The sequence below is a fragment of the Photobacterium sp. GB-210 genome (assembly GCF_003026075.1).
Taxonomy (GTDB): Bacteria; Pseudomonadota; Gammaproteobacteria; order Enterobacterales; family Vibrionaceae; genus Photobacterium.
The window spans coordinates 346,029-461,371 of record NZ_PYNU01000002.1 but is presented as its reverse complement, the minus strand read 5'-3'; the positions used below and the strand labels follow the sequence as shown (position 1 = coordinate 461,371).

Sequence of the window (115,343 nt, the reverse complement as noted above, 5' to 3'; positions counted from 1 at the left end):
AGCCAATCGAATAGCCAGTGAGGCAGAGGTCGCCCTGTCATATTGCTCAAGTGAGCGTGGCCCTACTTCATTCTCTATACTAATCAACGCAGACATCGGCACTAATTGCCCTTTCTTATTAGCAATCATCAGCTGTTTTAATGAATCAGGCGTCAGAGTAAACAAGGATTCCAACTGTACATGCAGCGGATAATTGGTTCCTTGATAGCTCATATCATTACTGAAACTCTTACCACTCATTGCCAACTTGAGGATTTGCTGAATATTGCGGAGCGGCACATCATATTGTGAAGCTAATACGCGATTAATATTAATCTTAAATTGGTTCTGATCGAATTTAAGATTACTACGCGCATTAGAAAATAACGGTGACTGTTGGATTTTATAAGTCACTTCGGTCAGCTCTTTTGCCAGCACTTGCTCATCAACACTACTACTGACATTGATATCGATACCGCCACTGTTACCACGACGACCACCACCTGTTTCAATTGCAGGAATAACGCCGGTATAAACACGGTTGCCACCCGCTTTTAATCGCGCATTGATCATTTCACTGATTTTCTGTGCTGATAAATCACGTTCTTGCCACGGTTTTAAGGTCACAAAACCACGAATAAAATCAGTACTAGCAAGAATCGCAACATGCGCAATATCAGGAATATGCTTAAGCTGCGTATTCATGTTATCGATCATTTTTTGCTGACTGGTGTCGTCGCTACTTCCCACCAAGGGCTGAAATAAAAATATTTGCCCTGAATCCTCATCTGGTAGCATTTCTGATGGCGTTTGGGTAAATGGCCAATAGCTACTAGCCAAAACAACGACCATCACTAATAAGGTCGTTTTTCGCCAATCAATGGTGACTGATAACATTCGATGATAAGCATTAGATAAGCGATCTAATTGTTTATTCACTCCATTTTCAAAACGCCCTGCAGGTTTATGATTCATCATTTTGCTGCACATCATGGGTGATAATGTCAGCGCTACAATACCAGAAATAATCACCGTTCCCGCTAAAGTAAAAGCGAACTGCTGGAACAATTGTCCAGTAATCCCATCGACTAAACCTACCGGTATATAAACCGCAGCCAGAGTTAAGGTTGTAGCAATAATAGCGAAACCGATTTGGCGACACGCAATGGCTGTTGCCTTAAATACGGAATCATGGAAACGCAATTGACGGTGGACATTTTCGACCACTACGATAGCGTCGTCCACCACCAGCCCTACCGCCAATAGCATCGCAAGGAGTGTCAAAGAGTTAATGCTAAAACCTGCCAATTTAAGAATGATGAACGAACAGGATAAACAGACAGGAATAGTCACAATTGGAATCAAGGCAATACGCAAATTACCAAGGAATAACCAGATAACACCCGCAACCAGTATTACCGCTAGACCGATCGCAATATACACATCTTCTAGTGCGGTAATAATAAAGGTCGATTTATCCAGCAAGACTTTCGCTTGCATGCCGCTTGGTAAGGTCATTGAATCTAACAAGCCGTGAACTTGTTCAGAGAGTACCAGTGGGTTTGCCGTTGCGGTGTACTGAGGATTTAACACAAACAACATGGCATTTTTCTTCGAGAAATCCACCAGCGGTTTCACTTCACGTTGGCTACTTGGCGTACCAATCGTGATATCTGCCACTTGATCTAATCGAATAGGTTGCTGCTGATAAGTCGCAATAATGGTCTTTTTAATATCATCAAGACTTGAAATCGCCCCAGTTGAGACCAACTGATACTGGCTTTCTGTACCGGATGTTTTTCCGCTGATCGCTGTAATGCTGTTTACGTCAGTGATTTTGTTAATCACATTATTCAGCGTCAAACCATAGTAATACACTTTATCGGGATTTAGGGTGATCAACACTGATTGACTAGAGCTTGGCGCTACACTTACCGCGCCTGCGGCAGGTAATTGTTCTAACTGTGGTAATAGCGTATCAATACCATACTGGTGAAATTCATATTCCGCTTGATGGGGGCCAGGTGTTAAACCAATCAACATCGCAGGCATTCCCTGATCGTCTGATTTGGTCACTTTCGGCGAAATATCATCAGGTAACTTGTTTTCAATATTACCAATATCATTATGAATTTCACTGACTAAGGTATCGATTTCACTGTCATCAACACTCGATGCGACATCGATAATGATATTGCCTCGCCCTTGACGTGCAGTCGCTGATAAATGGCTGATTCCCTCTGTACCAGCAATAGCATTTTGAATCGGGATCAACACTTCAGTCATCATATTTTGTGCCGCTAACGCACTATCATGGACGGTCACTTGAATTTTGGATTGGCTAATTTGTGGGGTATAGCGCCAAGGCAACTTTTGACAAAAAATCAGACCAATGAATACAGGGATCAACCACAATACAGTACATAACACCGGACGGCGTAAACACAGCTCCGTTAATTTCATTTTTTACCTGCCGTTACTGACTGTAATGATGATTGTGTCGTTGGCTGTTGCGCGGACGTGACTTCCACTTTTTGGTCAGTTCGTAGGTAGTTTTGTCCATTAATCACTAATTGATCTCCTACCGCTAACCCAGACAGAATCTGTACATAACCGTCGTAGTACTGACCGACTTTAACATCGCGTAATCTGGCTTTATTGTTCACAACAATAAATACCTGTGCGCCTTGAATATTGGTGATAAGTGATGAGGTGGGAATCGTAACTTGCTGAAGTAATTGTCGTGTTTGCTGAACAACTTTCACGTTTTGCCCTGGTGAAAACTGTTTCGCGTCAGGTAACTGCGCTTTTAAAGTCACAAGGCCCATTGCAATATTTGGAGACACGTAACTTACCGTGCCGTGAGCATATTTAGAAGGTGTAAGCTCTGAATAAACCGTCACTGTTTGATCAAGACGGTAATCTTGTTTTTGTGCTGCTGGCAGTTGATATTCAATCGACAATTGATCTGGGGTGTATAAGGTTGCAAGGGGATTACCCACAGTTACCACGTCGCCAACATGAAAATCAGTTTGACTGATCACACCATCAAATGGCGCTTTGATTGCCAACTCTGTAAGTTGAGATTCATCTTGCTCTAGTTGCGCTAAGGCCTGTTTATAATCACTTTCGCTGTCATCATAAGTACTTCGCGCAACGACACCTTTGTTCACTAACTCTTTTTGTCGTAGCCATGTTTGTTTAGTGGCGTTAAGTTGTGCCTGATCTCGTGCAACTTTTGCTTTAGCCGACGAAGGATCAAACTGCACTAATAGCTGGCCTTTCTTAACTGCTTCCCCAGCCTTGAAGTAGATAGCGGTTATTTGACTCGTCTCTAAACTTTTTAGCGCAACCGAATTATGGCTTTTCACTACCCCATAGCCCATGACCTGCTCCGTCAACGTGCGAGCTGTTACGGGCTGGGTCTCTACTTGAACGACCTTCGATGAATGCTGTTTATGAGGAGAAGAGTCGGACAGGATCTCTTGGTTACAACCAATAAGCATAATACTTACAGCAGCGAAGACTATGACTGGAATGTATTTATGTTTCATTATCATCTACTTATCTGGAAATTAAACAATATAAGCAAGGCGCTTATCTTAATTGCCAGCACCTCTAAACATACCTATAAAGAATTATATATTAACAAGGATATTTGTGAGGGTAAGTCAGAGCTATGTTGCTTTACAGTTATTTACATTCAGCACTCCATCAATAAATGAAAAATAACAATTATTTACAGTATGTTTTTTTGTACGTGTCGAATTTATAAATAATGAAAATTAAAAGTTATGACATAGTTAACAATGTGTAAATAGCGCATATTTACTTGTACTCTTTAACATTTATCTTATCAAGACCATTAAGTTAATAAGGGTACGCCATGTTCAGTAAGCGTGATAAATACGCTCTCATCTTATCAACTTTGTTGCTCGTAGGTTGTAACGGTTCAAGTTCTGAATCCACAACCACTATACCAACCGAGACACCAACCGAGACACCAGTTGAAGTCCCAGTTGAAAAAGATAAGACATTCTCTTCAGTTGAAGGCTTTGACAAATACATAGCTGAAAATGGAGAGATAAAAGAAGATCAAACCATAACACTAGATCTTGCCGATGGTGAGACATACGTTTTAAACAAGGATTTAACGATTAAAGGCAATTTAATCATCAAATAAGGACATTGATAATGACTAAACTTTTTCCTCTTTCTGCAATTGCTCTGCTGACAGGATTATCAACTGCCGCTTCTGCTGCTTCACTCGATGTTCATGGCGAGATTAAAATTAACGGTAAAACGGTTATTGATGATAAAGGTAACCTAATCCAAGATCAGAGCGATCTTATTAACATTGATGATTATGCTAATGCAGTACCTAATCGTGTTGTAACTTTAGCCGCTCCTGTGGATGAAAATGGCATTGCCAGCACGTATAAAATATCTTATGACGAAACTGGAAGAGAATATAAGGAAGAAGAGTTCTCGAATGAAAAACTTGTTTGGTCAACAACATGGGAAGATCGCACAACCTCACCATTAGCACATAAACGTACTGTTTTAAGTGACTGGGGTGAAGCGCCGATTATTACCACTTACAAAAATGAATTTACTACATCGTCTTCATACCCATTAGCACAAATTGGCGTAAGTATGTCTCGTGCTGATATCTACACAAGTACAGTTCTTAGCACTAACGATCCAAAAATCGAAGTTGGCAAAATTACAAATAAGTCAGATTATCAAAAGCTAACGGTTATTGATAAAACATCATTTAAAATGGGCGATACTACCGTTGAAGACTGTATTATCGTTACTTATAACGCTTCATGGCGAAACCACGCAATTCAGCTAGAATGGGGAGCAATAAAAACACTACAACTAGTGGATGAGTTTCGTACTTTCTGTAAAGGCTACGGCTTAGTACAATTTGGAAACTTTACAGCGCAATCTGCTGAATAATACTTTTAATGCAAAAAACGACCTTAAATTAAGGTCGTTTTTATTTTCTTAAACAAAACATTATAACGTTAGTTATTGTTTAACCTCTGCTCCATTGCCTGATGAGGAATATTGGCTTCCATAAATTCATCACCGTATGGAGTGAAACCCAGTTTACGGTAAAAATCGACAGCATGGGTTTGCGCGCCTAAGTCTACTCGGGGATAACCTTGCTGTTTAGCATAGTTCACTAAAGCTTGGACGACTTTGACACCTAAGCCTTGCCCACGTGCAGCCTTCATGATAGCAATACGACCGATATGACCATCAGCAAGAATGCGCCCCGTGCCTAATGGCTGTTCACCATCGACCACAAGTACATGCACCGCTTGTGTATCTAAGCCATCAAACTCAATTTCAGGATCAATTTGTTGCTCTTTAATAAACACCTGCTCACGTACTAAGCGAATACTCTCTTTATTCGCATCATCAAAAGCAACAATTTTTACATCTACCATGAAATATCCTATTTATCTGAATCACAGACCTTTTTTATATTGCTGAGAAATAGTGCCAATAATGGTTTGCTCTAATGTTGCTCTCGCATTGATATCACCATGAATATACGCATTAAACAAAGAGACTAACATTGCTTTATCAGCATTTACTTCCGTTTCCGTTTTAATATCACGGAGATCGATCATAAAGCGAGTAAACTTATCAGGAAAATCTGTAACCGCCTGTAAATTCATATAGTTTTGCTGGCTATATAGCGCATTATGCGCGCCTCTTTGTTTATCCAATACAAACGAGGCGTCTTTTAAACTCAAGATAGACGCTGACTTATCACACTTACGTAGACACTTATTATCAAAATGCTTTTTCTTACAACCTACGGTTTGATGGAATAAACACTGGCGGCTCATTAACATCATTAATGGATGATAAATACTGTAATGTAATTCAAAGTTTTCAGGGCATACCATTGGGTTAATTTGCTTACGATTGATCTCGTTAGAAACGAATGCCCCCTTCGCATTAAATTCATCAGCAATGCACTGTAGGCTAAATGAGTTAGTTAAGTTCAAGTAAGGCCCTGCAATCCAATCAATACCCTGCTGATAAGCCACATGCGCAATACCACTGTTATTCGTCACAATACAATTAGGTTTCACACGCTCAATAAACGCCACTGCCGCTTGGTAATTTTCACCAATTAAGATCGCAGGGAACCATGGCACAAGATGAGGATGTGCTTCAAATAATGCTACCGTTTTTTCCAATTCCATCGCTAAACCTTCAGGAATGGTATAATACAGCACGGCATTATTATCTTGATTTAATACCACATCACTTGGATCAGAAATCAATATCGCCAGCTCTGGCGTGATCCCTGTTGGTTTACGGTGATTGATACTATTACGTGGTTTTGGCGTATCAATCGGCGCTACTAACGCTTTTTCACCATTTAACTGATAACCAATTTGTTCTTTTAATTGTGCTAATTCCGTAAAAGGAACTGACGTATTTTCGGCTAATCCTGAAATATCAACATGGGTGATCTGATACTCACCTTCATTAGCCAAACTTTGAAAACGTTTTTCTAATAACTCATGAGTTAATACGTGTTTTTGTGCACGAATAAGTGCTGACTCTGATTGTAACTCTATCGTTTGATCAGGCGTTGTCACTATTACCGTTAAACATTGACCCTCTTTACCGCTAAAAATCATGGTCATGGGTAGCGAGCTAACATCCATGGCTTTCGTGACATCTTCAACGGTATTAATAATCGCTGTTTTGTCATCGTACAATTTCTGTTTTACGCCATTTACTGCATCAATTGTGGTTGCTTGATAGACCTGAGTAAAATGACTCACAGAGTTATCACGAGGGTTATCAATAAACATGCTCTTATTGATATCACCTTGGAGATACGAGTTAGAAAAATCGCGGTTAAAGACCGTAAACAGTGACGTTGTATCAGTTAGTAACGGCTTTTGCTCACAGTAACGATCGATCTGCTGACGCCATTGATCGACCACGGTATACACGTAGTGTGATTTCTTAATTCGCCCTTCCACTTTCAGTGAATATACCCCAGCATCAGCCAGCTCAACCATATTCGAAAAAGCTGAGTTATCTTTCATATTCAATGGGAAATCTTTACCCGCGGCAGTGGTTTGGTATTGATCACGGCATGGTTGACTACAACGCCCACGGTTACCCGAGTTACCATTTTTCACTGAGCTGATGTAACACAAACCAGAGAAACCGATACAGTAAGAACCATGAACAAACACCTCCATAAGGACATCATGTTGATGTCCAAATTGAGCCAGATGCTTAATTTCACGAATGTTCAATTCACGAGATAAGTTAACACGGCTTGCTTGAAGCTGTTTTAAAAACAGAATTTGACCATCGTTATGGGTATTGATTTGAGTTGAAGCATGGACATCTAAAGTTGGAAAATATTCTTTAATGATGTGGAACAAGCCTAAATCTTGCAAAATCACACCATCAACCTTGGTGTTCACCAACTTATTCAATAAGCGAATAACCGCAGGAATTTCACTATCTAATACGACGATATTTAAGGTAAGAAAAATCTTACAATTGTTCTGATGTGCTAAACGAATAATGCCACTTAATACATCAAAGGTAAGGTTAGTGGCTCGATTTCGAGCGTTGAAGCTATCTAAACCACAATAAATTGCATCAGCGCCAGCAGCAATGGCAGCTTTAATAGATTCGATATCGCCACCGGGTGCCAATAACTCAAAATTCTTAGTTTTCGCAACATTGCTCATCAACAATTGTACCTTGTATAACCGCATTAAATGTGAGGACGGCTATTTTACGCGCAAGCTTTCAATAAAGTCCAATAGTGAGAGTTAAATCACATAATAGATTGAGAGGATATTGAAATCACAACTAATCGAAATGTACAGATAAGCAATTTCTGATTACAGTTATTCCAACCCCAGACCAATATCGCTATTATGAATAAAATTTGGCAACTTAGCCCTTCTGCTATTGCTCTATCGAGCTATAACTAGGATAAAAATAATGACAAATGCAAACCCAGTAGAACTAACAGATGCGCAAAAAGAAGCGATTGAAGCAATGGTAACTGATCGTATTAATGCCATGAATAACGATAAAGTCTTGTGTGATGCGATTGATGCAAAAGTACATGAAATGGAAGAACACCTAAAAGAATATTTTCATAAGCGTTTTCATTTTCACAGCAATAAAGCATAAGACGTCTATTTGTTATTGAATTTAAAAAAGATCACTCTCTAAGTGGTCTTTTTCTTTTTTAAAATAGGAAAACGGGATTATCTTTTAGCTTGTGGTAAACCCTGATTGGTTAAACAATTCCGTCACCAATTGAGTACTTGATGCTGAGCTCGCTAAACCAAGATCGGCAGCTTGAATATTATCTAAGGTGATGGTTTGCGTATTGCTGTTAGATGCGGTGATCATCAATTCTAGTTTGCCACTTGAAGCGTCAGCACTAATACCTGCTAATAAATCGTCGAGTTTTAACCCATCACCTGCACTATCATCCAGTACATCCGTTAAGTCTATTTTATCTTCACCTAATGCAAAGTCGGTGATGACATCGATACTGCCATCAATATTATCCAGCTCCCAGATGAACAAATCATCCCCTGCATTACCAGTTAAAATATCATTACCGCCACCAGCATAAAATATATCATCATCATCACTGCCGATAAGCGTTCGGTCTTGATCATCATCAACAATCAATTCACCGCTACCACTAGGTGAAATGCTGGCATCAATCTCAGTTGTTGTATCTTCACCAACATTGATATTAAGTGTAATAGAGGTTGCTGATAAAACACTATTACTGTCGATGGTCGATTCTGCTTCAACAATTAAACTGGTGCTGCCCGTTGATAACCCAGTGAGATACAAATCATCTAATTGGCTAACTGGCACACGATAGGTGCCAGCTGCCATTAGATCGCCAACGATTGTGCCATTACTATCAACAAGATCGCCATCATTTAAGCCACTCACCACAATTGAAAGTTCATTAGGTGCGGGGTTAACCACCGACGCCATAATGCCAATTAATGGCAGCATGGTTCCAAGTACGGTATGAATAGAGGAAGTTTGCGGCCTATCAAGCTCAATAATCGGTACATCCGGTTTGGGCGCAACAGTAATACTGGTTTGGGTACTGTCTGTTTTAGCCCCTCCCGAGCCTGAATTACCGTTATCGTTGGTTAACATACTTAACGTATCATCGCCGTAAAAGTTAGGATCGCTTTGATAATGGATTCCAGCCGCTAATGCTGCATTAAGGTCATCTAATTTACCCGTTAACATAACATCCGATGTATTGTTGTTATCAACCGTGACCCCTGTGGTACTCAATACATTCAATGCACCATGATTAACCGATAAGTTAACTGTCATATTGCCATTATCTTCCGTTGCATCGACATCTTTTACACTGATCCCCGAAATAATAACGCCTATATCCTCTTCGGCACTAATACCAGCAGGCAACGTATTTACTGGCGCATCATTAACGGCAGCTACATCAAATGACAGGGTTTGAATCACAGCAAGACTATTGGTCGCAAGCACACCATTATCAGATGAGCGCATGTCAAAGTTCATGGTGAAATTACCGTTCGCATCACCGGGGTGAAACACCAAAGTATCTAACGTTGTACCACCTGAAATAATAATCCATGAGCCATCAGGTTGCTTTTCTGCACTGCCGCCGACTGGTGCATCAAAAAGGCTGGAATCAGGCACATCAGTGACGACTACATGCAATTTTTCTGGGGCATTTTCTGTTGCATTTGAATGTGACGGTACAATACTATCCGTATTATCTCGTACTGCTAAATCGAGTGTCAGTGTAATAGGCTGATCTTCTTGTCCTGTATAAGAGGTTGTTACATCAGAATCAATTTTGTCGCCTACAGGTAAAATATCAACATTTATGGTTGCGGTATTTTGTGCAATATCATCCAATAAATCCTCTTTGGTAAAGACCAACACTCCCAATGCTAATGTACCACTGTAATTTTCAGCAGGTACAATATTAACCCCAGTAAGACCGCCTGTTTGCATACCGACAGGTAACGTAACACTCCACTCGCCATTCCCTAAATTACCTACAGGCCCTGTTAAGACAAAGCCATCAGGTACGTTGGTGATCTTGGCTGAAATAATTTGCTCTGAGCCATCAGTATCTCCGACATCAAAACTGATGCTACCAAGGCTGATACCACCCGCCTGATCTTCATTACCTTTAATGGTGGTATCAACCCCTGTAAATTTGACCGGGTCATCGACTGGGATCACATCAAAATCGACTGTTGCAGTAAACGTACCTGTCGCTTGCGCGGTTGCTGGTGTCGTTAAGGTATAGGTCACATCATCTTCAACGGTAGCAACCGCTGATATTGATACATTACCGCTAAAATCTTTTACCGGTTGAAATGGAATATTATCCAATTCCGTTTTATTAACGGTGATCGTTTGTACTGCCGTTCCATCTGTTTGAATGAAGGAACCTTGGCTAGCATCGACGGTTAACTCGACTTGTTTTAGGCTTTCAAGCCCTGATGTCAATGAGGTACTGATATCTTTTAACGACGCTGATATTCCTAAAATAACCGAGCCATCTTCATAGGCATGATTATTTTTAATGACTTCAGGCTTACCTGTATTGGTAATCGGTTGATCGTCATCACCGAGTTTCTCTGTGCGCAGTACTTCCAGTGATAACGTCGGATCGCCATGAGGTGGGACATCAACTACAGGCTCTATACGAACTGTAACGGGCTTAATCAGATTTTTAGTATTACCACTGGTGGTATCGGTGTTGACAATGTGAAGATCAAATTGAAAATCACCCGCGAAGTCGGTTGCAGGATTTAATGAGATACCACTTACATCAACTTTTCCTGCCCCATCAACAGGTACTATCATGACGTATTCACCATCGATGAAGTCAAAATTAGTCCCTAAGATGGTGACCCCGCTAGGCAGATCCGCCGCTTTAATTACAATCGTCACTGAGTCATGATTTTGTTCGCCATTAACAGAGCCAATAACGATATCATCTTCAATTTGGTCACCAAGATTAATAACATTATCTTCAGTGCCAGTTACCACGTCAGGATTGAAAACAATATCCCCTGCAAGCTCAGTGATCATGCTGGTATTCGGGGTAAAATCTAATGTGATGGGTGTGGTAAATGGCACAAGTGCACTAACATCACCTTCCCCGTTATCACCTAAATCTTGTACTTCAGCGCTAATGGTAATATCGATAGTGGAGTTAAAGCCCGTTGGTGCGGTGATTTTCAAGTTATCGAGTTGCGATTCAGGTATTGTCCATGCCCCAGCTCCATCACTGATACCACCTATCACAACAAAATCACCAGGCTCTGCTACTGATTGAGGAAACTTCACCACAATACGCCGTATCACTTCATCACTATGATCAATAGCAACTGGGGTATTCTCTCCTGTAAAGGAGACACGTCCAAGCGATGCTGCATCTGTTGATAGATCAATCACGCCACCAGTGGTACTGGTTAACATGGTTAAGACCGCGTCACTTGAATCTCGAACAGCAAGAATACCATCAGGTTCAACCACGGCTTGAATATCAACAACGAGCTGTCCTGTGATTTCTTTAATCGCAGTATTTTCACCATCACTATCCGTCTGCGCTACCGTTAAATAAGATTGAAAGGTTAAATCACGATCAGAATTTTGAGGCGCGCGAAGTTGTAATGGTTTACCAGCAAGTAACTCATCACGTTGACTATCCGTTAATGTGATCTCTCCAGCGACCAATGTTAAAGGAGTGCCATCAATCAATAAGGTGTAATCGGAAGGAATACCACCAAAACGTATCTGAGTAATCGTTTCGCTACTATCAGTAAATCCTTGTGCTGCAGTTGGTCGCCATTGCACCGTATTATTTTGATCTTCTAATATATTGTTATCACTGACTAAGGTGTAATTATCTGCATCAATAACTGGCTGAATATTGATCAGAATTTTTCGATCAAAACTATGTACATCGCCATCATTTTCAGTGACTAATATTTTAGCTTCTAGTTCAATATCTTGAGTGCTGTTTAATGGTGGTATTATTTCAATATTTTTTAATGACGAAAGTTCAATCTCATAAACAGGCTTACCTTCAGTATCATAACCAGTAAACACTAAACTTTGATCATTACCTTCAGCGTCTTTTAATGTGACCCCTGCGGGAATACCCGATAACACTACACTTAACGTTTCAGAGTTATCATCTAATTGCTTTAAAGGCGTTTCACCACTAATAATACTGATTCCAGAAATGACTGAACTGTCTTCATCTATTAAGGTTTCAATACCTTGTGTCGGATCGTTGTTGATATAAGCCCACTCACCGACATCTAACACACCATTACCATTACTATCAATATCGATATCAAATATCGGTACGTCAGCCACGCCTTTTAAGCTTACTTCAAGCTGTTGCGTTGCCGTGACATATTCATCATTAGCGTTAACCACGACATTACTGCTATTGGTAAAACTCGCGCTATCTTTCACAACACCTTGCACTGTAATTTCAAAATCAACATTGCTTTCAGGTGTTGGTTTTAGCTGAACATTAGCAATATCTGCATAGTTAACCTCATACACACCGGAGCCTGACGGGCTTTCAACTACAACAGCGCCATTGAGTAGTATTTGTGCCCCCACGGGTAAATTAGAAAAACGAACACATTCTATTTCTGAGCCGTCCTTATCTACAGTTTCTGTTAACGTCACGTGATCGCTTAGATTAATTAACACATCTTCATCAGAACTAATTCGGGTAACTTTTAATGTGGTTTCATCAGCAACAGGTTCAACATTAATAATGATTTCACGCTCAACAGAATCAGCGGTTTGCTTGCCCGTCACAAAAACCACGTCTTCTTTACTTTGCGCCACGGCCGTGAGTTTTATGTCACCACTGTAATTCGCTGTCGGTGTGACAGATAAACTCCCCACATCTGCCGCTGATACTTGATATTGATCACCACCAAGATCAACAAGATTATTTCCTTTCAACTCACCATTGATCTTGCCACCAGCATCTGGCTCTAGCGTAATAATATAAGATAATGTTTCAGAGCCATCGATATCATTAAGATCGGCTTTAAGCTGCAAATCAACACCTGTTGAATCTTCATCAATGGTGTAATGTACTTGCGTTTGAGTATCATCCCATGTTGGGATATCAGCAATCCCTTCCACAATAATTTCAAACGACGTGATCGCTTCAGGCAATGGAGCACCACTAGTCACACCAACTTGCGCTTTAACTTCAAACACTAAATTGCCATTTGCCGTAGAGAAATCAGCATCGGGAATAAAAGTGAGTCCCACTAACTCGTGTACTATATTATCGGTCGTAGTGAAATCGCCGACAGGCACAACGTAAGATAACCCATCTCCACTGGTCGCAAGTGCGGTACCGTTTAAATAAAATGAACCGTGTACCTCTGTCGGAATCGTGATCAATACTTGTTGTAAAAACTCACCGCGATCATCATCACCAATATCAATTTTAAGTGATACAGGCGCCCCACTTGGTGGAGCAATGATCGTTTCATCAGGATCTTCGACTCGTCCTACATCTTCATAAGTGACAATCGGATCGGGCTCGATAATGATCTTGGCTTCTTGATCATCAATTTGTAATGTAATCGTCCGTAATTCTGTATCATCATCACCATCTGTGACCCGATAGTTAAACGTATATTCCAGTACCTCATCTGTCTGTGTTATTTCAGTGGCTGCCGAGAAAGAAACCTCACCATTAGGCTTAATCGATAACTCGCCTAATAGCTGGCCAGGAGAAATGGTATCTCCTCCTTGATGAATTGGAATAACCGTAAAACCGTTACCCACTAATGGTTGCTCTACTGCAAGATCAACAACACTCACTACAGTCGCACCATCTGCACCTTCTAATGCTTGTGTCAGTAACGACTCTCCAACGACATTTGCTTGTCCTTCATCAGCTTGAATAATGATATTTCGACCATCGGCAATATCATCAACAATGGTTAGCTTAATGGTTGAAAATGTACTTTCATCACCATCATCATCAATCGCAATCACAGGTAAAAAAACATCTTTACTGTCTTTACCGGGATCGGGGTGATCAATTGCACCAAAGAGGTTTACGGTATATTCACCCGCCGCCGTAAATGCCACAGTAAAAATCGTACGAGAATCAGCAAATGCTGAGTACGTTCCGACAGAATGCTCAAATAAGGTAACCGCCTGTCCTTGGCTTGTTAAGGTTGAATTTAAAGTGGTAAATTGCGTGGTATCTAAACGGTACTGATGAACTAAATCACTGCCTTCATCAATCGTTAATGTTCCCGTCGCGCGGTCCCCATCTTCATCAGGTGTTGAGCCTTGATGATGAGGGCCATCGGCACGAATATCACTTTCTTCAACAGTGATATCTTGTGTATTAATAATTACCGGATCAAACCCATCACTGATATTAAGCATAACGGCCACTGGGGTTTCTAAATAATCACCATCGGTATCTTGGATTTGGACTTCGAGATCAATACTAATGAGAGCACCTGAAACATTGATATAGCCACTACTATTTCCTCCACTATTGTGATCAAGTGGTAAGAATTGCTCATACGTTACCGTCACATCAGCATCTTTAGAATTCAAGACATTAACGGCTGATAAGGTTAGTGTGAAATAAGTCTGGCTGTTATACGAAGCCGTTAAAACATGGGTACTAGGATCAAAATTATAATCGAGTGTCTGCCCCCCCAATGCTGTGATTTCTGCACGTAACTCTGCGAGTAAATCAGTAAGATAATTAGCACTAAAACCAACTTTATCGGGATCTAGACGATCAACACCTGCGGTTAATGTAAAGGTTGTCGAATCAGAAACTGGATAGCCAGTAAGCGAACCTGTCGGTGCACTAATATCACCTTCAATCACATCTAAATCAGTTATGCCGGTAAAATTCCCCGTAGGATCGAGTCCATCAATAATAGTGATATTAATTTCACCATCGGTTGGACTTATATCTAAATCTTGATCGGTTGCAGTGACAGCTAAGGTAATCGCTAATTTATTGGTGGTGTCAGACTGATCCAACGGCTGTGATTGCACGACGTTGTAATCACCACTTTGTAGTAATTCAATAGTTAATACTTCAAGCGTAGGATCATCTTGCCTTACCACAGTAACCGTATTGCCGACTACGCTATATTCCGTTGCGTAACCATTACTGGTTAAGTGGGTTAAATTTGGCTGAAGCGCTGTTAAATCAATGTGGATGATCTCATCACTACCAATGTTGGTTGCTATTTTTCCGCTATCGCTATCAATTTCAGTAAATTCAGTTCCAGCATCAATACCAAAACTGGGTAAATCACCGTCTGCAATATTCACGGTAAATATTGCAGGATTTAATAATGGATCATCATCAGCATCATGCATCTGGAGCGGAATTCCCATCGCTAAATTAGCTTGGGTCATCGTAACTATCCCTGCTGTCAGTACTCCGTTAAGGTGATCAATGGGTAATGATTCAACTAATTGCGATTGTAATTCAACATTTCGGCCATTTTGACTCGGTGTAATAGTCAGCTCAAAAACGGTGTCTTTGGCAAGATTATCTTTACTAAGCGTAATTGAAATGATCTTGCTGGTGGGATCTTGGATAATAGTAGCAAGTGTATTATCACCTTGTGATGTGACTTGCTCTAACGCCGTTTTGATTGCCGTGATATTGTCACTACTCAGTAATACACTATCGGCCAGTAATATATCGTTAGTTGCAGGAATGATTGTGGTATTGCTTGTAGTAACAGGGTTTCCCGATGTTGATGGCCCAATAGTCGGTGGGACTAAGTCACCTTCAACCACGTTAAATTCAGCATTAATTCCATTAGGATCGAGCCCATCTTTGATGATTAATTGCAGATTCGCAACATTACTTTTATCACCATCAAAATCCATCAATTGAACATCAAGATTCACCACATTTTGATTCGGCAATAGCGGCTGATCAATCGGCAAATATTGCTGAATCGTATATTGCCCATCAGGATCTATAGCGATACTTAACACTTGGGTTGATGTTCCTGCTAACTGAACATCAAATTGATTCGGTATGGACGGATCAAATACCACTTCTAATGCTGTGCCATTACTGGTTATCCCTGTAAACGCCTGACTTGGTTCGATAAACTGAACCTGTTTTATTTCATCACTATGACTGCCATAGACTAAACTTCCCGTTACCTCTTGAGGCGCTGTAATAGCACCATCAAACCCTTCAGTCCATGTTATGGATTGCTCATTAATAATAGGGATAACACCATCTTCAAAAACCAGCTTTACCTCAACAGGATCCACTAATTGATCAAAGTCAGTATCATGCATAATGATCGGAATGGTAATGTCAATTTTTCCGTCATCTAATGAAATATATTCTCCACTGACAAAATGAGAAGGATCATGATCTAAAGGTTGAAATTGAGTTAAGGTCATTTCTACTTTGACATCATCATCTTGTTGAATCGGTGTGAGCACTAACTCAAATACCTCAGCGCTATTTGATGCTTCTTTTACTTCTAAAGTCATTAAACCACTCAGTGCATTAGTGATATCAAATCTAACGCCTTTTCCACCTGTCGTAAGCTTGAGCAGCTCTGCCCCTAATTTAAAAAACACGGCATCAGTTAAATTTAAACTACTAGCAACCAAAGCATCATTAACAGCAGTAACAACAAAATTACTTGATGATGAAACAGGATAACCTTGCCCACCCACAGGTGGGTTTAAATCTCCCTCGATAATATCGAGTTCTGCAATGACACCTTGACCAGTAGGGTTCTCACCATCATTAATATCGACAATCAGCTGGCCAATATTACTGTCGTCACCATCTTTATCGACGACAAAAACGTCAAGAGCGAGATTATTAACGTTGGTTGTAAAGTTCTGATCTAAAGGTCTATTTTGCTCGACGGTATAACTTCCATTTATATCCAAGGTTATGGTTAATACATTTTGCTCAGGTGTACTGCCAATAGCCGGAACATAAAGCTGTAAAACATTTCCGTTAAAGCGATAGTCTGTTGCTTCGGCATTACTGGTTAAGCCAGCCAAGCTAGGTTGTTCAATAGCAAAATAAGCATTAGCAATATCATCACTGCCGACATCAACAGGAATGTGCCCCTGCTCTATTTGGGTTGTCATGATCTCGGTATAATCAGTGCCGGTATCTGTGCCTAACACAGGATCAACACCGTCTTTAACGATAATAAGCAACTCACCTTGCGCTTTATCACCATCATAATCTTGCGCGGTAACGGCTAACGTTAAGCGATCTTCGTTTGATACGATGGGTTGATTTAAAGGTAAATGCTGAGTGACGGTATATTTACCATCAAGCTCAATAACAACATTCAGTACCACTGAATCATCGCTAGATAAACGTATATTTAGCTCATTACCGAGCACTTCCACGTAGGTAGGTGCGCTATTACTTAACCAACCGATTAATCCTGTTTGCGTACTATCAAAAGTGAGTGTTTTAATCTCATCACTACCGAGTTCTAAGCCTATTTCACCTTCTGCCACTGTTGCTACCGCGCCTTTTTTAGGATCGGTTATCGTTGTTCCAGTATCGATTTCAAATAGCGGATCGGCACCATCTTCAACGCTGATAGTGACGATGGCGGGTTGAGAAAACGGATCGTCATCCCCGTCATTCATCATCAATGGGATGTCGATAGCAAGCTTATCATTATTGAGTAAGACGTATGTTCCACCACTATCAATTTGATGATCAAGCGGCAGTAATTGCTGCCATGCTATTTTCACATCAACATCACGCCCCATTTGTGCTGGCGTCAGGGTGATGATAAAAACATCTTGCTTAGTAACTGAATCTATTGCGGTGATGGTTTGCGCCGCAGTGATAGGATCTGCGATGTGGCTGATTTCTAGTGCTTGGTCAGATGACGTTAAACTCGATAACTCCGTGATTAATGCCGTTAATACATCGGGTAATATCACCAATGACGTCGCAACTAAACTGTCATTTGCCGCAATGATTGATAAGGTTTTTTCACTTTCAACCGGGTATAACGAAGTTGACGGTTCACGGATAGGTAAAGCGAGATCTCCTTCAACCGTTTCAAGAGTAATATTCGTACCAGTCGGATTTTGACCATCGGTAATCACTAAAGTTAACGTTGCATCATTGCTGCTGTCGTTATCAAAATCCACCACATGAAATGGCAGACTAATCGTATTGGTATTAGGTGTGACAGGTTGATCAATCGGTAAATATTGCGTGATGTTATAGTACCCGTCAGTGGCTATAGACAGCGATAAAACTGGGGTTGTCGTGCCAGTTAAAAACACCATTATTTGATTGGATTTGCCATCATCAAATTTCGCATCAAGCGCGATACTATCACTGGTTAAGCCAGCAAAAGCTGTTGTAATATCACCAATGACAACCTGTTTGATCACATCACTATTTACATCAAACTCTAATTGCCCCGAAATAGATTGTGGCTCTGCCACGGTACCTGAGAAAGCTTCCGTCCATGTTTTGATTTGGCTTTCGATAACGGGGGCTTTACCGTCTTCTAATATCACTAACGCATTCACAGGTTCGACTAAAGGATCAAAATCGCTATCATGCATTTCTAGTGGTAAGCGAATATTTATCCCGTTACTTGTAAGAGAGACATACTCTCCCCCTGAATACACCGTTGGATCATGATCTAACGGCTTTAACTGCTCGACATCCATAGTGACAGTAACGTTATGGCTGTCTTGAGTTGGTGAAAAAGTAACAATTAACACATCCGCATTAGTACTGTCTTTCCCTATAAGGGTAACAAGGCCAACGCTACTGGTTGTAAGAGTAAAACGTAGGGCTAATCCAGTCGCCGTGAGCTGCTCTAACTCACTGATTAATTCTGTTTGTACACTTGATGATATATTCAAACTTGACGCAACCAAATCATCATTCACCGCAGGGATAGTAAACGAGCTTGAAGCATCAACAGGGTAGGCATCAGCGATATTTTTAGGAGACAGATCCCCTTCAGTTAAACTTACTTGTGCTGTAATGCCCGCGCCTGTTGGGTTTTCACCATCAGTGATATTAATAATGAGTTGTCCTACGTTACTGTTATCACCATCAGCATCCGTGACCATAACAGCAAGAGCGAGATTATTTACATTAGTCGTAAAATTCTGATCTAGTGGTTGGCTTTGTTCTATTGTGTAACGACCATCATTTTCTAATACCACTGTTAATACGGGTTGTTTTGGTGATGATCCTTGCGCAGGAACAAACAACTCCAACTTGTTACCAACAGTACTATAATTCGTTGCTTGTCCATTGCTGGTTAGACCGTTCAGTGTGGCTTGTTCGACGTTGAAAGTTGCACTAGCAATATCATCACTACCCACATCGACCGTAATTTGTCCGGTAAAGGTTTGTAGTGACATGGTTTCAATAAAACTAGTAGCAATATCCTTACCTAAAATGGGATCTGGGCCATCAACAATGGTAATATTTAATTCACCGACATTACTTTTATCGCCATCGGTATCAATCGCAATAACGCCTAAAGTCAGTTTATCTATATTCGTTTTAACAGGTTGGTTTAGTGCCTGATACTGGGTAACGCTATACTCGCCAGACGTATTAATCTCAATCGTTAATACTTCAGTCTGTGGTGCATCTGCCAACTGCAAGATGATTTTATTACCTTCAATGCGATAGACAGTCGGTTTACTATTACTCAATAACCCATCAAGGGTAGGCTGTTGAGGTTCAAAAAACATTGCCTTGATTTGATCACTTCCCACGTTGATAGGAATGCTGCCTAAAACGGTTTGGGGCGTAGCAATATCTTTGTCTTGTTCAATGATCGTAGTACCGCTATCAATGCCTAAAACAGGATCAACACCATCATTAATCTTAATGACTAATTCACCCTCATTACTGATATCACCATCTCGATCCGTCGTCGTTAATAATAAGGATAATTGTGTTTGATCTAGCGAGTTATCTTGATTGAGTGCTTGATATTGAGTCACACGATATTGACCATTAGTACTGACTTCTATTGCTAAAACCGGTGACTGATCATCAACTCTGATTACTGTGATTTTATTCCCTAGTACTGCAAAGCTTGTTGCTACGTCATTACTTAATAGTCCAATCAATGACGGTTGCTGCTCGGCGAATGTCATTACACCAATTTCATCACTTCCGATAAAAACAGGAATATCACCAGTAACACTTTGTGGCGTATTAATATCACTATCTTGTTCTGTAAATTCAGTGCCGTTATCAATGCCTAAACCAGGAATTTTTCCATCTTCTATCACAGCTAAAAAATTAATTGGGGTTTGGGTTAGATTACCGTTGGTATCTGCAATTTGAACAGGAAGCGATAGGCGGATTTGTTCTCCGTTAATCACAATCGGTGCACGGTTAGATTCCCCTGCAAAATGATCTAAAGGAAGAAACTGTGTCACTGTCATTATCACATTAGCATCTCGACCATTGAATAATTCAGCACTTAAGCCAATGGTTAAAACAATGCTTTCATCGCTACGGCTAATGCCTTTATCACTTCGACCAATGATTTGATTCGTTTCAATATCGTAACTAAAAATAATGGGGCGATCGTTAGATGATAATTCACGATTCATCGTGGCGAGTAAACTATCAATTTGTAAACTATCGAAGGCTACCGTGTTGCTATCAAGTGGCAGTGTGGCAGCTTCAACTGAAACGCTACCACTAGCAGAAACGGGATAAGTAATAGGAACCAGATCGCCTTCAACAAAGTAAACATCATTATAAAATTCACCACCGTCTGGCGATAAAATAGGAAGCGAGATATCGTCTTGTCGTCTAATTTCTGGATTATATGCAGTGTTAAAACCCGCGGTTGCAAGTAATTGGTCATTGTCATAAAGAATAACTAAGCCATCAGTAATTGATGAACTAATATCCTTAATACCAGCCGTTGTAATACCAGCCGCTGTTGCTTTTTGAATTTTAGTCGGATCTTCACCTGATAATATTGCTGCTTGTAAAGCTGCAATACTGGGCTCTAAATCCAATTCAGGTAAGGGCAAATGAACCAATTTATTATTAGAAAGGCATGCCTTACAATGTTGATTAAGCCATATATTCGTACCATCGACATGCACTAACACTTCACTACGATCAGTAAAAAGTAACGTTGTTCCTATCGCAAGATCATCACCTACCTTAACAGGAAAATATTCCCCTACCGGCATAAGAACAAACACCTGCCCTTTTACTTGTTCAACGACAATGGCTTGATCCACATAAATCTTAAACACAGCTCCTTCCCCTCAGTAAAAAGGATGCCTTAAGTATTAATCAACGGTATAAATTTCGGCACGTCTGGGCGTCTTAAATATAAGAATGTTGTATATTTTTCACCTTGCCCCAAGAAACAAAGCATTAAAACAAACTACAAAGTACAGAACATAACAATCACAAAGTAATAACATTACAGAGATATAAACCAATAAAGATACAAAATGAATGATTTAATATTACTCAGTAGGTAAAATACACATCCTCTCTTGCTCTATTTAGTTAAAGAACCATGATTGATTTAAATGTATTACCTCTCTACCTCACTGCTGTTATCGCTTTATTATTAATTCCAGGGCCAGATATGTTACTGATTGCCAGTTCAAGCCTCAGTTACGGTCGCAAGGTGGGTATTTTTGCAAGTTTAGGTAATGCTACATCGGGTATTTTATTAACTATTTTGGCAGCTTTAGGTGTCTCAGCCTTAATTGCCGTTAACCCTATAGCATTGCAAATTCTTCGCTTACTTGGTGGCGCTTATCTATTAAAGATGGGATGGGACTGCATGCGAACACAACCTGCCGATGCGCCGGAAGAGCTCACTAAAAGTAATAAAATGGCAGCAACGCTATACCGTCGTGCCGTGTTCACTAATTTACTTAACCCAAAAGCACTTATTTTCTTTGTTCTATTCTTGCCTCAATTTGTTTCGACTCACGTTGCTGCAACATCTGGCCAACAAATGTTAGTGCTTGGTTTGTTACTAAATGTATTAGGTTTACTGTTTAATTTATTCTTGGTCACCACTGTTGGCACGTTTGGTAAATCACTGTTGAAAAGTGAAAAATTCCGTGCAAATCAGCATAAATTTATGGGTTTGATCTTCTTTGTTTTAGCCATTTGGCTATTAGCATCCCAACTTCCAACACCTGTAACACACTAATTCCCCCCCCTGTTTAGTAGCGTTACCTATTTTGGTGACGCTATCATCATTTTAAAAGTATTTGTCTGTTAACTATCAATAATGAAAATACACCTCTCATTTATGTCTATCTAATAGTGAAATATAAAATCCCTCACCATTTTCACCTTGAATTTCACCCTAAATATCCTCATATATCTTAATAATAAGTGTTGCGTACACTCTTTGATTCACTTCTTATTAATTAATGCGCAGACATAATATGCCCCATAACAAATTTGGCGCATTAAGGATTATTATGATTATTCATGTTGGTATTATCGATCAGGACCCTGTCCGTTTGATCACCCCTTTGCTAGATGAAGCCGTTCCGGCTACAAAAATGATATTTATTGGTACTGAGCTTCAGCGAGAACAGTATGACCGCCTAGCGTCTATTTTGACGCCACGTAACATAGATGTTGATTTTTTTGTGATCCCTGACAGCATTAATATCACGCTGATTAGAAGCGAGATTCATCAACTCGCTGAAGATATTAAAGCAACAGGCTGCGAAGTTTGGTTTAACGCAAGTTGTGGTTTACGTCACCGTCTTCTTTCTGCTTACGAAGTTTTCCGCTCTTATCACTGGCCAATTTATGTTATCGAACCTTACAGTGATGAAATGTGCTGGTTGTTCCCAGCTGACCGTGAGCAACAACAGGTTCAAGACCGGATCCAAATTACCGACTATTTAACTATTTTCGGTGCCCGTTGCGAGCTTTCTGATAATCCTATGCCTGAATCACTTAACGATCAGCTTTGGGAGTTAGGTCAACGCTGGGCAAGTTCTGCACTTGAATTAGGTCCAGGCCTCGCAACCTTGAATTACCTCGCGACCACGTGCCGTAAAGAACAAGTTCTTCATGTTGAGCTGAGTGATAAACAGCAAGGCTACAAAGAGCTAGGCACATTGCTATCAGACTTAGAAGAAACAGGTTTAGCAACGTACCATGACGGTGTTTTAACCTTTAAACACGAAGAAGCTCGCCGTTTTGCAAATGGGGAATGGTTAGAAAACCTTGTTCATAGCACCGTTCGCGCTATTCAAAATGAACTGCCTACAATTCAAGATCACTCATTAGGTGTGCAGGTTTACCGTAAAATTGGTGAGCGTGAGGTACGTAATGAATTGGATGTTGCAACTATCGTTAATAATAAGCTACATATCATTGAATGTAAGACGAAAGGTATGCGTGATGATGGTGACGATACACTCTACAAACTAGAATCACTACGTGACTTATTAGGTGGCTTACAAGCACGTGCGATGCTTGTCAGTTTCCGTCCCCTACGTCATCACGATTTAGTTCGAGCACAAGATTTAGGCCTCGCGATTATTGGCCCTGATCAGTTAGGTGACTTACGCATCCATCTGTACGAGTGGCTAAAAGGTGCGGGTGGTGAAGATCACTCTCATAACCCAGCCTAAAGCATAACGTTACTATTTAAAAAGACCTCAATTGAGGTCTTTTTTATTCTCTGTTTATAACACGGTTACGCCACACCATGCCCTTTAGACGCTTCTAACAAGCGATACCATTGTTCATGAGTTAATTGTAACTGCTCGGCAGCAACTGCCGTTTTCACTCGCTCAATTTTACCCGTGCCCAATAGCAAAGCAGGACGTGTAGGCAGACGCATTAACCAAGCATAAATCACCTGATCAATAGAATCAGCATTGAGCTCTTGCTTTAATACATTTAATGTTTCACGTACTCGATGAGCCTGTTCTGAAGTCCTGTTATAAATATCACCCCCAGCTAAGCAAGACCACGCCATTGGTCGTACTCTATGCTGCTGTAGCTGCGCTAATGTACCGTCTTCAATCGCATCAGTATGTAATGGATTAATTTCAATTTGATTAGTGATCAGTGGAAACTCTACCCGAGATTGCAACAATGAAAATTCATCTTTTGAGAAATTCGACACCCCAAAATGTTTTACTTTTCCCGTCTGATGCAGTTGCTCAAAAGCGCTATTGATCTCATCAGCATCCATTAATAGATCAGGACGGTGAATCAGCAATATATCCAGTTGCTCGATACCTAAACGCTGTAAAGACCCCTCGACTGAAGCAAGAATATGGCTTGCTCGGCTATCGTAATACGCCACTTGCGACGTACCGTTGACCTCTTTACCGCCAACGATGCCGCATTTAGAAATAATCGTTAATTCATCACGAATACTTGGCTGTAATTGTAATGCTTCACCAAATAAAGATTCACACGCTGAGGCACCATAAACAGGCGCATGATCAACAGACGTTACACCAAGTGCTACATGTTGCTTGATAAATGATAATCGCTGCTGCGCCGTCATTCCCCACTCAGCCATTCGCCAGTAACCTTGAATAAAGTTAGAGAACAAAGCGTCATTAAGTGGTTGTTGGTTCTTCTCAGTCATCTTTACATCCATCTTGTATTTATCGTCAGCACAATTTGCGCTCACCGAACGTAACACAGGGATACAATGACTAAAGTGACAGGTTTCAAAGAATGAGAATAGTTCGACATGCTGTTAATAGAGAAAAAGCACTGATAACAGTGCTTTTTCATAACTATCTAACTCGCAAATTAATCCGTTAATTTACTTTTCACTTCAGGATCACTGAAGATTTCAACTAATTGCTCTCGGTAGGCTCGAAGTACATTATTCTGTGGTGACTCATCACTTTTTTCTTCAATTACATCACGCCCTGCAATTTGTTTTTCTAAGATCTGCCCATCATTTACTTCATAAATTTTAACTAACGTATCAGTATCAAAATTAAAAGCAGACACCCAGTTTAAATTAATACTGAAAAACCATTCATTAATGTTTAATTGCATTAGTTTATCTGCTTGATTATCAGCTAATAACACCATGATATCACTATCACTTGCACCCGAAGGAACCTTAACAGCTTCAACATTCCAACCCTGTTTTTGTAAGCCATGTAAAATTCGATGCTCAAGAAAATCTGCTAATGTTTTTTCTTTATCGCCTTCTTCAGTCGCTAAAACTTGAGATACATGCCAATCCACGGGAATCCCAAAAGTCGCATGAGCTACACCAACAAAATCTTCTGGCTTGCCTTCTTTTACTCGCTCACGTTGGTCATTGACAGAAATTAATACTTTCTTCGTAACGTTATAGTTAGTATCTGGCGCTTGTTCATGTAAGGGAATAGGACTTACACAGCCAGTAATAAAGAACGTTACCAATAATAACAAAAAGTGCTTCATTTTAATCATGTCAACTTCCATCCTTAGATTTACAAGCAAAATAGAGCAAGCAAGTTAACATAGAGAAAAAAATATTTAAGTGATAATTATCATAACAGTAACAACTTTACTACGTCGTATTTTCAACTCAATTGATGATACCAACGGTAAGTACGTCGCAGTGTAAACATGGTTAACGCTAAATAATATGCCGCTAACACAATGGCAGGTAATGCATCACGATCGGACACACTGATGATGGAATACCCACAGTACACCACAATAATGGCAGGAATAATCAAGGCAGGTTTTACTGAAGAATAAAGATTAGTAGCCAGTAACACCACATGCGCTACCACCAAAATCAGTGGTAACGTAATCATTAAAAACCACAACATAATCAATCCCTTTCTTTAATCCGTAAGCATTACATCATAGCTCTGAACAAGATTTGCGCCAATACATTGTGGTTGGGGAATGTGTAAGTAAAAGCAATGAAGCTACACCACTGCCCCCCATAAATTATCTAATTTCGCTAATGGTTGATGACTCTGTGCCGATAATTCCACATAACTGTGTACCAGCTTAATTTTGTGCTCATTAAAGTCATGTCCCCAAATATTTGGATCTGATAAGTCAAAATGTTGGGGTATTACCTTTTTTAGTCCTGACTCGGGTTTGCGATCATTAAGCTCTAACTGAATAAGCGATTGTTGTGCCGCTTGTTGCGCTAATTTTTTATGGCCCAGTTTATCGAGTAAAGATATTGCATGGGCATGAGTAATACCATGAAGTTTATCGCCAGCGAAAAAATGCTCATCATTATTATGGTAAATATCTTGTGTACTTCGCTCAACGGCAATAACACAATGTTGCTGAATATCTATCTCACCTTTATTTAATAAACTGGATGGCTGATATTGACGATAATCAGCTAAACCGTAATAACGTCCCCAATTATCATCCATACAATTAACAATTAGCTTAGCGATATTCGAAACCATACGCTGAGTAACAACAACGTTATTATTAGCGACAGCATTTAAAAATAATGCACCATATATGATCCCATGACCTGAATGACATAATTGCTGCGCGTTAAGTGCTATAGCATTTACAACTTCACTATAATCGGTTGTTTCAGGGCTATTGGATAATGGATTCATTAAATGCTGATTATCATCGGTAAACTGCACTAACATTGCTTGTAAACTCTTTTTAGATACATTGTTGAGTGCTCCGCCATTAAGTAATGCATCACCTGCCAATAATGCCGCCCCCGTATGCCCTTGAAACCATGCGGTACTGTCAACTTCCACCACATTGGCTAACGCTAACATCCCTTTATCAATAAACTGTTCCATTGTTTTCTCCTTGCTTTAATTTCTGTAATTTCGTCACCAACGAGATTGATATAATGCAAGGATAAAACCTCAAGTTATATTGAGGTCAAACGAATATTTAATACTACCGAATCAATCCAGATAACACGATAAAAGCGAACGATTACAAGGTTACCTGAAATAACAAGTAGTTAAACAATCTAAATACTGTTCTGAAATTCATCGCATTAACATTATCTTACAGAAACCTACAACATCCCTTTAGAGAATAATGTATTGTCCACGAAACAATTTGGAGGATAAATGAAATTAAAATTTGCACCTGTATTATTTGGCTTATTTGCCAGTCTGTCTGCCCAGGCCTCAGAGCCACAAGCCTTTATTGGTGTCGGTATCAATGACGGTGTCAGTAGTATCAATAATCGTTGGGAATTTAATCCAAGTGTAAGGATCGGTGCTAACTTTAACGATTATCATAGACTATACAGCTACCTGGAATTTCAAAAGGATGCATACAATTTTGTCGCTTCTTATGATTACTTTATACCGCTAACTAATAGTAAGAATTGGCGTTTCTTTATTGGAGCCAGCTCAGGAATACAAATTGCAGAATCGAGCAAAGATGATCTTATTTTAGGCGCGCAAACAGGGATTAATTATCGAATCAATAAGAACTTTAATACTGAATTGGGGTACAGAGTTCATGATACAAGAAGTGTTTGGAAAGAGCGTAATATGTCGCAACTTGATACTGTTTATATTTCTCTAGACTTTGCCGTTTAATCTAAAAATAATTTACTGGTCATGTCATAACCCTTTTTATTTAAACCTTTTTATTCATGACCTTTTAGACAAATAAAAAGCCGCTCCTAAGAGCGGCTTTCTAATATAAACATTTAAGACTTAAATCTTATTCAGCCAGCATTTTACGTGCCGCTTCTACCACGATCTTAATTGATTTCGCTTCAGTTTCTTTTAGCGTTGCGTGATCAGGGATCTCTTTTTGTGTACGGTTAATAATAACACCTGCGACACAACCTGCACGTAAACCAGAGCTTGCACACATGGTTAATAGTGTTGCTGACTCCATTTCAAAGTTAAGCACGCCCATTTCTTGCCACTCTTTCATTGAGCCTTGGAAACGACGAACTACGCGACCTGAGAATGTGTCGTAACGCTCTTGACCTGGGTAGAATGTATCACTTGATGCTGTTACACCCGTGTGTACTACAGCATGCTCATCATCACATGCTTGCTTCATTGCCGTTGCAACACCAAAATCAGCAACAGCTGGGAATTCCATAGGGGCGAAGTGCAGACTTGCACCATCTAAACGCACTGAGCCTGTCGTTACAATCATATCGCCTGGGTTAATGTTAGGCTGAATTGCGCCTGTTGTACCTACACGTAGGAAAGTGGTTACACCTAACTGTGCTAATTCTTCAACAGCAATAGAGGTTGATGGACCACCGATACCCGTTGAACACACAACCACTGATTTACCGTCTAATTTAGCGCGAAATACAGTGTACTCACGAGAGCTTGCTAAAAACTCAGGGTTATCCATTAAGTTTGCAATTTTCTCAACACGTGCTGGATCACCGGGAATAATCGCTAATTCTGCACCATTAAGATCAGCTTTATTAACACCTAAGTGGAAGACTTTATTATCAGACATAATGTTACCCTTTAATTTAAACAGCTCTGTTGTAGGTTCAGAGTGATTCTTATGAGTTATTACTATTTTAATCAATTTTTTGATAGAAAGAGTCAAACATACTGCAACATGCTCTATCAAAAACATGTGGTAACAATAACCAATGATTCAATTACTTTTAGTGAGCATGGTCACACCAATAAAAAGCAATTGAAAAATATGTTACATAAAAGTCTGATATTAATCACGCGAAAACGATATCTTATTGCCGGAATCACAAAAATTCGTTTTCTCGCGCATGTACTCTTTACTCTGTTTACCTGCCTTATAGCGAAAAAAAACGGCATGATAAACAATACATCATTGTTCGTATCATGCCGTTTAGACTAATCACTAATCACTAATGCTCAGAGCGATTAGTTTTTACTTTTCGCTTTGCGGTTTAAAGCGTAATAAACGTAATGCATTCAGTGTTACTAACGCTGTTGCGCCACTGTCTGCAAGTACTGCAACCCAAAGCCCTGTAAAACCAAATAAGGTTGTAACAAGGAACACCGCTTTTAAACCTAATGCTAAGCTGATGTTTTGACGAATATTACTCAATGTCGCACGAGACAATTCAATCATCACTGGCAATTCTGAAACTCGGTTATGGGTAATTGCTGCATCGGCAGTTTCTAATGCTACATCTGTACCACCGCCCATCGCCACACCAATTGTTGCTGTTTTCATTGCTGGTGCATCGTTAATACCATCACCCACCATGGCAACAGAATGTAGCTCACTTAACTTGCGTACTTCTGTCACTTTATCTTCAGGTAATAGCCCTGCACGAAAATCAATATTAATTTCTTTAGCAATCGCAGCTGCTGCTCGTGGGTTATCACCCGTCAGCATCACTGAGTTCACGCCAATGCTTTTCAGCTTAGTGATCGCTTCTAAAGCATCACTGCGTAAATTATCACGCCATGCAACTAAACCCACCGCTTGCTGATTACGAACGGCAACCACCAGCGTTTTCCCTTCGCTTTCTAGATCTAACGCTTGCTGTTGCTGGTTATCCGTTAGCACAATGTGCTCTGGTAGGCGATCGGCAGCACATAACATAAAGTTATCGCCTTCGGTAACACCTTGAATACCGCGGCCAGCTAGTGCTTCACGATTTTCTGCTTCAACAACAGATAATGATTTTTCTCGAGCAAGGTTAACCACAGCCGTTGCTAGTGGGTGTAACGAACCGGATTCAACAGCGGCTGCTTGACGTAATAATTGATCGGGATTGTTATCCCAGCTAATTAAATCCGTCACGACAGGTTTACCTTCCGTTAGCGTACCTGTTTTATCAAACGCGACAGTTTCAACATGACCAAGCTGTTCTAATGCTGCACCACCTTTGATTAATGCACCGCGACGCGCTGCTGCCGCTAAACCTGAAGTGATCGCTGCTGGCGTTGAAATAACAAGTGCACAAGGACAGGCAATAAGTAATAGTGCTAGACCTTTATAAATCCACTCATCCCATGATTGACCAAATACAAGCGGCGGAATAATGATAACAAGTGTTGCTAATAGCATCATTGCTGGAGTGTACCAGCGGCTGAATTTATCAATAAAACGTTCGAGCGGTGCTTTACGTGATTCTGCATCTTCAATGAGATGAAGAATACGGTCGATCGCATTTTCACCTTGCGCAGAGACAATCGTTAATCGAACAACTTTGTCTGATGCCATGCTACCAGCCATGACTTTCTGGCCCGGTGTTCTTTCAACAGGCACAGATTCCCCTGTTAGTGCGCTTTCATCAAAACTCGCAACCACATCTAAAACTTGGCCGTCAGCAGGTAAACGCTCGCCGGGTACAACTTCAATCACATCACCAGGTTTTAATTCGCTTGCTGGAACTTTTTTCTTCTCACCGTTTGGCAGCACAACATTGGCATCTTCAGGCACCAAGTCCATTAACGCTTTTACACCACTTCGTGCACGTGATGCGGCATACCCTTCTAATTGCTCACCAATTAAAAACAGTAAAATCACCATTGCCGCTTCTGCGGTTTCCCCTAAGTACAATGCACCAATAGCCGCAATACTCATTAGGGTTTCAATCGAGAATGGTGAACCTGATTTACCTAAGCTAATGGCTTTTTTCACAATCGGTACTAAGCCAACAATTGTGGTTAAAGTAAATGCCGCTAAACCCCATGAATGTGACACTTTATCAATTAAGAAAGAGGCAATCATCATTGCCGCAATCACAAGGACTTCTAAGTGTTCTTGAATAAATGATTTTTTTGGTAACGCTTCAGCCGCAGCAGCATTAGAAACTAAGGTAAAACCCGTTGCCTGTGCTTTATCTTCAATCTGTTTTTTTAATTTATTGTTATCAGCTTGCTGATTGGCTTGCATGTTGACGATGAGCTTTTCCGTCGCAAACATCACTTTTGCCGTTTCAACTTCAGCAAGACTTGAAATTGATTTTTCCAATTTAGCCGCGCAGCTTGGACAATCCATGCCAATCACTTTCCAGCTAAATGTTTGACCATGAGCCGATTGTGCTAAAGACGCTTCAATCGCTTGATCTTGTTCTTTTGATGAGGTTGACGTTGAACAACAACTTTTTACTGAAGATGAATGACTTGAGTCGTCATGTCCTGAATGCTGGTGCTCTGACTCTACGTGCGCGTGTTGAGAAGCGATTTCAGTGTCTGATGGACCAATAGAAGATACTGTAAAGGTTGATGGTTTTTTATTTGGATGGATGGCATCTATTGCTGATAGTTTTGCAGCGTTAAGTGCTGTGTCACTTTTAGATGAGCAGCAGGAAGCAGGGCCGTCGGTATCAGATTCACCACACCCTTCGGTGTGTTTTTGCACACTCTCAGAAGGGGTTGATGAACAGCATGTCGCTGACTCACAAGATTCAACTGTCACTGTGGCTTTGGTTACTGCCGATGGTTTTGCAGCATGAACATGCATTTTTTTATTATTACATTGAGCACACATAATCATTCTCCTTGAGTGCTTTGATTATCTGTAACTAATATAAACCTTGGAGTAATGTCTAAGGTCAATAAAAAAAGCCAAACTTTTATCGTTTGGCTTTGGCAATCAATTTCTACTACGCATACCTAACGTAATCGACGTAGTACCGTTGTGTTGTCTAACACCTCACCCCAGGCTTGGTAATCGAACCCCATATCGAAAATGTATTCCGTAAGCAATGTTCTAACGCAATTAACCAACGAGTCTGCATCCCACGGCTTGTCAAAGTAACTTTCAATACGTGCTTGGTTAATCGCGGCAATAGTATCTTGATGAGTTGCTTGCCCTGTCAGTAATACTTTTTTAGTTTTGATGAAACGGCTATCGTGGGTCACATCAGTCAGTAGCTCTACGCCATTTTTACCCGGCATGATATGATCTGAAATAACGACACCAATATAATGCCCTTCTGCATCTAACTCATCCATCAAAACTAAGGCTTCATCACCAGAATCACACTCTTCTATCATAAAAGCCGATTGTAATGGTGACAGATCTTTTAATACCGCATTTAACACTTCTGGTTGATCATCAACACAGATAACGACTATTTTTTCCATAACTCATCCCTTAGAGTGTCGGTAACTTGATCCTAAACGTGGTGCGTTCTTCATCACTTTTAACCACGACCGTACCGTCATAACTTTGTATGATCCGTTGTACAATTGATAAGCCCAAACCTAAGCCAAACGATAATCCCCCTTTTTTGGTCGTAAAATTAGGTTGAAATATTTTTCGTCGTGTCGGCTCATCAATCATCGGCCCATTATTAGTAATAGTGACTAAGATTTTTTGCTTTACATGTCGAGTCACAATTTCAATTTTCGGTGATGCTGTATTCTCCATAGCATCACAGGCATTTTTAATCAGATTAATCCATACCTGCACTAACTCTGTTGAACTCGCATTAATCGGTGGCAAGACTGCGGGGCGCAATACCACTTCAACAGGGCGTAGATTGCTTTGTAGTAAAGCTAGCGATTTGTGTAAGGTTTCATTGATATCAACATCGTTTTGCCGCACATGATCGCTGCCCCCTAATTGCTTTACCGACTTGACGATACTGGCAGAATGTTTAGCCGCTAAGCGCATATCGCGTAAATCACGTCCATAATCCCAATAGCGTAATGCTTCATCTAGCTGAGTGAACCATTGCTTAGGAACATCACCTTGCGGAATAGCTTTCGCTAATGTTTTTGCTTGCTCACGAGTCAAATTATGTTGCTTGATTAACGCCTTTGCTCGTTCTCGTACCTGTTGCGATCCTGTGGTCTGCCCAACGTTAATTCCTTGGAGCATAAATTCAAGCATCTCGGGTTTGCTTGTTGAAATAGAATCAATAATATTGGTTTGAAGATTTTCTGTTTTGCTACTGAGAACGCCTATCGCATTATTCAGTTCATGGGCAATACCCGCCGCAAGTTGTCCAAGAGTTGTCATCTGTTCAGTCGCATAAAGCTTTTGCAGTGCTTTTTCTTTTTCAAGCGCTTCCATACCAGTAAGCATTTGTCGACGAGCAAGTTCATGAACCATGACAGGCATAAACTGCTCAGTCATAGAGCCATATGTTTCTGGATCTTCCACTGGGGTTAGCAAATCAATCCAAGCAATTTCACTGTCTTTTTCTGCGACCACCGTCGTTGATGCCATTAATGTTTGCGCAAAAAAACTATGCACGCCAAAGAACATGCCTTCTTTGACGACAAACACTTTTGCACTTAAGCCATTCTCTTTATTTTTAAGATACCCAGACAATTCACCACTTTTTACCCAGTAAAGTTTGTCGTTATAGTCATTCTGGCGCAGCACATGCGTACCTGATGTAACAGACATCGTACGCGCAGAATCGCGAAAATACGTATCAATAATCCGCTTTAAGGCTTTTGGTTGAACCATGAACGTGTCCTTGTCTATAGGCAATAGCATTAATGCTTAAATATGGCCAATCACATGCAATAACCCAATCATAGCAAAGCTAAGTGCGACACCGACGACACCAATAATCACCCCTACTTTTGCCATTTGATTACTTTCAACATGCCCCGTTGCATGAGCTAATGCGTTGGGCGGCGTACTAATTGGTAGCGACATACCCAAAGAGGCCGCGAACGTCACCACAAGAATTAATGTTACTTCACCACCAAGTGGTACCAACGACGACATGGACATACCCAGTGCAGCCATAATAGGCATCAGTAAATTCGCAGTTGCGGTATGAGACATAAAATTCGCCATCACTAAACATAACATCGCCGCGCCCACCAGCACCAAGTACGGCGAGAAGCTATCAAACGGAATGCTATTGACCACCAGTTGAGCCAGCCCCGTTTTATCAAGTGCTAAACCCAGCGCAATACCGCCAGAGACTAACCACAGCACATCCCAAGAAATCTTTTTCAAATCTTCTTTATTGATAATGCCGGTTAACGAGAAAATAGCGACAGGAATAAGTGCCACAGTATACGAGTTCATACCATGTACTGATCCCATTAACCAAAGTACTATCGTTAATGCAAAAGTGATGTAAACCGTTATTGCTTTTGGTGTTTTAAGAAACTTACCTTGGATCGTTAATTCAATTTTGTCCTGTTTTGCTGGATAAATTGCATTAATTAAAAACCATGAAAAAACCAATAAAACCGCAACAAATGGCACGCCAAAAAACATCCACTCGCCAAAAGTGATCATGTTATCTTCTGATAGGTATTTAAGTGCAATCGCATTTGGCGGTGTACCAATTGGGGTACCAATGCCACCAATATTGGCAGCAACAGGTACACATAATGCAAACGCAATTTTACCCGGATCTTTCGATCCAAAAAGTGCAATGACTGGCGCTAATATAGAAAGCATCATCGCTGTCGTGGCGGTATTTGACATGAACATTGAGAAAGTGGCAGTGATTAGCATTAAACCAAACATCACATATTTAGGTTGATGTCCAAACGGCTTAAGTAATACTCGCGCTAAGTTTACATCTAAACGGTATTTAGTTGCCGCCATTGCAAGGAAGAAGCCCCCCAAAAACAACATGATGATTGGGCTAGCAAAGGTAGCCATAATGGCGTTGTAATCCAGTAACTCACCAAAGTGTGGCTGACCATGATCAATACGAAACTGATATAGTCCTTTATTTGAAAGTAATAACAGCTCTAAAACAATGATCACAACAGAGGTAGCATAAATGGGGATAGGTTCGAGCACCCAACACAGTGCTGCTAATAGAAAGATAGCAATAACCCGTTGCTGAATCACAGTTAACCCTTCAATGGGAAACGCAGAAGCCGGTAATAATAAAATAATTAAAGGCAGTAAAATCGGTATGATGTAACGAAGACTTTGACGCATATAGCATTATTCCCTTAACAATAACTACGCCATCACCTTTTTTATTCCGAATATAAAAGATGAAGTTGAGTGTCTTAATCAAGATGCTATTCTTTGTAACTTTGCGAGATAAAGATTGAACATCTCGATATAACACCCTGATTAGATGCAAGGTTATTTTGTAATGCTAATCGGTTAATTTCACAGCGTTAGATCAATAAAGCGATGAAATTAAAGTTTTCTTACAGAAAATTCAACGGCTAGATGCGACGTTTTATAGCCCTAATCAAACAAGAAGATACATAAACTATGCCCTGAATCACAGATACTATTAATATGGTAATTCAGAGCATATTTATTATTTGTTTTTTTCAGCTTTTACATCATCGTCGAGGTGCTCACTATTCAGTGCTTCTTCCAGTACCCCTTCGGTTCCCATATATGTACGAGATGAGCAGAACGGTGTCACTGGCACAGATGGCGTTAATATTTCATTATCGGCCACGTCTTGATGTTCATGCGCTAAACCCATTTTCTTCACTTGTTTTAATACCAAGTAAAAACCCAGTAAACCAAAGACAACAGAGCCAACCGCTTGACCGATTAACACCCCGCTCGCACCTGCAAGGTGTCCGCCAATAAGTACAAACGGGATCGTACCTATTGTTGCTTTCCCCATGTTCAATGCCGTTGACCATGTAGGGCGATTAAGGTTATTAAATGCCGCATTGGCAACAAAGAGTGCGCCATTAAAAATAAAGGTCACCGCGATGAAGGTACAGAACACACCAACAATTTCTGCGGCATCTCCCGTTAAACTAAAGATAGCAATGAGCTGGTTTTGCCCTAGCCATAAAACGATAGACACGAAAACGCAATATATCGCCGTAAAGAGCATTGCATCACGTAGAATTTGTTGAATACGATCCCAGCGTTCCGCACCAAAGTTTTGCCCAATGATAGGGCCAACGGCACCTGATAACGAAAAGATTAAAGCAAAGCAAACTGGCATAATACGCCCAATAACGGCATAACCTGCCACAAAGCTCTCGCCAAATTGCGCGATATTACTGGTAACGACCGCATTACCGATAGGCGTCGCAGTATTAGTTAAGATGGCAGGAAACGCAATTTTAGCAATGGTTGGCATCGCTAGTTTAAACTGAGAAAAATCAGGTTTTGCTAATAATTGATGTTTATAAATTACAACATATAACGAGAAAAGGGTCACAGCTAGGCGCGCAATAACTGAAGATATCGCAGCCCCTTGCATCCCCATTGAAAATCCAAAAATAAATAATGGATCAAGTACTGCATTAACACCACCACCAATCAGCGTTGCCATCATTGAACGACGAGCATCACCCACACCACGCATTGCAGCGCCTGCCGCCATAGATACCGCCATTAACGGTGCGCTTGGCAGTAGAATAACCAGATACTGGCTAGCGGCTTCTGCGACATATCCTTTTGCGCCAATTGCATCAAGTAATAAGGGCAAATTCCACAGCATCGCTGCAACCATTACAATGCTAATAAAGACAGCAAACAACATCACATTTGTCGCCATACTTTTGGCTTGTTCTCGATCGTTTTTACCTAAAGCGCGCGAGACAAGTGCGCCAGCTGCAATGGATGTCCCTATCGATATAGAGGTAGAAAAGAAGACTAACGTACCAGCAAAACCAATAGCCGCTGCCAGTTCCACTTCACCCAACAGGCTAATGAAAAACATATCTAATAAATCAACCAAAAACAGCGCCATCAAGCCGATTGCACCCGTTCCAGACATCACAACAATGTGACGCATTGGTGAGCCTGTAACAAATTTAGCTTGTTGGTTTTCTGTTATTTCTGTTGATGAGTGCTGTTTCACTAAAACCTCTATACCTTATAAAACGGCTCGAATATCCATATTTACAACCAAAAAAATAAAGGCGCTAATTAGCGCCTCTACATAATCGAATAATACTTAAATATATAGCATTAAAGTGGATGTTTAAAGCTATCCCCTATTTGAGTACTGATAGCGGTAAGTACATCACGACGGGTTATCACACCCAGTAATTGCCCATTATCAACCACGGGATAAATCTTAGGTTTTTGCCCCGTCATAATTTGTGCTAACTCAATAATTGAATCATCACTTGATACCGTTAATACATCATCTCGCATACAATCTTTGACAGTATGAGAGTCTTGGCAGTGATAACCGACTTTCAATAATGTATGGATCATATCTTGTTCAGATAAAAAACCGATAACCTGCTTGTATTCATTGATAACAGGCCCACCAATTTGCTTTGCTGTCAACAACTTGTCTAGCGCTACAGATAATGACATTGATTCACTGAATGTCACTGGGCGGACGTTCATATAATCTTTTACTTTTAATGATTCCATGTATCCCCCAAATTACCTTTGAGTATATTCACCTGACAAGCTTTATGGTTATTGTTGATAGCTAAAAACCTGTCCCTTATTAAAGTTAAGTCTATTTCTTCAAATTTACTAAATTAGAATTTATATTTTTATCAACGGTTAAGGGTATTTGACTCATAATTAATACATTGATACAAAAAAGCGCCTCAAAATTAGAGACGCTTTCACATTAAGCCAATGTTTCTGATTAATGCATCATCAGCATAGACAGCATTGCTAGCGGGATTTTCAAGCCTGAACCAAAGACAAGCTGTGAGCCTTCCACTTTTACAGTTAATTTATAGCTATTTTGATCTTCTGTAATAATCTTCTGTTGCAGTAACTCTGGCACTTTCGCTGCAAGCTGTGGTTCATTAGACACAAAAGCTTTTGGCATTGAGATATTAATGTTACCCACCAATTTATTTGGTAATGCAGCTAAGTTTTCAGACGCACGTGCTAAGCCCGGTTTAAGCTCAAGTAAAAGAGAGGCATTCACTTTGCCTTGATCGGTCATCATGCTGAGATCAGATAAATCAACAGTAGCACCTTTAGCGACTAATAAATCTAGAGCAAGCATTGCATCTTGCATCTGCGCTTGTTGCTGCTCTGCTGTTGTAGACTCTTCCATAACAGCTAAACGACTAATCGCTTTATAGTTAAGATCTTTCAATGCCAGTGCAAAATTGAAATCTGTATATTGCTGACCATCAAGGGTCACAATTTTCTTAATTGAAATATTATTCGTATTCGTTACTTGCTGTGTTTCGTCTGTCGGTGTTTTTTCATCTTTCGGCTGACTTAACGCATTTTTCATCATCACACTCATGCCTTCTAACTCAACATGATGCTGATTATCTGCCGATGCGAAATTTGCTTTACCTAAATTGAATGTCTGATCACCAATCCAGAAACTACCCTGCATTTGACCACTACCTTGACCTGCAAAGGTATTCACTTGCATAGTTTCGCCACTATCAGTTTTCACATCTAAAGAGGGTAACGTATAGTTGAAATCACCTGCACCATCCGCATTTGCACTCCCCGTCAACACAAAAGCTTGGCTTTTTACAAATGCGCCAGACTGATTATAATTAATCGGATTAATCGTCATCGTAAAATCGGTATTTCCCGTTAAAGAGGAGTCTGTCACTAAGGTTACCGGTTGAACATTTTTGCCCCAAATACTACTGATCAACGGCGCGACTTGTTTATCAATTTCTAATTCACTGCTCGACTTAACGCCTAAAAATCCGTTTTGAATATGATGCTTAACTAACCACGTGGTGGGTAAGCCTTCTTCTTCAAATGTTGCTTTTAAGCTATCTTTTAATTCAATACGAGAAACTGCATCAGAAGAAAGATAACCGCGTTCAAAACTTTGATTCGTAATGGTCATATAAGGGCTGTGATAATTTTTAATCGCCCCCATATATAAACTTTGACCTATTTGTCCTGTGGCTAATGGCCAACAAAGGATCACGGCAACCGCACCCGCTCCTGCTGCAACGTTCTTCAACAACATATTGAATCCTAATTAATAAATTTAAGTGCAAACATATGACTATATCATCAACTTTTTAAAGGGTTGACGTCAACTAGAACTCACTGATAACGAAAAAAACAGATCATCCTTGCAATGTCTATTTTTGATACTTTTCCTATCAATACCAGAGTATTTTGATATGGTATTAACAGCACAGAATATAATAATGAATAAATAAGGTAATTTAGTCTTATGAAAATAGCTCTATTTAGCTCAAAAAAGTACGACCAAGAATCTTTTTCTAAAGTAAATAAATCCTTTAGCCATGATATTACTTACTTCGATTTCCCGCTGAATCTACAAACAGCGAAAATGAGTGAAGGGTTTGATGCTGTTTGTGCATTTGTTAATGATGATCTTAGTGCGCCAGTCTTAAAGTGTTTAGCGAAACAAGGGGTTAAAGTCATTGCGATGCGCTGTGCAGGCTACGATCTTGTTGATTTAGAGGAAGCCAAAAAGTTAGGGCTACAAATTGTACGTGTTCCCGCTTATTCACCCGAGTCTATTGCGGAACATACCTTGGGCTTAATGTTGAGCCTTAATCGCCATATTCATCGTGCTTATCAACGCACGCGTGATGCCAATTTTTCGCTTGATGGCCTAACAGGTTATAACTTCCACGGTAAAACCGTTGGTGTTGTGGGTACGGGGAAAATTGGCTTAGCTACGATTCGTATTTTAAAAGGCTTTGGCATGAATATTCTAGCCTTTGACCCATACCCAAATCCTGCTGCGATTGAATTAGGGGTAACTTATACTAGCCTTGATGAAATCTATCGTTTATCGGATGTAATTACTCTGCACTGTCCGATGTCGAAGGAAAACTATCATATGTTAAATCAACACGCCTTTGACAAAATGAAAGATGGCGTAATGATCATTAATACCAGTCGTGGTGGTTTAATTAAATCAAGTGATGCTATTGAAGCGTTAAAATCACAACGTATTGGTGCGTTGGGTGTCGATGTATATGAAAATGAGAAAGATTTATTCTTCCAAGATAAGTCGAATGATGTGATTCAAGATGATGTATTTCGTCGTTTATCATCTTGCCACAACGTACTTTTCACTGGACACCAAGCCTTTTTAACAGAAGAAGCTTTGGGCAATATTGCTGAAACTACGCTGCAAAATCTGTCTGATTTTGATCAAGGTAAAGTATCAGGAAATGAAGTGTTAGATTAATAAATAATGCCGCTAAATATAAAAATTTAGCGGCATTTTTATTTATGAAATTGATTTAAATAAATAATATTTAGCAGATCTTAACCAATCTCACTGAATAACCAATCACTAAAAGCTTTTATTTTAGGGGTATTTTGCATGTTATGTCGACACACGACATAATAACTAAAAGGTGAAGGCGCCATCATATCAAAAGGTGTAACTAGCCGTTTTTCCACTAACCTTTCAGCAATAAATGAGTGCCTCCCCATGGCAACACCGATCCCGCATTCAGCCGCTTGTAAAGCCAAATCGGAACGATCAAATGTACATTCCGATTCAGGTAATTGCGTACCGTATTGCTCTGCCCATAGCTGCCATTCATCATTCCGCCCAGCTCTAGCCCATGGCGCAGCATCATGGAGTAATAAACATTGCATTAAACCTTCAGGGTTATCATAAAGATCATTTGTAATAGCATAATCATGGCTACAAACGGGCTGCATCGCTTCATCCATTAATTTACACGAATGCAAACCTTGATATTCCCCTTTACCAAAATAAATCGCGCAATCAAAACTTTCCGTTTGAAAATCAACAAGTTCATTACGGGTTCGCAAATGAATACGTAGCATGGGATAAAGATCTATAAAGGATTTTAAGCGGGGTAATAACCAAGTTTGAGCAAACGTTGGGGGTACAGAAATATTTATATCGCCGCTTAACTCAACATTTTTCAAATCACGTATTTCGTGTGCAATATCGCCAAAGTTCGCAGCTAGCACTTGTTTTAAACGAAATCCCTCATCTGTGAGGATGAGCTTGCGGGGCTGGCGAATAAACAGCTGGACGCCTAATGCTTCTTCAAGGTTTTTAATTTTATGGCTAACTGCACTTTGAGTTAAAAATAGAACTTCAGCAGCACGTGTGAAGCTCATTTGTTCAGCTGCGATAAGAAAACAGTGTAAACCAGAAAGTACAGAACCAGAAAGGTTAGAAAGTTGCATAATACCGCCACATTAAAAATCTAGTAGCAAGCATAACAAGAAAATGATCGGGGCTCAGCTATAAATACTACTCCCCGAATAACGTCAATTAATTAGTTGTACTACGGTATTGCTCAAGCAAGCCTGATTTATACTCGTCAGTTAATAACTGCCAGTGACATCCTTTGACAGCACCAGCAAAAATCCATAACAAATTACGATTGACTTCTTCTCCATGGTGTTCGCATACTTTGCGATAAACATTGACTGCACCCAACTCTAGAAAAGTAGATACATCTAATACACCCGTTCGTTTCACCATTCTTTCAAGCGTTAATCGCATATTGGGTAAATCACGTAAACGTTTATTCGCACCAGACTGTTTAAATGCCTTATCTTTACATGAAAACTCAATCGATTTAGCGACCAATTGATTACAAACCTGCGGATCTTTTTCAAAAAGATCTCTTATTTCGTAATAATTAACTGTTGCCGTTTTGCTTTTCTTTATATGTTTAAATTTCGCACAACCTAACTTTATTAACTCAGGATCCAGTTTTTCGCCACCTCGAATATACATAGACGCCGGTGTAACTATCGCAAACATCGCACCGTCTATAAATACTCCAGTTCCACCAAACATGGATCGTTTTTCTTGTTCTCCGAATTTGTTTAAATAATTTAAATAATCTTCCTTTGGTGATGTCACAACTAATTCTCCATAATGTGGTGATAATCAATTATTCCAAACACGTCAAATAACCTAGCCAAACAATAGATTAGATTGTTAATTATTCGACAGAGCAATTGTATGCTCTTAAGCATTGTAGATTAAATAAGCAGCAGCCAAAGATGAGATTACTCGCATATTTTTTGTCGCAAAATAATGTAATCAAACTAGATTTGCAGCATTTATCACGCAAGAATCAATAATGAATTGCATATCTATCATCATTATTATCAGCACCGACTATCTTTAAGGTATTTACAGCAAAAAGAGTATGCTCTGGAGATATGAAAAAAATCCCATTGTTCCCATATGCAAACCACATTCTTCCCGATGGAAGGACACAACTAAAAATTGCACAAGCTCGTCATATTCGTATGGTGAAAGAAGCCCTTATTTCTAAAAAAGGGTTTGTCATGGCAATGATAGATAACGAACGTGAGCACAGTGAAATTAAAGATGTTCCTGCATTAAGTACGCACGTTAAAATTATTGACTTCAACCGACTCGAAGGCGATTTATTGGGTATTACGGTAGAAGGTATCGATCTTCTAAAAATAGAACAAATTAAGATTGAGGATGATAAGCTTTTGGTTGCTGAATGTACGCCTGTTAGCACTTGGGCCCCCTCTAAAACGACAACGAGTAACCAGTGTTTAGCTCAACGATTAAAGCAACTTTATTCTTCTCAACCAGAAATGGAAAGTTTATATCCAACACCATTGTTTGATGATATGACGTGGGTCTGTCAACGCTGGTTAGAAGTTCTACCAATAGAAGTAAAATATAAGCAAATGCTGATTCATCAAAAAACGCCCAATCTGGCCATTCGTTTTTTAATAAAGTTACTTCAAGATAAAAATTTAAACCATTAGTGGGATTAATATCAGTTCTTTATTAATTTATAACCTACTCACTTCAAATAAATTACGTGATAAACTACTCGATAAGGCTATGAAACGATAGAATTTGATTATTACTTTATAAGATTAGTTTTACATGTCGCATTTATCTTTTTTTTGGTTAAAACATAGCCGTGATCATCAAATAAAAGCGTTGGAATCTGAGTTTTGTAACTTAGTAAAACAATCTGCGCAGCAAAATAAGCTGGAGCTTCCTCCAATCCCTGATGTGCTAATGAAGCTACATCAGTTATGTAATGATGATGAAAGCACCATTCATGACGTGGCTGATTTACTACTTGATGATCCCGTTTTAACCGCTACCATTATTCGAACATCTAATACGGTATTATTTAACCGCCGTAATGTTGTCTGTAACGATCTTCTTACTGCGGTCTCTCGCCTTGGATTGTTACGGGTCCGTGATATCGCCACCGCTCAAGCAGTTGCCGAATTACGAAAAGTAAAAACTGAAAACTTCGCGTGTAATCAACTGCTCAGCCAAAGTGCGATTCGCTCACGCCAATTTGCAGGTACGATGGCTCTGATTTGTCAAAGCTTGATAAAGCACAGTGACACCCCCTTAAAAATAGAACCAGAAAAAGCGTTATTAACAGGCTTGCTCGCTGATATTGGTATCTTTAGTTTAATCTACGAATATCTTAATTATATTGAAAACGATAATTACCTCGATATCGATATTGCCAAATATATTTTCAAAGAAACCTGCATGAAAACAAGTTTGATCGTATTAAAAGAATGGGGATTTGATAATGATTATCTTGAAATCGCCTCTAATAAACGACAGCCTTATGGAGAGAATAACGATACGTTGAGTTATCTTGATATCGCCCGTATGGCACACCATTTATTATTATTTAAGAATAACGATGATGCTATCGACGAAAATGATGTTGAGCTTGACCTTGTAGGAGCTGAAGTTATGTATGAATTGACTAATTTACCTACTCACGAATTTAATCAACGAGTGAAAAACATCGTTCGTGAAAGTGGATTCTGACCTAATCCCCCCCCCCTTCTTTTTTCTTACTTAAAAAGAAGGGGAAACATCCATCTATAAGCCCCCCACTTGCCTATATACTCCTTCTTTATCGCTGTGTTACATTCACTTTCTGTTAAAAATATAAATAAATGAATTCATTATTGCTGGTTATTTTGTGTTATTGAACCAAATCCTCTAGCAAATAAATTACTCACCCTCTGAATATATTTAAGGACTAATATGTTGTCTGGGATTTTACTTATCTTTTTGCCGCTTATTATTGGCTACCTCATCCCTATTCATAATAAAAAGCACCTCGATTTTATTAATGCTCAAACTAGCCGCTTAGTCTTGGTCATTTTGACATTAATGGGATTAAGCTTAGCTGCGCTAGATAATCTCAGCCAAAACTTAAACCAAATCCTTATCTACACCATGACATTTTTCATCTCAATCAGTGTATGTAACCTTGCTGCACTCCCTTTTTTAGACCGTTTATGGCCAACACAAACGTTTGATGGACACCATCATTTACCGATGGCAAAAATGATGATGGAATCGGTTAAATTGGTTTTTGTTGTTGCAGCAGGGTTGATCGTAGGTCTATTACTCAATGTCGATTTGTCATGGGTTGATCAAGCTAGTGAAGCTATTTTATTACTATTACTGTTTTTTATTGGCATCCAATTACGTAATAGTGGTATGACCTTAAAACAAATAGTGCTCAATAAAAAAGGGATGATTATAGCTGCGGTTATTATTAGCACATCTTTTCTTGGTGGGATCATCGCTGCATTTATTCTCGATATTCCACTTAACCATGGCTTGGCTATGGCATCGGGATTTGGTTGGTATTCTCTCACGGGTATTTTAATTGGCGACGGTTTAGGAAGTGTATTTGGTGGTGCCGCTTTTCTTAACGAGCTACTACGTGAAATACTTGCGCTAATATTAATCCCACTCCTTATCCATCGTTATCCCAATACAGCTATTGGTTATGCTGGGGCAACTGCTATGGATTTCACCCTCCCCGTCATTCAAAGTACAGGAGGTGTGCGCTGTGTACCTATCGCTATTGTCAGTGGCTTTATTCTTAGCCTGTTAGTCCCCGTTTTCATTTTATTCTTCTTATCACTATAACTGTGATAAAAAAAACCGCAGTTTTCACTGCGGTTTTTATTTATCGCTCTACCACTGTTGTATGATTTTTTTTGTCATGCCAAGGTGGATTGGTAAACGTAAGATATTGCACACCAGCATAGAGGGGATATAATCCTAATGTAGCAATACATAGATAAATCTTATCAAACTCACGCTTTAAATAACGTTGCTTTGTTAGCAGCTCATCATCGCTAGATATCACTTTCACACTTAACAAAGCACGTGATAGTGAAGTGCCGAGTAACCGATAACACAACCAGTGATACCCCATAAAGACACCAATAAATAAAGCCATGATGCCGATAATTAACAGTAACAATACTGGTAGCGCCATCGTATCGTTAAGTGATAACGATACTCCTGCACCATTGGTAATATAACCAACCACTGCAAGGAAGATATCTTTGACGATCATTGCAAACATCTGCACGATAGCCATATCAATCATAAATGTACCGACACGTCTGTATTTCAACGAAAAGCTGCTCATTGCCTAATTACTTACCAAGTTTTGAATTGATTTGAGCTTTAAATCCAGCCGCTTGTGCACCGTAGATAGCTTGGATACCCGTACCACCGACTTTTACTAAGCCTTTAGCACCTAAGTTCTCAGTCCAGTATTTATTATCTTTAACAAGCTCACCGTCTTTAACTGTGATACGTAAACGCGTAATACATGCATCAACGTCAACGATGTTATCTTTACCGCCTAGCGCTTCGATCATTTCATCGATTTGGCTGTCATCAGAACCATTCGCTTTTGCTGCTTGGTAATCTTTCTTACGTACAACCGCAACAGCGCTCCCTTTACGACCCGGTGTCTTGATATCAAACTTCAGAATAAACCAGCGGAATAACAAGAAGTATACAGGACCATAAATTAAACCTAGTAGTGGGATGTAGTACCAGTGGTTTTCAGTTCCGGTTAGGCCAGGAAGCATACCAAACAGTGCAAAGTCAATGAAACCACCACTGAACGTCATACCCACTTTCACATTTAGCAAGTCCATGATCATGAACGATAGACCAGCTAGTGGTACGTGAATAAAGTAGTAAAGCGGCGCAGATAGGAAAAGGAATGTAAATTCAATCGGCTCGGTAATACCCGTTAGGAACGCTGTTAGCGCAACAGAGAACAATAGACCGCCAACCTCTTTCTTATTCTCTTTATCTGCCAATGTGTACATCGCGTATGCAGCAGCAGGTAGACCAAACATCATGAATGGGAATTTACCTGTCATGAAGTTAGTTGAAGAGAACTGAGAATAATCACCGTTAGCTAAAGAGCCAAAGAAGATATTTTGTGTCCCTTTATAAACATGACCTGCAATTTCTACAGTACCGCCAATCTCTGTCTGCCATAGTGGAAGGTAGAATACGTGGTGTAGACCAACAGGGATAAGCGCACGTTCAATAATACCGAAGATGAAAGAGGCAATATAACCGTGACCAGATGCAGTCATTTCACCCAGTGTTGCCCCGATAGAACCAAATGCTGCACCGATGTAAGGCCAAATAAATACTAGCGCAATACCGTAGAACAATGCAGAGAACGCACTAACGATAGGAACGAAACGCGCGCCACCGAAGAAGCCTAGGAACTCAGGAAGCTTAACATCATGGTATTTATTATGCAGAATAACAGTAATACCACCAGCGATAAGACCACCAAACACACCCATACTTAGCGTATTTTGAATGCCTAATACGTTTTCTAACACCCCCGCGTAATGGTTGCCCATTAACACAACAGTGTTGTTAGTTGTGTCGACCATGCCAGCAACAGAAAGCGTTTTCGCAATCGCAACATTCATTACCAAGTAAGAAATTGTTGCAGCGAGTGCTGCTGCACCTTTTTCAGCACGTGCAAAACCAATCGCAATTGCTAATGCGAACATTAATGGTAGGTTTGCAAAAACGATACCGCCCGCTGCAGTCATAACCTGTAAGAAACTATTTAAAAGTGTTCCGTCTTGCAAAATACCAATATTGTACGCATCAATCATGCTTTGGTTGGTAAAGCTACCACCAAGACCAAGCATAATACCAGCAGCTGGTAATAGCGCTATCGGTAGCATTACTGCTTGCGATAGTTTACTAAAGAAGGCTTTCATTACCTTATCTCCTCGATATGGGATCTAAACTTGTATCAAAAATAATTCAGACTTTATTTGTCTTTGTAACCATTATTTTTATTAATTCAATAAGCGTAGTAATGCACACTCACACGAGACAAGCTCAAATTACCGAGGTAATTGATTGTGATAGTGAACATTTAGCTCCTGAGTACTATATTTACCTGAAATAACATAAACACTAACGACATACCCCCGTAGTCATAATGTTAGTATTCATTCTTTGTTATTTCGGCATAAGTATAAATTTCGATAATTAATATAACTTGATGATTGTCATATTTACTAAAAGATAGTGATGAAAGATTCAGAATATATAATGGCGATCACATCAAAATAAATATATTAAAAAGCAGAAACAAACCAATAACCAATTGATAATAAATAACTTTTAAACCAATCAATCTATTAATGCCAATAGATTAATCTCTAAAAAGTAACTTATGTAACCAATGTAACATTCGTTAAGTAAATAAAACTATTTATCGTTAGCATAAGTTAATATGGGTTGAGTATTTCGCACACCTATTTTAATTAGAATAGCCTAATATGATTACTTATAAGTAAAAATGAGATTAAACGACTATTTTCATTAAAAGTAATGTAAATGAGAAAAATACCAGTGTTGTGGATGATTGAGAGGTTCTTGTTTTTGATATACAGTCCACTTTATAGCTAAGCGATTTCACGTGCAGATCTTTATCACAATTTTAAATTAAATGAAATAACACCTAATTATTTCAAAACGGTTAAAAAAAATCCCGTAATTTTCATTACGGGATTATGAGCATTCAACGAATAAGAATAAACTTATTCTTTATGAGCCGCTTTTTCTTCTGGAGTACGATAGTCAAAGAAGAAAATAAGTAGCATTGGCACAATGAATGCCACTGCAATTGATACTGCATATACCCACATTGGGTGGAATACTGGGATGGTTAGTAACGAAGTAAATGCAAACGCCTTAGTTTTAATACCACCGTATTGAGAACCTAGAATTGCAATTGTTAAACCACCAGCTAGACAACCAGGAAGCATACGTGAGTAAACTTTCTTAAATCGTAAGTGTATACCGTATAGTGAAGGCTCCGAAATACCACCGAATAAACCAGCAGCTAACGCACCAGAAGCTGTCTGACGCATGGTTTTATCTTTTTCACGTAATGAAATTAGTAGCACACCCGCTGTTGCACCGAAACATGCAAAGTTCCAAACACCCATAGGACCTTGAATGAAGTCATAACCCAATGTTTGAATATTCATTAGCATCAATGCATTTAGAGGCCAGTGAAGACCAAGAGGTACAAGGAATGGGTACAGTAATGGAATTAGAATCGCGAACACAAATGGTGCATGTGTATTAAGCCAAGCTAAACCAAGACCTAAGTAAGTACCAATCCAAACACCTAGAGGACCAATTAGGAACGCTGTAAGCGGAATCATGATAATCAAAGATAAGAACGGCACAAATACCATGTGCAAATTATCTGGAACAATCTTCTTCAGGAAGCGATAAACCACAGCTAATACAGCAACCATGATTAGCGGTACAAATACGTTACCAGAATAATCATTAAGCTGCATTGGTAAACCAAACACATGGGCAACATGAGAGACAGTCCCTAAGGTCGTATCTTTAATCGATGTTGTTGATGCAAGTGAGGTTAGTTTTTGGAAATCAGGCGTCATAAGTGCGCCCATGATTGCAGCGCCCAACCAAGGATCAACCTTCAGTTTTTTCGAGGCATTGTAAGCAACCATAATAGGCAAGAAGTAAAATACTGTATGCCACATTGAGTCAACAAAAACCCAACCTGCAGACTTATCACCTCTAAAGTCAACAATATGAAGGGCGTCTAATACTGCACATAGTGCAATAATTAACGACGCACCTAATAAAATACCTAAAATTGGACGGAACGAATCTGAAAGGTATTCAAAAAAACCATCAACCCAAGCAACTTTCCCTCTTACACCACTAGAGCGCATAGAAGCTTTAATATCATCATTTGATGCATTATCAGCTTTCACTTCATTCGTGCTTGCTGTACCACTACCCGTTTGACTTTCCATCAGTTGCTGTAATGCGCTATGCATAGTCGCAACACCACCACCGATAACAATTTGGTAGCGATCACCGCTTTGAGGAATACACCCCATCACATCAGGAATGGCATCTAATGCTGCTTTATCAACAATAGAATTATCATTTAATTCAAAACGTAAGCGAGTTGCGCAGCAAGACAAGAATTTTATATTGCCTGCACCACCAACTCCTTCAAGGATCTTCTCTGCTGAAGACTTATTGCCATTCGACATAATTTTTTTACCCTTTGATATATCCAAATGTATAACTGCAGAATGTCATTGACACCGACAGAGACACCTGTAATAACTCATTAATTTAATTGGTATAATTAGGATTCAATAATAAATGCTGTCTGCTTTAATTAATTTATCTTTAGCATCTTCTAATAATAAACTGATTAAAGCATTCCTTGAAAGCATTACCCCCAATAATCAATATTGCGCGTTTTTACCCATTTTCGCCAGAATATACTTAAATAACATCAAAAATATAGAACATTGATCACATTAATTAAAGAAAAAGCATTAAATTGCTGATAGTAAAGATAAAAATTCACTTTTTATTAAGTTTCAATGACAAATTTAAAACGGGATGGATACAATGCTTTAACCAATAGTCATCATTAAAAGATCTGTGATATTTATCAATCAATAAAATATCCTACTTCTATATATCCATATAAGTACTATTAATTACGTTTCATTCTATGCTGAATATATACTCAGTTACCTTTGTTACTTTTGTAATAATTAAAAGTAACGATTTATATATATTTACTCTCGCCAACACTTCTAACCAAAAAAAAAGAGAAGCCAGCGCTTCTCTTTTTTCACGACCAATCTATCAAAGTTATTTCTTCGCTAAAGGAAATAGCGTAAAGAAATTTTCAGTGGTTGCTCGTTCAACCTCTTCAACGGAAACACCTTTTAGCAACGCAATATATTGAGCAACTTCACGTGTATACGCAGGCTGATTTTGCTTACCTCGGTATGGCATTGGCGCAAGGAACGGTGAATCCGTTTCAACTAACAAACGATCCAGTGGCAATTGGCTCACCACATTTTTCAGATCGCTTGCTGTATTAAATGTTACAATCCCTGAAATCGAAATATAAAAACCAAGTTCAATCGCATCTAATGCCATTTCAAGCGATTCAGTGAAACAGTGTAAAACACCGCCACATTTTTGAGCCCCTTCTTCACGAAGAATACGCATTGTATCTTCACGTGCCATACGAGTATGGATAATAAGTGGCTTATTCAATTCAACCGCGACACGAACCTGTTGGCGAAAGATCTCTTGCTGAAGCTCTGCCGTATCAGGCTGGTAATGGTAATCTAACCCCGTTTCACCAATAGCCACAACTCTTTCATGTTGCGCAAAAGCCTTAAACTGTTCGTAGTTATAACCAGACTCAACATCTAAAGGGTGAATACCACAAGAAGCAAAAATATTTTCGTAAGGGGCGATCATTTCCATCATTTTAGGAAAAGCGGCCAACGTTACACCAACAGAAAGAAAGTACTCTACACCTCTTTCTTTGGCTTTATTAAGTACATCATCAATCCCTGTATGTAACTTATCGTAATCAAGTTTGTCGAGATGACAATGTGAATCAACTAACACGGGCGTTCCTCTTTTATCTCTGAATATGACTATAAATACAAAACTCAATACTACGCTTAATCTTGAATAAAACCAGTTAGCCACTCTACAACTAACAGCTCAATATTCAATCCTGTATGCTGCTCTAATTTACGGTATAGCGTATTAATTTTTCTTGACTGCTCAAGTAACAAAGCCCCCGAAACCTGTGTAGCAACCTGTTGTACTGCCACTAAAGATTCGTTGTGCACAAAACTATTGCTTACACCTTGCTGATACTTAATACAGTCGACTAAAAAATAGCTTAGCCATTTTAATGTAACAATACCGTCTGCAGTACACATCGCGGTAACATCATAGATACCAATATTTGGTGGCTGTAAAAACTCGGCAAAAGCTTTGATCAAATTAGCATGACGAATATTCATACCACTTTCAACAAACGCTAACGTTGACAATGGCGCCCCACTATTAAGGCGAATAGATTCAACGTTAATCGATTGCATTAATTTATGCTCAACCCACTGCTTTACATTTGACTCAGCAGGTATTGGCAAACGCCATTTATTACAACGACTAACAATAGTCGGTAATAAACTATCTAAACTTTGCGCCGTTAGAATAAACTGACAACCTTGCGGTGGCTCTTCAAGCGTTTTTAAAATCGCATTCGAGCCCGCTTCTCCCATTGCATCGGCATGTTCAATTAAAATAACACGCTGACCATTTAAGTGAGAGGTTTCCGTTGCCCAGCGGTTACATTGTCGAACCGCATCAACACCGATTTGTTTTCCTTCTTGTTCAGGCTTAATAACATGAAAATCAGGATGGCTGTTAGCTTCAAATAATTTACAGCTATGGCAAACATCACATGGTTCTGTTTCATTGTTTTGACATAAAACGGTTTTAGCTAACTGGCGCGCGAGGACATCACGGCCACTGCCTTTTACCGCCAACAACAAAATGGCATGATGAAGCCGCTTTTGCTCTAACAACTGTTGCCAATTCTGCCATAACGATTCTTGCCACGGATACAACATGTTATTGCTGCTCCAACCATGCATTCAGCGCAGACTGTAGATCTTCAGTCACTTTTTCTAAACGCTGACTTGCATCGATAATAATGACGTTTGGTTGATTCTCTGATAATTCAAGAAAACGCGCACGCGCACGATGGAAGAAATCGACATTCATTTGTTCGATACGATCTAGCGCACCACGACCACGGGCACGTTGTAACCCCAGTTCAGGCTCGATATCCATATAGATAGTCAAATCAGGACGAAAATCACCCAATACCGTATCACGTAGATTTTCCATTAATGCTTTATCAAAACCACGTCCGCCACCTTGGTATGCTTGGGATGACATATCATGACGGTCGCCAACAACCCACTGACCTTGGTTCAATGCAGGTTTAATCACGTTATCAACCAATTGAATACGTGCCGCATAAAGCAGTAATAATTCAGCCATATCGGTTAATGGCTCATCAGGATGCCCTTCTTTAACCAGTGCCCGCATTTGCTCTGCTAAAGGTGTACCACCAGGCTCTCGCGTTGATGCTGGATCATGAATACCATGCAGTGCCAAGGTCGCGATAACTTGCTTAATCGCAGTACTTTTACCGGCCCCTTCAAGACCTTCGATGACAATAAATTTACCGATCATTGTGACTGTTTTCTTAATGTTTTCAGGTATGCACGAACCGCACGGTTGTGCTCAACCAAAGTTGTAGAGAATTTGTGCCCGCCTTTACCATCGGCCACGAAATAATAGTAATTGCTCTTATCAGGATTAACGGCTGCTAATACTGATGCTTTACTTGGCATTGCTATCGGTGTTGGTGGTAAACCTTTGATGGTATAGGTGTTATAAGGCGTTGGGGTTCTAAGATCTTTTTTACTAATATTGCCTTTATATTTATCACCCATGCCATAAATAACGGTTGGGTCGGTTTGTAAAGGCATCCCTTTGCGCAAACGATTCATAAAGACAGACGCAACCAAACCTCGTTCTGCTGGCACAGCGGTTTCTTTTTCAATAATAGAAGCCATGATCAATACTTGATAAGGATCTTTTAAAGGCAGATCTTTCTCACGTCGCTCCCACGCAGTGGCTAACTCTTTATTCATCGCTAGATAAGCACGTTTCAGTACTGCAATATCGGTAGTACCCGCTGTGTAATGATACGTATCAGGCAGTAAATAACCTTCAATTTTAACGTTATCAATGCCGATCGCTTTCGCAATTTGTGGCTCTGTCATGCCATCAGTAATATGCTTTAATTCAGGCGCAGCTTGGATTTTTTTTAACCATTCACTAAAACGCTCACCTTCAACCAAGGTGATTGAATATTGAAACTCCTTGCCAGAAGCAATCAATGCCAAGACTTCTTGCAATGTTTTATGTGGCTCTAGACCGTAAGTTCCTGCCTTAATATCCGTTAAAGAGGGATCTAACTTTCCGACCCAGCGCGTCCATTGTGATGCCTTGATCACTTTATCTTGTACAAGCTGATTGATTAACCCTCTAAACGATGTCCCTGGTTTAACTGTTATCATTACCTGCTCAGTATTAATAACGGGCAGATTTAGCTCGTTCTTCACTTGAGTATACGCCCAACCAGCAGCACCTGCCGCTAGGGCAGCAAGAATGAAAACAATAAGAATCAACTTCTTTAACACGTATATAGCCTCTTTTGTAATACGTCGAGTAGTGACTGTTGTTGATAATAGGTAGAGTCAATCGCCATTATTGGCACTAACTCCATTAACGCATTGGTTATAAATACTTCATCAGCACAAAGCAAATCTGCCAGAGAATAATCACCTAATTCTAACGTATATGGCAACGTTGAAAGCAATGTAATGACATGTCGACGCATGACACCTTCAACTCCAGATCCTATTAATTCTGGCGTATAAACAACACGCCCTTTACGCCAGAAGATATTAGATGCTGTTGTTTCAATAACATGATCATTGGTATTGAGCACCACAGCATCCAACCATTGTTTATGTTCGACTTCTTGTTTTAAGAGTACCTGTTCTAATCGATTTAAGTGCTTCATCCCCGCAAGCATTGGACTGTAACCCAGTTGCTGCTGACAAACCCCCAGTATGATGCCATCTTTCTGCCATTGCTTATAATGGGTAGGCCAATTGAAAGCACTAAAAATAACTGTCGTGTCATCGCAGCCCGTTGGGCTATACCCCCTACCGCCGCCACCTCGGCTGATTAATATTTTTATCCCACCACGATCAGTGAAAGATTGAGCGAGTTTTTTAGCCTGTAGAAAGACTTGATCCCAATCAGGTTCATTAATCGCTAACCTGCGCAACGTTTGTTGTAATCGTTCAAGATGAAACCGCCATAACAACAGCTTTCCCTGTTTAACGCCTATTGTCGAAAAACAGCCATCTCCATATTGTATAGCACGATCCGTTATTGCTAACTCTCGTTGTTTCTGACTGTTAATAAACGCCATCGATTATCCTTTTTATGATAAAAAACAGCCCAATACCTACAAAGATATCGGGCTGCTAATCATATCAGGTTATCAAGCGATTTTCCTGATGCTATTTAGAGGCAAATGTAACTACATTTTCTTAAATAGTAGAGAACCGTTAGTACCACCAAAACCAAATGAGTTACACAATGCGTACTCTAGATTTGCTTGGCGGGCTTCACCTGGAACATAGTCAAGATCACAACCTTCACCTGGATTATCCAAGTTAATTGTTGGTGGAACCACTTGATCTACTAAGCTTAGAATAGTGATGATTGATTCTACAGAACCTGCAGCACCCAATAGATGACCTGTCATTGATTTTGTTGAAGAAACCATAACGTTATCAACTGCGCTACCCATAGCACGCTTGATACCTAATGTTTCAGCAACGTCACCTGCTGGTGTCGATGTGCCATGCGCATTAATATAGCCAATTTGGTCTGCATTAATACCCGCATCACGGATACATGCTTCCATTGCTAGCGCGCCACCTGAACCATCTGCACTTGGTGAAGTCATGTGGTAAGCGTCACCACTCATACCAAAGCCTACAAGCTCAGCATAAATTTTAGCGCCACGTGCTTTTGCGTGTTCATACTCTTCTAGCACGATAACACCCGCACCATCACCTAGTACGAAACCGTCGCGATCTTGGTCCCATGGACGAGAAGCCGCTTGAGGATCGTCGTTACGCGTAGATAGTGCTTTTGCTGCTGCGAAACCGCCCATACCTAATGGCGTTGATGCTTTTTCTGCACCACCAGCAACCATCGCATCTGCATCGCCGTAAGCGATCATACGCGCTGCATGACCAATGTTATGAAGGCCAGTCGTACATGCGGTAGAGATTGCGATATTTGGACCACGTAGACCGTACATGATAGACATGTGTCCAGCGATCATATTTACAATTGTTGAAGGAACAAAGAACGGGCTAATTTTGCGCGGACCTTTTTCCATTAAAGCTTGATGGCCAACTTCAATGAGACCTAAGCCACCAATACCAGAACCGATAGCAACGCCAATGCGTGCTGCATTTTCTTCAGTAACTTCAATACCTGAATCTTTGAAAGCTTGTACGCCAGCAGCAATGCCATACTGAATGAATAAATCCATTTTGCGTGCATCTTTCTTGGACATGTAATCTTCGCAATTGAAGTCTTTGATCATGCCGGCAAATTGAGTAGCAAATGCGCTTGCATCAAAATGTTGGATAGTACTAATACCACTAGTGCCTGACTGTAAAGCTTTCCAAGAAGATTCAACAGAATTACCAACCGGGGTAAGCATACCCATGCCAGTTACAACTACACGACGCTTAGACACGATTAATTTCTCCGGGAATTGAGGATAAAACAGGAAATTAAAAAAAAACAGGCGGTCATAAAGACCGCCTGGATATATTCATTTTTATATTACTGTGCGCTGTTTACGTAGTCGATTGCAGCTTGAACAGTAGTAATTTTTTCAGCTTCTTCGTCTGGAATCTCTGTATCGAATTCTTCTTCAAGTGCCATTACTAGTTCAACTGTATCTAGTGAGTCTGCACCTAGATCGTCAACGAAAGATGATTCGTTTTTAACTTCAGCTTCGTCTACGCCTAGTTGCTCAACGATGATTTTTTTTACGCGTTCTTCGATGTTGCTCATACTAATATATTTCCTTAACAAGAATTCGCTAATGCGATTTGCTGTAGTTTATTCATTACGACAAAAGTTGCAACACTCATAGTGCTGGTCAAACCACGATTTTATCATAAAACTAGGTCAGTTTGACTTGCGTCATTAAGTATTGCAAATCTTTTGATTAAATCATGTACATACCGCCGTTAACGTGCAAAGTTTCGCCCGTTACGTAAGCAGCATCATCTGAGGCTAAAAATGCAACCGCTGCTGCAATTTCGCGCGGATCACCTAAACGACCAGCAGGTACATTTGCAAGTGTTGCTGCACGTTGGTCATCATTTAACGCTTTAGTCATATCTGTTTCGATAAAACCTGGAGCGACTGCGTTAACTGTAATACCACGAGAAGCTACCTCGCGTGCCATGGATTTTGTGAAACCTAATAGGCCAGCTTTTGCTGCTGCGTAGTTCGTTTGACCCGCATTACCCATAGTACCCACAACAGAGCCAATACTGATGATACGACCATTACGTTTTTTCATCATTGCACGCAGTACCGCTTTAGAAAGGCGGAAGATAGATGTTAGGTTCGTATCAAGGATATCTTGCCATTCATCATCTTTCATGCGCATCAATAGATTATCACGAGTGATACCAGCATTGTTCACCAAAATGTCAACATCGCCAAAATCTGCTTTAATCTGTTTTAAAACTGATTCAATAGACTCAGGTGACGTCACATTTAGAGCAAGACCTTTACCTTTATCACCAAGATATGCACTGATAGCTTCAGCACCACTTTCAGATGTTGCAGTACCAATAACTGTAGCGCCACGCTCTACTAAAATTTCAGCAATTGCACGGCCGATACCACGGCTTGCACCTGTAACTAGTGCAACTTTACCTTCCAGGCTCATTGTAAATCCTCTTTAAAGCTTAATGACTACTTAGCCACAGCCGCTTCTAATGAAGTAATATCATTAACTGCAGCACCGCTAAGTGCGCGATCAATACGCTTGGTTAGACCAGTTAATACTTTACCAGGCCCCATTTCTAATAATTCTTCGATACCTTCAGCAGCCATGCGCTCAACTGATTCAGTCCAACGTACCGGGCTGTATAGCTGTTTAACAAGTGCAAACTTGATTGCTGCAGGATCAGTTTCTGTTGCCACGTCAGCATTGTTAATAACAGGTACAGACGGTGCATTAAATGCGATAGCTTCTAATGCTACTGCAAGTTTATCCGCCGCAGGTTTCATCAATGCGCAGTGAGAAGGCACAGATACAGGAAGAGGAAGTGCACGTTTAGCGCCCGCTTCTTTACATAATACGTTTGCACGCTCTACCGCTTCTTTATTACCCGCAATAACAACTTGACCTGGTGAGTTGAAGTTGACAGGAGAACAAACTTCACCTTGTGCCGCTTCCTCACATGCTTTCGCAATTGCATCGTTATCAAGGCCGATAATTGCAGACATAGCACCAACACCAGCCGGTACTGCTTCCTGCATAAGTTGGCCGCGTAGCTCAACCAGTTTAACCGCTGCTTTAAAATCGATAACACCAGCACATACGAGTGCTGAGTATTCACCTAGGCTGTGACCTGCAAGAACCGTTGGTTGTTCACCACCTTGCTGCTGCCATACACGCCAGATTGCAACAGATGCTGTTAACAATGCAGGCTGAGTGCGTTGTGTTTGGTTTAAATCTTCTGCTGGACCGTTTTGAACTAACGCCCAAAGATCGTAACCTAGCGCATCAGATGCCTCAGAGAACGTTTCTTTAACCACATCAAATTGTTCTGCTAATTCAGCTAGCATACCAACGGTTTGAGAGCCCTGACCTGGGAAAACAATCGCGAACTTAGACATTCGAGAATCCTTCTTTATTGACTAATCATTAGTCGATTAATATGCATTAAAACTAATATATTGCTTATTAGTTTTAATGCACTAAAAATAAAAGCAAATCAGTAATGTTTAATCACTTGATTAAAACTTCACTAATGCTGAGCCCCAAGTAAAACCGCCACCAAACGCTTCGAGTAATAATGTTTGACCGCGTTGAATACGGCCATCACGAACCGCTTCATCTAATGCTGTTGGGACTGTTGCAGCCGACGTATTACCATGACGATCAAGCGTAACCACAACTTGATCCATCGACATTGATAATTTTTTCGCCGTCGCTGAGATAATACGCATATTTGCTTGGTGAGGTACAAGCCAATCTAACTCAGACTTATCCATGTTATTTTCAGCCAGCGTACTTTTCACTAAGTTCGATAACTGGGTTACCGCTACTTTAAAGACTTCGTTACCTGCCATGTAAAGCCACTTGTTAGCATCAAAATCTTTACCATATTCTGGTACTGCGAGACTTAATAAACCACCAAAATGACCATCAGCATATAAATGCGTTGAAATAATGCCAGGCTCTTCACTCGCACCAATCACAACCGCACCCGCCGCATCACCAAATAAAATAATGGTTGAGCGATCCTCTGGATCACAGCAATGAGAAAGTGCATCAGAACCGATAACAAGTACATTTTTCGCCATACCCGTTTTGATATGCTGATCAGCAACACTTAACGCATAAACAAAGCCTGTACATGCCGCTGATAAATCAAATGCAGGACAGCCTTTAATATCTAGCATACCTTGCACTTGGCAAGCTGCTGATGGAAATGTGTGACTGGCGCTAGAGGTGGCAACAATGATCAGATCGATATCTTCTTTATCAATTCCCGCCATCTCAATTGCCTTTAACGAGGCTTGGTAGCCCATTACGGCAACAGTTTCATCTTCAGACGAAATACGGCGCTCACGAATACCTGTTCGTGTCACAATCCACTCATCGCTTGTTTCTACCATTTTTTCTAAGTCCGCATTCGAGCGTACTTGTTGTGGCAGGTAGCTGCCAGTTCCTAGAATTTTGCTATTCATGAAGACTAATAGTGCCTCTCGAGTAGGACCTCTTCTAAACGGTCACTGATTTTATTCGGTATTTGTCGTTTAACTTCGTAAACCGCTTCGCTTATCGCGTTGGCAAAAGCGACAGTATCAGCACTTCCATGGCTTTTCACCACAATACCGCGCAATCCTAACAGACTTGCACCGTTATACTGGTCGGGGTTCAACTGTTGCAAGCCTTCAAAGAGCTCACTAAACAGCCATTTAGCAATAATGCGTCGAATAGGGTTACGACCTATTGCATGTTTTATCCGTTCAATAAATAAGTTTGCGACCCCTTCACTGGTCTTTAAACTCACATTTCCAACGAAACCATCACACACAATAACATCGGCTTTATCTGAATAAAGTTGGTGACCTTCAACGTAGCCAACATAATTGATATCCGGAGATTGAATCAACATTTCAGCACAACGTTTAACCAAATCATTACCTTTGATCTCTTCTTCACCAATATTTAATAATGCGACACGCGGTGTAGTACCTAAGGTTTGTTCAGCAAGAACAGAGCCCATAACTGCAAACTGGAATAAAGTATCAGCATCACAAGACACATTCGCGCCAAGATCAAGGAGCCATGTTGGATTTGCACCACGATTGGGTATCGCTGAAATTAATGCAGGACGCTCAACCCCCGGAAGTTGTTTCAACACAAAGCGTGATAATGCCATGAGGGCGCCAGTATTACCGGCACTGACACATGCATCTGCTTGGCCTGCTGCAACTGCATCTAATGCCATACGCATAGATGAGCCTTTACTATGTCGAAGGGCTTGTGATGGGCGTGTTTCGTTAGCGATAACAGTATCGCAATGCACGATCGTTAGCCTAGGATGGTTAAGCTTATTAAGGAGAGTTAACTGCGCAGTGATTGCACTTAGATCACCAAAAAGAATAAGTTTGAGCTCAGGCGAATGCAACAGTGCCTGCACGGCGGCAGGCACTGTTACTTGAGGACCGAAATCCCCGCCCATTGCATCAAGTGCAACGGTAAGACCCATCAAGGTTCAACCTTACTTGTTGATAACCTTGCGGCCACGGTAGAAACCGTCAGCTGTCACGTGGTGACGTAGGTGAGTCTCACCAGATGCTTTATCTACAGAAACTGCTGCTGTAGTTAGGGCATCGTGTGAACGACGCATACCACGTGCTGCACGTGATTTTTTGCTCTTTTGTACGGCCATTAACCCTACTCCTGTTAAATTTAACTCTTAAGATTTTTCAATACTGCAAACGGATTCGGACGCTCATCAGCAACGGGGATCTCACCAAAAGACATGTTCTTCGAGCCAATTTTACAATCAGCATCGTCGTGCATTGCGACTTGTGGTAATTCCAGAATCAATTCGTCTTCAACAAGTTGAATCAGGTTGATCTCGCCATTTTCGTCGACGATTGTCGGCTCATAGGCTTCCGGTAACTCATCTACGGCTTCTTCGTTGCGAACCGGACTATAACAGAATTCCACATGAATATGGTGTGGAAATTCTCCCTGACATCGCTGGCAGGTCAACATCACGTCTACATCTGCGATACCGCGGATGAAAGGAATACGACGTTGGTCAAGGTCAAAAGACAAGTTGACGTTTGCATCACTTATTACGCTCTGGGTTGATTCAGCTAGGCGAGACAAAAGATCGGCTTTGATGATGCCATCATAATCGAGTCTTTTTTGTGCTGTACGTACTGGATCTACCTTTAGCGGCAATTTTACCTTTTGCATAGGGCGCGAATATTAGCCTTATAGTCTGTTTGAGTCAAAGGAAATGTGTGTGATTTAACAGCTTTTGACCAATTCTCATGCTGTGATGAAAATTACAAAACGCTTCGACACCACATCTCAGTAATAAAAGTTTAAATGTCTGCTACTCAATCACTTGATCGTGTCGGAACAATCGATGAAATAACACCCAATATAACGCACAAAGCAACTAACATAGCCGTATGATCATATGCAGTCGCTGTCAATAACTCTCATATATTTTGAACAATATAAGTCTCGTCATTGGCCACATTGGGGATCTAACAAATTATGCGGAACATACACCGAATTGTGGAATGAAACAACCGTAATACAACAATCTCAATTCAATATAATCCTAATAAAAGTTGCAGCAATCATAGTGAAACTTGCTATATCATTGCTGTATTAAAATTCATTCTAGATGTGTAGAACATTGTTATGACACAACCATTATTACTGGCATCAACCTCCCCTTACCGAAAAATGCTACTCGAAAAGTTAGCGATCCCTTTTGAAACAGCAAGCCCTGAAACTGATGAGACGGCATTAGCCACAGAATCTGCCCAAGAGTTAGTCTGTCGACTTGCACAATTAAAAGCCAAAGCTTGCGCCAGCACTTACCCAGATTCTCTTATTATAGGATCAGATCAAGTTTGTGTGATTGATGGGAAAATCTTAGGCAAACCCCATACTGAAGAAAATGCTTGTAAGCAATTACAAGCCGCAAGTGGAAAAACCATTACCTTTTACACAGGGCTATGTGTTTACAATGCAAAAACACAATCAACACAAGTCATTTGTGAACCTTTTCATGTTCACTTTAAAACACTTACGCCACAACAAATTGAAAATTACGTGAGGAAAGAGCAACCTTTGTATTGTGCAGGGAGTTTTAAAAGTGAAGGTTTAGGAATTGCACTATTTGATAAACTTGAAGGGCGTGACCCTAACACGCTCGTAGGATTACCTTTAATTGCATTAACTGAGATGTTAGCTAATGAGGGCGTTTCGGTCTTATAAGACTTACTCACTAACATTCGTGAAAAAAAAGTCGTGCAAAACAAAAGGCGAGACGATTTCCTCGCCTTTCACTTTGGTTACATTTGACGTAGCTTTTCCAAACAACGTTCTAAAACCGGTTCCATTGGCGCGCTAATATCCATCGCTTCATCCGTACTTGGATGCGTAAATTTGATATTTGCAGCATGAAGGAACAAACGCCCTAAACCTGTTTTTTTAGTGTAAGCATCAAAACGTGGATCACCATATCGATCATCCCAAGCAATAGGATGGCCTTCATACTGACAATGCACACGGATCTGATGCGTACGACCCGTTACAGGGCTAGCTTGTACCAATGTTGCCTGTGAGAATCGCTCTAATACTTTAAAACGCGTATCGGATGCTTTACCTTGTGGGTTAACACGTACAATGCTGTTTACTTCATTTTTTAACAAAGGTGCAGTGACTTTTCGGCAATTCGCTTTCCATTCCCCCATTACTAAAGCGAAGTAATATTTCTGCACCGTTTTATTTCTAAATTGCTCTTGCAATTGACGAAGAGCTGAACGCTTCTTTGCCACTAACAAAATGCCCGAGGTATCACGGTCAATTCGGTGAACGAGTTCCAAAAATCGCGCATCAGGGCGTAACGCTCGTAATGCTTCAATAGCACCAAATTTTAAGCCACTGCCGCCATGAACTGCTGTCCCTGATGGTTTATTCAGAATTAACATATGATCATCTTCATAGATGATGCAATGCTCTAATTCAGCGACTTTATTCAACTTGGTACTGACTGGCGCTTGTTCTTCTTTTTCAGGAACAAAAACCGGCGGTACGCGTACTAGATCACCATCCTGCAATTTATATTCAGGTTTAATACGTTTTTTGTTTACTCGCACCTCGCCTTTACGCAAAATGCGGTAAATCATACTTTTTGGTACGTTTTTAAGCCTAGCGCGGAGAAAATTATCAATCCGCTGGCCTGCAAAGTCATCGCTAATGTCGATGAATTGCACTTTAGGTTTATCTTCTGTCATAGGTTTGATTGTATCATGCAAATAAAGCAGATTGCCGCAAAAAAGTGAGCCTGCTATCATTGTGTGCTGAGGTAGGTTTTTTTGTCTACTTCATTGACAAGATGAGCATATAATCATCTTTATGGCTATTTTTTATACAACTCAGATAATCAACGCAGCAAATGGCGTAAGACGTTAGGGTTATCGGAGTTTTTTTTAGTGCGTCAAATTACATTTTTTTTTGATGTGACAGATACAACCACTTCAATGTGGTGATACCAGCTGTATTTTTTAGATCTAACCATCTCACATACAGTTGGCTGATAAGTGTGGCCAGAAAGCACTCCTGCATTCCAACCGTGAGGTTGCAACCGTACATCAGACTTGGAGTCCGGCGCCATCAAAAAACAGATGTAACTAGCGTACTAATACAACGACAATAAATGAGTACAATATAATGAAAAGAATGTTGATTAACGCAACTCAGAAGGAAGAGTTGCGCGTCGCATTAGTTGATGGCCAAAAGCTATTTGATCTTGATATCGAAAGCCCTGGTCACGAATCTAAAAAAGCAAATATCTACAAAGGCCGCATCACACGCATCGAACCAAGTCTGGAAGCAGCGTTCGTTGATTATGGTGCTGAGCGTCATGGTTTCCTTCCTCTTAAAGAAGTTGCGAAAGATTACTTCCCTGCCAATTATTCTTACCAAGGTCGTCCTAATATCAAGGAAGTCCTAAAAGAAGGCCAAGAAGTTATCGTTCAAGTTGATAAAGAAGAACGCGGAAACAAAGGCGCAGCCCTTACTACTTTTATCTCTCTAGCTGGCAGTTATCTTGTTTTAATGCCTAACAACCCTCGTGCTGGCGGTATTTCTCGCCGTATCGAAGGTGAAGAGCGTACCCAACTTAAAGCTGCATTAAGCACATTAGACTTACCCCAAGGTATGGGTCTGATTGTACGTACAGCTGGTGTGGGTAAATCAGGTGAAGAGCTTGAGTGGGATTTAAACGTTCTACTAAACCACTGGAATGCAGTAAAAGAAGCAGCCGATTCACAATCAGCTCCGTTTCTTATTCACCAAGAAAGTAATGTGATTGTTCGTGCAATCCGCGATTATTTACGTCGTGACATCGGTGAAATTCTTATCGATAGCCCGAAAATTTTTGACCGCGCACGTGATCATATTAAATTAATTCGTCCTGATTTCTTGTCTCGCGTGAAGCGTTACGAGGGGGAAGTTCCACTATTTAGCCACTACCAAATTGAAAGCCAAATTGACTCTGCGTTCCAGCGCGAAGTTCGTTTACCTTCAGGTGGCTCTGTTGTTATTGATCCAACAGAAGCATTAACGTCTATCGATATCAACTCTGCTCGCGCAACGAAGGGCGGCGATATTGAAGAAACAGCATTACAGACAAACTTAGAAGCTGCTGATGAAATTGCGCGTCAATTACGTCTACGTGACTTAGGTGGTCTGGTTGTTATCGATTTTATTGATATGACACCTGTTCGCCACCAACGTGAAGTTGAAAACCGTTTACGTGAAGCTGTTCGTATGGATCGCGCACGAGTTCAAATCGGTCGAATCTCACGTTTTGGTCTACTTGAAATGTCTCGTCAACGTTTAAGCCCTTCTCTTGCAGAAGCAAGCCACCATGTTTGTCCTCGTTGTTCAGGTACTGGTGTTGTACGTGACAATGAATCACTATCACTATCAATCTTACGACTGATTGAAGAAGAAGCGCTTAAAGATAACAGCTCACAAGTACTTGCTATTGTACCTGTACCTGTTGCCTCGTACCTTTTAAACGAGAAGCGTCGATCAGTTCAACACATTGAAAAGTATCATGGTGTACGTGTTGTTATCGTTCCTAACTCTGATATGGAAACGCCGCACTTTGAAGTTCTGCGTATTCGTGAAGGTGAAGAGCAAGACACCCTTTCTTACCATATTCCGAAAACGTTAGAAGCGTTAAAAGAAGCAGAAGCCATTGAAGCACCACAACCTGAGCGCGTCATCAAAAAGCGTGAAGAGCCAATACTTCAAGGGTTCACTGCACCAAAACAACCAGCACCTGTTGCAACGCCTGCGACTAAGCCGACACCAAAAGTAACGGCTAAGCCTGCCACTGCATCAGCCAATAAACCTGGTCTGTTGAGCCGCTTCTTCTCTGTATTAGCGTCATTCTTCTCTGGTAGCCCTGAACAGCAACAAGAGAAACCTGTTGAAGCAAAAACAGAACAAAACAACAATCAAAATAATCGTCGCAACAATAATCGTCGCAACGATCGTTCTGACAACCGTCGTAATAACCGTGACAACAGTCGTGATAACAACCGTCGTAATAACCGTGACAACAGTCGTGATAACAACGATGTTGATAACAATGACGAGCGTCAAGAACGTAATAACGAGCAACGCCAAAATCGTCGCCGCAATGACCGTAATGACAAAAACCGTCAACAGCAAAACGATAAGGCTGCCAAAGCTCCTCGCCAAAACCGTAATAACGATGAAGTGAAAGAGCAGAAGCGTCAGTCTCGTAAAGAAGAAATTCAAGCGCAAAAACAGCAACGTCAACAACAAGACGAGCAAACAGCAAAAGCAACAACTGAACAGCCTGTTGATGCACAACGTGATAGCGAAGAAAAAGCGGTAAAAGTGAAACAACGCCGCCAGCGTCGTCAACTTCGTAAAAAAGTACGTATCACAGATAATGTTGAAAAATCAGTTGAACAACAAAATGCAACCGTTGATGCTGTCGAAAAAGTTGAAGCTGTTGAAACTGCTGTAGAGCAAACACCATCACCATTAATGGCATTGGGAACTAGCATTGCTAAAGAAGCACAAGACAAACCTGAACAAACTCAGGGTGTGACTGACGAGCAAGCTGATAATGAAGAGCAAGAAGGCACTCAACGCCGTAATCGACGCTCACCACGTCACTTACGTGCAAGTGGTCAACGCCGTCGCCGTATGCGTGATACACGCGTAGAGAAATCTGACTTTGTTACCAATGAAGAAGCAAATGCTATTGAGCAGGCAGCTATTGATGCTGCTGATAGTATTAGCGAGATGGTCAATGTTGTTTCTATCGTTGAGAAACCAAAAACAATGCGTCCTACTTCAGGGGTTGCAATTCCTGAAATGGCAATGGGCAAAGTTTGGTCTCGTATCAAACCAGCCGTTGAAGCACCTGTTGAGAAAAACATCACAGAAGAGAAAGTCGATGCTGCAGATGTGATTGATGAAGTTGAAACAAATGACATCATCATTAATGCACCAGTAGTAGAAGCTAAATCTGAAGTAGTTGCAGTTGAAACAACGACACTTTCTGGTGTTGCTATTCCTGAAATGGCGATGGGTAAAGTCTTCCCACGCTTTACAGCAGAAGAAACAACAGTAGAAATAAAGTCTGAGCCTGCTGAAGAACAAGTGATCGAGCAACCTATTATTGTCGAAGAAGTCGCAGTTCCGGTGATCAAAACAGAAGAGACAGTTGAAATGAAATCACCTGTAACTCCAGTTGTTGATTTACCTGCTGTAGCAACGGCGGTAATGGCAACCTCACCTCGTGGTTTCCATGCTGCTTCTGCAATGACAAAAGCGCCAGCACCTGAAGAGCATGTTTCAGGCTCTGTTGTTCAAGCGGCACCATTACGCGAGCGTACCAATACACGTGCAGCGGGTAGCCAAACAGCAACAAACAGTGCTACAGCACCAATGACTAAACCCTCTTTTGACTAAAAGTTAAGTTTAGCAATGAAAAAGCCATGCTCTTGCATGGCTTTTTTTATTATCTAATTATGAGTCAAAACCAGCGCACTTTATGTTTAATAATTACATATAGCTCTAATTTTTCACTTGTAAGCGGAGTAAATGCCGTTATTAGCCAACAAAAGTTGAAGCTAATTACAACTTTCTGTAGCATTCTGTTAACCAAAATGCGCTTTAAATACAGCAAATAATAGAAGAATCCTCAACTAACATGTTAGATTTTCCCCAAAAAACTCATCAATCCGTCAAGAACGACGTACTTTCAGGTTTAACCGTTGCACTTGCACTGGTTCCTGAAGCCGTTGCTTTCGCATTCGTTGCTGGCGTTGACCCGATGGTTGGCTTATACGCAGCCTTCATTGTCGGTTTAATTACTGCCGTTTTCGGTGGTCGCCCAGGTATGATTTCTGGTGCTACAGGTGCAATGGCCGTTGTGATGGTTAGCCTTGTTGCCCAGCACGGTATTCAATATCTTTTTGCTGCCGTCATGCTTGCAGGTTTACTTCAGATCCTAGCGGGGGTGTTCCGTCTTGGTAAATTTATTCGAATGGTTCCTCACCCTGTCATGATCGGTTTTGTTAACGGTCTTGCGATTGTAATTTTCTTAGCTCAGTTAGGTCAGTTCAAAGTTCCGGCTCTTAATGGTGGCTTAGAATGGATGCACGGCACACAGCTTTACATCATGTTAGGCTTGGTTGCGTTAACCATGTTTATCATTCATTTTTTACCAAAACTAACTAAAGCAGTTCCCTCTTCACTTGTTGCCATTTTAACTGTTACAGCATTAGTTCATGTCTTAGGTTTAGACTCTCGCACTGTCGTCGATTTTGTTCGTACCATGAGTGGTGACGCAAATGCAACACTGGCAGGCTCTTTACCAACATTCGCTTTACCGGATGTTGGCTTTAACCTAGAAACCCTAAAAATTATTTTGCCTTACTCATTAATCCTTGCTGCGGTTGGTTTAATCGAATCATTACTAACGCTAACTGTGATTGATGAAATGACAAATACACGTGGTCATGGTAACCGTGAGTGTGTTGGTCAAGGTGTTGCAAACGTTACTTGTTCAGTATTCGGTGCGATGGGCGGTTGTGCCATGATTGGTCAATCCATGATCAATATTAACTCAGGTGGTCGTGGTCGTTTATCCGGTATTACAGCAGCCATTGGCCTTCTACTGTTCATCTTATTCGGTTCATCATTTATAGAAATGATCCCACTTGCTGCGCTTGTTGGCGTAATGTTTATGGTTGTGATCGGGACGTTTGAATGGGCAAGTTTCAAAATGATGCGTAAAGTGCCAAAGCACGATTTCTTTACCATTATCTTAGTAACTTGCGTGACGGTAATTGCAGATCTCGCGGTTGCTGTACTTGTCGGTGTTATTTACTCTGCACTCGTATTTGCTTGGAATCACGCTAAAGAAATTTATGCCGCAAGCCACATTGATGATAATGGTGCAAAAGTTTACCAAGTAAATGGTCCACTTTTCTTTGGTTCAGTATCACATTTTCTTGAGTTATTTGATGCTCAAAATGATCCAAAAGAAGTGATCATTGATTTTGCTAAATCACGTGTTGCCGATCATTCCGCTATCGAAGCGATAGATACGATTGCAGAACGTTATGCTAATCGTAATAAAACTATTCATTTGCGTCACTTAAGCCCTGAGTGCAGTAAGCTGCTGAAAAAAGCAGGAACGTTGGTTGAAGTGAACGTTCTTGAAGATCCAACCTATAAAGTTGCTTCTGACGTACTCGGCTAAGAGATATTAACAAGCCCACTGACAAGGTGGGCTTTTTTCTACCTGTAGATCATATTTTACGTTTGTTTTTCTCATTCCGGCTCCCCTTATGTCAGGTTTTCTGAAACAATCACTGTATTAAGTGATTAATATTTCAAACATTCGGCAAAGGATTCGCACTGTGTTTACCATTTATCCTGTAGATAAAACTCAATCTGTCCACATTAAAAAACGCATTGATAATAAAACGAAGCCCATTGGTGCGTTAGGCCAATTAGAACCACTTGCTGAACAACTCGCATTAATACAACAAAGCGATAGACTGACCATCGATAATCCTCATCTACTTATTTTCGCGGCAGATCATGGCATTTCACAACATGGAATAAGTATTGCGCCCGCAGAAGTCACCACCCAAATGGTCCATAATTTTTTAGCCGGCGGTGCGGCAGCGAACTGTTTTTGTCATAGCAATAATATGGCGCTTAAAATTGTTGACGCTGGGATTTTAGGCGATGTTAATGACCATCCAGATTTAATCAGACAGCCATTAGGCAAAGGCACTCAAGATTTTACCACTCAGAATGCAATGTCGCTTGATACCGTGAAACAAGGAATATCCGCAGGAGCGAGCGTTGTTGATTCGCTGCATCAATCAGGTACCAACCTTGTTGCGTTTGGGGAAATGGGGATAGGCAATACCAGTAGTGCTGCCGCAATTATGGCATTGCTGCTTAATCTTCCTGCTGATGCATGCACAGGACATGGTACAGGTATTGATGACAGCCAATATCAAAAAAAATTAGCGCTTATTCGTCTTGCCTGCAAACATCACTATAGTGCGACAGGCGATCCGTTAAAAGTGTTATCCGCTGTTGGTGGGTTTGAAGTTGCACAAATCACAGGCGGTATACTACAAGCGGCTGAAAACCGAATGATTGTATTGGTTGATGGCTTCATTGTAACAGCAGCAGCCTTGCTGGCTGTTGCAATTAACCCTAATGTTATCGATTACCTTGTTTTCTGTCATCATTCAGAGGAAGCCGGACATCATCGTATGCTTCAACATCTTAATGCCTCGCCATTACTTAACTTAGGCTTACGTTTAGGTGAAGGGACTGGTGCTGTATTAGCATTGCCTTTAATTAAAGCTGCGTGTGCCTTTTACAATGATATGGCGAGTTTTGATGATGCAGGAGTTACTGTGTGAGCACCGATCATCAAACACAGAGCAAAGCATCACTAACGGAAAGTGGCTATCGATATCAATGGCAACTCTTTTTAGTCGCATTAGCCTTTTTCACTCGTATTCCTATACCAACCAGTACTCCATTTAGTACTGAGCGATTAAATCATGCCAATCGCTACTTTGGTGTTATTGGTCTTATTGTGGGAGCAATATGTAGCTTAATATACCTATTATTTATTCTGCTTTTTCCCGCTACAATTGCGATTGGTATTGCAATGATTTCAGGTCTGTTAATCACGGGAGCTTTCCATGAAGATGGACTGGCTGATGTATTTGACGGCTTTGGTGGTGGTTGGACGGTTGAATCAAAGCTCAACATAATGAAAGATTCTCGCCTAGGTACATATGGCGCTTCTGCACTAGTCATGGCATTGGGTTTAAAATGGATTGCACTGGTCTCATTGGCTGATATAAACCTCTACTTCCCTGTTTATGCCTTCATTGTTATTCATTGTATAAGCCGAGTCGCTGCAGCAAGTATTATCTTCTCTTACCCTTATGTTCGCGCAGATCAGGATAGTAAGGTTAAACCTTTAGCCAATCAGCAATCTTTACTCGATATTGGGATCTTACTAACAACAGCAATACTAGTACTTTCAATATTACCGCTATCTCTTGCATTAAGTTGTCTTATAACAACCATCTTGATTCGCCAAAGTTGTGGCTATTGGTTCAACCATCAACTCGGTGGATATACCGGTGATTGTTTAGGAGCGACACAACAACTTGCAGAGATAGCCGGATACCTGACATTATTAACCTTTGCGAACCATTATCATTTTTAAGGATTTCAGATGATAGATACAACCAACAAGGATGATCGCCATAAGGCGCGTCAGCAAAAATTAAAAGAGCAAGTCGATGCTCGTATTGATGCCGCCCAACACGAAAAAGGACTGGTTCTGGTAATCACTGGCAATGGTAAAGGAAAATCTACTTCAGGGTTTGGCATGATTGCGCGAGCCGTCGGTCATGGTCAGCGCTGTGGTGTCGGACAATTTATAAAAGGCACATGGGATTGTGGTGAGCGTAATTTACTAGCGCAACACGGTGTCAACTTTGCAGTCATGGCGACTGGATTTACATGGGAAACCCAAAATAAAGCAGCCGATACCGCCGCTGCAAAAGAAACATGGCAACAATGTAAAGCAATGCTAGCTGATGATAGCTATGATGTTGTATTACTCGATGAGCTGACTTATATGATTACCTATGATTATATTGCGTTAGATGACGTAATTGAGGCTATAGAAAAGCGTCCTACAACACAATCGGTGATCATTACAGGACGAGCTGCACACCGACAATTACTCGAAATTGCCGATACTGTCTCAGAAGTGCGTAATGTTAAGCATGCCTTTGAAAGCGGAATAAAAGCGCGAAAAGGGATTGATTGGTAAATGCGAATAAGCCATTAAAAGTAATAAACCTTACTTTTAATGGCTAAATAACCAACAACCAATTAATTTTTTACATTTATTACTATCACAGAGTCTATAGCTTCATATAATAGCCACATGCTTATCAGCCAGTAATGCTATTTTTGGAGCAATTATGCCGTCCCATTTACCAAAAGCGTTTAGCAAACCTTTTCTTAAAATATTTCATACCTTAGAAGCCATTCTTTTGGTGGGGATAACACTTTCTACCGTCGTTGCCATGTTTAATGAATTTATACATGTCATCGTAGAGAGAAATATTCTACTAACGGACATTCTTTTAATGTTCATCTATTTGGAAATATTAGCCATGGTTCAACAATTTGTTGTTAATGGTAAAATTCCAGTTCGTTATCCTATCTATATTGCAATAATGGCGATTGCTCGCTACATCACCCTGGGAATGAAAGAGTTAGATGGCACGGTTATTATTTGGCTATCGTTAGCTGCATTTGTTTTAGCTGCAGCAACAGTACTTATTCGTATCGGTCATCATTACTGGCCTTATGACACGCCAGAGGATCCAAGCAAAAAACAAGCAGATAGCTAATATTATGATTTAAATATCAAAAAGGCACTCTATCGTGCCTTTTCTCTATTGCTATCTTTTAAACTAATTAGCGTTTAAAGGTAACACGTTCTGTTTCATCTAAATGAATTTGCGTTTCTGCAGGTTGAGTTTGGGCGATCACTTTACCGTGACGCACTGAGTATTGAACTGGCACTTGGCGACGCACCGCATCAAAACCATTCTCTGCAGGTAAAACCAATAAACTGCCCGGCTTACCCACTTCAATGCCGTAATTATCTTGAATGTTTAAGGTACGTGCTGAGTTTTTGCTGATCAAATCTAACGATTGATTGATTTGATCATAACCCATCACTTGGCATACATGCAGACCCATGTGAAGCACTTGTAGCATGTTGGCTGTACCTAGCGGATACCAAGGATCAAACACATCATCATGACCAAAGCATACGTTGATATCAGCCCCTAGCATCTCTTTAACACGTGTTACACCACGACGTTTAGGATAATCATCAAAACGCCCTTGTAGGTGAATATTCACTAATGGGTTAGCAACAAAGTTAATCCCTGACATACGTAATAAGCGGAACAAGCGTGATGCGTAAGCACCATTATAAGATCCCATTGCAGTGGTATGGCTTGCTGTGACTTTCTCGCCCATATTATATTTATGTGCCAGTGCGGCTACTGTTTCAACAAAACGTGACTGTTCATCATCAATTTCATCACAATGCACATCGATCAATCGATCATACTTACGTGCTAATTCAAACACGTAATGCAGCGATTCCACACCGTATTCACGAGTAAATTCAAAGTGTGGAATAGCACCGATAACATCAGCACCAAGTTGTACTGCTTGTTCAAGTAGCTCTTTACCGTTGGGGTAAGACAAAATCCCTTCTTGTGGGAAAGCGACAATCTGAATATCCACCCAAGGCTTCATTTCTTCACGAACTTCAAGCATCGCTTTTAATGCAATCAACGTCGGATCGGAAACATCCACATGAGTACGTACATGCTGAACACCGTTAGCGATTTGCCACTTCAAGGTCTGCTTAGCACGTGTTTTTACATCTTCAATCGAAAGTAACTGCTTACGCTCAGCCCAACGCTCAATGCCCTCGAATAAGGTGCCTGAAATATTCCAGCTCGGCTCACCTGCTGTTTGCGTGGTATCTAAATGAATATGTGGCTCACAAAATGGCGTTACCACTAAGCCACCAGCAGCATCTAGCGTCTCACCTTGGTGATCTGTGATGGTATGGTTATCTACAATTTGTGTAAAAACACCATTCTCAATCAGAATTTGCTTTAAGCCTGCTTCATTTTGCAACGTCGCATTATTAATCAATAAACTTGTCATCATTTTCCCTTACGCCACTTGCTTTACTGCATGTGTCTTTTTATTCATTACTGTGTTTAATAGCACGTAGCTTATCGCACCACCTAACACCGCATTCACAGGTACGATACCTGGCAAGAAATGCCCTGCCGCAACACCGACAGTAATCGCTAACATGCCAGCCCAATTAACCGTTTTAAACTCTGCTTTAGTAAAATCTTGGTAGCGCTTACGATTGATAAAGAAATCCGCAATGATCACGCCGCCAATCGGTGGAATCGCTAAGGATAGGAATGTTAGCCAACCCACAAAATTGTTATAAAGCCATAGCGCACAAAGTGTGCCGATCAAACCATTCACGACTGACAAATACTTACTCGGCAATCCAGTGATATTTGCAAAGCCTAAACCTGAAGCATAAAGCGCATTATCATTAGTCGTCCAAATATTAAGACCTAATACGATAATGGCAGGGATCAACAACCCTTGTGCAATCATCACTTCAGAAATATCAGAATGCCCTGTTACTGCAGCACCTGCTGCGCCAAAGATAAACATCAGAGAATTACCTAAGAAGAAAGCAACCATGGTCACGAGTACTGCTGATTTAGGCTTCTTACCAAAGCGAACAAAATCTGCAGTTAACGTTCCCGCACTCACAAACGAGCCAACAACCATCGCCAGTGCAACCGGAAAATCGATAGGATCGACAGGCTTCATCATCTTTAATTGATCAACACCACCAATACTTTCAACAGCCCCAGCCACAGAATAACTACCTAACACTGCAATTGCAGGTACGGCAATGGCTGATAGGATCATTAATGCCGACATACCAAAGTACACAGTAACCGTCATCAATATACCGGATACGACAATTAATACATTGGTATCAATGCCAGTGGCTTTATGAACAGGGATCGCAAACATTGCAACCCCCACACCGAACCAGCCAACTTGTGTACCGCCAAGCAATGCAGACGGTAGCCATGAGCCTTTAGTACCAAAAGAAAAACGAGCAAGAAGATGAGTAGAGAGTCCAGTGGAAGCACCGATATAGCCAAGAAAAGAAGTGTAAATACCGAGGATAAGATTGCCGATGAGAACAGCAAGGAAGAAGTCGTCAAATGAAAGTCCAGTACCAAGTGAACCACCTGTCCACATACTGGCGGAGAAAAAAGTGAGACCTAACATGACCATTGTCAGTGAAGCGACACCCTTTCGAGCAGTAAGGGGTACAGGCCCTAAACTGTAATTATTATCAGCAGCCATTTTCATCTCCGATATGAATAAATTCGTAAATCCAAGTTAAACGGCGCGCATTATGCTGATAATAAAAAAGCAATCAAGAACAATAAATTCAAACAAACAATCGAAAAATAACTAATAAACAATAAAAACATTTAAATACAAAAAGTTAAATACAAAACATAAGAATTAGATCGTACAATTTGAAACACTTAATTATCAGCTCAACATTAATTATTCAATTTACAAATTAATCATGCTTCATGGGAATCCATAATTCAGCGGTAATATTTTAAGGCAATCTTTAATAAAAAAAGGGACCCATCGGATACCTTTAAAATATCATAACCTCTTATTAAATAAGCACTTGTGCAATGGCATAACCAATACAGTAAGCTGATACAACACCAATAGTGCGAATTTCCGACACTATCGCGACAATGACAATCATGATTAACGCTAAAATAAACAGTATCACCGCATGCATTGCAGTTTTAGGTAACTCTTCATTTAATGATGTTGAAGTCGTATGAAGAATTTGATCGCGCCAAACAGGATCGTTTAAACGACGTTGATACTCAGGATCATCAGCGATTTCTTTACCTCGACGCAAGCTATGCAGTGACAGTAATAACGTACCGACCAAGGTCGCTCAGGACGAATGCCATCTTTCAAGGCAACATCACCAATGATTGGCATAATGAGTACACTGCGTAACCAATACCTAGCATGAATGTCATCACGTAAGAGACTAATAGACCTACGATAGTCACACGCTTTGGATTGCTACGTAGAATACGCTCTGTAACTCGCACAGCGAAAAAAGCCGATTAGCATTACTACATAAACACATAAGAAAACAGTGAAAGAAACGTTATAGTTACGTTTTTATAACAGTGTTACTGGGGCATTCATTGATCTGGCATAGATCGGCATTCACATCTTGGCTGCCTAATAGCCGTAACCATAATGCAGAAAGGTGTTTGGGTTGCACTTTTCGCTCCTCCATTTTTATCGGTGCTATTAATTGCCAACCTTGCTGCGGTGACTGCTTGGCAACGATAAAACGAAATGGCAAATATTCGATTAATCCTAACCGCAGATCTGTCACCACTAATTGATCATCAATCGTTTGATACTGAACAAAATCACTAGCAAACTTAGTTAGCATTGCAACATGCTCTGAGGGCTGTTTTAACGGTAACCTGCCTCGCTCTCGTTGCACCCATTGTATAGGGTAACCATCATCATATTTTGGATCGAGCAAAGATGAAAAGCCTTCATAATATTTATCATCATCAAGAATAATAAACCGCCAAAGTACCGTATTAAACGGGGTTGGACTGATAAAAATGGGCTGATTGGCTAACGGAGTATGCTTTAACTCTTGTTCAATACGGTGCTCAATAACCTTATAAGCAACGACTGACCATGCTAAGTAAATCGTTGAAACGATTAGTCCAATACTACAGAGTTTTGCCATTTTCTCTCGCCACATCAAGCTTGCAATCAGCATGATAAGCAAAGGCAATGTATAGAGTGGATCGATAATAAAAAGACTCGATACCGCAACGCTGTTATCTAAAGGCCAAAACAGTTGCGTGCCATAGGTAGTAAATGAATCAAGTAATGGATGAGTGATCAAACATGCGGCAACTAAGAGCCATAATCGACCAAATGATAATACCGTAGGTCGATAGTGATGCCATAATGTAGTGAGTAATAAAGAGAACGGTAACAACACAAAAAGTGAATGGCTAAAGCCACGATGCTTCACCGTATCTGAAATAGGATCACCATAATCAATAAAAACATCTAAATCAGGTAACGTCCCTAACGCAGCACCAATCAATAATGTTTTAGGCTTACAGTGGCGTCCTGCCACAACCGCTGCAACAGATGCCCCTAGTGCAGCTTGAGTTATTGAATCCACATACACTCCTTGTATTTAGCTTCATATCTAGCATGAAATATAAATACATAATCATTATTAATATATTAATCAGTTAACTATACCATGACAAAGTTATTACATTACGCAGTCAAACGGTACTTCTACCTTCAGTAATATGACACTACTGATATAGACAGGGATGTAGTTCGCATATCTGGCGTTGTCAGTCTATTAAAGGTAATAAAATGAAAAAAACTTGTCCTTGCTGTCAGCATAAAACCTCAGTACCAACACTCAACCAAGATACCCTCTCTTTTACCTGTGAGAGCTGTGGCATCCATCTACAACATAATGAAAACCAAGTGTTCGGCTATAGCATCGCATATATTGGTATTGTTAGCCTTGTTTTACTTATACTCAATATCAATGCCTTTATTGCCATCGCTACTGCAACAGTCAGCTATGCCATGATCCGCCGTAAGTTCATTGAACCAAGAATTGGTCTTCAAGTTAGCCAAATCAGTCATTTCCTAAAACAACTCAATATTGCACAATGTAATAAAAAAGGATGACATAGCGTCATCCTTTCTTGTATTCATCACAGAATAAAGCCGTTATTCTTCATCAGTGATCGGCGTAATACGATGTTCATTCGCTGTCGCAATCCAAGCGGCACAAAATAATGTCAAACGCGCAAAGAAATAGAAAAATGCCATTAAGCCTATAATTGAACCAAACGCGGCACCTGATGGTGAGCTTGCCAGTTTAGGTAACATGAATGTCATAGCAAACTTAATTGCTTCAAAGCCTATCGCGGCAAGTAATGTTCCTTTCATCAGTGCCCTACGATTAAAACGACGCTTAGGTAACATCCAAAAGATCCATAAAAACATAAGATAGTTAGCACAGATCGATATTGTTAAAGCTGTTGCGGTAAGAGCAGGGCGTAACCAAGTAATATTTTCTAAACCTAGCGCATTAACAATTGTTGCTTGTGCAGAGCCTGCCACTGACGTTAGTACAACAGTAAAAATTAATGCGCCCACTAACCCAGTCAGTGCGACAAAATCTTTCACATATTGCAGTAAAAAATGATCTTTATCTTCAGGTTTGCGTTCCCATACATCACGGGTTTGTGCTCGAATGGCTTCACGTAAATTCCCCATCCAACTAATACCAGAATACAAAGCAATGGCTAAACCACTTAAACCGACAGTTGTACGCTGACTAATAGCAATATTAACAGTGTTTTTTAATGTCGTTGCTAAGCTTGGATCAGTAACACCTGCAACTATTTTATCAATAATGCTATTTAGTAATGAGGCATTAGAGGCCAATATAAAACCCGCTGCTGCAAACAACACCATTAAAATAGGGATAAGGGATAAAAAAGAGAAATAAGTGATTGCTGCACCAAACTGACTCCCCAAACGATCATTAAAGCGATCCGCAGCACGGATCAAGTGATCAATAGGAGGCAAGGCTTTTATTTTATCGACCACAAAAGTAACAATCGCCATTACTTTTGACATCAAGGTTGTTTTTTCATCTGTCGACGTCGGTTTATCTATCATAATTCATCATCATGGCGTCATTCATTTATCAAGTGACAGTAATCACTGCTCACCGTCTTACTATAAAGTCGCCATTTACTTTTTAGTATCAAATACATATAAAATAGAAAAGGCTTGCCTTAATAAGCAAACCTTTTCAATAATAACGTGACCAATATAAAAATATTGTTAATTAAACAAACCTTTAAGCAATTGATCCGCTACATTTTTAATCTTTTCGTCTTTGGCTTTATCACCCAATAGCTTTTCAAGACCTCGGTTTAGCTCTTTCTTCGCTTTTTGCTCTAATTCGCTATTTTGCTTAAAGAGATTTTTTAAATCTAATTGGTATTTAGGCTGCTGCCATGTGCCTTTTATTTTAATAGGAACAGTAATCCCTTTCAATTCATCTAACCCTTTACCACTTGCTACAATAGCAGTATCAACAGAAAAATTTAATGACTCATTATTTAAATCCGTCATACCACGACCATTGATATCAAGTAATGGTGAAACTAGATGAAGATTATCAACCTTTGCTTGGCCTTGCCCTAATTGCAACAATGCCGTTAAAGAAGAAAAATCTGTTTTCTTTTGCTTCTGACTATCAGATAACTTTTCACCTTTTAGACGGGCTTTTGCTGAACGGATCATCTCTGATATATTCACTCCATAAACAGCGCCATCGGTTAAATTCACATTAATCGTACCTGTACTGTTATTTTTCAAATGTTGTGAAGATAAGCCTTTACCTGCAAGATTGGCGATAATATTTGCACGTCCTGCTAACTGCTTATTATTAGCAACATCTTCCAATAATGGCTGGATTTCAACGCCTTTTATTTGATTATGTAATTGATAGCTAGCCAAAGGTGTATTAACGTTCAATTGTGCTGTTCCACTCACAGTGCCTTTATATAAATTTGCCGTGAACGAATTTAACTTTGCAATCCCATTTTGAATGACAACCGACAGTTTCACATCAGACAAGTGTGCATGTGAGATAGTGAACTTTTTCGCCATTATCGTTCCGTAAACATCAATACCTTTTAGTACTGAAAGATCCGGCTCTTGTATTGCAGAGGAAGTATTTGATACCGATGGTGAAGAGGTTTGTTGTGACGTTGACGCAGCAACTTCGGTTGATGTGTTATTCGCAGCTTGATCTGATACTGCAGGCTTTTCCGATGAAACCTGGCCGTGCTGCTTGTTTAGCCAGTTATCAAGATTAATATTATCGCTAGATAAATTAAAACGGATCACAGGAACATCACGGTTGATAAAAGATACATCTCCCATTAACGCTAGTTCATCTGCATTTGCATTGAGTTTTGATAACGTCGCTGTTTTTGTCGTTATATCATAACTAGCATTGGTTTTTATGTTTACCTGCATCTTAGGGCGAGGTAACGCTTTTCCTGACAATGCATTATCTATTGAAAGATTCTCTAACGTTAGAATATTTCTATCCGACGATAATTTAAACTGGGTCTGCCCTTTGGTAACAAAAGCCAACTCAGGTAATTGACCATCTATATTTAAATTAACCGTTGCCCATTGACCATACTGAAAATGATCCAGCGTTACTTGAGCATGTTTTATCTCTGTTTTTCCATCTTGGGCCGTCAGAGATACATCTAGATTTTTTAATTCAGCCAATTGATATGCAGAAGACAGATTCAACTCGGTACTGCCTTTAGCTGCAAATTTTAGCGCATTTGCACTGCCCGAAATATCAAATGTCGCTTTCGTCCATGTATTTGGTGTCAGTTTATCTAAGGTGAAATTCACCTTATTTAACGCGATATTCGAACCGGTTTTGTCATTTATAATATCAACACTAGCATTGATAAGTTCAACCCCAGCAAGAGATATTTTCCACGGTTGTGTCGTTACCTTTGATGCCGTTGACTTCTCATCCTGAACATTACTAACAGCATCTTTATTAGCTTTTGATGATGTAGAGTCATTCACTTCTTTAGTTGATGACTTTTCAGTTAAGCCATCTAAATTACTACGACCATCTTTCAATGTTTGCACAAAAACATGCGCACCATCTAAACGCACTTTACCAATATCAAGCTCATGAGATAAAAGCGGTAATACGGAAACAGACAACTCAGCTTGCTTAAATTGAATCAGGTTTGGCTGAGCAAAGCCTTGAGGGTTATTTAACGTTGTTTCCCCCACACTTAAGCCTAATGTTGGGAAAAAACGCCAGTTAATATCGCCGCGAATATCCAACTCACGCCCTGTTTGCTTTTTTACTTGCTCTGCAATCACAGCTTTAAACTGATTGGGATTGACTAACGTGACAAGGGCTGTGATCCCAAGTACAACGACGATAATAATACCGATTAAAACATACAGTAATTTTTTCATACTACCCTCTTTCCCTTGCACCCATTATCACGATGAGGAATCTGCATAAGAAATATAAACAATTAAAATATAAGCTTAATGTTATTAAGCTCTGCGTTATGACAATGATTTATAATGATAGTTTCGCCCTAAACATCATAGTAATACCATCAGGCGATAAAATATCACACATAACAAAAAGGCAATCACTATGGATTGCCTCTTAAAATATAGATTATTGATGATTGAAATTAACTCTCTTTATCATCTTCATTAATACGACTAGCTACTGCACCTTGCTGATATTTATATTTAGCGTCAACACGTTTATTATACGGTTTTTCAGCTTCACCAGATAAGGTTTCAAAACTTAACGCACCAATTGGCATATGTGGACGCAATGCCAGTGGTAAGCGTCCTGAATTATAAAATTCAAGTACGATACGACCAGACCAACCTGGATCGATACGGTGTGCAGTAACGTGTACCATTAGACCTAAACGTGCTAATGATGATCGTCCATCCAACCAACCTACGATATTGGCAGGTAATGTCACTGATTCATGCGTTACAGCTAAAGCGAGTTGTCCTGGATGAAGGAAAAAGGCTTCTCCTTCCTCAACAACAATTTCATCACTCATAACTTTATCAAGTTGCGTTGCTACATCTTCTTTCTTTCCAGAAAGGTCGATAAAGGGTGCACCATGATCATTAAAAATACGGAAGTTATTACCAAGGGTCACATCAACCGTTAAACCACTAATACAGTCATCTGCTGGACGTGGCTCGATATTGATTTTTCCTTCATCAAGGTACGCCTTGATATCCTTGTCACAAAGTCTCATTTGAGCTTTCTCCTGAATAACAAAACACACGTATTATCAATAAAATAATACCTGTGTAGGCAAATCTTAACAGGGTTTCCCGAAAGATAAAAATAAGGCTGGCAAAGGCCAGCCTTATAAAAAATTAAGAACGTAACAACTTCGCTATATGCGCTTTAAGTACGTCGATAGCAATTCGGTTTTTACCACCGCGAGGAACGATGATATCAGCATATTGTTTTGACGGTTCAATAAATTGCATGAACATAGGGCGTACCGTCTTTTGATACTGAACGAGTACTGATTCCATAGTACGACCACGCTCTGCAACATCACGCTGTAGACGACGAAGTAGACAGATATCAAGTGGTGTATCCATAAATACGCTAGCGTGCATGATCTCACGAAGGCGTGGATCTGTAAGCAGTAAGATACCTTCTAAAATGATCACCTTCTTTGGTGTCATTTGCGTGGTTTCTTTCAGGCGAGTATGTTCGCTATAGCTATACTGAGGTACTTCTACTGCTTCACCCTTTATTAATTGCTCTAGGTGATCACAAAGTAAATCATGATCAAGCGCATTCGGATGATCATAGTTAGTTTTGACCCGCTCATCCATGGTCAGGTGGCTTTGATCGTTATAATAACAATCTTCCGTAATAACACCGATCTGATGATCGCCTACTTTTTCTTTTAGCTCTTTGTATACAGTACTGGCAATCAGACTTTTACCGGATGCAGAAGCACCTGCAATACCAATAATAACGCATTGGTGTGAATTTTCAGACATATCAGAAGGCACCTGTTAGACCACGTGGCGAGATAAATAATTAAACCGCCTGATTATAAGCCGTTGTTATGCCAGATGCCAACAAAAATGAGACATCTAGCACGTTTGAACAGAGAACGGACAAAGACCGTCTCATATTTTTGTTACATAGTACGAATTGTAATCTGCTCTACCGCCGTTTCACCTTGCCAGTACAAACGACTCGCAACAGTCGCGGCTAATTCAATATAAGCCATCGCTTGCTCAGAGTTAGGAGATACTGCCACAGTTGGTTTACCGTTATCAATATCTTGACGTACCTTAATATCAAGTGGTAGCTGCGCTAATAATGGCACTGAATATTCTTGTGCCATTTTTGCTGCACCACCAGTACCGAAAATATGCTCTTGATGACCACAGTTACTACAAACGTGGTAACTCATATTCTCAACAATACCCAGTACTGGCACATCCACTTTATTGAACATACTAATACCTTTAATGGCATCAGCTAGGGCTAAATCTTGTGGTGTAGTAACCACTAACGCCCCTGTAACAGGAATTTGCTGAGATAACGTCAGTTGAATATCACCGGTACCCGGTGGCATATCAATCACAAGATAATCAAGATCAGGCCACCATGTCTCATTAATAATTTGTGCTAACGCTTTTGAGGCCATAGGACCACGCCAAATAGTTGCACTTTCCGCAGGTACAAGGTAACCCACTGAATTGGTATATAACCCGCATGATTCAATTGGCAGCATCATTTTGCCATCTGGCGATTGTGGCTTTTGATCCATGGTGCCTAACATCATAGGAACAGATGGGCCATAGATATCTGCATCAAGTAATCCAACTTTAGCTCCTTGTTGCTGAAGACCTAAAGCTAAATTAACTGACGTTGTTGATTTACCCACACCACCTTTCGCCGAACTTACTACGATAATATTTTTCACACCACGTAATGGTTGTTTATTTTCAACAGCCAAGGTAGCCACTTTTGCGCGTACATTAAACGTCGCATTTGAAGGAATAACACCAGTATGTTGCTCGCTGGAAATCCACTGTTCGAGCTCATTAACCAATGCAGCCGCAGCAAAAGGAATCGTGATGGTAATTAAACCATCTGCAGAGATAGAGACAACATTGGGCATATCCGCCCACTCTGAATTCAAAAGAGAATGCTCAAAATGATTTAGCCATTGGCATATATCAGCAACATTCTGAAAACGATGAGTTACATCGTTAGTCATAAGTTAACGCTCCACATAATTATTATCAAACGAGCAACAATTTAACCTTTAGTTAGTCATTTAAGAGCTTGTTGCTGCGCTAATTTTACTTGTTTTACTTAATGCTACCACCAAAGCATAAAAACTGCCCGATTTCACAAGCTTTTAAGCAGATAAAACCGTATCTGATGCTAGGAATAACGACAACCATCAGGTAGTATTTACAGCTACGTTTTTTACCCATCATGAGCGAAATAAGTAATTATGGCTGCCAATCCAAGAAAAATTCTGGTTACCTGTGCCCTACCGTATGCTAACGGTTCTATCCACTTAGGTCACATGCTTGAGCATGTACAAGCGGATATTTGGGTTCGCTATCAGCGCCTACGCGGCAACGAAGTTCATTTCATTTGTGCCGACGATGCACACGGAACTCCAATCATGCTTAAGGCCCAGCAGATGGGTATGGAACCTGAGCAAATGATTGCCGAAGTGAGCAAAGAGCACCAAGCTGATTTTGCTGGCTTTGATATTGATTTTAGCAACTACCACAGCACACACTCACCAGAAAACCGTGAGTTAGCATCTTTTGTATATACCCAGCTAAAAGACAATGGCTTTATTACTAGCCGTACTATTTCTCAGCTTTTTGATCCTGAGAAAGAAATGTTCCTCCCGGATCGTTTCGTAAAAGGTACATGCCCTAAGTGTAAAGCCGAAGACCAATACGGTGACAACTGCGATAACTGTGGTGAAACATACAGCCCAACAGATTTAATCAATCCAAAGTCAGCCGTTTCTGGTGCTACACCAGTCATGAAAGATTCTGAGCACTTCTTCTTCGACCTGCCTCAATTTGAAAGCATGTTAAAAGAATGGACTAAATCTGGTGCTCTTCAAGAAGAAACATCGAACAAGATGCAAGAGTGGTTCGAGTCAGGACTGCAACAGTGGGATATTTCTCGTGACGCTCCTTACTTCGGCTTTGAAATTCCAGGTGAGACCGGCAAATACTTCTATGTATGGCTGGACGCACCAATTGGCTATATGGGTTCATTTAAAAACCTATGTGACAAGCGCGACGATCTAAACTTCGATGAGTTCTGGAATAAAGATAGCTCAACAGAGCTATACCACTTCATCGGTAAAGACATTGTTTACTTCCACAGCCTATTCTGGCCTGCGATGCTAGATGGTGCAGGGTTCCGTAAACCAAACAATGTATTCGTACACGGCTACGTAACAGTAAACGGTGCGAAAATGTCTAAGTCTAAAGGCACGTTCATCAAAGCCGGCACTTATCTAAAACACCTAGATCCAGAATGTCTACGCTACTATTACGCTGCCAAACTAAACAGCCGTATTGATGATCTGGATTTAAATCTAGAAGACTTCACACAGCGTGTTAACAGTGATGTAGTAAACAAGATTGTTAACCTTGCATCTCGTAATGCAGGCTTCATCGCTAAACGTTTCGATGGCAAGTTATCTGATAATTTCGTTGAACCTGAGCTATATGCAGAATTCGTTGAAGCCGCTGATCGTATCGGTGAGTTATACGAAAGCCGTGAATACGGTCGTGCAATTCGTGAAATCACAGCACTTGCTGATAAAGCAAACCAATATGTTGATGAAAAAGCACCTTGGGTTGTTGCGAAACAAGAAGGTAAAGACCAAGAGTTACAAGAAATTTGTACTGTGGGTATCAACCTATTCCGCGTGCTAATGGCTTATCTGAAGCCCGTCATGCCAAAACTGACTGAGCGTAGTGAAGCATTCCTAAACGAAACACTAACTTGGGAAACAATTGCCAAGCCGCTAACAGCTCACGAAGTAACGAAGTTTAAAGCTCTATTTAATCGTATCGATCCTGCACACGTTGCAGCAATGGTTGAATCATCGAAAGAAGAAGCTGCAGCAGATAAAGCCGCTGCTGAAGCCGCTGCAAAGCCAGCAAGCCCTTTAGCTGATGAACCAATTGAAGCTGAAATCGAATTTGACGATTTTGCTAAAGTTGATATGCGTATCGCTAAGATTGTATCTTGTGAAGAAGTACCAAAGGCAAACAAACTGCTTAAATTCCAATTAGATATTGGCGGTGAAATGCGCCAAGTATTCTCTGGTATTAAAGCAGCTTATGAGCCAGAAGAGCTTGTAGGTAAGCTAACAGTTGTTGTTGCTAACCTGAAGCCTCGTAAGATGAAGTTTGGCATGTCTGAAGGCATGATCCTAGCAGCAGGCCCTGGTGGTAAAGATCTTTGGATCCTTGAACCACACGAAGGCGCACAGCCAGGTATGCGTGTAATGTAATTTACACCTCTCCTCTATAAAAGGGCACTGTCTGTGCCCTTTTTTATTGTCACCACCCATCAAAAATGGATGTAAATTCACATCTTTAGAATAAAAATTCAATCGATAACTAATAAAACATTTTAATTTTATAAAATAAACATTAGTGAAATAGCTTAATGCTCTGAAATAGTACTATTTTCTTACAGAATGAGAGTTAACAACGCCTATTAGCTAGCGTTATATATAAGATAAAAGCGTGACCAACCCGATATAAAAACCACTCAAATGTTAAAATATAGTTAATATTACCCTTATTTAACTTTAAATAAATATAAAAAACGTGACTCAAGCCATATAGTTAATATTTGATCGTATTTTTGCTTTGGTTGAAACATTGAAGTGCTGATAGTCTCTTTGTGGCTCTGATATATAGATGGACAGAGTGAATAATTATAAGGAAAATTCAATGTCAACGACAAAGAAAAAAATGTCCCTCACCTCCCGAGTGATCCTCGGTATGGTACTGGGTATTCTAACAGGATTTTTAATTCGCACCTTTTTAGCTGATATCTCTTTTATCCACGAATACATCGTTAACGGTTTGTTTGATGTAGGTGGCAAAATTTTCATTGCCAGCTTAAAGATGCTTGTAGTACCTCTTGTCTTTGTATCACTGGTTTGTGGTACTAGCTCATTAAAAGATATTGCAACATTAGGCCGCCTTGGTGGTAAAACAGTCTTGTTCTATCTTGCAACAACTGCCATTGCTATTACCCTAGCGCTTTTCCTTGCTAATGTTTTCCAACCAGGCGCTGGTGCAGATTTAAGCGCAGCAACAACATTTGCCGCAAAAGAAGCACCAACGCTAGGTAGCGTTATTGTCGGTATGTTCCCAACTAACCCAATAAGCTCTATGGCAAATGGTAATACTCTGCAAATTATTGTCTTTGCCGTATTATTCGGTATCGCAATTAGCGCTGCGGGTAAACCAGGTGAACGTATTGCTGAAGTTTTCAAAGATCTTAATGAAGTGATCATGAAGCTTGTAGCGTTGCTAATGAACATTGCACCATTCGGTGTGTTCTTCCTAATGGCTAAGCTATTTACAGGATTAGGTCTAGATGCAATCTTTAACCTAATTAACTACTTCTTAGTCCTTGTTGCAGCGCTACTTATCCACGGTTTAGTAACATACAGTGCGATGCTAAAGATCTTTACCGGTCTAAGCCCTATTACTTTCCTAAAGAAAATGGAAGATGCGGTGATGTTTGCTTTCTCAACGGCATCATCAAATGCAACGATTCCAGTTACCATGGAAACAGCAACCAAACGTCTTGGCGTAAATAATAAGATTGCTTCATTTACAGTACCGCTAGGTGCAACCATTAATATGGATGGCACGGCTATCATGCAAGGTGTCGCGACAGTATTTATTGCTCAAGCGTTCAACATTGACCTAAGCATGGGTGACTACATTGCCGTTATTGTAACTGCAACACTAGCCTCTATTGGTACTGCGGGTGTTCCTGGTGTCGGCTTGATCATGCTGGCCATGGTACTAAACCAAGTCGGTCTTCCGGTTGAAGGTATTGCAATCATCATGGGTGTTGACCGCCTACTTGATATGATCCGTACCGCTGTCAATATTACTGGTGACTCTGTAGTAACATGTATTGTTGCTAAGAGTGAAAACGAGATTGATATTGAACGCTTCAATGATCCTGCTGCTGCAGTTAAAGATGAAGAAGTTAAATTTCATCCTCTAAAGCAAAGCTCATAATTCGGTAATTCTCATTGTATAAGGCGCCTTTATGGCGCCTTTTTTATTTCACTATTTTGGTGCACTTGAACCAAGTTAGCTCACAAGACACCGTTACACCATATTTAACTTGTTGTTTTAATTAAAATATATTAACGGCATGACGATTGCTTACTTACTAAAAGAATAAGAGTAATTAAAGGGCTATTTATGTGGTTGATCATAGCTGCCATTATTTCACTATTAACGATTGGATATATCACTTGGAAAACAAATAAAAATAACACCCAATTACAACTACAATTTGATCAAATAATGCAGCTCAGAGAACTGATACAATTCATTCGTTATCACCGCCGCTATTGCCATCAAAAAATTATAAGTAACAATATGGATAATAAGATCCATGAATCTGTTAAGCGTAAAAGGCATGCTTTAAAGCAAACACTCTCAATATTAATTTATCAAGCTGACACCAATCACAAACCGATGTTTCGGATATTGAGACAAGAAATACAGCGTTTATTTACAGATTGTCCTCACTACTCTTTACAGCGCAGCCAAGCCGTACATGGCAGAATTATTCGACACATTATGTATCTGATTGATGATGTTATTAGTTCTAGCTTGCTTACAGCCGAAAAAGACACCACTTTCGAACATTATCAAACCGCTTGGCCTATTACATTAAATTCACTGGATAGTTTAAATAGATTCCGCTGGACGATTGAACACTGTCCTTTAGAAAGCAAAAGCTATGCGCGCGAGTTAGAAATGCATGTAAAAATGATCCAACGAAGGCTTGGGCAGATATCGATGATAAGCCAACAGACGCCACCTGTTTGGCCTATTGAAAAGCTCCTACAAAAATTTCATGAAATACAATTTCATAACCAAGATAAAAATAAACTTAAAGAAGAGCTTTATCTTTATTCAATTCAGATCTCAGACACTATTTTCCAGTTCTTCGATCTTATTATCAATGATATTGCTGATGATCTTGCTATAACAGTTCCAAACATAACGACATGTGCCATTAATTTTGATCACAACAAGCAGACATAAAAAAACCCAGCACGATGGCTGGGTTTTCAAACGACAAATCAGTGATTAACCGATGTGAGTCATACCGTTCATGTACTTACGAAGTACTTCAGGGATCTCGATACGACCGTCAGCCTGCTGATTATTTTCTAAAATAGCAACCATTGTACGACCAACAGCAAGACCAGAACCGTTTAATGTGTGTAGAAGCTCAGGCTTCTTCTCACCTTTACGACGGAAACGTGCTTGCATACGACGAGCTTGGAAATCCCACATGTTAGAACAAGAAGAAATTTCACGGTACGTTTCTTGAGCAGGAACCCATACTTCAAGATCATAGGTTTTACATGAGCCAAAGCCCATATCGCCAGTACAAAGAACCACTTTACGGTATGGAAGCTCTAGAAGCTGTAGTACTTTCTCAGCGTGACCTGTTAACTCTTCTAGTGCAGCCATTGAATCTTCAGGTTTCGTAATTTGTACAAGCTCAACTTTATCGAACTGGTGCATACGAATAAGGCCACGAGTATCACGACCGTAAGAACCTGCTTCAGAACGGAAGCATGGTGTATGTGCCGTCATCTTAACAGGAAGATCCGCTTCATCAGTGATGGTATCACGCATCATGTTTGTTACAGGTACTTCAGCTGTTGGGATCAATGATAGAACGCGAGGTTCTTCATCATTTACTTTTTCAGTTAAAGGCTGTGTATGGAACAAGTCTTCACCGAACTTCGGAAGCTGACCTGTGCCAAATAAGCTATCTGCATTTACTAGGTACGGTACATACATTTCTGTGTAGCCGTGCTCTTCGGTATGAAGATCAAGCATAAACTGTGCAATTGCACGGTGTAAGCGCGCAAATTGACCTTTCATAACGATAAAGCGTGCGCCGGTAATTTTTACAGCACTCGCAAAATCAAGACCACCCGCCATTTCACCCAGATCTACGTGATCTTTCACATCGAAGTCATAAGCTTTTGGTTCACCCCAACGAGAAATTTCTACGTTTTCAGACTCGTCTTTACCAACAGGTACAGAATCATCTGGGATGTTTGGTACAGATTGTGTAATAACATCAAGCTCCGCTTGTAACTCAGCTAACGCTTTTTTCGCGTCATCAAGCTCAGAACCTAGGTTACCCACTTCAGCCATAATACGCTCGGCTTCTTCGTGATCACCTTTCGCTTTTGCCTGACCAATCGACTTCGATCGCGAGTTACGTTGAGCTTGAAGCTCTTCTGTCTTCACTTGAAGGGATTTACGCTTCTCTTCAAGGTTACGTAAAGTTTCTACATCAAGGTTAAAACCACGACGCGCGAGTTTTTCAGCTGTTTCATCCAGCTCTGTTCGAAGTAATTTAGAATCTAGCATGCTAATCCTGTGCTCTTAATATTCTGAAATGCACGTTATTTAGACGATTTTTATCAAAATAGTCTGTAATTAGGAAGGCAGTTCTCACATGGAACTGCCAGTCGTTTAACGATACCCAAAAAGCCTTATTATTGGTAGCGCTTTAACGGGCTTTTTGCATCTAATGAAGCAAGATAATCCAACTTTTCGGATATTTTCATTTCTAAACCACGGTTTGATGGTTGGTAATAAACCCGATCACGGATTTCACGCGGTAGATACACTTCACCTGCCGCATAAGCCCCTGCTTCATCATGGGCATAACGATATCCTTCACCATAACCTAATTCTTTCATTAACTTGGTCGGCGCATTACGTAAATGATGAGGGACTTCAAAATCGGGAAATTCGCGCGCATCAGCTTTGGCAAGATTAAACGCCACATAAACCGCATTACTTTTCGCCGCACATGCTAAGTACACAATCGCTTGTGCTATGGCTCGCTCACCTTCATAAGCGCCAACACGGGTGTAACAGTCCCACGCAGAAACCGCGACTTGCATCGCACGAGGATCAGCATTACCAATATCTTCTGAAGCAATAGCTAATAGGCGACGAGCCACATATAGCGGATCACAGCCTGCTTGGAGCATACGTGCAAACCAATACAAAGCACCATCAGGATTAGAACCTCGAATTGATTTATGCACCGCTGAGATCATGTCGTACCAAAGATCACCTTTGTTATCAAAGCGCGCAACCTTTTCGCCTGTGACTTCCGCCAATAATTCGACCGTTATTTGCTTAATGCCTTCATCATCTTCTTCAGCCATATCAATAAGCTGCTCAAGATAATTTAAAGACATACGCGCGTCACCACGAACAAACTCAGCTAATTTTTCTTTAATATCATCCGCAAAGTGTAAATTCGTTTCAGTTACCCCTCGCTCTTTATCCGTTAATGCTTGTTCAATCACTTGCAAGATCTCATCATCCTCAAGTGACTTTAACTTATAAACTCGAGCGCGAGAGAGTAATGCATTATTAAGCTCAAACGATGGGTTTTCCGTCGTTGCACCAATAAATGTTACAGTACCATCTTCAATATGCGGTAAAAACGCATCTTGCTGACTTTTATTAAAACGATGCACCTCATCAACAAATAAAATAGTGCGACGTCCCGCCATTTTATTGTCACGAGCCTTATCAATTGCAGCTCGAATATCTTTAATACCGGATGTTACAGCAGACACACGCTCTACTTCAGCGTTGGCATAATGTGCAGCGACTTCTGCTAATGTCGTTTTTCCTGTACCCGGTGGCCCCCACAAAATCATTGAATGTAGTTGCCCGCCTTCTAAGGCTCGACGTAAGGGTTTTCCTTGTCCCAAAATATGTTGCTGACCGATATATTCTTCGACTGTTCGAGGTCGCATTCTTGCGGCTAGCGGCCTGAAATCAGAAGAAAAATCAAGGCTGAAGTTATTCAAAATAACCACTCCCATAAACAGAAAAAGGTGGCTAACAGCCACCTATACAATTTAGATAAACAATACATACACGCTAACTCATAGCATCATATCGATTGTTTTTTCATTGACGTTGGTCATCCAGTTCTACCCCTTTCGGTGGCGTAAACTTAAATAAGTCTGCCGCTGGTGTAGTACGTGTAAATTTAGATAATGTGTAGTTACTGCGTTGCCCGTCACTCTCAACTACAGAGAAATTACGCACTTGACCATCTTTAGATACTGTCACGATAAACTCTTTCATCGAAGAGGTTTTATCTTTCGGCGTTAAGGTAAAAGTATCTACTAATTGCTTCACATTATAACGCGACCAGTCTTTTTCATTATTACGTGTTAACAAAACAAACGGTGTTTGTTCTGTTGCATCTTTTAGCCACATTGCCGTGACCTGTTCAACGAATGGGCTGTAATACCATACTGTTTTACCATCGGAGACTAACAAGCTTGCATCCGGTGTTTTAGTATCCCAACGGAATAAATTAGGGCGCTTAATGGATAAATCGCCAGTCCCATCAACCAATATTTCACCGTCAGGACTTATCACTTTCTGAGTAAAGTTAGCACTAAAGGCATTAACTTTATCAAGTCGGCTACTTAATGCTTGTTGTGGCGTAGCCCAAGCACTTGTTGTTGCAAGCATTGGAACGGCAACTAATATACTTAGCCATAACTTTTTCATCATATTCGCTTACCTCTATTAAAGTAAACCGCCGAACATACTATGCGCAGCGGTTTAAATTACGCTATAAATTTACTGACAGCAAGGTGTCGGTTTATTCATTAATCGTGGATCTGTACTGGCGCAGGTGCTAGTACTTCTCGGTTTGAATTGTGCCCCGGCGGACTAACAATGCCATGCGCTTCTAATTGCTCAACAATTCGCGCTGCGCGGTTATAACCAATTTTAAAGCGGCGCTGAACACCCGATACTGATGCGCGACGCGTTTCAGTGACAAATGCAGCTACTTCATCAAACAGTTGATCGATATCATCATCACCACCAGTGGATGTTTCACCCGGCAATAGACTTTCTGAACCTTGGTCTGAGCTTAGAATACTATCTATATATTGTGGTTTACCACGCGCTTTCCAATCATTCACCACGTTATGTACATCATCATCCGATGCAAATGCACCGTGAACACGTGTTGTATGGCTTTGACCTGGTGGTAAGTACAGCATATCACCCATACCAAGCAAGGATTCTGCACCACCTTGATCAAGAATGGTACGTGAATCTGTTTTGGTCGATACCGTAAATGCCATACGCGTAGGAATATTTGCTTTAATTAAGCCGGTAATAACATCTACAGATGGGCGCTGAGTAGCAAGTACTAAGTGGATACCTGCCGCACGTGCTTTTTGAGCGAGACGCGCGATAAGCTCTTCAACTTTCTTACCAACAACCATCATCAAGTCAGCAAATTCATCGATGATAACCACAATACTCGGCATTTTTTCAAGTAATGGTGGATATTCATCCATGGTATCGCCTGGCTGCCATAATGGATCATGAATAGGGAAACCCGCCGCTGCCGCTTCCTCTAACTTATCGTTGAAGCCCGCTAGGTTACGTACTCCACATTTCGCCATGAGCTTATAACGACGTTCCATTTCACCAACACACCAACGCAAGGCATTGCCGGCATCTTTCATGTCAGTTACGACTTCCGTTAATAGATGCGGTATACCTTCATAAATAGATAATTCCAACATCTTTGGATCGATCATAATAAAGCGACAATCTTCAGGCTTACACTTGTATAGTAAGCTCAAGATCATTACGTTTACACCAACTGATTTACCCGATCCCGTCGTACCCGCAACCAGTAAGTGAGGCATTTTACTTAGATCAGCCACAACAGCTTCACCAGCGATATCGCTACCTAAAACAATCGGTAATGGACCATCCATATTCTGAAAACGCTCACTGGCGACCACTTCAGACATGTATACCGTTTCTCGACCTTTGTTCGGCAGCTCTAAACCAATATATGGTTTACCCGGAATAGCCTCAACGACACGTACAGCCATCACAGACAACGCACGCGCTAAGTCTTTTGCTAAACCAGAGATGCGACTGACTTTCACACCTGGCGCTAAATCTAATTCAAAGCGGGTAATAACTGGCCCCGGATAAATCCCTTTCACCTGCGCTTTAATTTTATAATCAACTAACTTAGATTCAATTAACGCAGCTGTCGCTTGCAGCTCTTCTTCAGAAGCAGGCTCCACAGTGCGACGCGCTGGTTGCAATAAATCTAATGTCGGCATTGGTGACGTTGGCGCCGGAAGATCAACTTCTGTTTGCATTAAAAACGGATTATCTAATCCAGCCAAATGCGCTTGTTCTTTTTGTAAATCACGAATATTTTGTAAAAACGCTTCCTGATCGGCTTTTTCTTTTTGTTCTGGTGTTAACGCAACCGCTTCACCACGCTCTAGTTCAGACATACCATCTTGCACACCAATTTCAATATCACTTCCAGGAACTGGCTGTGATGTTGTTGGTTGTGGAGCGACAACTTGCGACGCTACTGGTGTTGTCTGTTGAACAGCCATAGATTCTTCAGCTTGACTTAGTTCAGCAACATTCTGCTGTGAAGAATGATAAGCAGGAGCAGCAGTTACTGCTGATTCAGCCGCTTCAATTGCACTTTGCGTATACTCATCCACTGGAACAGTAAAATCTTCATTTTTATCCAGTTCACGTTCTAAATCCTCAATCGAAAGACCGCGAGGCTGAGTAGCTGGCTGCTGAACTGTCTCTTGTTGCTGTTGAACAGGCTGACTTACCACAGGTTGTTGAACAGCAGCTTGCGGTTGTACCACTGGCTGACTTACAACAGGTTGTTGAACAGCTGCTTGTGGTTGTACCACTGGCTGACTTACAACAGGTTGTTGAACAGCAGTTTGCGGTTGTGCCACTGGCTGACTTACCACAGGTTGTTGAACAGCTGGTTGCGGTTGTACCGCGGGCTGACTTATCACAGATTGTTGAACAGCTGGTTGCGGTTGTGCCGCGGGCTGACTTACAACAGGTTGTTGAACAGCAGTTTGCGGTTGTGCCGCGGGCGGGCTGACAACAGGTTCACTCGTTTCTAACAACGGGTCACGTGTCACATCAGAATTCGGTCGAACAATCTTATAAGGTGAAGATTCGACTTCTTTTGCATTATTATCTAATGGTTCGTTATTAACATAAGATGATAATAACGGGTCATCTTCATCATCAACGTCACTTATGTGTGCCATGTAAGGCATTTCTGATTCATCAGGGATTTCGGTTGCAAAAGGTCGCATAACCTCATGTTTATCTGAGCGGAATTTATTTAAAAACCATGTTAACGAAGCAAGCGTCTTCTCACCTAATGTATCAACAATTGATATCCATGAAATACCCGAGAACAATGTAAAGCCAATAGCCCAAATAAACATTAATACTAATGTTGTACCAAGCACATTAAGCAATGGCATAGAGATGTTTGAAACAACATCTCCCACGACTCCACCCGATGAAAAGTACCAAATATCGTCAAAGTTTAAATCAGCAAGACCACAGCTAGTTAATAGCAATAAAATTAGACCTAAAAGACGAGTGCCGTAAACCATATAATCGTGAGATAAACTTTTTGAACGGCGACGAAATAAATAATAGCCAAGTAAGACTATTAAGGCAGGAAAAACATAGGCTAATGAACCAAAACTGAAGAAGAATGTATCAGCCACTAAAGCGCCAAACGCGCCAGCTTTATTCTGAACAACCCCTTCCCAAGCAGTTTGTGACCATGATGGATCTGCAGGGTTAAATGTTACCAATGCCACCATAATATAAATAGCAGCTAAAATACTGATGATTAAAAAACCTTCAACAATGCGTTGTGTACCTGACAAACGCATCTGGGACAGTTTTTTACCTTTAATTTTCCTCAAGGATAACTCCGATGTCTCTATAAAACTCAAAATTTTGCCAGAAATCTAAGACATTCATCGAATAATACTAATATCTATAGCCAAATGCGCTATAAAGTTTAGCTAAATATAAGAAATACAATGTCATTGTCTCAATGCCACTATTCTATACTAAATGCGTGCATTGTCTGTGTACCGAAAAAGCTTTTAGTGAAAAATTTTCTCTCGCCCCAGATAATAAGGTACAGATAGCTATTTTAGACGCCCAATAGATAAAAAAATTCATCACTATGTCAATTTGATTCACTTTTTGTCCAATTAACCACCACTATGAATAAATTAACATATCGTACAAACAAAACGAGCGGCTAAATAGCCGCTCGTTTATTTATTCTGCTTATACTCAGAAATACACTTATCGTGTTTTAATCACTAGATTATTTGACTGTTTAACTTCTTCCATTACAACGTACGTACGCGTGTCATTTACACCCGGTAGACGCAACAAGGTTTCACCAAGAAGCTTACGGTATGCTGACATATCAGATACACGTGTTTTTAATAAGTAGTCAAAATCACCAGAAACAAGATGACATTCTTGAATATCTTCAAGCTCTTGAACTGATTTATTGAACTGTTCAAATACATCTGGTGCACCGCGATTTAGTGTGATTTCTACAAACACTAATAATGAAGCATCAAGAAACTGTGGGTTAAGCAATGCAGTATAACCACTGATATAACCTTGACGCTCTAAACGACGTACACGCTCAAGACAAGGTGTTGGGGATAAACCAACACGCTTTGATAGCTCAACATTTGAAATTCTGCCGTCTTTTTGAAGTTCATTCAAAATATTACGGTCAATGCGATCCAATTCCTTGGATGGTTTCTTTTTGGTATCTACCATTTTTTATTCCACCTTCTTACTTCCTTGCAAAAAAATATACTACATTTTATCTATTTTTAGAATCAAATAAGCCAAAAGTCAAAATTAATGATCAATAATCACCTATAAATTGACATGTAACCTAGACAAATTGACTGCTTAACATTATTTTCATGGCAGTTTGATCTTTATAATTCACTACCCGCTCATGTTCCTTGCACAATATTGCCAGCTACAGTCTTGCCGCATGCTAAAAATTGAATATTTATCACCCGCCTATCCTATAATTTCAGGTGCGCATCATTATGTAGTTATAGAAATTTTTACCAGATAAGAAATGATTGTCAAAGTAAAACAGCAGTAAAATTCGTATTAATCACTACGAAAACGCATAAAAAACACCTAAAACATGTATCTTTGACTCCATTCTATTTGCGACAAAGAGCATTATCATATGAATAATTAACCATATAAAAACACCTAATATCTAGTCGACCATTTTTTAATCAAGGTTTCTTTGCTAACGTTCTTTCTTTTATTCTCAATAAAAAACAATAAAATTATCATTAAAAATCAAATGATTAAAAACAAATTATGCATCAACCTGTACATTCGACATAGCTAACGCGGTTAAATATAAAACAATTGATAATAAAAAAATGACGCGATAAAAATATAATCTGATTTTTCAATTTTATGTTTTTTACTTATTCATTTTCTTTCGTATTTTTTTGTGACCTATGTAACGTTTTATTTATTAACCTCTTTGTCTTTACTTAACGTTTTTTTTTCATATATAACGACAAATTAGCAATAACCTATTCTTAATTCGACTCTTCCTTTACGTCTGCAATTTACCTACAATCAATTCTCAATAACAATAATCTCATTCAGCCTGGAGAAGAAATGAGTAACGTAAAACATTGTGAACTGCTCATCCTTGGTTCTGGTCCTGCGGGCTACACCGCTGCAGTATATGCAGCACGTGCAAATTTAAACCCTGTGATGATCACTGGTATGCAGCAAGGCGGTCAATTAACTACGACGACAGAAGTAGAAAACTGGCCTGGAGATGCTGATGATCTCACCGGTCCTGCGCTAATGGATCGCATGAAAGCACACGCAGAAAAATTCAATACGGAAATTATTACCGACTACATTGTTGAAACGGATTTCAGCCAACGTCCTTTTTTATTAAAAGGTGAAAGCAATACTTACACGTGTAATGCGCTAATTATCTCAACAGGCGCTTCAGCAAAATACATTGGCTTAGAATCAGAGGAAGCATTTAAAGGCCGTGGCGTTTCTGCATGTGCGACTTGTGACGGTTTCTTTTATCGCAGTCAAAAAGTAGCAGTTGTCGGTGGCGGTAATACAGCTGTTGAAGAGGCGCTTTATCTATCAAATATCGCCTCTGAAGTTCACCTTATCCACCGTCGTGATTCTTTCCGCTCAGAAAAAATTCTGATTGATCGTCTCATGGATAAAGTCGCTAATGGCAATATCATACTGCATACAGATCGTACTTTAGACGAAGTACTTGGTGATGATATGGGGGTTACTGGTCTTCGTCTTAAAGATACTCATTCTAACGCCACTGAAGAGTTAGAGGTTATGGGTGTGTTCATTGCAATTGGCCACCAGCCAAATACCGCTATTTTTGAAGGTCAATTAGACATGGAAAATGGCTATATTAAAGTGCAGTCAGGCTTAAATGGTAATGCAACACAGACAAGCATTGAAGGCATTTTTGCAGCTGGTGACGTTATGGATCATAACTACCGCCAAGCAATTACCTCTGCAGGAACTGGTTGTATGGCTGCGCTTGATGCAGAACGTTACCTTGACGCCCAATAATCAGTAAACGTCCAAACCGCCACTCATGAAGTCGCGGTTTGTTTATCTCATAGTTAAATGTATGCTCACCATTTAACTATGAGCTACCCACCGTTAATACCGTAATGAAACCCTTATATGGATAAACAATTACATCGCGATTTAACCAAATGGCTTAAATCCCAAAGCAAGTTAGCAAAACGCTGGCTTATGCTAAGTATTGGATTAGGCTTTTTGTCTGGTTTACTGCTTGTTGGACAAGCAGCATTACTTGCAAGTATTCTGCATCAACTGATTATTGAACATACTGATAAATACTCTCTTATTAATCAATTTATTGGTTTATTTGTTATTATCGGTTTGCGTTCCCTATGTAGTTGGGGAAGAGAAATTTTTGGTTACCGTTGCGGCGAACAAATACGGTTACATATACGCCAATTAATTCTTAACCGCTTACAAAACTTAGGCCCCGCTTATATTAAAGGGAAACCTGCTGGCACATGGGCAAGTCTTGTTCTTGAGCAAGTAGAAGAAATGCAAGATTTCTTTGCTCGCTATCTACCCCAGATGTCACTATCCGTTCTTATTCCTGTCGTTATTTTATTTGTCGTTTTCCCCTTAAACTGGGCAGCGGGGTTAATATTCTTACTCACCGCACCACTTGTTCCTTTATTTATGGCACTGGTTGGCTTAGGTGCTGCAGATGCTAACCGCCGAAATTTTAAGGCATTACAGCGTTTATCAGGGCACTTTTACGATCGTCTTCAAGGGCTATCTACCCTGCGTTTATTTGATCGTGCAGAGGCTGAAGCAGAGAACCTGAATGCCGCTTCACACGTACTTCGTAAACGAACAATGGAAGTCCTTCGTCTTGCTTTCTTATCTTCAGCAGTATTAGAGTTCTTCTCTGCTATTTCTGTTGCTATTGTTGCGGTTTACTTCGGTTTTGCTTTTATCGGTGAATTAAATTTCGGTAACTACGGTATCCCTATTACTTTATTTACTGGTTTGTTCATTCTGGTTCTTGCGCCCGAGTTTTACCAACCGCTACGTGATCTTGGTACTTTCTATCATGCCAAGGCACAAGCTATTGGTGCGGCAGAATCTATCGTTGAGTTTCTAAATATTGAAGCAGACGAAATGACGGATGGCACTAAAACATTAACAACGCCAGAGAAAATACAAATATCAGTGACCGAATTAGAAGTATTAAGTCCTGAAGGTCAAAAGCTTGCAGGTCCACTGACATTTGATATTAATGCCAATGAGCATGTGGCATTGGTTGGCCCTAGTGGTGCAGGTAAAACCAGTTTATTAAACGCCTTATTGGGGTTCCTACCCTATCGCGGCAGTATAAAAGTTAATGGGATTGAATTGAAAGAGCTTAACCACAGTGAATGGCGTCAAGCGATTAGCTGGGTTGGTCAAAACCCGTTACTTGTTCACGGTACGATTTATGAAAACATCACATTAGGTGATCAATTCGCGGAACAAGCCAAAGTGACTCAAGTAGCAAAAGAAGCTTACGCTGACGAATTCATTAATCGCTTAGAAAAAGGTTATCAACATCATGTCGGTGATCGTTCCGGTGGTTTATCTGTAGGTCAAGCGCAGCGTATTGCTGTTGCTCGCGCCATGTTACAACAAGGTGCGTTTTGGATTTTAGATGAGCCCACAGCCAGCCTTGATGCTAACAGTGAACGCTTAGTCCTTGAAAGTTTAGGTCGTGCTGTTGAGCAACACACCACATTGATGGTTAGCCACCGTTTAGATCAACTACATGCTATGGATCGTGTTCTTGTAATGGAGAATGGCCAACTTGTTCAAAACGGTTCGTTCGTAGAAATCAGTCAACATGGCTTACTGGCAGATATGCTAAGCCATACAGATAAGAGGGATCTCGATGCGTGATTTAATCCCTTACCTAAAACTTTACCGTAAGCACTGGTTTGGCTTAACACTCGGTATGCTCTTAGGTTTAGCTACAATTCTTGCCGCTATTAGTCTATTAACCCTATCCGGCTGGTTTATTGCCGCTTCTGCTGTTGCGGGTTTAACCATAGCGAGAGAAACATTCAACTACATGTTACCAGGGGCTGGGGTTCGTGGTTTCTCTATGGCTCGTACCGCAGGGCGCTGGGGGGAACGCGTTGTTAGCCACAATGCAACGTTTAAGCTCCTTGCTGATCTACGTTTATTTTTCTTTAGGAAACTCACACCACTGATCCCTGGCCGTCAAGCGAACCTACGTGATGCTGATTTGCTGAACCGTTTAGTTGCTGATGTTGATGCGATGGATCACATCTATCTAAGATTGGTTAGTCCTTTAGTGATTGGCGTATTAGGTATCGCTGCAATTACCGCATTTTTATCATGGTTTGATCCAACGATTGGCTTAACGCTTGGTGGGATATTGCTCTCATTAATGTTTATATTGCCTATTTTGTTTTACCACTTAGGTAAACGTAACGGTGAGCAACTGACAGTTGCAAAAGCGAACTACCGTGTAAAACTACTAGATTGGTTGCAAGGCCATGCAGAACTCTTGCTGTTTAATGCAGAACCTCGTTACCGCCAACAAGCAGAAGCAGAGCAAGACCAACTGCTTGCAGCTCAACGCAAAATGGCGAGTTTAACAGGCTTAGCAAATGGTATGTTGATGGCAGCCACAGGCTGGACCTTAGTGGTCATTCTGTGGATTGCTGCTGATGGTATTGGTGGCCATGCGCCCGATCCATTTGTAGCTATGGTCGCATTTGCAACCATGGCAAGCTTTGAGATGATGATGCCAGTTGCTGGTGCTTTCCAATACCTAGGGCAAACTATAACGTCAGCAAAACGCTTAAATGAAATCATTGAAGCGACACCTGATACGATCTTTGATCCAAACGGTTACCACGGTGATGCACAAGGTGAGCTAAAGATTGAAAATGTCAGCTACACCTATTACGGTAGCACTCAGACTGTTGTGAAGAATGTATCAATAGACTTAAAACAAGGTGAAAAACTGGCATTACTAGGGCGAACAGGTTGTGGTAAATCAACCTTACTTCAACTGCTCACGCGTAGTTGGGATCCTCAACAAGGTCAAATATCCATTGATGGCAAACCACTTCCAACATGGAGTGAAAGTGCTCTACGTAAAGCAATTACCGTGGTTAGCCAACGTGTTGATATCTTCAATGGTTCATTGCGTGAAAACCTTGTGTTAGCAAAACCCAACGGCACTGATGCTGAATTTACCGAGGCATTAATTCAAGTCGGCCTATCAACCCTACTTGAAGAGAAAGGATTAGATACTTGGTTAGGTGAAGGTGGACGTCAAATCTCTGGTGGTGAAAGACGCCGCTTAGGTATCGCTCGCGCACTACTTCATGATGCGCCTATCCTACTAATGGATGAGCCAACAGAAGGTCTTGATCGCCGAACTGAGCAGCAAATATTAGCCTTGTTACTCGAACATGCAAAAGATAAAACCGTACTCTTTATCACCCACCGATTAGTGGGACTCGATCAAATGGATCAAATCTGTTTAATGGATGAAGGTGAGATCATCGAACGCGGTAAACACCAAGCATTACTGGCACAAAACGGTCGTTATGCAGAATTGTGTAATCGTATCTAAGTACTGTAATAGCTAAAATAAATAAAGGCGATATCTGACTGTATCGCCTTTTTATTATCTGTCTCATCTCACCATCAACTGCGATATAATCATTTAAGATTTACCACTACTATCAGTAAAGTATGACTATTTATTTACCAGAGATCGATAGCAGCACTTACCAGTTTCCTCACCCGTCAAACGCCTTATCAGAACCTAATGGGTTATTGGCAATGGGAGGAGATCTCAGCCCCAAACGCTTACAAACCGCCTATCGTGAAGGTATTTTCCCTTGGTTTTCGGAAGGTGAACCTCTTCTCTGGTGGAGTCCTACCCCTCGTGGCGTTTTTCACCCACATACCTTTATGCCAAGTAAGAGCCTGAAAAAGTTTTTCCGTAAATCAGGCTATACCGTCACGATTAACAAGGCATGCCATGATGTGATTCGCCACTGTGCAAGTTGCCGAGGGCCTGAACAAACATGGATCACCGAAGAAATGATTTCAGCCTATCAAAAACTACATACATTAGGTATTTGTCATTCCGTGGAAGTCTGGTCTAATGAAAAACTTATAGGTGGTTTTTATGGTGTTGCAATAGGAACTGTTTTTTGTGGTGAGTCGATGTTTTCATTGGCGGATAATGCATCTAAAATTGCATTATGGCAGTTTTGTCGTTATTTCTCTGAGCTTGGCGGTACATTAATTGATTGCCAGATGATGAATCCACACCTTGAATCCTTAGGCGCAGAAACCTTTGAGCGTTCGCTATTTTTAGACCATCTTTACCAGCAGCGAGATATTATACTGCCAGTAGAAACCTATCTTTCTCACGTATTACCGATTGCACAGGCCTAACCAATGGATCAGTTATCACTACAAATAGGTCTAACACCAGAATCTAATTGCAGTTACTTACCTAATCAAACAGAACGCTTAGGGGTAGTAATAGAGCCACAGTGGCTATCACCCGAAGGCTACGACGTATTAATAGCCTCAGGTTACCGTCGCAGTAGTCGTGCCATTTACAAACCTATGTGTGCTGCTTGCTCAGCTTGTACACCTTTACGTATTGATTGCCAAAGGTTCACACCATCAAGAAGTCAAAAGCGTCAGCAAGCTCAAATGCGAAAGCTGCGCTTTGAATTTAAAACAGAGCTAGATGAAAACTGGTTTGTATTATATGAAAAATACATCCGTCTACGTCATTCCACAGGATCCATGTTTCCAGCCAATAAAGAACAATTTTTTGAATTTGTAACAGCACCTTGGATGGCAACCGCGTTTTTGCATGTTTATGAAGATGAAAAACTTATCGCCATTGCTGTAACGGATGTATTTCCTGACGCATTGAGCGCAGTGTATAGCTTTTTTGAACCAGAGCACTCTCTCTCACTCGGAACCTTATGTGTACTTTTTCAAATAGCATTCTGTCGTCAATCAAAACGTCAATGGCTATATCCTGGATTTCAAATCGATGCTTGTAAGGCAATGAATTACAAAACACGTTTTGTCCCTCATCAAAAACTTATCGATGGTATATGGCAGTAAGTTTGCTTAAATCTAAAGCAATACAAACTGAACACATCAAACAAAAGTCAATTTACGTAGAAAATACGTATTAATCGCGAACAAAAGCTGACAAAGACAACTGGCAAGGGTAAAATTAGCACCTAAACTTTACACTTAAACAGTTTCGAGGCATTATCCAGCCCGATCAAGATGAATGGCTGGTAGCCTAAGAGGATTCAATGGCAAAAGAAGACGTAATTGAAATGGCAGGTACTGTACTAGATACACTACCTAATACAATGTTCCGTGTTGAGCTGGAAAACGGTCACGTTGTTACTGCTCACATCTCTGGTAAAATGCGTAAAAACTACATCCGTATTCTTACTGGTGACAAAGTAACTGTGGAACTGACTCCTTACGATCTAACTAAAGGTCGCATCGTCTTCCGCGCACGTTAATTTTCTTTCAAAATTAACGATGCAGTGAAACCCAGCTAAATGCTGGGTTTTATTTTATCTATCAAATAATCTTTTTACGTAGATAAAAAAACGCCGCAGACTTAGTAGCCTGCGGCGTTCTAGTTTTATAGCATTTCATCACTAATGCGCAGGTTCCATCTCACTACTGAATTGGAAATCAAGCTCATCATTGATAAAGTCAACACGTACAGAACCACCATTCACTAAACAACCAAACAGTAATTCATTCGCCAGCGGCTTTTTCAAGTTATCTTGAATTACACGCGCCATCGGACGAGCACCCATTGATTTATCGTAACCTTTATCTGACATCCAGTTACGTGCACGCTCAGAGACTTCCATCGATACACCACGCGCATCAAGTTGGGCTTGCAGTTCAACAATAAACTTATCTACCACTTGACCAATAACATCTTTCTCTAGGTGGTTAAACCAAATGATATTGTCTAAACGGTTTCTGAATTCCGGTGTAAATACACGTTTGATTTCAGTCATCGCATCATGGCTATGATCTTGTTGAATAAGGCCAATCGATTTACGTACTGTCTCGGTCACACCCGCATTGGTCGTCATAACAAAAATCACGTTACGGAAATCCGCTTTACGACCATTGTTATCTGTTAACGTACCGTTATCCATTACTTGTAGTAGTAGATTAAATACATCAGGGTGCGCTTTTTCAATCTCATCCAGTAGCACTACTGAATGTGGATTTTTGATCACGGCGTCCGTTAATAAACCACCTTGGTCATAACCCACATAACCAGGAGGAGCACCGATTAAACGGCTAACAGTATGACGCTCCATGTACTCTGACATATCAAAACGTAATAGTTCAATGCCTAGCGTACGTGCAAGTTGTACGGTCACTTCTGTTTTACCAACACCTGTAGGGCCTGCAAACAAAAAAGAGCCAACAGGTTTATTCTCAGCACCTAAGCCTGCACGACTGAGCTTAATGGCCTCTGTGAGTACATCAATGGCGTTATCTTGACCAAAGACTAGCATCTTCAGTTTGTCATCAAGATGCTGAAGTACATCTCGATCGCTTGATGAAATCGACTTCTCAGGGATACGTGCCATCTTTGCAATCATGGCTTCAATATCACCCACGTTCACCGTTTTCTTACGGCGATTAGCTGGAGCGAGACGACAACGAGCTCCCGCTTCATCAATCACATCAATCGCCTTATCTGGTAAATGGCGCTCATTGATGTATTTAGCTGAAAGCTCTACCGCTGCACGAATTGCTTTATTGGTAAAACGTACTTCATGGTGCGCTTCATATTTCGGCTTCAAGCCCATTAATATCTTGGTTGTATCATCAAGAGATGGTTCAATCACATCAATCTTTTGGAAGCGGCGTGAAAGTGCACGCTCTTTCTCAAAAATATTGCTGTACTCTTGGTACGTGGTTGATCCCATACAACGTAACTTGCCACTACTTAGCAACGGCTTAATTAAATTTGCAGCATCAACTTGACCACCTGATGCCGCACCCGCACCGATAATAGTGTGGATCTCATCGATAAATAGCACTGCATGATCTTCTTTTTCTAACTGCTTTAAAATTCCTTTAAAACGTTTTTCAAAGTCACCACGATACTTAGTTCCCGCGAGTAGCGAGCCAATATCCAGGGAATAGATCACGCAATCTTTGATAATTTCTGGCACCTGTCCTTCAACAATACGCCATGCTAACCCTTCTGCTATCGCTGTTTTACCGACCCCAGCTTCACCAACCAGTAATGGGTTATTTTTACGACGACGGCATAACACTTGAACGGTGCGTTCCAGCTCTTTATCTCGCCCGATCAATGGATCAATACCGCCCGCTTTTGCAAGCTGATTAAGGTTAGTTGCAAAGTTCTCAAGCTTATCTTCAGAATTTGCTTCTGCGCGCTGCTCTTCGTTATTTCCCATATCTGATGAATTAACATCATCGTTGTCACTGTCTTTTACAGTGCCGTGAGAGATAAAGTTAACGACATCTAGACGACTAATATCACTTTTCTTGAGTAAGTAAGCGGCGTGAGATTCTTGCTCACTAAAAATAGCAACAAGAACATTAGCACCCGTAACTTCACTACGTCCGGATGATTGAACATGGAAAACTGCACGTTGTAAGACACGCTGGAAACTTAGCGTAGGTTGTGTTTCACGGCTTTCGTCATCAACCGGAATTAATGGCGTAGTTTGTTCAATAAAGGAATCAAGTTCACGACGCAATTGGTCTAAATCAGCGCGGCACGCTAATAAAGCCTCTTGAGCTGCTACATTTTCTAATAGAGCCATCAATAGATGTTCTACAGTCATAAACTCATGGCGCTTTTCTCGCGCACGGGCGAATGCACCGTTTAGGCTCGCTTCAAGTTCTTTGTTTAGCATAAGGCACCTCCCCTAAAAACCACTAAAAATGGCGTGCCGGAAAAAGATTATGCTTTTTCCATAGTACACAACAGCGGATGTTCATGTTCGCGTGCGTACATCATTACTTGTGCTACTTTTGTTTCTGCTACCTCTGCCGTGAAAGTTCCGCAAATAGCTTTGCCTTCATAATGTACAGCTAGCATTAACTGAGCAGCTTTCTCCAGATCCATGGAGAAGAAAGTTTGTAACACTTCTATCACAAAATCCATCGGTGTGTAATCATCATTATTCAAAATTACTTTGTACATCGATGGTGGCTTAACCTGAATCTCTTCCTCTTCTAAAATATCGGAGTCAGGGCTAATCCATTCGTATAACTTACTCATAGTTTCATCTTAGTTCATTAGTTCACAAGCTGGCTATAGAGAAGCCAACAAAAAAGATTTTATCAAAATGTTACAAAGAACACTTGACTGACTTGCTCTTTTTACTAAAGTGTTACCTGTAGTAGATATAATCTGCATCAAAACGCATTAGTATGCAAATATTCAAATGTATTGGTATATAGCTAATGCCAAATGGAAGTTGAATGCAAGAGGGATGTAATAGCATGGCAACAGGTACAGTGAAATGGTTCAATAACGCCAAAGGCTTTGGTTTCATCTGCCCTGAGGATGGAGAAGATGATATCTTCGCCCACTACTCTACAATCCAGATGGAAGGATATAGAACACTTAAGGCGGGACAACAAGTTAACTATGAAGTGCAAACAGGCCCCAAAGGCTATCATGCTAGCGAAATCATCCTCGCTGAAGGTGATGAAGCTAAGTAATCTTGTATCTACCACATTGTGTATAATAAAGGTGAGTTTCTCTCGCCTTTAATTTTTAGTCCCTTCTATCTCAACATCTACCGCATTATTAACAGACAATAATAATAATGTGTTTACTTGTCTATGATCCAATGCCTCAATGGACATTAAAAGTACACCCACCACATGGTTATTCGCTAATCTTGTTCTGTACCAGAGAAATATACCAACATATTATGAATAAAAAGTGCATGACTAAAAAAGCACTCCCCACCGCTCAAATACAAACATATTTTTAACAATTTTCCTGCTCTGTTTTCATCATATGCGAAATAATCAGCGATGAAAACCATTGACTCATAGCCAAATATCACCTTTGAGAAGTTAAGCACGAACCATTATTCTGAATGCCTAACAAGCAGACAAACTGTGTTTTTTGCATACAAAAAAGCCCAGCAGTGCTGGGCTCATATCTATATGTAATGATTAAATTACATTTGTTCAATCATATCATCAGCAAATTCAGAACACTTACGTAATGTTGCGCCATCCATTAGACGCTCGAAATCATAAGTCACTGTTTTGTTGCTAATCGCAGCTTCCATTGAACTAATAATTAGATCTGCAGCTTCAACCCAACCTAGGTGACGCAGCATCATTTCTGCAGAAAGGATAAGTGAACCAGGGTTTACTTTATCCTGACCTGCGTACTTAGGTGCAGTACCGTGCGTTGCTTCAAATAATGCAATGCCATCACCAATGTTTGCGCCAGGTGCGATACCAATACCACCAACCTGTGCTGCAAGTGCATCAGAAACGTAATCACCGTTTAGGTTCATCGTTGCAATAACATCGTATTCAGCAGGGCGAAGTAGGATTTGTTGCAAGAATGCATCAGCAATACAATCTTTAACGATGATTTCTTTACCCGTATTTGGATTCTTTAGAGTCATCCATGGGCCACCATCAAGTAGTTCAGCACCGAACTCTTGTAGCGCAACTTCGTAACCCCAATCTTTGAAGGCACCTTCGGTGAACTTCATGATGTTACCTTTGTGTACCAACGTTAGTGAGTCACGATCGTTATCGATTGTGTATTGAATTGCAGCACGAACTAAACGCTTAGTGCCTTCTTCAGATACAGGCTTGATACCTACACCACATTGTTGTGGGAAACGGATTTTAGTTGCACCCATTTCTTCTTGTAGGAATTTAATTACTTTATCCGCTTCAGCAGTGCCCGCTTGGAATTCAACACCCGCATAGATATCTTCAGAGTTTTCACGGTAAATAACCATGTCAGTTAGCTCTGGTTGCTTAAGTGGGCTTGGAACACCATCAAAGTAACGAACAGGACGAGCACAGATGTATAAATCTAGCTCTTGACGTAATGCTACATTCAGTGAGCGAATACCACCGCCGACAGGTGTTGTCAGTGGGCCTTTGATCGCTACTTTATATTCACGGATAAAGTCTAATGTTTCTTGAGGTAACCAAGCATCTTCACCGTAAATCTGTGTAGACTTTTCACCTGTGTAGATTTCCATCCACTCAATTTTACGATCGCCAGCGTAGGCTTTCTTTACAGCTGCATCGACAACTTTAATCATTGCAGGGCTTACATCAACACCAATACCATCACCTTCAATGTAAGGAATGACTGGGTTGTTAGGAACGACCAATTTACCATCAGAATCTAGGGTAATTTTCTGACCTTCAACTGGTACAACTACTTTACTATCCATTTTAATCTCCTAGCGTCCATTTGTTATCTTTTTGTAAGATGCGAGCAAATCATACTTGAAATTTTAACGGTACGCCAATTGTGTTATTTTCACGTATAATAGACCTGTCTATACTACAAATCTCCATTACGGCAGTATTTATGAAGCCAAATACCATGATTCGTCAACCTAAACGTGCCAATAATGAGCGCAGGGCATCAAGAAAATTAAATAAACCGAAGCGAGCTCGCGGTCCACAAAAGATCATTTTATTTAACAAACCCTTTAACACTTTGACCCAGTTTTCTGGTGAACCTGGTGACAGTACACTTGCAGACTTTATTCCAGTAAAAGATGTTTACCCTGCTGGACGCTTAGATAAAGACAGTGAAGGTTTGTTAGTTTTAACCAATGATGGTGTGTTACAAGCTAGGTTAACGCAGCCCAAATCAAAGCAAGCAAAAGTGTATTGGGTACAAGTTGAAGGCGCACCAACAGAAGCTAATCTGCAAGCTTTACGTGATGGCGTAGAATTAAAAGACGGCATGACACTGCCTGCAGGTGTTGAAGTCATTGAATCACCAATGGTATGGGATCGTAATCCCCCCATTCGCGAACGTAAAAACATTCCAACGACATGGCTTGCTATTACACTAAAAGAAGGGCGTAATCGCCAAGTTCGCCGTATGACCGCGCATATCGGCCATCCAACATTACGCCTAATTCGCCATCAAATGGCACAATGGACGGTCAATGATCTTGCACCTGGTGAGTGGCGAGAGGTCACATTAGCCACCAGTGAACAATTGTAAACGCTGCTATTTATCTGTGTGATTGTTTCTTCTCTCAAATCACACAGATTACCAACTAAAATGTAAAACACTCTTTCTCTTCAAAAAAACTACACATTCATCACTATATCTATTATTATCGACCTAAATAGCAAACGTTTGCGCAACTAGAAAAACAGTCTACTTATACTTTATATTCACGGCTTATTTGGCTATTACCCATTGTATTAGTAGTGATTTTTTAATTTCAGCAATGATACAAGACAGCGCATTGCGCTATGTCACTTATTTATTGAAGTGTGATTCTGCTCTCGATCTGTTTCAGCTCAATGCTTTCTGTTAGAATTACGCTCTTAACACTAAATTAGCGACTGAAGAGAAATATGTCAGATAACAGCCAAAAGAAAGTCATTGTCGGCATGTCCGGCGGCGTAGATTCATCGGTATCCGCTTACCTACTCCTTCAACAGGGTTATCAAGTTGAAGGCTTATTTATGAAAAACTGGGAAGAAGACGATAACGACGAATACTGCTCTGCTGCAGAAGATCTCGCTGATGCACAAGCTGTATGTGACAAGCTGGGTATTCCTCTGCACACCATTAACTTTGCAGCAGAATACTGGGATAACGTTTTCGAGTACTTCCTAGCTGAATACAAAGCCGGTCGTACACCAAACCCAGATATTCTATGTAATAAGGAAATCAAATTTAAGGCATTCCTTGAATTTGCAGACGAAGTACTTGAAGCTGATTACATTGCTATGGGTCACTACACCCGTCGTAGCTTCCCGACAGCGGAAGGCGATAAACCACAAATGTTACGTGGTGTAGATAACAACAAAGACCAAAGCTACTTCTTGTACACCTTAAGTCACGAGCAGATCGCACGTAGCTTATTCCCTGTTGGTGAACTCGAGAAACCAGAAGTTCGTCGCATTGCAGAAGAGCAAGGCTTAATTACAGCGAAGAAAAAAGATTCAACAGGTATCTGTTTTATCGGTGAGCGTAAATTCACTGAGTTCTTAGGCAAATATCTACCCGCTCAGCCAGGTAAAATTGTTACCGCTGACGAAGGGAAAGAAATTGGTGAACACCAAGGCTTGATGTACCACACCCTAGGCCAACGTAAAGGCTTACATATTGGTGGTCAAAAAGGTGGTAATGGTCACGAAGATGCATGGTATGTGGTTGATAAAGATGTTAAAAACAACCTATTGATTGTTGGCCAAGGCAAAGATCACCCGCGCCTAAAGTCAAACGGTTTAATTGCGAAGCAATTGCACTGGGTTGATCGTCAACCAATTCGTGAAACAATGGCTTGTACGGTGAAAACACGTTACCGCCAGCAAGACATTCCTTGCACCATCATTCCTGTGGATGATGAAACCATTAAAGTGATTTTTGATGAGCCTCAAATTGCAGTTACTCCAGGTCAATCCGCGGTATTTTACAACGGTGAAATCTGCCTAGGTGGCGGCATTATTGAAGAGCGAATTTAAAGGAGTTTCACCGTGGCTTACACTGTTTATGATCGAACAATCGCCTTTGCTGGTATTTGCCAAGCGGTAAAACTGGTTCAGGAAGTTGCCAAGAATGGTAGCTGTGACAACGATATTCTAGCCGCAACATTAAATAGTATTGTTGAAACAACACCAAACAATACTATTGCTGTCTATGGAAATGAAGAAAACCTACGCATGGGCTTAGAGTCCATGGTGCGTGATATCGACAATAGCACGTCAGGTAGTGAAATTACTCGCTACTTAGTCAGTGTGATGGCATTAGAACGTAAGTTGGAAAGTCGTCGAGATAGTATGTCTCAGCTTGGTGATCGCATTGATATGCTTAAACGCCAGCGTGATCACTTCGAGCTACTTGACGAGCAAATGCTCAGTAATATCGCGAGTGTTTACCTCGATATTATTAGCCCACTTGGCCCTCGTATCCAAGTATCAGGCACACCTGCGCAATTACAACAATCTCACGTACAGCATAAAGTCCGTGCATTATTACTAGCGGCTGTTCGTGGTGCGGTACTGTGGCGTCAAGTCGGCGGCAAACGTCGCCACCTATTGTTTGGTCGTAAACAAATGATCGAGCAAGCAAAAATCTTGCTTGCGCGAAACTAAAAGCGACGATGTAAATATTCATAACATCTAGCTTTGGCTAATCCCTTAGCTAGATGAACAAATTGTTTTAACCCTTATAAATCAGGAGAGACCCAATATGGAACTGTCAGCATTGACTGCTGTTTCCCCAGTAGATGGCCGATACGGAAGTAAAACAAGCGCACTACGCAGCATTTTCAGTGAATTTGGTCTGCTAAAGTACCGCACAATCGTTGAAATCCGTTGGTTACAAAAATTAGCCGCTACTGACGCTATTGTGGAAGTTCCTGCATTCAGCCCTGAAGCTAACGCATTCTTAGATCGTGTTGCCGCTGAGTTTAGTGAAGAAGATGCATTACGCATTAAAACGATTGAGCGTACAACAAACCACGATGTTAAAGCGGTTGAATACTTCTTAAAAGAAAAAGTAGCTGAAGTGCCAGAGCTTCACGCTGTTAACGAATTCATCCACTTTGCATGTACTTCTGAAGATATTAACAACCTTTCTCACGCGCTTATGCTGACAGAAGCACGTGAAAAAGTGATGCTACCAGAAGTACGTAACGTGATTGATGCGATCAAAGATCTAGCAAATCAATTCCGTGATATTCCAATGCTTACTCGTACTCACGGTCAGCCAGCTTCTCCATCTACAATGGGTAAAGAAATGGCTAACGTGGCGTATCGTATGGAACGTCAATACAAGCAAATCGAAAACGTTGAAATTCTTGGTAAGATCAACGGCGCTGTAGGTAACTACAACGCTCACCTTTCAGCTTACCCTGAAATCGATTGGCACCAATACAGTGAAGAGTTCGTGACCTCTCTAGGTATCACTTGGAACCCTTACACAACACAGATTGAACCACACGATTACATCGCAGAGCTATTTGATGCATTCGCACGATTCAACACAATTCTTCTAGACTTTGACCGTGACGTTTGGGGCTACATTGCACTAGGTCACTTCAAGCAGAAGACGATTGCAGGTGAAATCGGCTCATCAACCATGCCGCACAAAGTTAACCCAATCGACTTTGAAAACTCTGAAGGTAACCTTGGCCTAGCGAATGCTATCTTCGGTCACCTAGCACAAAAACTGCCTGTTTCTCGCTGGCAGCGCGACCTAACTGACTCAACAGTACTTCGTAACCTAGGGGTAGGTTGTGGTTATGCAATTATTGCTTACACATCAACACTGAAAGGCATTAGCAAGCTAGAAGTTAACGCTGATGCGTTAGCAGCAGAGCTTGATAAGAACTGGGAAGTATTGGCAGAGCCTGTACAAACAGTAATGCGTCGTTACGGTATCGAAAAGCCATACGAGAAGCTAAAAGAGCTAACTCGTGGTAAGCGTGTTGATGGCGAAGGTATGCGTGTATTCATCGATGGTCTTGACCTACCTGAGCATGAAAAAGCACGTCTAAAAGAGCTAACACCAGCAAACTACATTGGTGATGCTGTTAAGCTAACTGACAAGCTATAATGTCGTTCTAAACGGGATTAAAAAAGGCGAGAAGGGTGACCTTTCTCGCCTTTTCTTTATCTCGAATTTATCCATTAGACTTCCGTGAACATCACCAAACCACGTCGGTTCAATACATTAGCTTTTAAACAGTGTCCTTTCACGATGGGATTCTTCTCACCAAAATATTTCACTTCAAACTGATAATGACTTTCATCAATTCGCACTTTTATATAGCTTTCAATCGCATGTGAACGACGCAGCGATAAAGCTTCATTATAGCTATCACTCCCTTGATAATCGGTATGACCTGTAATTAAGATATCTTCTTAAAGTGACTGAATTTTAGTAAAAAAAACATCTAACTATTTAATGTCTTCTGATTTTAAAACCGCTTTAGCGAGATCAAAGACAAATATATTTTCTTATCTTCCGCTATTGCTTGCGGTTTAAGTACTGAAATTTAATGGCCAATCGGTTTTCATTACTATCAATCAACGTCGTGTTTGCGAGCATAATGTACAGAAGAATATCACGGCAGATTGCATTGAAGTCACAATGAATGAAAGCTTAAGCAATGCGTTAAAACGCGCTGTGTATATTCTGTATCAAAATAAGAACATCACAGAGCAACTGAAAAATTACCAATAAAAAAGCGGTTTCTATATAGAAAGCCGCTTTTTGTAATTAAACACAATTTACGCTACATGTAAGCATGACACCGCATGAACATCGTTACCTTTTAGTTGCGGCTGTTGCTCTGCACACAATGATGTGGCATTTGGGCAACGGGTTCTAAATACGCAGCCTGAAGGGGGGTTCATTGGTGACGGTAAATCCCCTTCAAGCAATTCGATATGCTTGTTACGTTCCAATTCTGGATCTGGGATTGGCACAGCAGACATTAATGCCTTGGTATAAGGGTGCTGAGGCTCGGCAAACAGGGCTTCACTTTCCCCCATCTCAACCGCATTACCTAAGTACATCACCAACACACGATCAGAGATATGCTTCACAACCGAAAGATCATGAGCAATAAAAATCAAACTAAGACCCATCTCTTTTTGTAACGATTTAAGTAGATTAACTACCTGAGCCTGAATCGATACATCAAGTGCTGATACCGGCTCGTCACAAATGATCATTTTAGGTTTTAAGATCAATGCCCGCGCAATACCAATACGTTGACACTGCCCGCCAGAAAATTCATGAGGATAACGGTTAATCACGTTAGGTAATAAACCCACTTTAGTCATCATCGCTTGTACTTGCTGCTTTACATCATCAGCTGAAAGCTTTGGATAAAACGCTTTTAATGGCTCTGCAATAATTTCACCCACCGTCATACGTGGGTTTAATGATGCTAATGGATCTTGAAAGATCATTTGAATTTCTTTACGCTTCTCTCGTAAAGCTTCACGCTTCAACTTTGTCAAATCTTGACCAAGCCAGACCACTTGCCCATCCGTTGCTTCAACTAAACCAATAACAGCACGAGCAAAAGTGGATTTACCACAGCCAGACTCACCCACTACACCGAGTGTTTCACCTTCATAAATACGAATATTAATGCCATCAACGGCTTTTAATTTAAGTGGCGGTGTCCATGGCCAAGCAGATTTTGCTGCAATGTTGAAGTGAACTTTAAGATCATTTACATCTAATAATAATTTCTTTTCTGTGCTCATTACCATGCCCTCATATCAGAAAAACACGCGCGTAAACGACCATCATCGAACGGAGTTAAGATCGGCGACTCTTGTTTACAACGTGCTGATACACGATGACATCGATCTTGGTATGGACACCCCGTAGGTAAACGTAATAAATTCGGCGGATTTCCAGGAATAGTTGGTAACTCCTCCCCTTCAGTATCTAAACGAGGGATAGCACGCAATAAACCTTCGGTATAAGGATGGCTTGGTTGATAGTAGATATCATTGATCTTACCGTATTCCATCGTTCGACCGGCATACATCACAAGTACTTTGTCACAGCTCCCCGCGACGACACCAAGATCGTGAGTGATCATTATGATTGAAGTATTAAAATCTTTCTTCAAATCATTCAGTAATTCCATGATCTGTGCTTGAACGGTTACATCAAGTGCTGTTGTCGGCTCATCAGCAATCAACAACTTAGGACGACACAATAACGCCATTGCGATCATCACACGCTGGCGCATACCGCCTGAAAATTCATGCGGGTACATGCCAATCCGTTTACGTGCTTCTGGGATCTTAACCGCATCCAACATGCGAACAGACTCTTCAAACGCTTCAGACTTACTCATGTTTTTGTGCAGCATTAATACTTCCATGAGCTGATCGCTCACTTTCATATAGGGATTTAGCGATGTCATCGGGTCTTGAAAAATCATCGCGATTTGTTCTGCACGAATTTTATTCAGCGCCTTTTCAGGCATATTTAAAATTTCATTACCTTCAAATTTAGCACTACCACTGATCTTACCGTTCTTCGCCAGTAGCCCCATGATGGCAAAAACGGTTTGGCTTTTACCTGAACCTGATTCACCTACAATACCCAAGGTTTCTCCAAGGTTCAGCGAGAAATTAAGATCGTTAACCGCAGTAACAATACCGTCAGGCGTGGTAAATTCGACACGCAGATCTTTTACATCTAATAAGCTCATATTACGTCCTTATAATGAAGCAAGCTGATCAACTTTATTGTTCTAGCAGCATGTGTTGCCAGCCAGCTTCATCCAGTTATCTATCTTTTGGATCCAATGCGTCACGTAGGCCGTCACCCACGTAGTTAAAACAGAACAGTGTCACAACCATGAAACTTGCAGGGAATATCAACTGCCAAATAGCCACTTCCATTGTTTGTGAACCTTCTTGTAGTAAAGCACCCCAACTTGTCATTGGTTCCTGTACCCCTAAGCCTAGGAAGCTAAGGAAAGATTCAGTCAGAATCATTGACGGAACAAGTAACGTTGAGTAAACCGCCACAATACCTAAGACGTTAGGCACAATATGGCGAGTGATAATACGCCAGCGACTCACGCCACAAACATGGGCTGCTTCAATAAACTCTTTGCCACGTAAAGACAGGGTTTGACCGCGAACAATACGGGCCATGTCGAGCCATGAAATGGCACCAATCGCAATAAATATCAACATGATGTTACGACCAAAAAACGTCACTAAAACAATCACGAAGAACATAAATGGGATTGAATATAAAATCTCTAGAATACGCATCATCACACGGTCAGTTCGACCGCCTATGAATCCCGATGCGGCACCATATAGCGTACCAATCACCACCGCGACTAATGCACCTAAAATACCGACCATCAGTGAGATCCGCCCACCAATCAGGGTTCGAGTATATAAGTCAC

The 115,343-nt window shown here is 40.5% G+C and carries 88 protein-coding genes and 1 pseudogene (2 of these 89 cut by a window edge); 32 read left to right on the top strand and 57 right to left on the bottom strand.

Translation table 11 applies throughout. From position 1 onward, the window contains the following. Positions 1 to 2,442, bottom strand: the 5' portion of a protein-coding gene (locus tag C9J38_RS05655; protein WP_107206236.1) for an efflux RND transporter permease subunit. 636 nt of this gene lie to the left of the window's left edge; the window shows 2,442 of its 3,078 coding nt (coding positions 1-2,442); it begins with the start codon at positions 2,440 to 2,442; the stop codon falls past the left edge of the window. Beyond that, on the bottom strand, positions 2,439 to 3,533 hold the full coding sequence (locus C9J38_RS05650) for an efflux RND transporter periplasmic adaptor subunit (RefSeq protein WP_107206235.1): 1,095 nt from the start codon (positions 3,531 to 3,533) through the stop codon (positions 2,439 to 2,441). The genes C9J38_RS05655 and C9J38_RS05650 overlap by 4 nt, the downstream gene beginning before the upstream one ends. Before the next feature lie 332 nt (positions 3,534 to 3,865). Here C9J38_RS05650 and C9J38_RS05645 point away from each other — a divergent pair, with 332 nt between their 5' ends. Together C9J38_RS05645 and C9J38_RS05640 are read left to right on the top strand one after the other, a co-directional pair. Then, positions 3,866 to 4,162, top strand: coding sequence for a hypothetical protein (locus tag C9J38_RS05645; protein WP_107206234.1), 297 nt, complete (start codon positions 3,866 to 3,868; stop codon positions 4,160 to 4,162). An 11-nt stretch (positions 4,163 to 4,173) separates the two neighbouring features. Next, positions 4,174 to 4,944, top strand: coding sequence for a hypothetical protein (locus C9J38_RS05640; protein ID WP_107206233.1), 771 nt, complete (start codon positions 4,174 to 4,176; stop codon positions 4,942 to 4,944). 68 nt (positions 4,945 to 5,012) lie between these two features. Here the strand turns inward: C9J38_RS05640 and C9J38_RS05635 are convergent, their stop codons facing one another. After that, entirely contained in the window at positions 5,013 to 5,441 is a 429-nt protein-coding gene (locus C9J38_RS05635; RefSeq protein ID WP_107206232.1) for a GNAT family N-acetyltransferase, read from the bottom strand. 21 nt (positions 5,442 to 5,462) lie between these two features. Then, positions 5,463 to 7,736, bottom strand: a complete 2,274-nt coding sequence (locus C9J38_RS05630) for a peptidase U32 family protein (protein ID WP_107206231.1) — start codon at positions 7,734 to 7,736, stop codon at positions 5,463 to 5,465. Between the two features lie 259 nt (positions 7,737 to 7,995). Between C9J38_RS05630 and C9J38_RS05625 the strand changes: the two genes are divergently transcribed. After that, the gene (locus tag C9J38_RS05625) at positions 7,996 to 8,190 is read left to right on the top strand and encodes a hypothetical protein (protein WP_107206230.1); all 195 of its coding nucleotides are present in this window, start codon (positions 7,996 to 7,998) and stop codon (positions 8,188 to 8,190) included. An 84-nt stretch (positions 8,191 to 8,274) separates the two neighbouring features. Here the strand turns inward: C9J38_RS05625 and C9J38_RS05620 are convergent, their stop codons facing one another. Next, the gene (locus C9J38_RS05620; protein WP_146144056.1) at positions 8,275 to 21,390 is read right to left on the bottom strand and encodes a retention module-containing protein; all 13,116 of its coding nucleotides are present in this window, start codon (positions 21,388 to 21,390) and stop codon (positions 8,275 to 8,277) included. Positions 21,391 to 21,662: 272 nt separating this feature from the next. Between C9J38_RS05620 and C9J38_RS05615 the strand changes: the two genes are divergently transcribed. Both C9J38_RS05615 and C9J38_RS05610 read left to right on the top strand, forming a co-directional pair. Beyond that, positions 21,663 to 22,313: a LysE family translocator gene (locus tag C9J38_RS05615; protein WP_107206228.1), complete on the top strand. Its 651-nt coding sequence runs from the start codon at positions 21,663 to 21,665 to the stop codon at positions 22,311 to 22,313. A gap of 277 nt (positions 22,314 to 22,590) precedes the next feature. After that, the gene (locus C9J38_RS05610) at positions 22,591 to 23,763 is read left to right on the top strand and encodes a Card1-like endonuclease domain-containing protein (protein ID WP_107206227.1); all 1,173 of its coding nucleotides are present in this window, start codon (positions 22,591 to 22,593) and stop codon (positions 23,761 to 23,763) included. Between the two features lie 65 nt (positions 23,764 to 23,828). Here the strand turns inward: C9J38_RS05610 and C9J38_RS05605 are convergent, their stop codons facing one another. The 4 genes from C9J38_RS05605 to C9J38_RS05590 all read right to left on the bottom strand — a co-directional run bounded on the left by C9J38_RS05605 (position 23,829) and on the right by C9J38_RS05590 (position 26,901). Then, positions 23,829 to 24,737: an aldo/keto reductase family oxidoreductase gene (locus tag C9J38_RS05605; RefSeq protein ID WP_107206226.1), complete on the bottom strand. Its 909-nt coding sequence runs from the start codon at positions 24,735 to 24,737 to the stop codon at positions 23,829 to 23,831. A gap of 170 nt (positions 24,738 to 24,907) precedes the next feature. Beyond that, complete coding sequence (locus C9J38_RS05600; protein WP_107206225.1) at positions 24,908 to 25,567, bottom strand: hypothetical protein; 660 nt, start codon at positions 25,565 to 25,567, stop codon at positions 24,908 to 24,910. Positions 25,568 to 25,680: 113 nt separating this feature from the next. Beyond that, on the bottom strand, positions 25,681 to 25,935 hold the full coding sequence (locus C9J38_RS05595) for a hypothetical protein (protein ID WP_107206224.1): 255 nt from the start codon (positions 25,933 to 25,935) through the stop codon (positions 25,681 to 25,683). Positions 25,936 to 26,037: 102 nt separating this feature from the next. Then, positions 26,038 to 26,901, bottom strand: coding sequence for a hypothetical protein (locus C9J38_RS05590; protein WP_107206223.1), 864 nt, complete (start codon positions 26,899 to 26,901; stop codon positions 26,038 to 26,040). Positions 26,902 to 27,183: 282 nt separating this feature from the next. Here C9J38_RS05590 and C9J38_RS05585 point away from each other — a divergent pair, with 282 nt between their 5' ends. Beyond that, positions 27,184 to 27,663, top strand: coding sequence for a hypothetical protein (locus C9J38_RS05585; RefSeq protein WP_107206222.1), 480 nt, complete (start codon positions 27,184 to 27,186; stop codon positions 27,661 to 27,663). 127 nt (positions 27,664 to 27,790) lie between these two features. Here C9J38_RS05585 and udp read toward each other — a convergent pair whose 3' ends face one another. The 8 genes from udp to C9J38_RS05545 all read right to left on the bottom strand — a co-directional run bounded on the left by udp (position 27,791) and on the right by C9J38_RS05545 (position 38,852). Further along, entirely contained in the window at positions 27,791 to 28,558 is a 768-nt protein-coding gene (gene udp / locus C9J38_RS05580) for a uridine phosphorylase (RefSeq protein ID WP_005368660.1), read from the bottom strand. Between the two features lie 402 nt (positions 28,559 to 28,960). Next, positions 28,961 to 31,540 (bottom strand): zinc/cadmium/mercury/lead-transporting ATPase, encoded by a 2,580-nt coding sequence (locus tag C9J38_RS05575; protein WP_107206221.1) that lies wholly within the window; start codon positions 31,538 to 31,540, stop codon positions 28,961 to 28,963. Positions 31,541 to 31,665: 125 nt separating this feature from the next. Beyond that, positions 31,666 to 32,139, bottom strand: coding sequence for a response regulator (locus tag C9J38_RS05570; protein ID WP_107206220.1), 474 nt, complete (start codon positions 32,137 to 32,139; stop codon positions 31,666 to 31,668). Between the two features lie 10 nt (positions 32,140 to 32,149). After that, positions 32,150 to 33,475 (bottom strand): ATP-binding protein, encoded by a 1,326-nt coding sequence (locus C9J38_RS05565; RefSeq protein ID WP_107206219.1) that lies wholly within the window; start codon positions 33,473 to 33,475, stop codon positions 32,150 to 32,152. A 36-nt stretch (positions 33,476 to 33,511) separates the two neighbouring features. Beyond that, positions 33,512 to 34,927, bottom strand: a complete 1,416-nt coding sequence (locus C9J38_RS05560; RefSeq protein ID WP_107206218.1) for a DASS family sodium-coupled anion symporter — start codon at positions 34,925 to 34,927, stop codon at positions 33,512 to 33,514. Positions 34,928 to 35,264: 337 nt separating this feature from the next. Further along, positions 35,265 to 36,782 carry an MATE family efflux transporter gene (locus C9J38_RS05555; RefSeq protein WP_107206217.1) on the bottom strand — a complete coding sequence of 506 codons (1,518 nt, stop codon included), beginning with the start codon at positions 36,780 to 36,782 and terminating at the stop codon, positions 35,265 to 35,267. A gap of 110 nt (positions 36,783 to 36,892) precedes the next feature. Further along, the gene (locus C9J38_RS05550) at positions 36,893 to 37,309 is read right to left on the bottom strand and encodes a CBS domain-containing protein (RefSeq protein WP_105059872.1); all 417 of its coding nucleotides are present in this window, start codon (positions 37,307 to 37,309) and stop codon (positions 36,893 to 36,895) included. A 226-nt stretch (positions 37,310 to 37,535) separates the two neighbouring features. Continuing rightward, a complete protein-coding gene (locus C9J38_RS05545; RefSeq protein WP_107206216.1) occupies positions 37,536 to 38,852 on the bottom strand; it encodes a DUF945 family protein in 1,317 nt (438 codons plus the stop codon). A gap of 213 nt (positions 38,853 to 39,065) precedes the next feature. On the opposite strand from C9J38_RS05545, the gene C9J38_RS05540 reads away from it, so the two are divergent. Continuing rightward, positions 39,066 to 40,058 carry a 2-hydroxyacid dehydrogenase gene (locus tag C9J38_RS05540; RefSeq protein ID WP_107206215.1) on the top strand — a complete coding sequence of 331 codons (993 nt, stop codon included), beginning with the start codon at positions 39,066 to 39,068 and terminating at the stop codon, positions 40,056 to 40,058. An 80-nt stretch (positions 40,059 to 40,138) separates the two neighbouring features. Here C9J38_RS05540 and dsdC read toward each other — a convergent pair whose 3' ends face one another. Then, positions 40,139 to 41,044: a DNA-binding transcriptional regulator DsdC gene (dsdC, locus tag C9J38_RS05535; protein WP_107206214.1), complete on the bottom strand. Its 906-nt coding sequence runs from the start codon at positions 41,042 to 41,044 to the stop codon at positions 40,139 to 40,141. Positions 41,045 to 41,132: 88 nt separating this feature from the next. Beyond that, a complete protein-coding gene (locus tag C9J38_RS05530; protein ID WP_107206213.1) occupies positions 41,133 to 41,732 on the bottom strand; it encodes a TfoX/Sxy family DNA transformation protein in 600 nt (199 codons plus the stop codon). A gap of 305 nt (positions 41,733 to 42,037) precedes the next feature. Here C9J38_RS05530 and C9J38_RS05525 point away from each other — a divergent pair, with 305 nt between their 5' ends. The 3 genes from C9J38_RS05525 (at position 42,038) to C9J38_RS05515 (ending at position 44,795) form a co-directional block, all read left to right on the top strand. Beyond that, positions 42,038 to 42,625: an LON peptidase substrate-binding domain-containing protein gene (locus tag C9J38_RS05525; protein WP_107206212.1), complete on the top strand. Its 588-nt coding sequence runs from the start codon at positions 42,038 to 42,040 to the stop codon at positions 42,623 to 42,625. Between the two features lie 124 nt (positions 42,626 to 42,749). Beyond that, entirely contained in the window at positions 42,750 to 43,673 is a 924-nt protein-coding gene (locus C9J38_RS05520) for an HDOD domain-containing protein (protein WP_107206211.1), read from the top strand. Between the two features lie 222 nt (positions 43,674 to 43,895). Continuing rightward, positions 43,896 to 44,795 carry a lysine exporter LysO family protein gene (locus C9J38_RS05515; protein WP_107206210.1) on the top strand — a complete coding sequence of 300 codons (900 nt, stop codon included), beginning with the start codon at positions 43,896 to 43,898 and terminating at the stop codon, positions 44,793 to 44,795. Between the two features lie 40 nt (positions 44,796 to 44,835). On the opposite strand, the gene C9J38_RS05510 is transcribed toward C9J38_RS05515, so the two are convergent. From C9J38_RS05510 to yceD, 16 genes are all read right to left on the bottom strand, one after another. Beyond that, a complete protein-coding gene (locus tag C9J38_RS05510) occupies positions 44,836 to 45,306 on the bottom strand; it encodes an RDD family protein (protein ID WP_107206209.1) in 471 nt (156 codons plus the stop codon). Between the two features lie 7 nt (positions 45,307 to 45,313). Next, complete coding sequence (locus C9J38_RS05505) at positions 45,314 to 46,930, bottom strand: PTS transporter subunit EIIC (RefSeq protein ID WP_107206208.1); 1,617 nt, start codon at positions 46,928 to 46,930, stop codon at positions 45,314 to 45,316. An 831-nt stretch (positions 46,931 to 47,761) separates the two neighbouring features. Then, entirely contained in the window at positions 47,762 to 49,270 is a 1,509-nt protein-coding gene (locus C9J38_RS05500; RefSeq protein WP_107206207.1) for a PTS transporter subunit EIIC, read from the bottom strand. 619 nt (positions 49,271 to 49,889) lie between these two features. Further along, positions 49,890 to 50,666: a TatD family hydrolase gene (locus tag C9J38_RS05495; protein ID WP_107206206.1), complete on the bottom strand. Its 777-nt coding sequence runs from the start codon at positions 50,664 to 50,666 to the stop codon at positions 49,890 to 49,892. A 56-nt stretch (positions 50,667 to 50,722) separates the two neighbouring features. Further along, complete coding sequence (gene holB / locus C9J38_RS05490) at positions 50,723 to 51,685, bottom strand: DNA polymerase III subunit delta' (protein ID WP_107206205.1); 963 nt, start codon at positions 51,683 to 51,685, stop codon at positions 50,723 to 50,725. Between the two features lies 1 nt (position 51,686). Further along, on the bottom strand, positions 51,687 to 52,316 hold the full coding sequence (gene tmk, locus C9J38_RS05485) for a dTMP kinase (RefSeq protein ID WP_107206204.1): 630 nt from the start codon (positions 52,314 to 52,316) through the stop codon (positions 51,687 to 51,689). Further along, a complete protein-coding gene (mltG, locus tag C9J38_RS05480) occupies positions 52,313 to 53,332 on the bottom strand; it encodes an endolytic transglycosylase MltG (RefSeq protein WP_107206203.1) in 1,020 nt (339 codons plus the stop codon). Before mltG ends, tmk begins: the two co-directional genes overlap by 4 nt. Next, on the bottom strand, positions 53,326 to 54,135 hold the full coding sequence (pabC, locus tag C9J38_RS05475) for an aminodeoxychorismate lyase (protein ID WP_107206202.1): 810 nt from the start codon (positions 54,133 to 54,135) through the stop codon (positions 53,326 to 53,328). Before pabC ends, mltG begins: the two co-directional genes overlap by 7 nt. 111 nt (positions 54,136 to 54,246) lie before the next feature. Beyond that, on the bottom strand, positions 54,247 to 55,485 hold the full coding sequence (gene fabF, locus C9J38_RS05470; protein WP_107206201.1) for a beta-ketoacyl-ACP synthase II: 1,239 nt from the start codon (positions 55,483 to 55,485) through the stop codon (positions 54,247 to 54,249). A gap of 89 nt (positions 55,486 to 55,574) precedes the next feature. Further along, positions 55,575 to 55,808, bottom strand: a complete 234-nt coding sequence (acpP, locus tag C9J38_RS05465) for an acyl carrier protein (RefSeq protein ID WP_005368712.1) — start codon at positions 55,806 to 55,808, stop codon at positions 55,575 to 55,577. A gap of 157 nt (positions 55,809 to 55,965) precedes the next feature. Then, positions 55,966 to 56,700, bottom strand: coding sequence for a 3-oxoacyl-ACP reductase FabG (gene fabG / locus C9J38_RS05460; protein WP_107206200.1), 735 nt, complete (start codon positions 56,698 to 56,700; stop codon positions 55,966 to 55,968). Between the two features lie 26 nt (positions 56,701 to 56,726). Beyond that, positions 56,727 to 57,656, bottom strand: coding sequence for an ACP S-malonyltransferase (gene fabD / locus C9J38_RS05455; RefSeq protein ID WP_107206199.1), 930 nt, complete (start codon positions 57,654 to 57,656; stop codon positions 56,727 to 56,729). 120 nt (positions 57,657 to 57,776) lie between these two features. Beyond that, positions 57,777 to 58,733 (bottom strand): beta-ketoacyl-ACP synthase III, encoded by a 957-nt coding sequence (locus C9J38_RS05450; RefSeq protein WP_107206198.1) that lies wholly within the window; start codon positions 58,731 to 58,733, stop codon positions 57,777 to 57,779. A gap of 5 nt (positions 58,734 to 58,738) precedes the next feature. Beyond that, positions 58,739 to 59,764, bottom strand: coding sequence for a phosphate acyltransferase PlsX (plsX, locus tag C9J38_RS05445; protein ID WP_199187011.1), 1,026 nt, complete (start codon positions 59,762 to 59,764; stop codon positions 58,739 to 58,741). A 9-nt stretch (positions 59,765 to 59,773) separates the two neighbouring features. Then, on the bottom strand, positions 59,774 to 59,944 hold the full coding sequence (rpmF, locus tag C9J38_RS05440) for a 50S ribosomal protein L32 (RefSeq protein WP_005368719.1): 171 nt from the start codon (positions 59,942 to 59,944) through the stop codon (positions 59,774 to 59,776). A 20-nt stretch (positions 59,945 to 59,964) separates the two neighbouring features. Then, positions 59,965 to 60,483 (bottom strand): 23S rRNA accumulation protein YceD, encoded by a 519-nt coding sequence (gene yceD / locus C9J38_RS05435; RefSeq protein ID WP_005368721.1) that lies wholly within the window; start codon positions 60,481 to 60,483, stop codon positions 59,965 to 59,967. Between the two features lie 459 nt (positions 60,484 to 60,942). On the opposite strand from yceD, the gene C9J38_RS05430 reads away from it, so the two are divergent. Next, positions 60,943 to 61,524, top strand: coding sequence for a nucleoside triphosphate pyrophosphatase (locus tag C9J38_RS05430; protein WP_107206196.1), 582 nt, complete (start codon positions 60,943 to 60,945; stop codon positions 61,522 to 61,524). 77 nt (positions 61,525 to 61,601) lie between these two features. On the opposite strand, the gene rluC is transcribed toward C9J38_RS05430, so the two are convergent. Continuing rightward, positions 61,602 to 62,546: a 23S rRNA pseudouridine(955/2504/2580) synthase RluC gene (gene rluC / locus C9J38_RS05425; protein WP_107206469.1), complete on the bottom strand. Its 945-nt coding sequence runs from the start codon at positions 62,544 to 62,546 to the stop codon at positions 61,602 to 61,604. Between the two features lie 436 nt (positions 62,547 to 62,982). On the opposite strand from rluC, the gene rne reads away from it, so the two are divergent. The 6 genes from rne to C9J38_RS05395 all read left to right on the top strand — a co-directional run bounded on the left by rne (position 62,983) and on the right by C9J38_RS05395 (position 71,291). Beyond that, a complete protein-coding gene (rne, locus tag C9J38_RS05420; RefSeq protein WP_107206195.1) occupies positions 62,983 to 66,276 on the top strand; it encodes a ribonuclease E in 3,294 nt (1,097 codons plus the stop codon). 241 nt (positions 66,277 to 66,517) lie between these two features. Continuing rightward, complete coding sequence (locus C9J38_RS05415; RefSeq protein WP_107206194.1) at positions 66,518 to 68,074, top strand: SulP family inorganic anion transporter; 1,557 nt, start codon at positions 66,518 to 66,520, stop codon at positions 68,072 to 68,074. 160 nt (positions 68,075 to 68,234) lie between these two features. Then, complete coding sequence (cobT, locus tag C9J38_RS05410; protein ID WP_107206193.1) at positions 68,235 to 69,263, top strand: nicotinate-nucleotide--dimethylbenzimidazole phosphoribosyltransferase; 1,029 nt, start codon at positions 68,235 to 68,237, stop codon at positions 69,261 to 69,263. Next, entirely contained in the window at positions 69,260 to 70,087 is an 828-nt protein-coding gene (locus C9J38_RS05405) for an adenosylcobinamide-GDP ribazoletransferase (protein ID WP_107206192.1), read from the top strand. Before cobT ends, C9J38_RS05405 begins: the two co-directional genes overlap by 4 nt. A 9-nt stretch (positions 70,088 to 70,096) precedes the next feature. After that, positions 70,097 to 70,702 (top strand): cob(I)yrinic acid a,c-diamide adenosyltransferase, encoded by a 606-nt coding sequence (gene cobO, locus C9J38_RS05400; protein WP_107206191.1) that lies wholly within the window; start codon positions 70,097 to 70,099, stop codon positions 70,700 to 70,702. Positions 70,703 to 70,856: 154 nt separating this feature from the next. After that, complete coding sequence (locus C9J38_RS05395) at positions 70,857 to 71,291, top strand: phosphate-starvation-inducible protein PsiE (RefSeq protein ID WP_107206190.1); 435 nt, start codon at positions 70,857 to 70,859, stop codon at positions 71,289 to 71,291. A 67-nt stretch (positions 71,292 to 71,358) separates the two neighbouring features. Here C9J38_RS05395 and C9J38_RS05390 read toward each other — a convergent pair whose 3' ends face one another. The 4 genes and pseudogenes from C9J38_RS05390 to C9J38_RS05375 form a co-directional block, all read right to left on the bottom strand. After that, positions 71,359 to 72,636, bottom strand: a complete 1,278-nt coding sequence (locus C9J38_RS05390; RefSeq protein ID WP_107206189.1) for a cytosine deaminase — start codon at positions 72,634 to 72,636, stop codon at positions 71,359 to 71,361. A gap of 9 nt (positions 72,637 to 72,645) precedes the next feature. Further along, complete coding sequence (codB, locus tag C9J38_RS05385) at positions 72,646 to 73,887, bottom strand: cytosine permease (RefSeq protein ID WP_107206188.1); 1,242 nt, start codon at positions 73,885 to 73,887, stop codon at positions 72,646 to 72,648. Positions 73,888 to 74,272: 385 nt separating this feature from the next. Next, positions 74,273 to 74,684, bottom strand: a pseudogene (locus tag C9J38_RS05380) (anaerobic C4-dicarboxylate transporter family protein); the annotation flags it as partial. A 59-nt stretch (positions 74,685 to 74,743) separates the two neighbouring features. Then, entirely contained in the window at positions 74,744 to 75,796 is a 1,053-nt protein-coding gene (locus C9J38_RS05375) for a metal-dependent hydrolase (protein WP_107206187.1), read from the bottom strand. Positions 75,797 to 76,002: 206 nt separating this feature from the next. Here C9J38_RS05375 and C9J38_RS05370 point away from each other — a divergent pair, with 206 nt between their 5' ends. Next, positions 76,003 to 76,329, top strand: coding sequence for a hypothetical protein (locus C9J38_RS05370; protein ID WP_107206186.1), 327 nt, complete (start codon positions 76,003 to 76,005; stop codon positions 76,327 to 76,329). Positions 76,330 to 76,371: 42 nt separating this feature from the next. Here the strand turns inward: C9J38_RS05370 and yhjD are convergent, their stop codons facing one another. The 5 genes from yhjD to apbC form a co-directional block, all read right to left on the bottom strand. Next, on the bottom strand, positions 76,372 to 77,331 hold the full coding sequence (yhjD, locus tag C9J38_RS05365; protein WP_107206185.1) for an inner membrane protein YhjD: 960 nt from the start codon (positions 77,329 to 77,331) through the stop codon (positions 76,372 to 76,374). Positions 77,332 to 77,499: 168 nt separating this feature from the next. Next, positions 77,500 to 79,692 carry an AsmA family protein gene (locus C9J38_RS05360; protein ID WP_107206184.1) on the bottom strand — a complete coding sequence of 731 codons (2,193 nt, stop codon included), beginning with the start codon at positions 79,690 to 79,692 and terminating at the stop codon, positions 77,500 to 77,502. Between the two features lie 230 nt (positions 79,693 to 79,922). Beyond that, the gene (gene dcd, locus C9J38_RS05355) at positions 79,923 to 80,516 is read right to left on the bottom strand and encodes a dCTP deaminase (protein WP_107206183.1); all 594 of its coding nucleotides are present in this window, start codon (positions 80,514 to 80,516) and stop codon (positions 79,923 to 79,925) included. 124 nt (positions 80,517 to 80,640) lie between these two features. Beyond that, positions 80,641 to 81,285 carry a uridine kinase gene (gene udk, locus C9J38_RS05350; protein WP_107206182.1) on the bottom strand — a complete coding sequence of 215 codons (645 nt, stop codon included), beginning with the start codon at positions 81,283 to 81,285 and terminating at the stop codon, positions 80,641 to 80,643. A gap of 143 nt (positions 81,286 to 81,428) precedes the next feature. After that, the gene (apbC, locus tag C9J38_RS05345; RefSeq protein ID WP_107206181.1) at positions 81,429 to 82,520 is read right to left on the bottom strand and encodes an iron-sulfur cluster carrier protein ApbC; all 1,092 of its coding nucleotides are present in this window, start codon (positions 82,518 to 82,520) and stop codon (positions 81,429 to 81,431) included. A 243-nt stretch (positions 82,521 to 82,763) separates the two neighbouring features. Between apbC and metG the strand changes: the two genes are divergently transcribed. The 3 genes from metG to C9J38_RS05330 all read left to right on the top strand — a co-directional run bounded on the left by metG (position 82,764) and on the right by C9J38_RS05330 (position 87,615). Then, a complete protein-coding gene (gene metG / locus C9J38_RS05340) occupies positions 82,764 to 84,809 on the top strand; it encodes a methionine--tRNA ligase (protein WP_107206180.1) in 2,046 nt (681 codons plus the stop codon). 448 nt (positions 84,810 to 85,257) lie between these two features. Then, complete coding sequence (locus C9J38_RS05335; RefSeq protein WP_107206179.1) at positions 85,258 to 86,571, top strand: dicarboxylate/amino acid:cation symporter; 1,314 nt, start codon at positions 85,258 to 85,260, stop codon at positions 86,569 to 86,571. A gap of 189 nt (positions 86,572 to 86,760) precedes the next feature. Further along, entirely contained in the window at positions 86,761 to 87,615 is an 855-nt protein-coding gene (locus C9J38_RS05330; RefSeq protein ID WP_107206178.1) for a hypothetical protein, read from the top strand. A gap of 45 nt (positions 87,616 to 87,660) precedes the next feature. Here the strand turns inward: C9J38_RS05330 and serS are convergent, their stop codons facing one another. The 5 genes from serS to lrp all read right to left on the bottom strand — a co-directional run bounded on the left by serS (position 87,661) and on the right by lrp (position 95,298). Then, positions 87,661 to 88,968: a serine--tRNA ligase gene (gene serS / locus C9J38_RS05325; RefSeq protein ID WP_107206177.1), complete on the bottom strand. Its 1,308-nt coding sequence runs from the start codon at positions 88,966 to 88,968 to the stop codon at positions 87,661 to 87,663. Positions 88,969 to 89,096: 128 nt separating this feature from the next. Further along, positions 89,097 to 90,452 carry a replication-associated recombination protein A gene (locus tag C9J38_RS05320; RefSeq protein WP_279615362.1) on the bottom strand — a complete coding sequence of 452 codons (1,356 nt, stop codon included), beginning with the start codon at positions 90,450 to 90,452 and terminating at the stop codon, positions 89,097 to 89,099. An 88-nt stretch (positions 90,453 to 90,540) separates the two neighbouring features. Then, positions 90,541 to 91,158 (bottom strand): outer membrane lipoprotein chaperone LolA, encoded by a 618-nt coding sequence (gene lolA / locus C9J38_RS05315; RefSeq protein ID WP_107206176.1) that lies wholly within the window; start codon positions 91,156 to 91,158, stop codon positions 90,541 to 90,543. Between the two features lie 98 nt (positions 91,159 to 91,256). Further along, positions 91,257 to 94,376, bottom strand: a complete 3,120-nt coding sequence (locus C9J38_RS05310) for a DNA translocase FtsK 4TM domain-containing protein (RefSeq protein ID WP_107206175.1) — start codon at positions 94,374 to 94,376, stop codon at positions 91,257 to 91,259. A 427-nt stretch (positions 94,377 to 94,803) separates the two neighbouring features. Further along, positions 94,804 to 95,298, bottom strand: coding sequence for a leucine-responsive transcriptional regulator Lrp (lrp, locus tag C9J38_RS05305; RefSeq protein WP_005368765.1), 495 nt, complete (start codon positions 95,296 to 95,298; stop codon positions 94,804 to 94,806). Positions 95,299 to 96,183: 885 nt separating this feature from the next. Here lrp and trxB point away from each other — a divergent pair. The 6 genes from trxB to infA all read left to right on the top strand — a co-directional run bounded on the left by trxB (position 96,184) and on the right by infA (position 102,686). Next, positions 96,184 to 97,134: a thioredoxin-disulfide reductase gene (gene trxB, locus C9J38_RS05300; protein ID WP_107206174.1), complete on the top strand. Its 951-nt coding sequence runs from the start codon at positions 96,184 to 96,186 to the stop codon at positions 97,132 to 97,134. 117 nt (positions 97,135 to 97,251) lie between these two features. Beyond that, positions 97,252 to 99,024, top strand: a complete 1,773-nt coding sequence (gene cydD, locus C9J38_RS05295) for a cysteine/glutathione ABC transporter permease/ATP-binding protein CydD (protein ID WP_107206173.1) — start codon at positions 97,252 to 97,254, stop codon at positions 99,022 to 99,024. Beyond that, positions 99,017 to 100,738: a cysteine/glutathione ABC transporter ATP-binding protein/permease CydC gene (gene cydC, locus C9J38_RS05290; RefSeq protein ID WP_107206172.1), complete on the top strand. Its 1,722-nt coding sequence runs from the start codon at positions 99,017 to 99,019 to the stop codon at positions 100,736 to 100,738. The genes cydD and cydC overlap by 8 nt, the downstream gene beginning before the upstream one ends. Positions 100,739 to 100,860: 122 nt before the next feature. Then, entirely contained in the window at positions 100,861 to 101,574 is a 714-nt protein-coding gene (gene aat, locus C9J38_RS05285) for a leucyl/phenylalanyl-tRNA--protein transferase (RefSeq protein WP_107206171.1), read from the top strand. 3 nt (positions 101,575 to 101,577) lie between these two features. Next, positions 101,578 to 102,267: an arginyltransferase gene (locus tag C9J38_RS05280; protein WP_107206170.1), complete on the top strand. Its 690-nt coding sequence runs from the start codon at positions 101,578 to 101,580 to the stop codon at positions 102,265 to 102,267. A gap of 200 nt (positions 102,268 to 102,467) precedes the next feature. Beyond that, positions 102,468 to 102,686, top strand: a complete 219-nt coding sequence (gene infA, locus C9J38_RS05275; RefSeq protein WP_005368778.1) for a translation initiation factor IF-1 — start codon at positions 102,468 to 102,470, stop codon at positions 102,684 to 102,686. A gap of 141 nt (positions 102,687 to 102,827) precedes the next feature. Here the strand turns inward: infA and clpA are convergent, their stop codons facing one another. Then, positions 102,828 to 105,095, bottom strand: a complete 2,268-nt coding sequence (gene clpA / locus C9J38_RS05270) for an ATP-dependent Clp protease ATP-binding subunit ClpA (RefSeq protein WP_105059833.1) — start codon at positions 105,093 to 105,095, stop codon at positions 102,828 to 102,830. 47 nt (positions 105,096 to 105,142) lie between these two features. Continuing rightward, positions 105,143 to 105,463: an ATP-dependent Clp protease adapter ClpS gene (clpS, locus tag C9J38_RS05265; protein WP_006646582.1), complete on the bottom strand. Its 321-nt coding sequence runs from the start codon at positions 105,461 to 105,463 to the stop codon at positions 105,143 to 105,145. Positions 105,464 to 105,687: 224 nt separating this feature from the next. Between clpS and cspD the strand changes: the two genes are divergently transcribed. Further along, entirely contained in the window at positions 105,688 to 105,909 is a 222-nt protein-coding gene (gene cspD, locus C9J38_RS05260; RefSeq protein ID WP_005368784.1) for a cold shock domain-containing protein CspD, read from the top strand. 470 nt (positions 105,910 to 106,379) lie between these two features. Here cspD and icd read toward each other — a convergent pair whose 3' ends face one another. Further along, positions 106,380 to 107,633 carry an NADP-dependent isocitrate dehydrogenase gene (icd, locus tag C9J38_RS05255; protein ID WP_107206169.1) on the bottom strand — a complete coding sequence of 418 codons (1,254 nt, stop codon included), beginning with the start codon at positions 107,631 to 107,633 and terminating at the stop codon, positions 106,380 to 106,382. Positions 107,634 to 107,773: 140 nt separating this feature from the next. On the opposite strand from icd, the gene C9J38_RS05250 reads away from it, so the two are divergent. From C9J38_RS05250 to purB, 4 genes are all read left to right on the top strand, one after another. Beyond that, complete coding sequence (locus C9J38_RS05250) at positions 107,774 to 108,424, top strand: pseudouridine synthase (RefSeq protein WP_107206168.1); 651 nt, start codon at positions 107,774 to 107,776, stop codon at positions 108,422 to 108,424. A gap of 362 nt (positions 108,425 to 108,786) precedes the next feature. Continuing rightward, positions 108,787 to 109,902: a tRNA 2-thiouridine(34) synthase MnmA gene (gene mnmA, locus C9J38_RS05245; RefSeq protein ID WP_107206167.1), complete on the top strand. Its 1,116-nt coding sequence runs from the start codon at positions 108,787 to 108,789 to the stop codon at positions 109,900 to 109,902. Positions 109,903 to 109,914: 12 nt separating this feature from the next. After that, entirely contained in the window at positions 109,915 to 110,532 is a 618-nt protein-coding gene (gene hflD, locus C9J38_RS05240) for a high frequency lysogenization protein HflD (protein WP_005368793.1), read from the top strand. A gap of 97 nt (positions 110,533 to 110,629) precedes the next feature. Beyond that, positions 110,630 to 111,997, top strand: coding sequence for an adenylosuccinate lyase (gene purB, locus C9J38_RS05235; RefSeq protein ID WP_107206166.1), 1,368 nt, complete (start codon positions 110,630 to 110,632; stop codon positions 111,995 to 111,997). Positions 111,998 to 112,071: 74 nt separating this feature from the next. Here the strand turns inward: purB and C9J38_RS21975 are convergent, their stop codons facing one another. The 4 genes from C9J38_RS21975 to oppC all read right to left on the bottom strand — a co-directional run. Then, positions 112,072 to 112,293: an OmpA family protein gene (locus C9J38_RS21975; protein WP_304588854.1), complete on the bottom strand. Its 222-nt coding sequence runs from the start codon at positions 112,291 to 112,293 to the stop codon at positions 112,072 to 112,074. 381 nt (positions 112,294 to 112,674) lie between these two features. Beyond that, positions 112,675 to 113,664: a murein tripeptide/oligopeptide ABC transporter ATP binding protein OppF gene (oppF, locus tag C9J38_RS05225; protein ID WP_107206165.1), complete on the bottom strand. Its 990-nt coding sequence runs from the start codon at positions 113,662 to 113,664 to the stop codon at positions 112,675 to 112,677. Continuing rightward, a complete protein-coding gene (locus C9J38_RS05220) occupies positions 113,664 to 114,629 on the bottom strand; it encodes an ABC transporter ATP-binding protein (protein WP_107206164.1) in 966 nt (321 codons plus the stop codon). Before C9J38_RS05220 ends, oppF begins: the two co-directional genes overlap by 1 nt. A gap of 76 nt (positions 114,630 to 114,705) precedes the next feature. After that, positions 114,706 to 115,343 carry the 3' portion of an oligopeptide ABC transporter permease OppC gene (gene oppC / locus C9J38_RS05215; protein WP_107206468.1) on the bottom strand. It continues 274 nt past the right edge of the window, so the window shows 638 of its 912 coding nt (coding positions 275-912); its start codon lies beyond the right edge, outside the window; it ends in the stop codon at positions 114,706 to 114,708.

Coding starts and splice junctions, on each gene's coding strand:
- C9J38_RS05650 (WP_107206235.1), bottom strand. CDS start 3,533: ATGAAACATAAATACATTCCAGTCATAGTCTTCGCTGCTGTAAGTATT.
- C9J38_RS05645 (WP_107206234.1), top strand. CDS start 3,866: ATGTTCAGTAAGCGTGATAAATACGCTCTCATCTTATCAACTTTGTTG.
- C9J38_RS05640 (WP_107206233.1), top strand. CDS start 4,174: ATGACTAAACTTTTTCCTCTTTCTGCAATTGCTCTGCTGACAGGATTA.
- C9J38_RS05635 (WP_107206232.1), bottom strand. CDS start 5,441: ATGGTAGATGTAAAAATTGTTGCTTTTGATGATGCGAATAAAGAGAGT.
- C9J38_RS05630 (WP_107206231.1), bottom strand. CDS start 7,736: ATGAGCAATGTTGCGAAAACTAAGAATTTTGAGTTATTGGCACCCGGT.
- C9J38_RS05625 (WP_107206230.1), top strand. CDS start 7,996: ATGACAAATGCAAACCCAGTAGAACTAACAGATGCGCAAAAAGAAGCG.
- C9J38_RS05615 (WP_107206228.1), top strand. CDS start 21,663: ATGATTGATTTAAATGTATTACCTCTCTACCTCACTGCTGTTATCGCT.
- C9J38_RS05610 (WP_107206227.1), top strand. CDS start 22,591: ATGATTATTCATGTTGGTATTATCGATCAGGACCCTGTCCGTTTGATC.
- C9J38_RS05605 (WP_107206226.1), bottom strand. CDS start 24,737: ATGACTGAGAAGAACCAACAACCACTTAATGACGCTTTGTTCTCTAAC.
- C9J38_RS05600 (WP_107206225.1), bottom strand. CDS start 25,567: ATGATTAAAATGAAGCACTTTTTGTTATTATTGGTAACGTTCTTTATT.
- C9J38_RS05595 (WP_107206224.1), bottom strand. CDS start 25,935: ATGTTGTGGTTTTTAATGATTACGTTACCACTGATTTTGGTGGTAGCG.
- C9J38_RS05590 (WP_107206223.1), bottom strand. CDS start 26,901: ATGGAACAGTTTATTGATAAAGGGATGTTAGCGTTAGCCAATGTGGTG.
- C9J38_RS05585 (WP_107206222.1), top strand. CDS start 27,184: ATGAAATTAAAATTTGCACCTGTATTATTTGGCTTATTTGCCAGTCTG.
- udp (WP_005368660.1), bottom strand. CDS start 28,558: ATGTCTGATAATAAAGTCTTCCACTTAGGTGTTAATAAAGCTGATCTT.
- C9J38_RS05575 (WP_107206221.1), bottom strand. CDS start 31,540: ATGTGTGCTCAATGTAATAATAAAAAAATGCATGTTCATGCTGCAAAA.
- C9J38_RS05570 (WP_107206220.1), bottom strand. CDS start 32,139: ATGGAAAAAATAGTCGTTATCTGTGTTGATGATCAACCAGAAGTGTTA.
- C9J38_RS05565 (WP_107206219.1), bottom strand. CDS start 33,475: ATGGTTCAACCAAAAGCCTTAAAGCGGATTATTGATACGTATTTTCGC.
- C9J38_RS05560 (WP_107206218.1), bottom strand. CDS start 34,927: ATGCGTCAAAGTCTTCGTTACATCATACCGATTTTACTGCCTTTAATT.
- C9J38_RS05550 (WP_105059872.1), bottom strand. CDS start 37,309: ATGGAATCATTAAAAGTAAAAGATTATATGAACGTCCGCCCAGTGACA.
- C9J38_RS05545 (WP_107206216.1), bottom strand. CDS start 38,852: ATGTTGTTGAAGAACGTTGCAGCAGGAGCGGGTGCGGTTGCCGTGATC.
- C9J38_RS05540 (WP_107206215.1), top strand. CDS start 39,066: ATGAAAATAGCTCTATTTAGCTCAAAAAAGTACGACCAAGAATCTTTT.
- dsdC (WP_107206214.1), bottom strand. CDS start 41,044: ATGCAACTTTCTAACCTTTCTGGTTCTGTACTTTCTGGTTTACACTGT.
- C9J38_RS05525 (WP_107206212.1), top strand. CDS start 42,038: ATGAAAAAAATCCCATTGTTCCCATATGCAAACCACATTCTTCCCGAT.
- C9J38_RS05520 (WP_107206211.1), top strand. CDS start 42,750: ATGTCGCATTTATCTTTTTTTTGGTTAAAACATAGCCGTGATCATCAA.
- C9J38_RS05515 (WP_107206210.1), top strand. CDS start 43,896: ATGTTGTCTGGGATTTTACTTATCTTTTTGCCGCTTATTATTGGCTAC.
- C9J38_RS05510 (WP_107206209.1), bottom strand. CDS start 45,306: ATGAGCAGCTTTTCGTTGAAATACAGACGTGTCGGTACATTTATGATT.
- C9J38_RS05505 (WP_107206208.1), bottom strand. CDS start 46,930: ATGAAAGCCTTCTTTAGTAAACTATCGCAAGCAGTAATGCTACCGATA.
- C9J38_RS05500 (WP_107206207.1), bottom strand. CDS start 49,270: ATGTCGAATGGCAATAAGTCTTCAGCAGAGAAGATCCTTGAAGGAGTT.
- holB (WP_107206205.1), bottom strand. CDS start 51,685: ATGTTGTATCCGTGGCAAGAATCGTTATGGCAGAATTGGCAACAGTTG.
- tmk (WP_107206204.1), bottom strand. CDS start 52,316: ATGATCGGTAAATTTATTGTCATCGAAGGTCTTGAAGGGGCCGGTAAA.
- pabC (WP_107206202.1), bottom strand. CDS start 54,135: ATGGCGTTTATTAACAGTCAGAAACAACGAGAGTTAGCAATAACGGAT.
- acpP (WP_005368712.1), bottom strand. CDS start 55,808: ATGAGCAACATCGAAGAACGCGTAAAAAAAATCATCGTTGAGCAACTA.
- fabG (WP_107206200.1), bottom strand. CDS start 56,700: ATGAGCCTGGAAGGTAAAGTTGCACTAGTTACAGGTGCAAGCCGTGGT.
- fabD (WP_107206199.1), bottom strand. CDS start 57,656: ATGTCTAAGTTCGCGATTGTTTTCCCAGGTCAGGGCTCTCAAACCGTT.
- C9J38_RS05450 (WP_107206198.1), bottom strand. CDS start 58,733: ATGAATAGCAAAATTCTAGGAACTGGCAGCTACCTGCCACAACAAGTA.
- rpmF (WP_005368719.1), bottom strand. CDS start 59,944: ATGGCCGTACAAAAGAGCAAAAAATCACGTGCAGCACGTGGTATGCGT.
- yceD (WP_005368721.1), bottom strand. CDS start 60,483: ATGCAAAAGGTAAAATTGCCGCTAAAGGTAGATCCAGTACGTACAGCA.
- C9J38_RS05430 (WP_107206196.1), top strand. CDS start 60,943: ATGACACAACCATTATTACTGGCATCAACCTCCCCTTACCGAAAAATG.
- rluC (WP_107206469.1), bottom strand. CDS start 62,546: ATGACAGAAGATAAACCTAAAGTGCAATTCATCGACATTAGCGATGAC.
- rne (WP_107206195.1), top strand. CDS start 62,983: ATGAAAAGAATGTTGATTAACGCAACTCAGAAGGAAGAGTTGCGCGTC.
- C9J38_RS05415 (WP_107206194.1), top strand. CDS start 66,518: ATGTTAGATTTTCCCCAAAAAACTCATCAATCCGTCAAGAACGACGTA.
- cobO (WP_107206191.1), top strand. CDS start 70,097: ATGATAGATACAACCAACAAGGATGATCGCCATAAGGCGCGTCAGCAA.
- C9J38_RS05395 (WP_107206190.1), top strand. CDS start 70,857: ATGCCGTCCCATTTACCAAAAGCGTTTAGCAAACCTTTTCTTAAAATA.
- C9J38_RS05390 (WP_107206189.1), bottom strand. CDS start 72,636: ATGACAAGTTTATTGATTAATAATGCGACGTTGCAAAATGAAGCAGGC.
- codB (WP_107206188.1), bottom strand. CDS start 73,887: ATGGCTGCTGATAATAATTACAGTTTAGGGCCTGTACCCCTTACTGCT.
- C9J38_RS05370 (WP_107206186.1), top strand. CDS start 76,003: ATGAAAAAAACTTGTCCTTGCTGTCAGCATAAAACCTCAGTACCAACA.
- yhjD (WP_107206185.1), bottom strand. CDS start 77,331: ATGATAGATAAACCGACGTCGACAGATGAAAAAACAACCTTGATGTCA.
- C9J38_RS05360 (WP_107206184.1), bottom strand. CDS start 79,692: ATGAAAAAATTACTGTATGTTTTAATCGGTATTATTATCGTCGTTGTA.
- dcd (WP_107206183.1), bottom strand. CDS start 80,516: ATGAGACTTTGTGACAAGGATATCAAGGCGTACCTTGATGAAGGAAAA.
- udk (WP_107206182.1), bottom strand. CDS start 81,285: ATGTCTGAAAATTCACACCAATGCGTTATTATTGGTATTGCAGGTGCT.
- apbC (WP_107206181.1), bottom strand. CDS start 82,520: ATGACTAACGATGTAACTCATCGTTTTCAGAATGTTGCTGATATATGC.
- metG (WP_107206180.1), top strand. CDS start 82,764: ATGGCTGCCAATCCAAGAAAAATTCTGGTTACCTGTGCCCTACCGTAT.
- C9J38_RS05335 (WP_107206179.1), top strand. CDS start 85,258: ATGTCAACGACAAAGAAAAAAATGTCCCTCACCTCCCGAGTGATCCTC.
- C9J38_RS05330 (WP_107206178.1), top strand. CDS start 86,761: ATGTGGTTGATCATAGCTGCCATTATTTCACTATTAACGATTGGATAT.
- serS (WP_107206177.1), bottom strand. CDS start 88,968: ATGCTAGATTCTAAATTACTTCGAACAGAGCTGGATGAAACAGCTGAA.
- C9J38_RS05320 (WP_279615362.1), bottom strand. CDS start 90,452: ATGGGAGTGGTTATTTTGAATAACTTCAGCCTTGATTTTTCTTCTGAT.
- lolA (WP_107206176.1), bottom strand. CDS start 91,158: ATGATGAAAAAGTTATGGCTAAGTATATTAGTTGCCGTTCCAATGCTT.
- C9J38_RS05310 (WP_107206175.1), bottom strand. CDS start 94,376: ATGCGTTTGTCAGGTACACAACGCATTGTTGAAGGTTTTTTAATCATC.
- lrp (WP_005368765.1), bottom strand. CDS start 95,298: ATGGTAGATACCAAAAAGAAACCATCCAAGGAATTGGATCGCATTGAC.
- trxB (WP_107206174.1), top strand. CDS start 96,184: ATGAGTAACGTAAAACATTGTGAACTGCTCATCCTTGGTTCTGGTCCT.
- cydD (WP_107206173.1), top strand. CDS start 97,252: ATGGATAAACAATTACATCGCGATTTAACCAAATGGCTTAAATCCCAA.
- cydC (WP_107206172.1), top strand. CDS start 99,017: ATGCGTGATTTAATCCCTTACCTAAAACTTTACCGTAAGCACTGGTTT.
- aat (WP_107206171.1), top strand. CDS start 100,861: ATGACTATTTATTTACCAGAGATCGATAGCAGCACTTACCAGTTTCCT.
- C9J38_RS05280 (WP_107206170.1), top strand. CDS start 101,578: ATGGATCAGTTATCACTACAAATAGGTCTAACACCAGAATCTAATTGC.
- infA (WP_005368778.1), top strand. CDS start 102,468: ATGGCAAAAGAAGACGTAATTGAAATGGCAGGTACTGTACTAGATACA.
- clpA (WP_105059833.1), bottom strand. CDS start 105,095: ATGCTAAACAAAGAACTTGAAGCGAGCCTAAACGGTGCATTCGCCCGT.
- clpS (WP_006646582.1), bottom strand. CDS start 105,463: ATGAGTAAGTTATACGAATGGATTAGCCCTGACTCCGATATTTTAGAA.
- cspD (WP_005368784.1), top strand. CDS start 105,688: ATGGCAACAGGTACAGTGAAATGGTTCAATAACGCCAAAGGCTTTGGT.
- icd (WP_107206169.1), bottom strand. CDS start 107,633: ATGGATAGTAAAGTAGTTGTACCAGTTGAAGGTCAGAAAATTACCCTA.
- C9J38_RS05250 (WP_107206168.1), top strand. CDS start 107,774: ATGAAGCCAAATACCATGATTCGTCAACCTAAACGTGCCAATAATGAG.
- mnmA (WP_107206167.1), top strand. CDS start 108,787: ATGTCAGATAACAGCCAAAAGAAAGTCATTGTCGGCATGTCCGGCGGC.
- purB (WP_107206166.1), top strand. CDS start 110,630: ATGGAACTGTCAGCATTGACTGCTGTTTCCCCAGTAGATGGCCGATAC.
- oppF (WP_107206165.1), bottom strand. CDS start 113,664: ATGAGCACAGAAAAGAAATTATTATTAGATGTAAATGATCTTAAAGTT.
- C9J38_RS05220 (WP_107206164.1), bottom strand. CDS start 114,629: ATGAGCTTATTAGATGTAAAAGATCTGCGTGTCGAATTTACCACGCCT.